The following is an 89343-nucleotide window of genomic DNA, read 5'->3' on the forward strand; positions in this document are numbered from 1 at the left end:
AGCGTATCGGCACCGGCGCCGCCAACCAGCGTGTCGTTGCCCGCGCCGCCCATCAGCAGGTTGGCCCCGGCATCGCCGGTCAGGCTGTCGTCATGCGCCGAACCGGTCACGTTCTCGATGGCGCTGAAGCTGTCGCCCTCGGCGTGGCCGCCGCTGGCCGAGTTCGTGCCGAGGTTGATCGTCACCGCCGCATCCGAAGAAGCGTAGGACGCCGTGTCGACCCCGCTGCCGCCCCCAAGCACATCGTTGCCAGCGCCACCTTCCAGGGTATCGTCGCCAGCGTTGCCGGCCAGCGTGTCGTTGCCAGCCAGGCCCTGCAGCAGGTTGTCGCCATCACCGCTCACCAGCGCGTCGGCATGGGCGGACCCACGCAGGCCTTCGATGGAGTTGTAGCTGTCGCGGCCCGACTCATCCGTCGCCCCGAAGCCTGCCGAGTTGCGGAAGCTCACCAGCGAGGCAAAGACGGCCGAGGCGGCGTTCTCGTAGCTCGCGATGTCGAAGCCCTCGCCGCCATGCATGGCGTCCATTCCGACGCCGCCTTCCAGCGTGTCGTTGCCGTCTCCGCCATACAGCGCGTCGGAGCCGGCCAGGCCACGCAGGACATTGTCCTCCGCATTGCCATACAGCGCATCGGCGAAGGCCGAGCCCTCCAGATTCTCGATGCTGTCATAGGTGTCGCCAAGCGCCTCGCCCGTATTGGGGGAGTAGTTCGCCTGGATGCCGAAGCCGGCGATACCGACATTGTCGAGCGCCGCGGTCACGCCGGACTTGGCATTGGCGTAGCTGGCCGTGTCGGTGCCTTCACCGCCGATCAGCTGGTCGTTGCCGATGCCGCCTTCCAGCGTGTCGTTGCCATCGCCGCCTTCGAAGACGTTGTCAGCGGCGTCACCGATCATCAGGTCGTTGCCGATGCCGGCGACCACATTCTCGATGGAGACCACCTCGTCGGTGCCGCCGCCATGCTCGATGTAGCCAAGGTCGAGGCGAACCTCGATCACCTGTTCCCGATCGTCGTAGACCGCCGTGTCGTTGCCCTCGCTGCCCAGCAGCAGATTACTGCCGTCGCCGCCGATCAGCGTGTCGTCGCCGAAGCCGCCATCCAGGATGTCGTTGCCCGACCTGCCCTCGAAGACGTTGTCGACATAGCTCCCGCCACCGCTGACATCGCCGATGATCCAGTCATCGCCGCTCGAGCCGATGACATGCTCGATCTCCATCAGCACATGGCCCGCCGCTGCGCCGCCGCTCTGCTGCAGCGGATCGAGCGAGATCACCACGCCCCCATCGAATTCATCCGAGGTGTAGCGCACCTGGTCGATGCCGCAGCCGCCGATCAGCGTGTCTGCGCCCAGCGTTGCGTAGAAGCGGTCATCACCTTCGCCGCCATCCAGCAGGTTGGCCGAGCCGCTGCCCCGCATGGTGTCATCGTTGTTCGTGCCGATGACCCCCTCGATCGAATAGAGGTCGTCGTCATCATCATAGTGATCGAATTCGACCCAGGAATAGTCCTCCCCCAGGTCGACATAGAGCTCGCCGTCCTCGGCGCTGTAGTCGACGATGTCGAAGCCTTGGCCACCAGCGATGGTGTCGTCGTCCGCACCGCCGATCAGCGTGTCGTCGCCGGCCCCGCCCACAAGGGTATCTTCGCCATCCGTGCCGGTGATGACGTTCGCCAGGTCGTTGCCGGTCAGTTCCTGCTCGTCGCCCGTGCCGGTCAGGTTCTCGAGGTTGTCCGCCAGCGTGTAGGTGGAGAGGTCGGTCTCGACCAGGTCGATGCCACCATTGGCCAGCTCAACCAGCGTCATGTCGCCATGCTCGACGACGTAAACGTCGTTGCCTTCGCCGCCGGCCAGCGTATCGGCACCCTCGCCGGAGTGCAGCGTATCGTTGCCGGCGCCGCCCACCAGTAGCTCGTCGGCACCGCCGCCAATCAGCGAGTCGCCACTGCTGGACCCGATGACGACTTCAATCGAGCTCAGCGTGTCATTCCCAATGGCGAGGCCGGTCGCCGATTTGGCGAACAAATCGACGGTCACGCCCCATTCGGAGGCCGAGTAGTCCGCCGTGTCGGAGCCATCGCCGCCGCTGAGGTTGTCATTCCCGCTGCCGCCGATCAGCGTGTCCGCGCCGTCGCCACCATCCAGGACGTCGTTGTTGCCGCCGCCGGACAGCAGGTCGTTGCCGAGGCCGCCGGTGAGGATGTTGTAGAGGTCGTCGCCGGTGATCGTGTCGTCGTGGTCGGAGCCGGTCACCCACTCGATGCCGGCCAGCGTGTCGCCCTCGGCGTCGCCACCGGAAGCGGTGCCGGCCTGCAGGTCGATCTGCACGCCTGCGGAGGACCCGGCATAGACCGCCGTGTCCTGGTTCCCCTCGCCAACCAGATAGTCGGCGCCCGCACCACCTTCCAGCACGTCGTTGCCATCGCCGCCCTGCAGCGTGTCGGCGCCGGCCAGGCCGGACAGCGTATCGGCGAAGCTACCGCCAGTGATGATGTTGGCCTCGGCATTGCCGACCAGTTCCTGGCCCTCGACCGTGGAGGTGCCGGTCAGGTTCTCGAAATTCGCTCCCAGGGTGAAGCTGGCAATATTGGTCGTGATCAGGTCTGTGCCTTCGCTGGCCTGCTCCACCAGCGTCATGCCGACATGGTTGACCACGAAGGTATCGTTGCCCTGGCCGCCGGCCAGCGTGTCGTTGCCGGTGGCGCCGGTCAGGGTGTCGTCATGGGCTGAGCCGAACACGGCCTCGATCCCGATCAGCGTGTCGCCTTCCGCGTCACCGCCGGAGCCGGAGCCGGTATTCAGGTCGACCGCCACGCCCGATGCGGAGCCTGCGTAGGAGACGAAGTCGTTCCCCGCGCCACCATCCAGCGTGTCGTTGCCCGCGCCGCCGCGCAGCGTGTCCGCGCCGGCCCCGCCGGAAAGCAGGTTGCTGGCCGCATCGCCGGTCAGCATGTCGTCATTATCGGAGCCGGTCAGATTCTCGATGTTGGAGAGAACATCGCCCTCTTCCGCGGGGCCACCAGTCTGCGCGCCCGAGAGGGAGAGATCCACGGTCACACCCGACACAGATCCGGCGTAGCTCGCGGTGTCGATGCCGTCGCCGCCATCCAGCACGTCGCTGCCGTTGCCGCCGACCAGCAGGTCGTTGCCGTCGCCGCCATACAGGGAGTCGGGGCCGGTGCCACCCAGCAGGGTATCGGCACCCTCGCCGCCGCTGAGGCTGTCGGCAAGCTGGCCGCCGTCCAGGATGTTGTCGGCCGCGGAGCCGATCAGCGTGTCGGCAAGGTTGGTGCCGATCAGATGCTCGATGCCCATCAGCGTGTCGCCGGCCGAGCTGGTGCCGAGGGTCAGGTCAACCATACGGCCTGAATCGTGCGACGAGTAGTCGGCGGTGTCGTTGCCGTCGCCTCCGATCAGCGTGTCGTTGCCGTCGTGGCCTTTCAGCGTGTCGTCGCCGCTGCCGCCATCGAGCGAGTCAGCACCGATGTATCCGGCCAGCGAGTCGTTGCCCGAGCCGCCCAAGAGTGTATCGCCGCTGCTGCTGCCGGACAGGGAGTCGTTGCCAGCCTCGCCCTGCAACAGGTTGCCCAAGGCACTGGCGCTAAGATAGTCGTCCTGGCTGCTGCCGATCACGCCTTCGATGCCGGAAAGGCTATCGCCGGCTGCATCGCCCGCGCTGCCCGTGCCGGTGCTGAGGGCGACCGTCACGCCGAGTGTGGACCCGGAATAGTCGGCGATGTCAAAGCCCGCTCCACCAACGAGCGAGTCCGCGCCGGCGCCGCCGGCCAGCGTGTCGGCGCCGTCGAGGCCGTATAGTTCGTCGTTGCCGTTGCCACCCTCAAGCCGGTTGGCGTCGGCGGTGCCAGTGAGGGTGTCGCCATGGGAGCTGCCGATCAGGTTCTCGATGCTCGTCAGCGTGTCACCCGTCGCGTCGCCGCCGGTCGCGCTGTTGCCGCCGAGGTCGATCGTGACGCCGCTTTCGGAGCCCTGATAGCTCGCCGTGTCGACACCCGCGCCGCCATCCAGCGAGTCGGCCCCCGCGCCGCCGGTAAGGCGGTCGTTGCCATCGCCGCCCAGCAGGGTGTCATTGCCGAGGCCGCCGTCAAGCGTGTCGTTGCCGGTGCCGCCGCTCAGCGAATCAGCCCCGTCGCCGCCCGACAGCGAGTCATCGCCGGCAGCGCCGGTGAGCGCGTCATTGCCGTCCTCACCGGCGAGCGTGTCATTGCCGGTGCCGCCCGTGAGCATGTCCTCACCGTCGCCACCCCGGAACCAGTGCTCATCCGACGACACGCCGACGATCGTGTCGTCAAAGGCGGTGCCGACCGCATGCTCGAAGTTCAGCAACGTGTCCGACTCGACCCCGCCGATAGTCGAGGAGGAGGAACCGACCAACAGGTCGATGGGGCCTGCAGCACCGGAATAGTCGACAACGTCGTCGTTGCCGGCGCCACCATCCAGCGTATCGGCGCCTTCGCCGCCATCCACCGTATCGGCACCGTCCCCGCCGTCGATGATGTCATCGCCAGACCCACCGAGGAGCACATCGCTACCGAGGCCGCCCGCCAGGCTGTCAGCGCCCGCATTACCGGAAAGCGTATCGTTGCCGATACCACCATCCAGCGTGTCGTTGTCATCACCGCCGCTAAGGACGTCGTTGCCCTCCTCGCCATAGAGGATGTCGTTGCCAGCACCGCCGTCGAGGCTGTCGCTGTCATTGCCGCCAGAGAGAGTATCGTTGCCCGCGGCGCCAGAGAGAGTGTCTCTGCCACTACCGCCAACGAGACTGTCGTTGCCCGTACCGCCATCGAGGATGTCGTCGCCAGCAAGGCCGCTGAGAGTGTCGTTCCCGCCGTTGCCCACGATGGTGTCGTTGATGGCGTCGCTACCCGACAGGGTTTCGTCGGTTTCGTCGCCCATAATCGCGCTCATGCTCTTAGGTCCCGTCTGATTTCGTGAATGCCGGCGCGTTGCGCCGCTGCTTGAAGGGGCCGCCTCGCCCGCGTCATGCCGGGTGGCGGGATGATTTCAGCTGTTTCGTGGCGACGCGCGCCGGGGCACGCGGGGTGTCGGCGCCAGGCCCGAATTCGACGCCAGGCAGGTCATGCGATCCGACACAGGATCGAGCCTGCAGGTCGGAAGCCCGGCGCGCGCGGCAGCTTGGCGCCGGGCCGGGGCCAGGGGTGGGCGGAAGCCCGCATTGGCGCGGCGTGGCGTGCCGCGGGTAAGCCAGGGGCTGGGGGCAAGGCGAACGGGCTCCAGGCACCACGCTTCCGCAGATTCCGCGGCGGCGCTGCCCCGCTTACGCTTTACGTAGGGTCGTGGCGGCGCGCTTTTTCGTGCCCACCCCGGTCGATTGCCGTCCATGAAAATTCGCCCCCACCTGTCTTAGGCTGGCTCAACTTGGCTCACGGGAAAGTAACCGACAGTGGTAGCGGCGCTCAGCCCCATTTCTGTCGAGTATTGTAAGGTAATGGCTTGCACGCCGCCGGCCCCGTCGGCCGAAGAATTACAACCCATGCGTGTTTTTCGGTGCAGGATAGCCCTGCGGCGTGTAGCCAACCCGGTGCCAACGACGCCCGTGTCGCTACCGCGACCGAGGCAAAGTGCAGCGCAGGTGCGGATCCGAATGTGAGGAGGCTCATCTAGGACCGCCCAAGCCGCGGTCAGGTGCGGCTCAATTTTGGTGCAAACCTCGGTGCCTGGCTGTCGGTTCGGGCTCAACCGCGCGTTGCGGAGGCGGGCGCCGCCTACATTCCCCTACATTTCGCCGCCCAAGCGGGCGATCAGTACGAAACGAAATCGGGTCCGGACGGTCCGGCGGCACGATTGCCCGCTCCTTCGCTTCGCCATGTGAACACGCGGCGGATCAGGAACGACCGCGGGCCGTGACGCCCGAGACAAGTCCAGCGGCCAGGATCGCGGATTCATCGGCCGCGGTCGCGCCACCAGCGCCCGCACCGGGCGATACAGGGGGGCCTTTGCCAGGTGGATGCGCAGGGGCCAGCGCCGCGGTTTAGCCCCTGCCGTCAGGGTGCGCGGACGCGGCAGCGATGCGGACAGGGATCCACCGGACGCGGCCTGGTCGTGGCCGATGTAATGGCATTCGGAGCGGTGGTTCCGAGCAAGATGCCAGGGCCGCCATGTGGGTCTCTTCGGCTGCGACACTGGCGGAGCCAGCGATGTCGCGCCCTCCTCCGCCAAGCGAGCGAAAGAACAACGACATGACCGGTTCACCCCCGACGAAATCCAGCATCCTGCCAAGCGGCGGAGGCGCCGCGCTCATGGACCCGTCCGACGTACTGATCCTTCTGCTCGACCACCAGTCGGGGCTGTTCCAGACGGTCAGGGATATCCCGGTCGCCGACCTGCGCCGGAATGTGGAGATGATCGCGAAGCTCGCCACGCTGCTGGACATCCCGGTCATCACCACGGCGTCGGAGCCCAGTGGCAGCAACGGTCCGCTCACGCCGGAAATACACCAGCATGCGCCGCATGCCGTCTACGTGCCCCGCAAGGGCGAGGTGAACGCCTGGGACAACGAAGACTTCGTCGCGCAGGTACGATCCCATGGCCGGCAGACGCTCGTCATCGCCGGCGTCTGGACCAGCGTCTGCGTCATGTTCCCGGCGCTCGATGCGCGCGAGGCGGGGTTCAAGGTCTATGCCGTGATCGATGCGTCCGGCGACCCGAGCGAGATGGCGTCCCGCACTTCGCTCGCCCGCTTCGTGCAGGGTGGCGTCAAGCCGACATCCACCAATGCGCTGCTTTCGGAGCTGCACCGGACATGGGCTCGCCCGGAAGCGGCTGACCTCGCCCAGCTTTATGGGCTGGTCGCGCCGAACTACGCGGCGGTGATCGAGAGCTATCAGCGGGCCCAGGAAGCGGCCAGGACCGCCTGAGACGGCGGGCTCTCACTGCCCCGGCATGGACGCGACGCCGGCCTTCCGGCGCGCGTCCGAAACCGCCAGGGAAGGGTCATTCGGCAGCGGCGGCCTTCAGTCAGTCCCCGGCCCGCCCGGCGGTTCGGGTAACTTTCCGTGAACGCTCGATGCGCCAGCAGAAAAACTCTCGGAAGCGCCGTAAGGTGCCGCGCGCCCGGCCGCCATTCCGTCCGGTCCACCTGGCCGCGCTCCCGACCCAATGGAACATGCCCGAACTGCCGTGGAGAACATGGAACCAGGATCCGTCGACGCCGAGGAAAGGATCTACCGCTTCGGAGACTTCCGGCTGCTTCCAGCCCGGCAGTCCCTGCTGCGTGGCGATACCCCGGTACGGATCGGCAGCCGGGCGATCGACCTGCTGCGGCTTCTGGTGGAACGTCCCGGGCAATTGCTCAGCAAGGCGGAGTTGATCAGCTCTGCCTGGCCGGACACTTTCGTCCACGAGAACAATCTGAAGGTGAACATCGCGGCGCTGCGGCGGGCCCTGGGCGATACCGCGTCCGATCTGCCCTACATCGCAACCGTCACGGGGCGCGGCTACCGCTTCGTCGCAACGGTGCGGGTGCAGCAAGCCGCCCCTGGCCGCACAACCCCAACCGAGTTCCCCGGCGCTGCCGCAGGCATGCCGCCGCCAGCCGGCATTGTCGGTCGCGACGAGGACATCACGCGCATCGCCGAGACGCTGGCCTGGCGGCGCTTCCTGACCATCGTCGGCCCGGCCGGCGTGGGCAAGACCACCGTCGCCCTGGCGGCGGCACGGCACGCGGCCTCGCACCAGCCGGACGGGGTCTGCTTCGTCGACCTTGCGGCGATCGGGGACCCGCAACTCGTCACGGTCGCGATCGCCTCGGCGATCGGGGCGGGCGGCAACCTGAAGGACATTCTGGCCGGTATCGTCGATGCGCTGCGCGGCCGGCGCCAGTTGCTGATCCTGGACAATTGCGAGCACGTCCTGCGGGCGGCATCCGTGGTCGCCGACCATATTCGCGCAGCGCTTCCCGATATCGCGGTGCTCGCCACGAGCCGGGAGCCGTTCCGGTCCCGCGGGGAGACAGTTTATCGCCTGCCGCCGCTGTCCTGCCCCGGATCCGGCGAGGACATCGGCCACGACCAGGCGATGGCTTTCACCGCCGTGCAGCTTTTCGTGGCCCGCGCGCGCGCGGCCAGCGGTTTCAGGTTGACCGACGCGAACGCGCCGATCGTCGCCGGCATCTGCCGCAGGCTCGATGGCATTCCGCTCGCCATCGAACTCGCAGCCCCGCGCCTGCGCGGCTACGATGCCGGAACCCTCCTCCATTTGCTGGATCAGAGCTTCGATCTGCTGAGCTACGGCCCGGCCGAGGCGCCGCTGCGCCAGCAGACCCTTCTGGCGACCCTGGATTGGAGCTACCGCCTGCTGTCCGAGGCCGAGGCGGCAGTGCTGCGCTTCCTTTCCGTCTTCGCGGGGGCCTTCATGCTTGACGATGCCATCGGCGTCGGCCGCAACCTGGCGCGTCCGCCGGAGGAGATCGCAAGCTGCATCGAGGGTCTCGTCGCCAAGTCGCTGCTGTCATCGAGCTTCGCCGGCGGCATGCTGCAGTATCGCCTGCTCGACGCGACGCGCAGCTATGCGGCGGAGCGGCTGCGCGGCGCGGGCGAGCAGCGCTGCGCCTGCACGGCCCACGCCACCCATCTCCTCATGCTGTTCGAGCGCGCCGAGGCCGAGTTGCAGTGGCGTGTCCACGAGGAATGGACCGTCGCCTACGGTCGCCTGGCCAATGATCTGCGGCGGGCGCTCGACTGGGCCTTCGGCGCGGAGGGTGAGCCCGTGCTGGGGGTCCGCCTGACCGCCTGCGCCATCGCGCTCTGGGACGAGATGTCTTCCGTCGGCGAGGGCAGCCAGCGTGTCCGCCGCGCCCTGCAATCCCCCGCGCTGGCGGAGGGCGGCCTTGCCGCGCGGATGAAGCTGATGACCGCGCATGCCTGGAGCCTGAGCTACACGGAGCGCTTCGCCCCCGGCGGCGAGGCGTTGTGGCAGGAGAGCCTGCGGCTGGCGGAACTGGCGGGCGACCAGGACTACCAGGTGCGGTCGGCGCTGGGTCTCGTCGTGCTGCAGTGCTTCTACGGCCAGCACCGCGAGACGCTGAAGAGCCTCCGGCGTTTCCAGGCGATCGCCGGCGAGAATGACAGCTCAGCGGTTCCGGCCGGTGAGCGGATGCGGGTGATGACCGAGTTCTTCATGGGCGATGTCCGTGGCGCGCATGAGGAGCTGAAACGGCTGGTACGACGCGACGACAGCACCGTCCGGCGCTCGCGCCTCGCGCGCTTCCAGTTCGATTGGTGCGTCGCCATCAGGACCTCGCTCGGCGTGGTCCAGTGGGTGGCAGGCCAGCCGCATGAGGCGGCTGCGACGGTACAGGCCGCGCTGGATCGTGCGACGGAGATCGGGCACCTCGTCTCCCATTCCACCGCCCTGGTGCTGGCGGCCATTCCCGTGGCTCTGTGGACAGGGCAGATCGATGTGGCGGAGCGGCGCCTCGCCTGCCTGGTCGCCAACCTCCGGCAATGCGACATCATCATCTGGGAACCGGCGGCCCGCCTGTTCGAGGGGATGATCCAGCAGGAGCGCGGCGATACCGAGGGTGTGCAGCGGATGCAGACCGCGCTGACCGACATGATGGCCACGCATTTCCTGGGCAGGATGCCGAACTTCCTGTGCATGCTCGCCGACGCCGCCTTGCGCCATGGCCGGCTGGACATCGCGCGCGAAAGCATGGCGACCGCGCTCGACATGGTCGAGCGCAATGAGGAGCGCTGGTGCGAGCCCGAGGTGCTGCGGGTGCGCGGGATTCTGCAGTGGCGCGAAGGCGATGCGCGGGGTGGCGAGGCGAGCCTGCTGCGCGCAGCGAAGCTCGCGGCACAGTCGGGCGCCATGATGTTCGAGCTGCGCGCCGCGCTGGCCCTGGCCAGCTGCTGGGCTGCCGAGGGCCGTACGGCCGAAGCCCATGCCCTGCTCGGTCCGGTCTGCGCCCGCTTCGACGCAGCGGCCGACGGCCGGGATGTTGCACAGGCACGGCAATTGCTCGATCGGCTAGGCCGGTCCGATCGACGCAACCTGCATGTCGGGCGCACGGCGTCAGGCACGCGCCTCCGGCGCAGCGATGCGTGACAGAAGTGCGCGCAGCTGGCGGACTTCGTCCTCGTTGATGCCGTGGCCCATGCCGGGATAGATGCGCTCCTCGACCGCGCCGCCCAATGCGGTGAGGACCCGCGTGGTTTCCCTTACCCGGGCCAGCGGGATGTGCGCGTCGATGTCGCTGCAGCCGAGGAAGACCGGGCTGTCCTGAAGGCTGCCGGCATAGGCGCGGGAGGTGCCCTCCGGACCGATCAGGCCGCCGCTGAGCCCGATGACCGCCGCGTAGCGCTGTGCGTGGCGCGCGGCATATTCCAGCGCCAGGCAGGCCCCCTGGGAGAACCCCAGCAATGCCACCCGCGCCGGCGGCACACCCTCCTTCGCCAACCGCTCCAGCAGCGAGGTCAATGTGCCGAGCGCGGCGGAAAGATGTGGCTCGTTATCCGCCAAGGGGGCGAGGAAGGAATAGGGATACCAGCTGCGCCCAACGGCCTCCGGCGCCAGCCAGGCCACGTCTGATTGTGCCAGCGCCTCCGCCAGGCTGAGCATACCGTCGGCATCTCCGCCCCGCCCGTGCAGCATCAGGACAGCCGCCCTCGCCCGGTTCAGCGGCGCGCCGGCCTCGGCCACCCGTGTCATGCGCCGATCCGCCGCGGAAGATGGCGCGACGGCGGTCGATGATCGGCTTCGCTGCGCCGGAGGTGCAGTCGCGTATGGCAGTCCATGATCGTCTTCCCCGTAGGGTGGATGCAGCAAGCCTACACCGCATCAGGGTGGCGCCAAGCTGAGGAGAGCCGGCTCCGACGCGGCGGCTGTGCGGAATGCCATCACGGTGGCCGGGCGCGCTTCGCGGCGCGCCCCGCTCGTATTCATCGGGCCGGCACGCAGCCAAGGCCACGGCCGGCCGTGAACGCTCGCGTTCAGCGGCGCGGCGTCCCCACATTCCCATCCAGGGGCGCGCCGTAATGCCGGTCGCCCGGCGCGCCCAGCTCGCTGTTGTAGCGCAGGATATAGACCGGTCCTCCGCCGATGGCCGGGCGGCCCGCGCCATAGGTCACGCGGAATTCGTTGTTGCCGGTGGACTCGATACGGGTCACGTCGCCGCCCACCACCGGCCCGCAGTTCATGGAATAGACGATCTCGACATTCTCGCCGGAGCCGCGAACTTCCTCGACCTGGCAACTCATCAGCGTCTGCGCGCCGGCAGGCAACGCTGCCAGCGAGGCCACCAGGGCGGCGGCAATCATGGGAGACTTCATGGCGTGGTCCTTCCTTGTTGAGCCATCTGACGCGCTGGCTGGGCGGCAGGGGGCAGGCTGCCCGGACGGCAGCGTCCTTGCTTCCGTCGCCATGCATGGAAGCCTGGGCGCGGCCGGTCCGGCTTGTCTGTTTCGCGCCTTCCGATCCGCGGCAAGGACGACGTCGCCGGCGTATCCCTGGTGGCGGCCGCGCGGTGCCGGGCATGAGCCATCGATTTACGTCGATTTACTCACGCCATACGGAGCCCGTGCGGAGGATGTGCGGCACAGCACAATCCCCGGAGCGCCGCATGACCCATCCGCCCGTGCTTCTCTCCGCGACCGCATCAGGAGGCCCGGCAATACGGGCAGCGCCCCCTCGCCCCATCTACCTCGGCGGGGATCTGCTGCGACAGGTCCAACGGCGCTGGAGCATAGTTGCCGCCAGCCTCACCGAGCTGCGCTGCGGCCCGTCGCTTCAGATCGCCCTGTGGTCTGAAGCGACGCAGCTCTCCGTGATGCTGGAGGAAGTCGGAGGGCGTGCGAGCATGTGCATCAGCCCTTGCGCCAGGGCGGCGGCGCCATCTGGAAAGCCGCTGCCCCTGTCACTCATTCCGCCACGGCACGGGGCCAGGGGCGAAGCGCGCGGCCTGCGCTACCTGCGCCACATCGTCCTGCAATTCGATGGCGATGCCCTGGCCAACACGCGGGAGAAGCGGATCGATCTGGAAAGCACCCTGGCAGCCAGGCCGATGTTCGCCTGCCCAAGGCTGCTTCGCCTGGCGCGGCTGTTCGCCGAGGCGTGCCACGATCCGGAGCCAGGAGACACGCTGTACGGAGACGGCCTGTCGGCGGGCCTGTTGGACAGCCTCGCGCAGCTCGCAGCGCCGACCATGCCCGAGGAAGCCCGCTGCCTGCTTGCGCCCTGGCAATTGCGGAAGGCCATCGAGATCTTGCGGGAAAGGCTCGACGAGAACGTCCGGATGCAGGAGCTGGCGGCGGAGACGCACCTCTCCGTGTCCTATTTCTGTCGTGCGTTCAAGGCCTCGACCGGCATGCCGCCGCATCGCTGGCAGTTGAACGCACGCGTCGAGAAGGTGAAGGAATTGCTGCTCGACGATCGTGAGTCGATGGCGCAGATCGCGATCCTGGCAGGCTTCGCCGACCAGGCACATATGACGCGAACCTTCAGCAGGCTGGCGGGCATCAGCCCCGGCCTCTGGCGGCGTCCCCACCAGGCCGTGCCGCATGCGGCCTGAGGCAACGGCGCGCATACGGTTGAGACCTGGCGTCCCGATGTTTCGGTCGGGTGCCACGCTGCCGATTGGGATCAGCCCTGTGCCTCACGCCGCAGGCGCTCATTCTCCGCGCGCAGGGCGATGATCTCCGCGCGTACAGGTTCGATGATGGCCGTGAGCTCCGCCTCCGAGTAGCGCGGCGTGATGTGCTGCGGGCAGTTCCAGTCATAGGCTTCGACGGTGATCAGGACGGCGCGCTCGGTCCGCGCCGCATAATCCGGGACCGCCAGGCGTTGCGCCAGCGCCGGGTCGTCCCGCGCATCGACGACCTGCATGCGCCCGAAGATCTTCAGGCGGCGCTGGTGCGGATAGTCCATCACGAACAGGGATACGCGGTCATCCGCCGTGACATTGCCGATAGTGAGGTACTGCCGGTTGCCGCGGAAGTCGGCAAATCCCAGCGTCCTGTCGTCGAGAACCCGCAGGAAGCCGGAAGGCCCGCCGCGGAACTGGACATAGGGCCAGCCGGTTTCCGAGATGCTGGCCAGATAGAAGCCGTCGCGTCCCGTGATGAACTGCGCTTCCGCCGGTCCAAGCCTGTCATGGCTGGCGGGCTCCTCCGCGGATGCGGCTGGCGCGGATCGCGCGCGCTGGGATGCGCCGTACCGTTCGCGCGCCTGCATGACCGATGGCGTCGTCGCGATCTCCTGATACCGGTGTCGCATCCAGCCCTCTCCCTGCCTCCGCCGGGCGAGGCCCGGCGGCCGCATCCTACATCCGTCAGCCCTGCAGGGCCCAGTCGGCGACGTTCCACCGAAGCTGCCCGCGGTCGGAGACGATCCGGCCCAGACCCGGGAACGGCATATGCGTCGCGGCGATGAGCGCGCCTTCCGCCGCGGCGCGGGGAAAGAACCGGTCTCGCATGGCCTGGGCTGCCGCGCGGTCCTGCTCGAACACGAAGCCCACATCGGTTGCCGCCGGATGCACCACCGGGAAGAGCATATCGGACACCATGATGAGGCTCTGCCCCGCATCCTCGACCCGTACGCCGATATGGCCGGGAGTGTGGCCCGTCAGGTCGACGATGGAGATGCCGCGCAGGATCTGGCGCTCGCCATCGATCGCCTGGAGCCGGGGATAGAGGCGCACCACCTCGGCCGACATCCGGAAGCTGTTCTGCAGATAATCGGGCGCGGCGCTGCGCTTCGCCGGATCGGTCCAGTGGCTGATGTCGCGCCGGTCGATGTGCAGCTCGGCATTCGGGAAGTTCTTCTGCCCGCCGACGACCAGTCCGCCCATGTGGTCTTCATGCATATGCGTGACGACGATGGCGTCGATCTGGTCACGGCGCAGGCCGACCGCTTCAAGCGCCTGCGGCAGTGCGCCGGTCTGTCCGATCGATCCGGCCGGCCCGGTATCGACCAGGATCCGGCGCTCGCCGTCCTCGATCAGATACTGGTTGAACACGAGCCGCAGGCCGCTCGGCCTGGCCACGAACTGCGCCGCGGCAGCCTGCTCGACCTGGGCCGCGCTGCGACCCGGGAAGAAGTTGTAGGGCATGTCCGCGTAGCCATCCGTCAGCGCGGTCACGGTGAAGCGGCCGATGCGGATCTGCGCCAGCGGCGTCACGCGTGACACTGGCGTGGCGGCTTCCGCGCCACGTATGAGAGGCAGGATGCCGGCACCCAGGGCGCCGAGCCCAAGCGAGCGGCGGGACAGGATTGTCATGGATGGCTCCTCGGAATCCGTGCCGCAACCAAGGGGCGAGGTGCCGCATCGGCTCGATCACGGTCGCATGACAGGCCCACGAGGCATCACCATGCGCGCCTTGACCATCCAGGATCTCCCCGGTGTCCACGCGCAACGCTCCACCACATCGCCTGCCGCCGGACGGTACCTGCGGCATCGAGGATGACGGCAGTAAATGCAGATAAATCCTGGTGCGCACTGCGTGAAGGAGCCTGCGCCCGAAGGCGCTTGCGATGCCGCATCGCGGGACACGACAGGTTCATTGCTTTACCTGACTGAGCATCGACCACAGATGGGAAGGATGGCCGGCCCTCCTTCGTCACCTGCCGGACTGGCACCAGCCGCGTCAGGCGGCTCGGATTGCCCTGCGCCAGCAGGATATGCCCGGCTGGGTCACACCAGACGCGGAGCAGGAAGTGCGGGTCAGCTCCAACTCCATTTCGGCATTCAGTGGAATACCTCCCTGCTGTTCGCTTAAGCTGAAGCCTTCGCTGCGGGGGATGCGATGCGCCTCGACCCCAACAGGCTTCGCCCCAACTGGACCACGCTGCGCCGCTGGTCCTGGCCGGTGATCGTGACGGGCGTCGCGATCGCCTTCGCTTTGCTGGTCGTCCGTCCCTTCGACGCTGCCCCCGATCCGGCGGTGGAGGATGTTGCCCAAGCCTGGAACCGGAGCGTCGGGAGGCTCGGCGTGCTTCCCGTCTTTCCGCCGGAGGAGGATCTGCATGTCGGTGACCTCTGGGCCTTCATCGCCTCCGACGCCTCGGATACGCCGCTTCTCGGCAAGGCGGTACGATTGGCGCAGCTGGACCTGCGCGACCTGCTGCGTGCGCCGCGCCGCCGCCCGGTCTTTCCCGATACTGTTGCCAGGGAAGAGGGTGGCGAATTCCGCCGCCAGCCGCGGACCGAACTCACGGACGTCCCGCCGCCTGATGCCATCGCCCTCACCCTCACGGCCTTCCCCGGCATCGTGATCCGCCACAGCCGCCGGGTCGGCAGCACGGCGGCGGGCATCCTCGGCGCCTTCGGTGCGCGGCGGGAGATTCTGGAGGAGGAGGAAATCCGTATCCCCGTCGCCGAGACCTATGGCGTGCATGCCGCCGCCGCCGCCGGGCGCTTCGACGAATGGTGCGCGGCACCCGAGACCGCGCTGCTGTGTACCGACGCCTTCGCCCGCCGTACCCTCGCCTATGCGGTCAGCGACCGGGTGCTGGAGACACGGGAGGGCCGCTATGTGGTGCCGGTGCACCTGCGGCTCGTGACCCGCGTCTTCCTGATGCGCGAGATCGAGCACCGCCGCGCACGCGACGACGGGCGTGGCGCCTCGGCGCGCGGCGGCCCGGCGGCTCCGGGCACGGCGCCCACCACCGATGCGGGCGAGGCGCATCTGCGCGCAAGCCTGGACCGGGCCGCGGGCGCGGAGGGCGCGGTCTGGCGCGCCGACAGCGCCGGCATCTCGCTGCGCCAGGTATTCCAGCGCCCCGTTGTCTTCGGAATGCGCGCAGTGACGTTCGCGCTGCCACCCTCCCAGCCGCCCGCACCACCGACGGAGACACGCCGATGAGCCGCCCATGCCGGAGTACGTTCATCCTCGCCCTCGCGGTGCTCGGCTTTGCCGCCGGCCCGGCGGCGCCCGTCGCGGCGCAGACGCCTGGGCAATCCCAAGCGCCGGGCAGCGCAGTTGCCCCGTCGACCGGGCCGCTGCAACGCGGCGCTGCAGGTGCGGAAGCGCAGCCGTGCTTGCCCTATCCGGATTGCCGGGTCCTGCGGCTTGCACCTGGAGCCAGCCAGAACGGCCTGGTGCCGCGCGGCCTGGGAGAGAGTGACCTGCAAATGCCACGCCCCAGGCTTGGCACCAGCACCGCACAGGATGTGCCACCGCCGGGCGGCGCTCCGGCGCCACCGATGCGCTGACGGCAGGGCGACGGCGCCTTCGATGCGCGGGTGCCCAGCAGGGGCACCAGCGCGGTGCCTCCTGCATGCCAAGCCGTCACCGGCCCACGACCACGAAGGGCGCCCAGAACAGCGGGTGCGCCAGCTCCCCTTTCGGGTCATCCATCATGCGCAGCATCACGGCGCGCAGCGCCTCCGCCCGTCGGGCACGCGGATCGGCCGTCGCCGCTTCGGCAAAGCCGGTCACCACCTCCACGGTCACCGCGCTGATCACCGGCCAGTGGCTCACCAGCAGCGACCGCGCACCCGCCACCAGGAACGCGCGCGCCAGGCCGGACAGGCGCTCGGACCCCGGCAGCCCATCCCCCGCCGCGGTGTTGCAGGCCGACAGCAGCACCAGCTCGGCATCCAGCTCCATCGCCGCCACGTCGGACGCCAGCAGCAGCCCGTCCATGCGCGCCCCATTGCCCTCGGGCGTCAGCACCAGCGCGGGCTCGTCCAGGCCGCCGAGGCTGCCGGCCATCAGCCCGTGGATGGAAAAGCCGATGGTGCGGAACCGTGCCGGCCTGGCCGCGCGGAAGCCGCGCGCCGTCGCCTCCGCGCCCAGCAGCATCTCGCTGCTGCCCGGCGGGTGCACGCCGGCAATGCGGCGCACTTCCCCGTCCGTCTCCTTCAGCGCCGCCAGCCGTTCAAGCCGCCGGGCAAGCGCATAGCCCTCGCCACGCATGCCGGCCGGCGCGGCGGCTGGTTGCGCCAGCGGATTGCCGATGCCCAGGAAGGCCATCGGCGCGCGCGATGGTTGCTTCGCGGCTGCATCCGCCGCCACCACGGCGCGCACCGAGGGTGCGATGGTCACGGCGTAGCGCCGCGGCAGCCAGCCGCGCATGGGGTCGAACAGCATCTGCGGCGGCAGCGCGTCCAGCGCCCCGTCGGGGACGAACAGAAGGTGCCCCCCCGGGCCGGGCAGCAGCCCTGCCGCCTCGGCCGGTGCGATCAGCACGGCGTGCAGCGCCTTCGCGGCCTCCAGGTCGATCGCGGGCAAGGCGGCCACTTCGCCGCCCACCGCATCCAGGTCCACGCCCTCCCGCAGCCGCGCGACCAGATGCTCGACCTCGGAGCGCGGGATGGGCTGCCGCAGCACCCGCGCCGCCTGGCGCGTCACCACCCACAGCAGCAGCGCATCCTCCCCCGCCACCGGCGCCAGCAGCGCCTCATCCGGGGCCAGGATCGCCTGTACCTCCGCCAATGTCGCGGTGCCGGGCAGCAGGTATTCCGCGAAGCCGGGCGCCAGCGCCGCGATCTCCGCCGTGATGTCGAGAAGCCGCGCGGCCGCCTGCTGGCGCGCCTCGAGCCGCGCCAGCCCGGCATTGCCGGCAAGCTGCAAGGGCTGCGCGGCCCCCGCGACGACCTGTGCATCCGCCTTGCGCAACGCATCTTCCGCCGCCCGCAATGCCCGCAACCGATCCGCCAAGGCCGGAGCCTGGTCCTCCGCCGCCAGCCGCGCCGCGGTCAGCCGAAGCGCCTGCGCGGCGCGCGAACTCAGCGCCTCCTGCGAGGCCGCGAAGGCGGCCTCCCGCGCCTGCGGGTCCTCCGGCGCCAGGTCGATCAGGAGTCGTGCCTGGGTGAGGAACAGCTCCCGCACCGCGGCGCGATGGGTCACCACGCCGGTGCGGACCTCGGCCTCCACCCCGCCCACCCGCGTCCGCAGCAGCATCAGCGCATCCTGCGCGTCGCGCAGGCCGCCCCGCGCATCGCCGGACTCCGCCCGCAGCATGGCCCGCGCGGTCATCGCCTCCGCCACCCGCACGGTGCCGGTGGCACCGAGTTGTTCATAGAGCGCGATGGCTCGGTCGATCGGCGGCGCAGCCTCCTCATGCCGGCCAGCCCGGGTCAGCAGCCTCCCGAGGCGCAGCAGTGAAAAGGCGAGGTCCACGGACTGAGGCCCGCGCGCCTGTTCAATGAGCGCCTGGCCCTGGCGGAACAGGGTTGCCGCCTCCTCGACCAGCCGCGCCGCATCCGCAGCATCCGCGACCCGGGCCGCCCTGTCTTCCGCGACCAGCCCGAGAAGGACCGTAGCCAGCCCCTCCGGTCGCGCATCGGGCGGTGGCATGCGGGCATGCGCTGCCAGCGCGGCGCGCGCATGCGCCTCCGCCGCATCGAGGTTGCCCTGCCGCAGATGGAGCCAGCCATGCTCGACGCGGGTGGCGTTGAAGGCCACGGATTCCGGCCCGAGCGTCTCCTCCCACAGCCGGGCAGCGGCGGTGAAGGCGGCGTCAGCCTCGGTCGCCTGTCCCAGCTCGGTCAGCGCCGTGGCCAGGGTGTGAAGCGCCTGGCCGAAGCTGGGGTGGCGATCGCCGAGGGTGGCGCGATAGATCTCCACCGCCGCGCTCGCCGCCTCCGCCGCCTCGCTCATCCGGCCGCGCTCGAACAGCGAAATGGCCTGGGCGAGCCGCGCATGGCCGCGCAGCGGATCATCGGCGTAGCCAGTGGTGGCGAGGTGGTCGAGCAGTGCGTCCGCGCCCACCGTGTCGAGGTCTGCCTGCAGCATCACCTGTGCCACGGCGAGCGCGACCGCGCCCTGCCGTCGCGCATCCGATCCGGCCGCATCATGGGCGCGGCGCGTGAACGCCCGCGCACCCGCCGCATCGCCCATTTCCAGCCGGAGGAGGGCGAGGTTGACCAGCGCCTCCACCATCGCCTCGCCCTGCGGGTCGGGCTCTCCCGGGCCCAGGCCTGCGGCGTAGCGCAGCAGCGCAACACTGCGGGCGAAATCCGCCGCCGCCTCCGCGAAGCGCAGGGCGGCGTGCCGCACCAGGCCGCGCGAATTAGCGGCGACCGCGGCCTCGGCCGGCGCCTCGGCCTCAAGCGTCGGCAGCGCCGCCGAAAAGCCGCGATCGGCACGGTCGAGATCCCCTGCCCTCTGCCACACGAGCGCCACGTCCCGCAGGATGCGCGCGGCCGCCAGGGGTTCGGCCGCCAGCGGCCTGCGGCGCGCCAGAGCCTCGGCCGCGTCGAGGTGGCTGCGAAGCCGCGGCTGGTCGGCCATGCGGCCCGAGAGGCGGGCGGCAGCCAGCCGCAGTCGCGCAAGGTCCCAGTCGTCGGCACGGGGCGCGCCGGCCGCGAACCAGCGCTCCAGCACCCGCATCCCGGCAAGCAGGTTGCCGCCGGCGGCCAGCGCTTCCGCCTGGCGTATCGCCTGGTCGGGGCGCTGGTCGCCAGGACCCCGCACCTGCGCTGCCGCGGGCGCCGCCGGCAGGATCAGCAGCGGCCTGCCGGCGCATAACGCCAGGAGCAGCGCCAGGAGCAGGCGGTGGACCATCATGCGTCCCCCAGAGCCCTGCGGCAGGCGTCACGGCCTGCGGCCGACGAACACGCCATTGGCGCCGTAGCCTGGACCCGCGATGCCGAAGGCGCCGCCGACCCCGGCGGGCGGCGTCGTCGTGCCGGCGCCACGCGCATCGAAGAAGCCACCCTGCACGACCAGGCGCCGATCCCCGGTCACGCCGCTGCCGCTGAAGGCGGCGCTGCCGGGCGGCATGGCGATGCGCGCATCGTAGCGGCGACCATCGTAATCCGCCGCCATCCCGCCGCGCCGCGCGCCGAAATCCCAGCTTTGCGTGAAGCTGCCGGCCACGCTGCGCAGGGAGCCCGGTTCCGCCACCGTGCCGATCATCCCGCCCCCATAGCTCGCCGTGCCGCGCAGCGCCCCGAGGGTGGCGGCATCCACAGGCCGGCCAGCGGCCCAGAAGCCGAGGTTCACATGGTCGCGGCGCGTCCCGCCGGCATCATTGACGAGGTCGCCGAGGAACATCCCCCAGGCGAGATGCTCGGTGCTGGCCGGCATGGTGGATCGCCCGCCGGCGATGCCGGCCAGCAGGTCGCCATCGACGCTGAGCAGCGCGGCGCGATCCGGAACCACGGCGCCGAAGGTGGATTGCCCGATCCAGGCCGTGGTCGGCTGCCCGGTCGCGGATTCTCCGCCGAAGGCCAGGGATTGCGTGCCTGCCACGCCATTCGGCGCCACGGCGGCCAGCGGGTTCACCGCCAATTCCCCCGCGGCGCGCGGAACCAGGTCGATCCGCGCGGCAAAGGTGTTGGCGCCCTCGGCACGGTCGATCGCGACGCCACCACCGCCCTCAGTGCTGACGCCATGCAGCGAAACCGCGCCGTCCCGCACCGATTCGACGATGCCGGCGGCGAAGCCGCGCAGCGCCGCGGCGCCGCCCTGCGGCAGCGCGGCCGGGGCCGCGGCGCCGGGCCCGACGCTGACATTGGTGGCCAGCCGCGTGAAGCCGAAGGGCGCCGAGTCACCGCCGCCGACAGGCTCGATCGTGCCGGGCTGGCCGCCGTCGCTGCCGGGCACCCCGCGTCGTACATCCTGCGTGCCCACCGCGAAGTAGCCTGCGCTGGCGGGGTCGCTGGCACTCGGGAAGATATGCGCGCCCGTGCCAGCCGCATCCGTGCCAAGCGAGCCGAGCGCCGAGCGGATGACCAGCGAGCCTTGCGACGCGTCGAGCCGCGCGGTGCCGTAGGTATTGCCGGACAGCACCAGGCTGTCGCCGTGCCGCCCGATGGAGCCGACGGAGACGGAGACGGATCCGCCGCCGCCGCCGATGACCTCGACCTCACCCCGCAGCGCCGCGGCCGGTGTGCCGCCAACGACCAGCAGATGCGTGTCCCCGCGGCCGGTGGGTGCCGTCCGGGCATCGGCAGGCCGGCCGGCAAAGGTCTCGTCCGGGCGGAAGGCGTTGAAGCGGGAGAAGGCGATGGGCCGGTCCGCGCCGTTGAACTGCGCCTCCACCGTCGCGCCTTCCTGGAAGCCGCCGAGCGGGTTCATGCCGTCCGAGATGGCGAAGCGCGTGACCTGGCCTGGCGCCGTGCCGGGCAGGCCGCCGGACGCGGGAACCGGCGTGCCGCCGATGACGAAGAAGCGCTCGCCTTCCTGGATGCCGGGATCGGCGAAGATGCGCTGGGAACTGGCGGTGATCTTGTCCACGATGAAGACGCTTGGCATCACTTCGCTCGCCGGGACGACGCGGTCCGGCGTGTTGAGATCCGGCGCCAGCCCATCCGAGGAGATCGTGCGGCCGGAGCGCGTGGGCTGGCCGTTGTCATCCGTGCCAAGCTCTCCGCCGAGGATCACGAGGTCCGGAAGCGGCGTTGCGCCGACATAGGAGATCAACCCGATCTCGCCGAACAGGCGCGATACGCGGCCATCCGTCGGCGTGCTGGCCAGCACTTCGGGCGGCGTGGTCGGTGATTCGCGGCGCTGCTGCGGCCCGGCGTCGCGGTTCTGCAGCCCCACCTCGAACAATGCGCTGCCGGTGTAGTCAAGGCGCCGCCTGCCGGAGCTGGAGGTGAAAGCCGCCGTGGGTGTCGCCGAGTCGGCGACGCTGATGCGCGGCACGCGAACCAAGTTCAGCCCACCGCTCGTATCCGCCAGCCGCACCTCGGCAAAGGCGTTCAGCTCCACGACGCCGACGCGGGCGACCGCGTCATAGAGCGTGATGCCGCCGGATTGCGGCAGCTGCTCCCCGCTGCGCGACAGGGGTGTGAACAGGCTGCTCGCCGCCACCCCGGCGCCCGTGCCACGGATCGCGCCCGTGTCGTTGCGCGTGGCGGCGGCCACGACCTTCCGGTCCGCCGTCACCGCGCCGCCGGAGGCGCCGGCCGGAATGCGGCGCACCCGTCCGGTGCCGAAGCTGCGGATCGAGGCGATGCCGGCGATGTTTGCATCCGGTTCCTGCGAACCGGGATCGACCTGGGAATTGGCAGCGCCGATACTGGTCGTGCTGGCGTTGATGCGCGGTGCGACGATGCCGGAGCCTGCGATGCTGCTGCCCGGCGCGCGCGCGCCAGCGGGCGTCGCCACGCTGCCCCCGCTGCCTGCGGCGATCGGAATTGCAGTGCCTTCATAACGCCGCGGACGCAGATCATCGCCTCCGTTGAAGCGCCGGCCATTCGCCGCGCCGCCAGGCTCCACTGCGGCGTCACCGTCCCAGCCACCGCCGCGCTGCACCTGGGCGAAGCCCTGCATGGCCGCGGCCTGTTCGGCGCGGGTTCGGCGTTCCGGGCCGCTGGCGGCGCCCGCGGCGACGAAGGACACGCCGAAGCCGGGGCGGCGCACGGCATCCTCCCGCCCGCTCGGCTGGCGCACCAGCAGGGGGCCGCCCGCCAGCAGCGTGGCCGACCCGCCCGCACCCGCCTGCACCACCGCCGAGCCGGCGACGACACGCACCACCGCGCCCGGCGTCGTCACCAGCATTTCCACGTCGGACGCCGTGTTGATCCGGAGCCGCCCGCGCCCGGCCGCCGCCCGCACCACCAGCCGGCCACTTTGCGGGTCGCGCGCCATGCCCTGCAGCGTGAAATCCGCCCCCTGTTCCAGCACCACCGTGGTGCCGCCCATGAAGGCGATCTCGGTCCAGCTTCCCGCCGGGCTCTCGATGCGCAGGCCGGGCGCCAACACCAGGTTCTCCGGCGGCGGCGGGCGGGGCGCACCAGGCGCCGGGCCGCGGAGGATGACGCCGGTCAGCCGGTCCTGCGCCTGCGCGCCGCCAGCCGCGCCCGCTGCCAGGGCGGCGAAGGCGGTGGCCATCAGCGCCAGTCGCCGGCCGGCGGTCGCCTTGTGGATCTTGCCCATCTCCCGTCCCTCCTCAGAGGCCGAAGCGCAACCCAAGCGTCAGGGCATGGTTGCCGTAGCTGTAGAAGCCGTAGTTGCTGTCCTGCTCGTACCAGCCGTATTCGAGCGCGAGCGCGACCGCCCGGCCCAGCGGCAGCACCAGCGATGCCCCGGCATCCCAGCGCGTATCCCGCCGGCTCTGCAGGGGATTGATGAAGGGATCCGGCGCGTCGTAGCGCAGGCGCCTGACGCCGACACGCGTCGCAAGCTCCGCCGGGCCCAGGGGGCCGAGTTCCACCACGCTGGTCACGCCGAGCGAGCCACCCCAGCCGCTGCGCGCCCACCAATCCTCCCGCGCCTCCGCATCCGAATAGCTGAGGGAGGCCGAAAGGCGCGTATCCCGCGTCATGGCATATTCCACGGTGGCCACTACGCCCTGCTCCGCGCCGGTGAATTCGCGTGAACGCGGACGGAACTCGGTGTTCTCGTAGTTGCCGAAGCGGCCGAGCCAGGTCAGTTCCAGCGTCCAGCGCGGCGGCAGCTTGACCTCGGCTGTCAGCCCGCCACCGTAGAGCCAGGCGTAGGTCTCGCCGCCATAGCCGATCCAGGCGGCGGAGGCGAAGGGGCGCAGCGCGAGACGCGCGCCCTCGCCCTGGATGACGCCAATGCGGGGGCCGCTATCGAGCGATGCGATGGACAGGTCGTAGCCGCGCGCGATGCGGGCGAAGCGCTGGTCGAACAAGGCGGCGTTCGTCTGCCAGCTTCCCTCGCGCTGCAGCCCGAGGTCGTAGCGATGCTGCGCGCGGGCGCCGAGCACCATGCTCCAGTCGCTTTGGCCGCGCGTCGGCACCTGCACACCGACGAAATCCTGCAACTCCGGGAGGAAGATGGGCACGCTGCCGAGGCTGGTGGCCTCATTGGCATTGCTGTCGTAGCGGGCGCCGGCGAAGCCGCTGACATCGAAGGTGCTTCGCGCCGCACCGCGCTCGGCCTGCGCCAGCAGCATGCGCCCGCGGCGCTCGACATCGGGCGGGATGTCGGGATTCTCCAGCGCCTCCCTCGCATAGGCGGCGGCGAGGTCGGGCGAGCCGGAGGCCAGATGCAGCGAGGCAAGCTCCAGCCGGATGTTGTCGAGCTGCGGGTCGATGCGCAGCACGCGCTCGAGCGCGATGATGGCGGCGCGGGCATCGCCGGTGGCGGCCGCGAGGCGCGCGTAGCGCAACGCCGCATCGGGCTGCCCGGGGGCTGCCATCATCTCGATGAAGGCGGTGCGCAGCGGGTCCGCCTGGACGCGGTCCTGCGCCGCCGCCGGGGCCAGCGGTGCGAGCCAGAGGAGCAGGATGAAGATCGGGCTGACATGGCCGGCTTTGCAGCCATGGTGCCTGCCGCGCTGCATGGCCTGGTTGCTCCTGTTCGCCAACACCCCTCGTGGTTCGGTCAGGCTGCAAGCATCGTTGCTCGGCCGGGGCGCCTGCAAGGCCCGCGACGGCCCCCACCGGTCACAGATCGGCGACGCTGCGCCGCGCGCGTCAGCCGGTCGTCGTGGCATCGAAGTCGAGCCCGCTCGAGCCTTCGCCACGGCCCAGGCCGACGCGGCGCGCGACCCAGCGCAGCACCTGGCCATCCGCCGCGCGCGCCATGCAGGGCACGCGCGCCACGCGCAGGCCCTCACGCGGCACCTCCTCCTCCTGCAGTGTGAAGGGCGTCGGGTCCAGCAGGCGGCCGAGCCAGTCGCGACCACCGCTCATGGTGCCCTTGCGCAGGTCGAAGCCACCGGCATTGCCTGGCTTCGCCACCGGCACCAGCGGTATCCAGTGGCGCGGCACGGTGGTCTGCAACAGGTAGCGCAGCTCCGTTCCCGCGCGCGGTGTCCGGGATGGTGGCGGCGCCTGCGCCTCGTCCGCGCGCGGGCGCGGATCGCCGCTTGGCGCCTGCACGGTGCGCTCCACCGCCCAGGCCATGTTGGCGGCCTCGTCGCGCAGGAACAACACTTCCTCCAGCGCGCGGCCTTCCAGCGTGCCGCGCAAGGCGGGCGGCACGAGCATGCCGCGCAGCGGCGCCGCCCCTGCCTCCGCATCCAGCGCAAACAGGCGGAACCGCGCGCCTGCCGGCCCCTCCGGCGCCGGGTTCACCAGGGTGTGCTCGCCAAAGGTGTCGGTCGTGGTCAGCGTCTCGATCCGGTTCAGGCTGCCGCATTCCGCATCCACCGGAACGGAGAACCAGTCGCTGCCATAGACCATGCCGAACTCGACGAAGCAGAGCCGTGCGAGGTCGGTGGGCTGCGCTTCCAGCGCGCCGAGGTTCACCGCCCCATCCTCGAACTGCCAGAGCCGGTCCGCCGGCATCCCGGCATAGCGCAGAGGGGAGGCGAGCACGGAAATCGTCCGTTCCTCCGCGGCCTCGGCCGGCGCTCCGGCAAGTGGTGTGGCGCTGGCGTCGAAGCTGTACCAGTCGATGGCGCCGCCATCATGCAGCGGCGCCCGCAAGGCCGTGCCGTCGCCCAGCCCGACCTGGAAGCGATGTTCCAACCGGTGCGGGATCCAGGCCTCGCCGGTTTCTCCCCCTGGGCCGCCAGGCATCACCGCCATCCCCCACCAGGCCAGCCACTCTGCCGCCGCCGCCTTGGCCGCCTCGGGCGCGGCGGTGAGCCAGCCGGGTTCCCCTGCCGCCAGCGCCGCCGCGGCCGCCATCCCATCCGCGCAGCCACGCCCGAGCGTTGCGAACAGGCGCGGTACCGCCAGGGCCTCGGGCACCGCCTCCGGCAAGGCAGCCGCCCGCGCCGTGGTGTCCAGCGGATAAGCGGCCAGCAGCGCCGCACGGCCCTCCGGCCATCCCGCCTCCTCGAAGGCCGTCGCGAGCAGGCTGCCGCCCTCGGCGCGCTGGCGCAGCCCCGGCCCGCCCGGCGCCGCCGGCTCTGCCTCCACCAGGGGGTCGAGCGGCATGCCGGGCGGCAGCGGCCGAACCGGATGGCCGGCGGCGGGGTCGCCGGGCTGCCAGGCGGTGATGCGGGTCGCCTTGACCCGCGCCTGGACCGACAGCGGCGTGCCGGCATCCTCGCCCTCGAACTCGCCGAACTGCCATTGCCGCGCGAGCAGCCAAAGCGGGTCGTGCAGCCGCGCCTCCAGCCCCGGCGTCGGGTCGCCGGAGACCGAGCGTGGCTCCAGGCGCGTCCAGGCCGGAGGTTCGGTGAGCACCTGCGTCAGCAGGCCGGACATGCGCTCCGCAACCAGCAGGTCACTCATCGATTGGCCTCCTTCATCGCGGTGATCGGCCCGGTCTTGATGATCCGGCCGGCAAGCGCGCCAAGGCGCAGCACCGGCTCGCCCTGCAACGACGCGGTCCGGGTGTAGAGCGCGGGCAGCAGCGCGGCGGCGCCGACCGTGTGTTCCAGCACCACGCCGCGCAGCTTCGCCAGCTCCAGCGTCTCCCGCAGCGTGGTCAGCAGCGCAGCGCTGTCCCAGCGTCGCGCCGGATCGGGCGGCACGGCGAGCAGCCAGGCGTTCGGCGCCCGGGCATTGGGCGCGGCGGCGTGGAAGGCGACACCGGTGGTTACACGCGGCCTCGGGGCCGGCGGCGGCTCGCCCGGCTTCGGTGCGCCGGCACGGGCCCGCAGCGGCAGGGTCTCCACCCACTCGTCCAGCACCAGCGCGCCGACGCTGGCGGCAGGATCGGGCGCGCCCAGCAGGTCGAGCATCCAGGCGACCACCGGCGTCCCCGGCGTCGGCTCGCCTTCGCCCAGTGGCAGGCCGATCCAGCGCGCGGGGGGCTCGGGCCCTGGCCCGGCCTGCTGTGCGATGCGCAGCATGGGCGGGGCGCCGGTGACCTCGGCCAGCAGGATCGCCTCCGCAAGCCGGCGCGCGCCGTCGCGCACCGAGGCGGCATCGGCCAGCCAGCGGCGCGCCGCGGCCCGCGTGGCGCCGGGCGGCGGTGCGGCCAGTGCCTCATCCCAGCCATCCGCGGCGGGTGCGGGCGCCAGCATGGGCAGCAGGCGGAAGCCTTCCCCGAAGATCGCCTCCGCCGCCTCGGCCAGGCTGGCAGCGCTTGCAGGCCGCGCCAGCGCCGCCTCGGCCGTGCCGATCCGCCGCGCCGCCTCGGCCAGCGCCAGCTCGGCAACTGCGCCGAGGTCGCCGCCGCCGCCGGCCAGGACGTCGGCCCGGCTGAAGCCCGGCGCCACGATGCCGAAGCCGGCCAGGCCCTCCATCGCGTCGCGTACCTGCGCCGCCGGGGCACCGGCCTCGATCTGCGAGTCCAGCGCCTCCGCCCGGTCTTCCAGGCCCGCGAGCGCTGCCCGCAGCCGCGCCTCGGCGGCCGACAGCCAGGCCGGATCGACCTGCCGCGCCACCGGCAGGTTCGGCACGCCGAGATCGATCGGCAGCGCCGGGCGCCCGGCCGAGAGCAGCCCGCGCAGGGCCGTGGCCAGCGCATGCACGTCGCCGATGGCCCGCAGCCCCGGCGCCCAGCCTGGCTTCGGCGCCTCCGCCAGCGGGGCCTCCGGCGGCAGGTCGGGCAGCGCGGCGCGCAGGCGCTGGTCGAAGCCGGCGCGATCCGCCGCGTCATACAGCAGGTCGAGCGCGGCGCGCCCGGCTGCCGCCAGCGTCAGCGGCGTCCCGTCGGCGGCGGCACCGACGACGATGGTAGCCGGGTCGCCGAGGCGGGCCGCCGCCCAGGCCTCCAGCGCCGGCTCGGCCGCGGCGCGCGGGCGGCTGGCATCCCAGCCCGCCGCCGGCGCCGGTGGCGCGCCAAGCACGCCCAGCATCAGCCGGTGCGCGACCGGCAGGCCCTCGGCCGGCGTCGTGACCACCTGCGGAACCGGCGCCGGCGCCTCGCCATTGCCTGCGGCATCCAGCGCCGCCCCTGCCCGCGCCAGGTTGCCCTGCACGAGCTGGTGGACGGATTCCGCCATCAGCAGGTCGCCCACCGCATCCAGCGCGTCCTGCGCCTCCGCCACCGCGCGCTCCAGTGTCGCTCGCTCCGCGGCCGAGACCGGCGGCCAGTCGCCCGTCAGGTAGGGGTTGTCGGCCGGCCGCTGCGAGAGCCGCGCGACCACCGCCTCGGCGTTCCAGCCCGTCACCAGCAACACGCCGTCCACGACGTTGGCCGCCGCCACCGCTTCCTGCGCCGCGCGGCCGGCCTCGTCGGCAGCGGCGTCGCGATCGGTCAGCCGGCCCTGCGTCAGCGGCGCGACGGCGCGCAGCGAGCGGACCAGCCGCGCCGCGCCGCCCTCATGCATCACCCGTTCCACCCGATAGCCCAGCAGCGCGCCGAGCGGCTGGCCCTGGCGCATCCCGTCGATCAGCTCCAGCGCCCGCCGCACCCGCATGCTGCCGAGGTCGATGGCGAAGGCGCCTTCGCCGCCGGCTGCCTGCTGCTGCATCCAGGCGCTTCGCAGCACGCCGGCTGTCGCCGCATGGGCCAGGCTCGGCGCATGGATGAAGCCGCCATCGGCCTGGCGGCCGCGGCCCGGCACGATGCCTTCCACCCAGCCATAGGCGCCGATCTGCACGCCGCGCGGCCGCGCCGCCCGCATCGCCACCCGCCGGCGCTCCACCAGGGCGGTAACCCAGGCGTCCAGCCGGTGAGAGGCGGTGTCGAGGGTTTCCGAAAGCAGCAGGCGCCGCTGGTCGAGCGGCACCTGCGCAAGTTCGGCCAGCGCGCCACGCAGTTCCGCCATCCGCGCCTGCGCTTCGAACCAGCCCTGCAGCGCGAAGCGGTCGAAGGTGGCGGCGACGCCGGAGGACTTGGCCTGGGTCGCCAGCTCCGCGAAGCTGCTGGTCGTCGTGGCGACCGGCTGGAACGCCCGAAGCGTCGGCCGCTCCGCAATGCCGGAGGCCACGCGCAGCTCCGCCGCGACCGCCGCCAGCGTCTCCGCTGCGGCGACGGGCGCAACCTGCGGCGCGATGCTTTCGACCCGCCGGGCAAGGCCGGCCACGCGTTCGCGCAGCGGCGGGTCGAGCGTGGGTGCGACGCGATTGAACACCTCCATCACCCGCTGCCCGGCCGTGGCCCGCACCTCGAGCAGGGCGGCGTCCATCGAGATGGCCAGCAGGGCCTGCAGCAGGCTGTTCGGCTGGCCGGCGCGCTGCTCCAGCAGCGCGGCGATGAAGGCCGGGTCGTCCTCGGCCACATGCGGCAGCGGCAGGTGGCGGTCCTGCCTGCCGAGGAAGCCGATGCGCGACCGCGGGCTGGAGAGGTTCACCAGGTCGTGCCAGATCGCCTGTTCCAGCGCGGCTTCCAGCAGCATCTCCTGCGGGTCGCCGCCCGATGCCCTGATGCCGAGCCCAGTCGCCTCCTCCGACAGCACCTGGCGGACGAAGACGGCGAAGGAGACCGGGGCGGTGCCCAGCGCGTCCCGCATCGCCTCGGGCGGCGTCCCCGGCGCCGGGCGCGGCACCCGGCCGATGCCACCGCGCCACCAGCCGCGCGCACGCCGCAGTATCTGCGCGAGGCCCTTCTCGAAGGCGTCGCCCGGCGTGGCCACCCAGGGCCCGTCCAGCGCGCCGGCCGGCAGCAGGCCATAGGGCTGGTGGCCGATGCGCAGCGTCGGCAGCGGTCCGCGTCCCCGGACGTGGTCGCGGTGCAGCCTCCGTCCCGCCTCCCGCATGTCATCGGACAGCGCGGCGCCAGCCTGGCCGACGCTGTTGATCCGGTCGAGGAAGCTACCCCAGCTGGCGTTCCACAGGGCGGTATTGGCCGCCCGCGCCGCCGGCTGCTCCCGCGCCTCCGCCCCCTCCAGCCCGGCGAGCACGGCGGGATCGAGACCGAGCGCCGCGGCCAGCACCGCCGCCGCGCTGCCCTCGGCCACGGCCGGCGGGTCGAGCGCGGGGCGCTGCGGGTCGGGCCGGCGCTGCCAGGCGGCACGCGCCGCCTCCCCGTTATTGGTCGGCGTGCCCTGCCGCACCAGCGCGAGGCCGGCGCCGAAGCGGTGCGCGCGCAGCAGGTCGGTCAGCTCCGCGGCCGCTTCCTCCGCACCGAGGCTACGACGCAGGCCAAAGGCGAAAAGCTGGTCCACCGGCGCGCCGCGCCGCGCCAGCGGCACCGTCACCGCCAGCCCCAATTCCAGCGCACGCTCATAATCCGCGATCCATTCGGTGCCGGGGGCGAGCCGCACGCCGCCGGCCTCCACCAGCGTCGCCTCCTCGGTCGGCACCAGGGCGGCGGGGAGCAGCGCGGGGATCTGGTTGCCGGTGGCCTCGGAGGGCTGGCCAGCCTGCAGGGCGACCACGCGGAACCGGTCCGGCAGCAGCCGGGCCGCGCCACCGATTCCCGCCGGTGCCAGGGTCGCCGGGAAAGCGGGGGCCTCGGTGGCGCGCGCGGCGAGGTTGGCGGGGCGCGTCGCCTCCCCCACCCAGGCCGCCCGGGCCCGCCCGACCCGCTCCACCAGGCCGCGCCAGGCGGCTTCCTGCTCCGCCTCCGCCCCGCGCCAGGCGGCGGTCCACCAGGCGAGGCCGGCGGCGCGCTCGGCCTCGGACAGCCCGCGCTCGAGCCTGTCCACATGGACGTCGTCCGGGAACAGCCGCACGCGCAGCGCGGTGCGGTCGGCGGTGTAGCGCGTCTCGATCCGCACCGGCAGCAGCAGCAGCGGCACGGCCGGATCGGCGTCGCAGGGATCGATCCGTGCGCCAAGCTGGCCGAGGGCGAGGCGTGCCGCCTCCTCCAGCCGCAGCCGGTCCGTCACCTGGGCGGCGGCGGCGGCGCGCAGGCCCTGGCGGGCATCCAGCGCCGCCCTGGCCCCCGCAAGGTTCCCCGCCGCCAGGCTGTGCGCCAGCCCCGCCTCCGTGGCCCCGGCCTGCGCCCCCAGGTCGCGGGCACGGGCAAGCGCGGTGTCGCGGTCCACGGCCTGCTGCCGGGCGGCGGCGCGCAGGGCTTCGAGGGATGGGTCCTCCGGCATGGCGCATCACTCCGGGCGGGCGGGCGCGAGCAGCTTCCGCGCGTCGAATGCCGCGCGGACGGGGCTCTGGAGCAGGATGCGGGCGGTGCTCGCGGCATCGGCGCCCCAGGCGAGGCTGGCCGGCGCGCCGCCCGGATTGGCCAGGCCCGCCACGGCGCCAGGTGCCCCGGCGGCCAGGAACGGCCCCGCTGCTGCCATCGGCAGGGCGCCCCAGGACAGCGCATTCATGTTGCGCGGCGGCGGAGTGCGCCGGCCGGGCGCCGGCGCGTCCTCCGGCGGCAGGTCGAGGCCGAAGCGCGGGCCGGTCGGAGGCTCCGCCAGCACGAACCACCATCGGGAGGCGGGTGCCGTGATCTCCTCCACCGTCAGGTCGAAGCCGACCAGCAGGAGGTCCGGCGGCAGCGGCGCCTGGAACACCACGCGGCCCTTCTGGCCAGGGCCGGGCGGGGCGCCGAGCACGGGGCGGCCGGCCGCATCCGGTGCCGGCTGCGCCTCGATCGCCAGCGCCAGGACATCCGGGAAGCGGCGCACCAGCTCCGCCCGGATCGCCAGCACGACGATTGCCTTGGCATCCTCCGCCGCCAGATGCGACCCGAGCGGGGTGGCGCCGAAGCGGTGGATCTCGGCCTTCAGCTCATCCTGCCCGCCATCCCAGAAGCGGCGGAAATAGGTGCCGCGCTGGTCCGTTGGGTAGCCGCGCCACAGCAACTCCCGCCCCATCTCGTCCGACAGGCCGAGCAGGAAGGCTTCGGTGAAGGCCGGGTTGGTGGTCAGCAGCGTGACGAAATCGGTCTCCGCGAGCGCGCCAAGGCCGGGCACCAGCCAGTCCCGGTCATAGGCCTCGAGCGCCTGGTACATCGGCCGGTCGAAGCGCGGCGCCGCCATGATGGGGTTCAGCATGCCGTCATCGAACCAGCCCGCTGGCAGCGCACCCGGCCGCAGCGTCAGCCGCCCGAGCAGCGCCGCCGTCGCGGTGCGCGCCGGCGCCACGGCGTCCAGCAGCGCACCGCGATCGAGGGCGGCCGGGGCGCGATCCGGCAGCGTCGCCAAGACGCCGATGCCGCCGCCCTGCGCCAGGGCGGAAACGGCGTCGGCGATCTGCCGGAAGGGCGCCGGCGCCCGTTCCGCCAGCACGGCCTCGACCTGGCGGGAGGCGCGGGTGTCGAAGCGCTCCGCGAGCGGCAGGCGGATGGTGGCGGCGGCTTCGGGTGCCGGGGGAGCGCGCTCCGCGACCACTGCGCCACCGAGGTCCAGCCCGCCGACGAGGGCCTCCCGCCGCAGCCGCCCGGTCGCGCTCAGGGAAAGCTGCGCGGCGGCCGGGGCGGGCGCCGCGAAAGCGGAGCCGGAGCGCGTGGTGGCAAGGGAAGGTCCCGGCGCCACCGCGGCCCCGCGGCGCAGCATCAGCCTTTCGTCGAGGCGCCCGCCGAGGCCGCCGCCGACCGGCGGCACGCGGATGCCGCCGGGGGTGCCCAGCGGCGCACCGCCAAGATCACCCGGCCGCGTCTGCGGCACGCTGGCCGGCGCGCGCTCGATGCGCAATTCGTCCCGCCGCTGGGGCGAGACCATCAGCGGCACGCGCGCCTCCAGGCCGCGCAGCACCACCGTTGCGCGAACCGAGACGGCGCCGATACCGGCCGCGGCGATGCCGGACAGGATGGGGGCCAGGGATTCGACCCGCGCCGGCTCCACCGTGGCGTCGCGCGGCATCGCCTGCTCGACCAGCGCGGCGATGCGCTCCGCGGCCTGCATTCGCAGGTCGAGCCCGCCCTGCGGAACCGCCCAGCCGGCGGCCGGCGACTGCAGGCGGTCCACCACGCCGGGGCGGGCCGTGCCGGCCACCAGACGGTCCAGCGCGGGGGCGAGCTGCGCGTCACTTCCCACCCGGAAGGCGCGCCGCAACGTTTCCCGCGGCAGCGCCTCGATCGCGGCGCGGGACAGGCCGCCGACACCGTCGAGCGGCGCGCGGGCCACGCGCATGTCACGCAGCGCGCCGGCCTCGGCCACCATCGCGCGCGCGGCGCCGAGCTGCGAGGGCTGCCGCACCAGCGGCCCACCAAGGCGGACGGCGCGCCGGAACGCCGCGGTCATCGCGGCGGGCGGCGTCGCGCTGCCTTCCAGCATCCCATGCACGGTCAGCGGCCCTGCGGCGACGCGGATCTGGCCCTGCACGCCACGCAGCACCTGCGCCAGGTCGCCGAGCGGCAGCTTCGCAACATGCCGCCGGTGCACGGCCCCGGCAACGAAGCGGCCGAACTGCATGCGGGTGATGCGCGCATTTGCCTGGCGCAGCGCACCCACCTGCAGCCAGGCCGCCTCCATCAGCGCTTCCTGGTCACGCCGCACCACGCGGGTGCCGAGACCGGCGATGATGCGGTGGACCGGCGTGGTGTTGAGCTGCGCGAACCAGTCGGCGTCGGCCGCCGCGGTATCGCCGGGCGGCGCGCCGAAGACGGGGCCGAGCCGCGGCGCGCCGCGCTGGAACCGCGCATAGAGCCGCGGCCCGACAAGCGGCAGATCAGGGTCGCCACCGGCCTCCGCATCCAGCCTGCCGCGAAGCGCGTCGCGCGCCGCCGCATCCCAGGCGGCGCCTTCCGCCGGCACGTCATCCGGTGGCGGTGCAGGCGAGACAAGGGCGCAGCGCAGCACCTGCACGTCGCCCGGCGCGCCATCGGCCAGCGGCGCGAGGCCGCCGCCCGGCTCGGCGGCATCGAGCAGCCGGCGCCCGACCTTCCAGGGGGCAGGCACACCATGGATGCGCTTGGCGAGCTGCTCGAAATCGCCCGCCTCACCGGTTGCAAAGCGCCAGGCATGGTAGGCCGGCAGCAGGATCTCGGCATTGGCGTCGGTACCATCCGCGGCCCGGGTCCAGGCGGGGCCAAGGCTGCCGCCGGGCAGGCCGAGACCGGCCCGCGCGCCGCAGTCGAAGGCCGGCACCACGCAGGCGATCCAGGACCGGCCGGCGGCCAGGCGGCGCGGGCAGATCAGCCGCGAGAGGTTGGCCGGCGCATGCGCATCGGAAAGCCGGTCCGGGATCTCCCCCTCCGGCGGCTGCCCCGCCACCTGCGCATGTGCAAAGGCCCAGGCATCATCGAGCGGCTGCAACTCGCCGGCGAGCGTGCGCAACCGCTGCGGCAGGCCGGATGGCCCCGGCTCCAGCCTCGCGGCTCGCGCGTCGCAGACCACCAGCACGATCCAGGGCGGCAGCCGCCCGCCGGCCGGCGGACGTGGCGTGAAGAGCCAGGGCAACTCCGGCCGGTCGAACTCGACATGGGCGAGGAAATTCTCCTCGGCATCCACGCAGCCATCCTCCGGCACACGGCGGATGATCTGCTGCGGGTCGAGGCCGAGCACGTCGCCCGGGCCGCGCAGCGTCAGCGTCTTGCCCACGACGCGCTCACCGGTGGCATCCCGCACGGTGACCGAGACGGCGACGGTGGCGCGCAGCGCATCGCCCTCCGGCGGCTGCAACGCGGCGGCGAGGCCGGAGCGGGCGTAGCCCACGAAGCTGTGGTCGCCGAGCCGCACCGCCTCGGGCCGGAAGGCGACGGCAGGCGCGATGCGCAATGCGTTCGGGACAAAGGTCGCGATGCCGCTGAGGGATCCGCTCATGCCGCCAGCCTCGCCCTGATGACCTGAAGGCCTTCCCGCTGCCCGACCGCCATGCCGCGCAGAAGGCGCCGCGCCGCCGATGTGGCCATGGCCGCCGGCACACCCTCCGCGCGCACCGAATCCGCCATCCGCGCGACGGTCGCGAGCCCGGCGTCGCCGAGGGCGATGCCTGCGTCCGGGGCGATGCCGATGGCGTAGGGGTTGACCCGTGCGCGCGCCGCGATGCCGACCGCGGCGGTGGCGAAGGCGTGCGGGGCGATCAGCCGGAGGTCCCACGCCGTGCGGCTGCCGGCCATGGCGTCATCATGCGGGAAGACCGTCTCCCAGGTCACCGCCGCCGACGCCACCGGACCAGGCTGCACCGCGCGCGTGGCGGCCAGCCGGATGCCGCAGGGGAAGGTCTCGAAATCCGGCCCACTCGCCTGGTCCTCGACGGCCATGTCGATGAACTGGCCAGGTGGAAAGGCGTCCGTCGCATGCGACAGCGCGGCCGCCTCGGCAACCCCGATGCGTGGCGCGTCGAGGTGGACGCGCGGGGCCAGCACGGGATTGCCGCCGATGCGGTCGATCTCGGTCTCCAGCGGCACCGACAACTGCCGCGCCTCCAGCGCGCCCAGCGGGTGGACCAGCAGCGGCGTGATTTCATCCGACCGCAGCCGCACCAGTGATTCCGCGCCGGCCGGCAGACGCGGCGTCCAGGCCGCATCCGCCTCCAGCGCCTGCGCCACCACCTGCATGGGCGATATGGCGGGCGCCGCGACGGCTTCCTCCGCGCCCCAGGTGATCGGCCCGATATCGATCGGGATGTCCCACCACAGGATCTCGATGCTCGCCCGGCCTTCAAGGCGCCAGGGCGCGGTGCCGGAGATCTCGCCACGGAAGCTGACGCCGAGCAGGGTTTCGCCGAACACCTTGACCTCGAGCCCGGCATCGATGCGGCAGACGAAGCGGAAGCGTGGCGCCCATTCGAACAGCGCATCCACCGCGAGCCAGGCGCGTGCCTCGGCAGGCCCCACCTTGGCGCGCAGGGTGAAGCTGCCGCCGAATTGCAGGGTGCTGGCGGTGATCGCGAAATAGCCCTCGGCGCGCAGCGTGATCCAGGGCAGCGGCGGTGAGACCTCGATCGCGATGCGCTTCAGATCGGCAAGCTCGGGCGGAGCCTCGAAGCCGGGAAAGAAGCCGCCGATCGAGATGGCGAAGATCTCCTCATCCGCCCAGCGAACCAGCAGGCCGAGGTCGCCATTGACCGTCGCGGTCGCAAGCTTCGAGTTGATCAGGCTGGCGCGCGCCAGAAGATAGTCGTCCGAGAATTCCGCGAAGAACTCCGCGCGAAGGTCGACGATGCGCAGGCGATCCGGCGTCTCCGCCGTCGGCACGCCCACCTGCAGCGCGCCGAGCAGCACGATGCGCGGATCGGGCAGCGCGAGCACCAGCCCGACCTTCGCCTTCACGAAGCCGGCCTGCGAACCCCAGCCGAGTTCAGCGATGGGACCCACGACAAAGCCGCCGGGCTGCGGAGGGAAGATCGTCTTGATGCGGTCGAGAATGCCTGGCGCGGCCTGCACCGGATCGTCGGGGAACAGCAAGGTGCCGATCGCGCCGTTGCGGATGCCGGCGCGCAGCGCCTCCGTATCCAGGCGCCGCTCCAGCGCCAGAATGCCGCCGAGGCCGCCGAGGGTGAAGCCGAAGCCGAGCTCGATGCGCGGCGCGAAGCGCACGCCGAGCACGACGACGAGCGAGAAGGGTTCCGTGCCGATCAGGCATATGGCGGTAACACCGAACTTCGCGAAGGTGAGGTCGAGCACGCCGCCGTATTCGCCCGCGTCCTCATCGTGGCGCAGGAAGCCGCCGCCACGCACGATGCCGGCCTCGATGCGGATGCCGGCGGCATGCGGCGGGCGTGGGCGGACCTCGATGGGTGCGTCGCCGCCGCGCCAGGTCAGCACGGCGCCGACGCCCTCGGCGACGATGCCGACCGCATCGCCCATGCGCCCGGCAACGGTCGCCATCAGGTCGATGCGCCCGGAATCCGGCGGAGCCTCCTCTTCCGGCGGGCGGGCGATGGCAAGTTCGCGCAGCTCAAGCCCCGGGAAGGCGAAGCGCACAGGCAGCGTGAGGCGGCGGTCCGCGCCCGCGCCGAAGGTGAGGCCGTTGGTGGTGTCGAGCGTGACGGCGGTGGGCTCGGTGTCGGCCGTCGGCGCCTGGCCCGGGATGATCTTCTGCAGCAGCTTGTCGCCGCGCAGCCCGGCCTTGATGCGCGCCTTGACCAGCACGCCGAGCGTCGCGCGATCGGCGAAGCTGAAGAACCCCTCGACCACCGCACCATCGAGCGTGATCGGACCCAGCGCGGTCGATCCGGTGGCTTCGAGCAGCACGGCCAGCCGCTTGCCGGGCTGGTCCCAGCTCAGCCGCGTCCCGATGGCACGGCTGGCACCGTCGAGACCGAGCACGCTGTTGCAGAGGCTGTCGAAACCCTTGGCGGCATCCTGTGCGAGGCCGCGGAACGGCGCGATCCACGGCTCCTTGATGCCCTTGATCGCAGCGCGCAGCGGGGCCTTTGCGGCCTCCTCCGGCTCACGCGCCGCGGCGGCGTCGGCAAGGTCGTCGATGGCGCGGCCCAGCGCGTCAATCACAACGCCCAGTTCCGTCGCCGCACGCATCGCGGCCTCGGCGGTGAAGGGGTCGGTGCCAAGTTCCGTGGCCATCCTGCCAACCGCGGCCGCCGCCGCCTTGGCCTCATCCTCCACCGCGGCGATGAGGGGCTTCACTTCCTCGGCCAGCGCGGCGATCTGTTCCTTCAGCTCCTTCAGGCGCTGCTTGACGCCCGGATCATCCTCCTCGCCGTCAAAGAGCGATGTGACGAGCGAACCGGTGTCACGGAACGTGGACTGGGTAAGGTCCCCGGCGCGGCCATGGGCAAAGGCCAGCATGCCCTTCGACATGGCGTGCCAGATGTCGTCAGCCATCCGCGCCTCCCGCTTGAGCTCGCCTCGTTCGGAGGCGTCGCCTGAATCGCCTCCGCTTCGAACGTCTGCGCTGCCTCAGGGAAGCTCGGAGCGAACGCCGAATAAGGCCGCTTCGTCAACAAGATTAAAATCTGACTCATGCCTCCATTCTGACGGATCTACATTCTGTTGACTGGATTATCGACAATACACCGAGCAAATCGGGATCTTTATCTTCGGTCCACGTCAGTTGATCCCAGCGCCTGTCTGGAGTCCGGATTCAACCTAAAGGGGCTTTGCGGCCAGCCGCAGAAGCATGCTGCGGATCGTCGCCATGCGGACGAAGGCCGCGACGATGCGGCGGTGCCGTCCTTGCCTTCTGGCTGTCGATGATCGCCGCGATCGGACCTGGACATTCCCGCAACGTCTGAGCGGATCAGCGAAGAAGGTCGCCCGGTCGCACCGCATCGCCGGCCGGATCATGACCGGGAACGGCACGGATCACGCCAGATGCCCGACACTTGCCGCGCATCAAGGCAAAGGCTGCCGTGCCGGCGCAGAGATGGAGTCGCGCGATGTGATCAGGTTCTTATCGAAGAACTGTCATGACCGCGCTGTATGGTGATTTTGCATGAAACAGGATGCCCCGCCCGTCAGCGGCGCTCCGGCCAGCCGGATCGCCCGCTCGGTTTCCGCATATATCGACGCCGCCGTTCCTGTCGCCGGTCCAGGCGAGACCGTCGGGGCCGTTCGCTCGTTGATTTCCACCACCGGCTTTGTTGCCGTCGATCCGATCTTCGTGCTGGGGCCGGGCCGCGCCCTGCTCGGTGCGGTGCGATTGACCACCTTGCTCGCAGCGGCAGATGCGACGCCGCTCGCGGAACTGGCCGAGCCCGCCTGGCCGCAGGTCTCCGTCACGCGCACATGCGAGGAGGCCGCGAGCCTCGCCATCCGTCATGAGGTGCCGGCGCTGGCCGTGCTCGACCCCGCTGGCGCGTTCCTCGGTGCGCTGACTGCGACTTCGGTCATGGCCATCCTGCGCGACGAGCATCTTGAGGACCTGCACCACATGGCAGGCATCCTCGGCCGCAGCGAACAGGCCAGGGCGGCGCTGACGGCGCCCCCATTCCGGCGTGCGCTGTACCGCCTCCCCTGGCTACTGGTCGGCCTGGCCGGCTCGGCCGCCGCGACGGCGGTGATGGCCGGGGCGGAGGCGAAGCTTTCGGCCCATATAGCCGTCGCCTTCTTCATCCCTGCCATCGTCTACCTGGCGGACGCCATCGGCACACAGGCCGAAGCGGTCGCCGTCCGCGGGCTCTCGTTCACCGATGGCGGGCCGCTGCGGCTCCTGCTGGGCGAACTCGGCACCGGCGTGCTGCTGGGCGTCACCCTGGCCACGCTGTCCTTCGGGGCGGTCTGGGCGGTATTCGGCGATCCACGCCTCGCTTTGGCCGTGGCGTTGGCGCTGGCGGCCGCCGGTACCATCGCGACCGGGGTCGGCTTCCTCCTGCCCTGGGCCTTCCAGCGCACCGGCCTGGACCCGGCGCTCGGCTCCGGGCCGGTGGCAACGGTGGTGCAGGACGTGCTGTCGCTCGCGGTCTATTTCGGCCTTGTCGGCCTGCTGCTGACATGAGGACGGGGGGCAGCCTGCCCGCGCGGCCACGCCGGGCGGTTGGCGTCGCCATCGTGCATGCGCTGCCCGGCCGCTACCGCCTTGCCGACCCGCGTCTGCGCAGGGCGCCGGAGCGTGCCGAGGCGGCGCGGCTGGCCCTGCTCGGCGTGCCCGGGGTGACACAGGCGAGCGCCTCCGCGGTGACTGGAACAGCGCTGGTGCGCTGCGCGGCCTCGGTCACAGCATCGCGTCTCCGCGCCGTGCTGGGTGCGGCGTTGGGCGACCCGCCGCGCGCGCGCAGCCTTTCCGCTGCAGCCCGGGCGCAGCCCTGCGAGGAACCGCATGCCTGGCACGCCATGCCCGCGGAAGCCGCGGCGGCGGCGCTGGGCTGCGCGCCGAAGCGCGGCCTGCCGCCTGCCGAGGCCGCGGCACGGCTGGCCGCGGGCGGTCCGAACCTGCTGGCGCGCACCGAGGGGCGTTCCGCCACTGCCATCTTCGCCGAGCAGCTCACCTCGGTTCCGGTGGCGCTGCTGGGCGCCTCGGCCGTGGTGTCGATCGCAACGGGCGGGCTCGCCGACGCGGTCGCGATCGGCGCGGTGGTGCTGCTCAACGCCGGCATCGCGACCGCCACCGAGCGATCCGCCGAACGCACCATCCGCGGCCTGTCGGAGGTCACCCCCGCACCGGTGCCGGCGATGCGCGGCGGCAAGCGCATGCTGCTGCCGGTCGCGGCTCTCGTGCCAGGCGACCTCATCCTGCTTGAGCCCGGCATCCTGGTGCCGGCGGACGCCCGGCTGATCGCCGCGACGGACCTCACGGTGAACGAGAGCGCGCTGACCGGCGAAAGCCTGCCCGTCACCAAGGATGCCGCGGCGCGCGTGCCGGTCGAGGCTCCGCTCGGCGAGCGCCACGGCATGGTCTTCCGCGGCACCGGCGTGACCGGCGGCTCGGGCCTCGCGATCGTCACCGCGACCGGCGCGGCGACCGAGATCGGCCGCATCCAGGCGCTGCTCGGCGCCGTCCGCCCGCCGCAGACGCCGATCGAACGCCAGCTCGGCGAGGTCGGGCGCGAACTCATGCTGGTCAATGGTGTGATCTGCGCCGCCGTCGGCGGCATCGGCCTGCTGCGCGGCCAGCCCTGGCCGGAGATGCTGCGCAGCGCCATCAGCCTGGCCGTTGCCGCCGTGCCGGAAGGCCTGCCAGCGGTTGCCACCACCACCCTCGCCCTCGGCATCCAGGACATGCGGCACAGGCAGATCCTGGTGCGCCGGCTGGACGCCGTGGAGACGCTGGGCGCCGTGGAAGTGGTCTGCCTCGACAAGACCGGCACGCTGACCGCGAACCGCATGGCCACCGCCGCGCTGCATCTGGATGGCACGTTGCTGGCGCCCGCGATGTTCGCCGGTGCACATCGTGGCGTCGCCGCGGCCTTGCTGGAGACGGCGACGCTGTGCAGCGATGTCGAGGAGGCCGCCGACGGGCTTGCCGGCTCCCCGACCGAGACCGCGCTGGTGCGCGCCGCGCAGGAGCTTGGCCTCGACCTCGCCAGGCTGCGCGCCTGCTGGCCGAGGGAGAAGGCGGTGTCGCGGGCCGAGGGGCGCAAGCGCATGACGACGCTGCACCGCGGCCGTGGCGGCGCCCTGCTGGCGATGAAGGGCGACCCGGCCGAAGTGCTGGCGCTCTGCACGAAGCGGCTCACCATGTCGGGCGAGGCGACGCTGGACGCCAAGGCACGCGAGGCGATCATGGCTGCCAATGACCGGATGGCGGGGCAGGCGCTGCGCGTGCTCGGCGTCGCGCGGCGGCAGGGTGGTGGCGACCCGCAGGATGAGGAAGGCCTGACCTGGCTCGGCCTGGCCGGTCTCGCGGACCCGCTGAGGCCCGGCGCGGCGGCGGCGATCCACGCCCTGCACGTCGCCGGCATCCGCACCATGATGATCACCGGCGACCAGAGCGCGACCGCCTATGCAATCGCCAAGGAACTCGGCCTGCCGCGCGATGGCGAGGTGCGGGTGCTGGAAGCCGGCGCGCTGCGCGACCTGCCGCCCGAGGCGCTGGCAGCCCTCGCCCCGCAGGCCGATGTCTTCGCCCGCGTCAGCCCGTCGAACAAGCTGCAGATCGTGCGCGCGCTGCAGGCTTCAGGGCGGATCGTCGCCATGACCGGGGACGGCATCAACGACGGCCCGGCGCTGCGCGCCGCCGAGATCGGCATCGCCATGGGCGGGGCGGGAACCGATGTGGCGCGTGAGGTCGCCGACATCGTGCTCGCCACCGACGATCTGGGTGGGCTGATCGACGCCATCGAGCTCGGCCGCGCGACCTACGCCAATATCCGCAAGGTGCTGCGCTACCTGGTGGGCACCAATGCCTCGGAAACCATGGTGATGCTCGGCGCGGCGATCGTCGGCCTGCCGGCGCCGCTGACGCCGATGCAGTTGCTCTGGCTCAATCTCGTCTCCGATCCGCTGCCTGCGCTGGCGCTGGGGCTCGAGGCGCCGGAGCCCGATGTGCTGGAGCAACTGCCGCATGATCCGCGCGCGCCGATCCTTTCGCCCACCGATTTCCGGCGGCTGCTGCGCGAAGGCGCCGTGATCGGCGGCGCGGCGCTCGCCTCCACCTTCGGTGCGCCGCCGGCGGCGACCTTCCATGGGTTGACGCTGGCGCAGCTGGCGCATGCCTTCCTCTGCCGGTCGGAGACTCATGGCCTGTTCGACCGCGACGGGCCGCCGATGAACGCCAGGCTGGTCGGCGCCATCGGGATCTGCCTGGCGTTGCAGGCCGCGGCGCAGGGGGTGGGGCCGCTGCGCCGGCTGCTCGGACTGGGACCGCTCGGGCCGGCAGGATTTGCGGCGACGGCGGCGACGGCACTGGTGCCGCTTGCGGTGAACGGGATCATCTCGGCCGCGTCGCAGCGGCGGCGGCAGCAGGAGAGGCCGAATGCGTGACGGCATGATCTTCACCTCGGAATCAGTGACGCCGGGCCATCCGGACAAGCTCTGCGACCGCATCAGCGATGCCGCGGTGGATGCCTTCCTGCAGCAGGATGCGCGGGCGCGCGCCGTGGTGGAATGCGCGGTAGCGACCGGCATCGTCTTCATCGCCGCGCGCTTCGCAGCGGAGGCGGCGGTCGACCTGCCCTCCCTCGCGCGCCGTGTGATCGCCGAGGCCGGCTATGTCGGCGAGGGCTTCGACGCCCGCACCTGCTCCATCCTGACCAGCATCTCAGAGCTACCGGCGGCGGCACGCGCCCCGCATGAGGCGGCGCGCGACGAGGAGCATGAGGTGGAAGCGCTCAGCGCGACCGAGCAGGCCAATGTCTTCGGCTATGCCACCGACGAGACGGCCACGCTGATGCCGGCACCGCTGGTCATCGCGCATCGCCTGGCGCGCGCCCTGGATGCGGCGCGGGGGAACCTGCCGTGGCTTGCGCCGGACGGCAAGACACAGGCGGGCGTCCTGTATGGCGGAGGCCGCGCCGCGGGGCTGTCCTCCGTCGCCCTCACGGTGGCGACGCTTCCTGGCGCACCAAGGGCCGGCGCGCTCGCGGCGGCATTGCGCGAGCAGGTGGTGGTCCCGGCGCTGGCGGATGCGCTGTTGCCTCTGACGCCGCGTACCGAGATCCATGTGAATGCCGGCGGCCCCTTCGCGATCGGCGGCCCGTCGCGCCATGCGGGGCTCACCGGGCGCAAGAACGGCATCGACACCTATGGCGAGGCGGCGCGGCAATCCGGCGCCGCACTTTCGGGCAAGGATCCGTCGCGCATCGACCGGATCGGTGCCTATGCGGCGCGGCACGCGGCGAAATGCGTGGTCGCCGCGGGGCTGGCGCGGCGCTGCGAAGTGCATCTCGGCTACGTCATCGGCCATGCGCGGCCAGTCAGCGTCGCCGTGGAGTGCTTCGGCAGCGCCGTGGTCGCCGAGCAGGAGATAGCCCGGCGCGTCGCTGCGACCTTCGATTTCCGCCCCGCCGCGATCGAGCGCCGCTTCGCGCTGCGCAGCCGCGCACAGGCCGCCGGCGCGGCAGGTTTCTTCCGCCCCCTCGCCGTCTATGGGCAGATGGGGCGCGAGGATCTGGCCGTGCCCTGGGAGGAAACCGGCGAGGCGGCGCTGCTGCGCTAGGCTCCGAACCCGGTCTGGCCTGGCCGCAAGGATGGCGCGGACCCTCTCAGCCAGGTCATTCTCGGGCTATTCCTCGGGGTCGGGCGCGGGTGCGCCGCGCAATACGCTGCCCGCATACCATAGCAGGGTGACGGCGGGCGGCAGAACGGCGCCCCGCGCGGCCTGCAGGGCGGCCAGGACCCCGAAGGCTGCCGCGCCGAAGGGTGCAAGCTGCGCCGCCGAGGGCATGCGCGTCGCAGGCGCCTGTGCCGCGGCGCGGAAGACGCCTTCCCTGGCGGCGGCCGCGAGCACCGCCTCCGCCGCGCCACCGAAGCGTAGCAGGAGCCCTGCCGTCATCGGGTTCGCGGCGGCGCCGACGACGCCGGGCAGCATCAGCGCGCGCTGTGCAAGCAGTGCGAAGAATGCCGCGTCGTCGCGATGTGCCGGCAACCGCAGCCGCATCCGCCCCGCCACTGCGGAGACGATGATGGCGCGCGGGACTTCAGGCATCGGCCGGCGCCCGCGCAGCCTTGCGCGTCCGCTTGGCGGGCGCCCGTGCCGCACGTGCCGCGCGGGCGGGCCGCGCGGGCGGCGGCTGGGGCGCCGGCGCCTCGGCGAGCTCGGCCTGCGCTTCCGCATAGAGGTCCTCGACCGTCTCGGCTGCCTCGGACGCGGCGGTACGCATCGCGGTGCCGGCCGCGATCGCGAGCTTCAGCCCGGCGCGCAGCACGGGGCGGAGGTTGCGCGTTGCCTCCGGCGCCAAAGCGGGCGCCAGCACGGCGGCCCCTGTGCCTGCGACGAGACCGGCGAGGAACACGAGTAGAGGAGGCATCGGCGCGGTCCTGTTCCTACCTGTGGACGCGTTGGCTGCGTTGCCCGCTCATGGTGGATGAAGGTAGCGTGCGGCGGAAGGGGCAAGTGACCGATGAGCAGGAAGCCGAAAGACGAGGTCGGTACGCCGGAGGCGGCGAAGGTCGCGGCGACAGTGATGCTCTCGCTCGGGCACACCAAGGCGACGCATGAGTTCGAGGAGGTTTCCATCTCAACCGATGACCCCGAGCACGTCACGGTCCTCCTCTCCTCCGCGGATGGACGCAAGATCGCTGTGATGCTGCCGCGCGCCGAGGTCAAACGCCTGCTCTCCTGGCGCATGATCATGTCGCTGTAGCGGGCGCCGCTGTCGCCAGGCGTATCATGACACTTGGATGAAGTTGATCTTCAGCCGCGACGGCTTGCGGCATCTCAAGCCGGATGGCGCATGGCCGCCGCAAGCTCCGCCGGAAAGCGGAGAGGCGGACCATGGACATGATCCTGCCAGGGCAACGAGCCGGGTCGGATGGCGCGAACCAGGACATGCGCGGCATGCTGGCGGCACGAGCCGTCGGCGAGGCCGCGGCGCCAGCGCACCCCACGAAGGTCGATATCCGGAATCTTGATTTCTTCTATGGTCCCTTCCAGGCACTGAAGAATGTCAGCCTGTCGCTGAAGGACCGCCACGTGACCGCGCTGATCGGTCCGTCCGGCTGCGGGAAATCCACGCTGATCCGCGTCATCAACCGCCTCCACGACCTCTACCCGGACCAACGGGCCATGGGGCAGGTGCTGATCGACGGCGAGGATATCCTGCAGGAAGGGATCGACCTGAACCGCCTGCGCGCGCGGATCGGCATGACCTTCCAGCGCGCCACACCCTTCCCGATGTCAATCTACGAGAACATCGCCTTCGGCATCCGCCTGCATCACCAGCTTCCCAAAGCGGATATGGATGACCGGGTGGAAGCGGCGCTGCGCGGCGCGGCGCTGTGGGACGAGGTCAAGGACATCCTGCGCAAGAGCGCCCTCGCCCTTTCGGGTGGCCAGCAGCAACGGCTGTGCGTCGCGCGCGCCATCGCGCTTGAACCGGAGATACTGCTGTTCGATGAGCCCTGCTCGGCGCTCGATCCGGTCTCGACAAGCCGGATCGAAGATCTGATCGACGAGCTCAGGAAGCGGTACTGCATCCTGATCATCACCCACAACATGCAGCAGGCGGCCCGGCTCTCCGACCATGCGGGCTTCATGTATCTCGGCGAGCTGGTCGAGTTCGGCACCGCGGAGGACATCTTCGTCCGGCCCAGGGATCCGCGGACGCAAGCCTACGTCACCGGGCGGTTCGGCTGAGATGCCACGCGGCCGAAGGAGGCTCCGACACATGGAGATCAGCTCAGGCGCCGATTTGAACTTGAGGTGGATCCAGATGCACTCAGGTTGATGAAGCCGTGGCGGCTGCTGTCCGGAAGGTCGCCTACGAGCTACCGGCTCGATCCGGCATTCGCCATTTTGCGCTTGGACGACTTGGCGGAACATCCTAGCATGCACGCTGCATCGGGCCAGGCACGCAGCTGCAACGATGCCCTGATGCACGTATCCCCGAACCCTGAGCCAGGCGCGCCGCAGTCAGCCCGGTTTCGGGGCTCTGGCTGCGTGGGAGAACGGACCATGCGCATCGCGTTCGCCGGGCATGAGCTGGATCTGCGCCGGCAGGAACTGTGCCGTGACAAGGTGCTCGTCCATATCGAGCCGCAGGTCTTCGACATCCTGCTGCATCTCGTGCGCAACCGTGATCGCGTGGTCAGCAAGGACGAGTTGTTCGAAGTCGTCTGGAATGGCCGCCTTGTCTCCGAGGCCGCGCTCAGCAGCCGCATCAATGCCGCTCGCAAGGCCGTCGGCGACGATGGCGATCGGCAGGCGATCATCAAGACCGTGCACAAGCGTGGATTCCGCTTTGTCGCTTCGGTCCAGGAGTGTTCCAGCGAAGCGGAGCCGGTCGCAGCCGCGTTACCGGATAGCCCGCTGCAGGTTCCTGCCCCCGCATCGCTGCCGGCTTCCAGCACGGGGCGCGCGCGCGGCGACAAGCCCTCCGTCGTGGTGCTGCCCTTCAGCAATCGCAGCCCGGAGCCGGATACCGATTACTTCAGCTATGGCCTCACCGAGGACATCATCCGCCTCCTCGCCCGCAATCGCTGGCTCGAGGTCCTCAGTCGTCATTCCGCCGCAGCCTTCAAGGATCGCGACGTCCCCGCGCAGGAAATTGGCGCCGCCTTGGGCGTCCGATACCTGGTGCAGGGAAGCGTGACGAAGCGGCAGGACCGCCTCCGCATTATCGCGGACCTCGTCTGTGCGGAAACCGGCCGGCACCTCTGGTCGGAGACCTACGACCTGACGATCGACGACCTGCTGCAGGTCCAGGACGCAATCGCGCAGCAGATCGCCGCCACGATCGAACCGGAACTTTCACGCCTGGAGCATGAGGCAGCGATCCGTCGGCCACCGAGTACCATGGACGCCTGGGACTTCTATCAGCGCGGCCTGTGGAACCTGTGGGGCTTCACGACGCCCAGCATGGCAGAGGCCGAGACGATGTTTCGCCGCGCGATGGAACTCGACCCGGGTTTCGCCCGGGCACATGGCGCATTGTCCTATGTCTTCCTGCAGCGGACCTTCCTCAGCGAACCCGAGGAACGGCCGGCACTGCTCGAAACCGCGATGCGCTACGCCCGGCTGGCGGTGATGCTGGATGATCGGGACTGCATGAATCTCTGCGCCCTCGGCCGCGCCCATTGCATGCTCCAGGAATACGAGGACTCCGTTGCTGCCCTCGAGCAATGCGTTGCGCTGAACCCCAGCTTCGCGCAGGGATGGTTCGCGCTGGCCTTCACCCTGACCTTCTGTGGCCGGCAGGAGGAGGCGCTGGCGATGGTCGGGCGCGCCATCGAGCTCAGCCCCCGCGATCCGCACCTGACCAGCTTCCACCACCTTCGCGGGCTCGCCTGCTTCGCGCTTGGCGACCTGGAGGGTACCGCCGCCTGCATGCGCATGGCCATCCGGCTGCACAATGCCAGCCATTGCTCCTTCGCCGTCCACGCCGCGGCACTCGGGCTGCTCGGCAGGCCGGTGGAGGCGCGCGCCAGCGTGACGGAGCTGCTGCGGCGAAAGCCGCACTACAGCAGCGCGAGCGGCAGGCACGACCTGTTCTTCTGCGCCGACACCGCGATGATCGAGCGCTTTGTCGAGGGACTTCGCCTGGCCGGCCTTTCCGCGCAACCGCAGGCCACGGGCGCGGCCCGCCGGCTGCGGACCGCCTAGCCGCGCTTCATCTGCCGCAGCGGTACCGTGTAGGTCACCGCCGTGCCGGCCAGGCAGATCTCGCCCCTGCCATTGCGCACTTCCGTCCGCAGCGTGCAGATGGGCTTGTCATCCCGCACCGCGGTCACCTCGACCCGCGCGGTGATGCTCTCGCCGACGCCCACCGCCTTCACGAAGCGCCATTCGACCCCGAGGAAGACACTGCCCGGGCCCGGCAGGTCCTCAGCCACCACCGCGTTGAGCAGGCCCGAGGTGACGCCGCCCTGGACGATGAGGCCGCCACCGAATGGCGCCTGTGCCGCGAGCAGCGTGTCGTAGTGCAGCGGGTTCCGGTCGCCTGTCATGGCCGTGAAGTTCTCGACATCCTGCATGCTGGTCTGCCGGCTGCGCTCGGCGCAGGCGCCGATATCCGGCCGGCGGCCGGCCAAGGTCCCGGCCCATATGTCGGTCTGGCTCATGTCATGATCTCCTTCGTGCGCTGGAGGAACGGGGATCGCGCGGCGAGGAAGGCGACCTCGCGTTTCATCGCGCCGTTCAGCGCCTGGTGGTGCCGCTTCAGCGTGTCGAGGTCCCAGTCGAAGGCGGCGATGGCCTCCGTCGCCTCGAACAGCGGCACGGACAGCGCGTCCCGGGTGGCGGCGTAGCGGGCCATGGCGGCATGGGTTCCCGTGGCGGCGGCTTCGGCCAGCAGGTCGGCATCGCGCAGCGCATCGGTGATGCCGTGTGCGGTCAGCGGGTCCTTGAAGTAGCCGGCGTCGCCGACCAGCGCCCAGCCCGGCCCACTGGCCTGCCGCAGATGGCCACGCCGGCCAGCAAAGGCCGAGAGCCGCGAGGCGAGCTGTGCCGCACCGAGTTGCTGCGCGAGGGCGGGCGCAACCTCGCGCAGCACGGCCCGGTACCAGGAAAGGCCGTCTTCGCGCGCTGCGGACCGCATCCGCGGGGGTGGGACGGAGATGAAGACGCAGTGCTGGTCTGCGTTCGTCGGAATCACCCCGGCGCTGGCGCCCGGCAGGTAGTGCCAGTGGTAGCCATCCCGCTCCAGCCCGGACCAGTAGCCGTAGACCACCGCAGTGCAGGCCTGCGCCTGCCGCAGCACGGGCGCCTGCACCAGCCGCGCGACCAGGGAGGCGATCCCATCGGCACCGACGACGAGCCCGGCCCCGATCTGCTGCGGCCGGCCTTCCGCATCCTGGATGACGGCGCCGACGACCCGCTCCTCCGGTCCGCTTCGCATCAGGGCGACCAGGTGGTGCCGGTGGCGGATCTCCACGCCCGCTTCCGCCGCCGCATCGACGAGTGCGCTGTCCAGCACGGTCCGGCGCGGCGCGTAGAGCGCATCCACGCCATCGGCGTCCCGGATGGGGACGGTGATGCATTCCTCGCCGTAGTGGAAGCTGCTGCTGCGCACGGCCGGCGTCGCAACCTCCCGCAGGCGCGGCAGCAATCCCCAACGATGCAGTTGCAGCACCGCGCCGCGCATCAGCGCATGGGTCGACATCGTATCCGTGCCGTAGGCTGTGCGATCGATCAGCAGCACCTTCATGCCGCGGCGGGCCATCAGCATTGCGGTCGCGGCGCCAGCGCAGCGCGCACCGATCACCAGGGCATCGTAGTTGTGCAGGTTCATGATGCTTCTCCTTGCCGTGTCAGGCGGCCGCATGGCAGCCGGAGGTGGAGCCGACGCAATGACCGAGGAGGTGCCAGGCGAGCGCTTCTGCATCGGCGCCGACGCCATCGATGAAGCTTGAATTGCGGCGGCGCATGAAGTGCAGGCCGAGCACGTAGAGGCCCGGCACGGGCAGGACGCCACCCTCGTGAAGCAGCTCGCCCGCGCTGTCGAGCGTCCCCGGAACCTGCAGCCAGTCGTAGCTGCGTCGGAAGCCGGTAGCCCACAGAACGGTGCGTATGCCTGCCGCCGCGAGATCCAACCTCGCTGGCGTCTCGCCCGGAAGCAGCAAGGCACGCGGCGGATCCTCGGCAGGGGCGTTGGCTGCGTCGGCCAGGGGGGCGATGCGGTCGAGCAGCCGGTCGAGCGACCGCTGCGACGCCGCGGTGGTTTCCGGCAGGTCATCCGCCAGGTGCAGTGTGTGCCCCGAGATTCCCCTAAGGCGGCCGACCACGCGCACCCCCATCCGGTGCAGATGGCCAAGGTCGAGGCTCTGCACGTCCGTCCGCCCAACGAGCTGCAGGGAAGGCTGCGCGCGCGATTGCGCCAGGCTACGGACGCGCTCGGCGCCTTCGCCGAGGATTCCGGCCTGGTCCATCCAGGCCATGATGTCGCGCCCGCGCCAGCGCCGCGGCAGCCGCGTGTGGCGGCCGACGGCAAGGGTCACGGGGTGGCCTGCGCGCTGGATCTCCTCGGCGAGCTGAACGCCGGAGGCCGAGGCGCCAACCACCAGGACACCGCCTGCCGGAAGCCCGGCCGGTGCCCGGTAGGCGCCCGGCGTGCATTGCAGGATATGCCTTGGCAGGTCGCCTGCCATGGCCGGCACCGCAGGCCGGTCGCAATGACCGGTGGCGATGACGACGGCGCGTGCGCGCCAATCGCCGCGGTCCGTCTCCACCGCGTATCCGGCCGCAATCCGGCGCACCGCCGTCACCGTCGTATCGGCTTCAACCGGCGCGGCAAAGGATCGGGCATAGCCATCCAGATACGCGGCGACCTCGGGCATGCTCATGAAGCCCTCTGGCTCCGGCCCGCGATAGCACCAACCGCCCGGCATCCGGCTCATCCAATTCGGAGTCAGCAGGCGGAGCGAATTCCAGCGTTCGCTGCGCCAGCGTTCCGCGACACGTCCGCGTTCCAGCAGCACGTGCTCGACGCCGAGGCGGGCAAGGCAGTGGCTCATGGCAAGGCCGGCCTGGCCCGCGCCGATGATGATGGCGTCGGTTGTGCGCGGCATGGCTTGGTCTCCTCTGCAAGGCATGGCGCCACCGGCAGCGCGAGGGCCGCCGGTGGCGCGCATGGCTCAGCATTCGGTCTGGATGGAGACCGGCACACCGTTCCGCAGCACGTCGAGGACCGCCGAGCGCGCGACCGCCTGGGCGACGACCTTCCGCAGCGTTTCCTCGCAGGCATCGCCCTTCACGTGGAAGCGGGCACGGATGTCGCCGAAGCCGTTGCGGACCTCGTCCGAGAGGCCGAGGATGCCCTGCAGGTCGATATCGCCTTCGACGCTGCAATCCACCGAGTGCAGCGTGATGCCGCGGGCGGAGGCGATGTTGGCGATGCCGGCGGTGATGCAGGCGGCCAGGCCGTGCAGCAGGAATTCCACCGGCGTCGGCCCGTGATCCATGCCGCAGAGAACCTCGGGATGGTCTGCGTCCGCGCTGTGCGGCGCCTTGCGCTGCATGTCCCCGCCGGCGCCGTAGAAGCCGGACATGGTGCTGCGCATATGCGTGCCCGAGATCCACTCGCCGTCGGCGCGGAAGCGGAACTGCGCAAGCGAGCGCTGATCGGCGACGGCGGCAATGGTGGCGAAGAGCTTCGGCGTGTCCACGCCATTCATCGGCACGGGCGGCTTCTTCGCGGCGGTGGGCTTTTCGACGGTGGTGGCGCTCATCTCTCGTCTCCTGGGGTTTGATCGACGGGTGCCTCGCAACAAGCGACGCACCATTGGTGCGACCCCTTGCGGCCAATGCCTGCGGCACGGGGCTTCGGATCACCTTCGGGACGCTAGCCAGCCGGACGGCGGCCAGCTTGGAGAAGAGCTTCAGGAATTCCTGAGAATGGCTGCTTTTTTGCCCCTGCTGCCGTCCCGGCCCGCGGAGGGGCGGCGGGGCGTACCCGGCTGGCGGCAAGCCGTGATGACGGTTGATCGAAGGGCGAGGATCACTCTGTCCCTGACGCAAACAGGCGACCGATCGAAGCGACGGCCTGACCTGCGACGTCCATGCGAGTGACGGGGGTCCGGATCAATTGCCAAGGCGGCTGCCGCGGGCACGACTGGCATTCCCCTGCCAGGGCCTCCGCATCTGCAGGCTGGGCAAGGGGCAGGTGCGTCCCTGCCCTCCCCAGGCGGTCGGTTGAACCGCGGCGGTCCCCGGCTCGCGCTCAGTTCATGGCGGCCTGAAACCGACGGTCGTAGTCATCTGCCAATGCGCGCAGCGCCGCCGCGCCGTCGCCGGCGAAGGATGGGCCGTGCATCAGCGCGAGCGTGCGCGGCGAGAGCGCTGCCAGTCGGCGGATCGTGGCGCCCATGCCCGGGTTCAGGCTGGAGAAGCCGAACAGATCCTCGGCGGCGATGGCGGGGCCGACCACATCCGCTTCCGTCAGGGCCGGGCCGTCGCCGATCTGGGTGAAGAGGTCGCCGCAGAGCAGGGTTCCGCTCGCCTCCTCGAACAGCACGCCGGCGTCCCAGCCATGCGGGATATGCGGCGTGTCGATCCAGCGCAGGCGGCGGCCAGCGCCGAGGTCGATGACCTCGCCATCGGCCAGCATCCGCGGCGTCCGGTCGGCCATGTCGTTCAGCGAGACCAGGCAGCCGGTATGGCCATGCGCCGCTTCCGCATGCGGCGCCATCGCCAGCCACTCATTCACCGCGCCGGACTCATCGGCCTCATAATGGCCGAAGCCGATCCAGCGGAGCCGCTCGGGCGGGACGAGGCGGGCCACCGCCTCCCGCACCAGCGGGAACATGCGCCGCAGGCCGGCGTGGAAGAGCAGCGGCTCATCGCCCAGCACCAGGAACTGGTTGAAGGTGAAGCCGGCCGGCGGCGCGATCTGTGGCACGAAGGTCGAGAGCCGGTAGATGCCGGAGGCGATCTCGGCAATCCTGGTTTCCATGTCGCATCCTCCTTCGCGCCGTGTCCGGCCGGCGGCGCCACGGGTCTTCAGGCGAGCCTGTCCCCGGCAACAGGCCCAGACGCGGATCAGCGGCCGGGCGGCGCGACCACCGTGAGGTAGGGTGCGGGCGGCGTCTCGCCCGCGCCGGCCATCGGCGGCGTCGCATTGCGCACCGGCGGCAGGCCCTTCAGGTAGCGCGCGAGCGCCCGGGCATCCGCGTCGGTGAGTGCGGCGTAGTTGTGCCACGGCATCACCGGGGCGAGCACGCGCCCGTCCGGGCGCACGCCGGTGCGAATGGCGCGGATGATCTCTGCCTCGCTCCAGGCGCCGAGGCCGGTGGCACGGTCCGAGGTCAGGTTTGGCGGATAGAAGACGCCGACGCCCGGAATGCCGAAGCCGATGCCGGAGCCGGCCAGGTGCAGCTTCGGGTCCGGCTGGCCCGCCAGCGCACCACCGGTGTGGCAGCCGCCGCAATCCATGATCGTCGCCAGGTACTCGCCGCGCGGGCGGGGCTGGGGGTTCTGCTGTGCCATCACCACCGGCGGGACGGTAGCACCGAGCAGGGCAAAGGCCGCGATGGCGTGGGAAAGCTGCATGGTTCTGCCCTCCTCACGCCGCCGCAGCAGTCGCGGCCACCGCCTGCGAAGGCGCGCATCCGAGCTGCTGCTGGATCGCCGCAAGATCGCACCAGACATTCTCGCGCAGGATCTTGCCGTCGCGGAACTCGAAGACGTGCAGCAGGCGGAAGCTCACCGGGCCGCTCCGGCCGTCCAGGTGGAACTGCCGCCCATCCGTGATCTGGCCATGCCAGACCGACTCATCCAGGACGAAATCGTCGCCATAGAGCCGGCGCAGCGGGCTGACGCTCTCGCCCTTCAGGTCGCGGAACAGCTGTTCGTAGAAGCGCCGGATGCTGGCGCGGTCGTTCAGACGGCCCAGTGGCGACGGGATGATCTCATGCTCGGCGTCATCGGCGAGGCTGCCGAGGACGCCATCGACGTTGTCGGTCGCCTCGAAGCCGAAATGCTCGTCGATGATCCGGTCGATCTGCTCGCGTGAAAGGCCCATGGTGCGCTCCCTCCGGGTTCGTGGGACTTGCTACTCCTTACGAGACACGAGTATCATGAAGACATGAAAGTCTCACGTCAAGGCAATTCGCAGCCTGCCCCGGATGCACGCGCCAACCAGAAGGGCCGGACCAGGGCCGCGCTCGTCGCCGCGGCCTCGGACCTGCTCCGGCGCGGGGTGACACCCACGGTCGCCGAAGCCGCGGAGGAGGCGAAGGTCTCCCGCGCCACCGCCTATCGCTACTTCCCGACACAGGAGGCGCTGCTCATTGAGGTGGCCGAGCTTTCCCCCGCCGTGGCACCGGTCGAGGCGGCGCTTGCGGCACTGCCGCCGGGCGACGTCGAGGCCCGGCTGCTGCACCTGCTGGACGCCTTCAACCCGATCCTGTTCGCCAACCAGGCGCCGATGCGCAACGCGCTCCGCGTCTACCTCGACACCTGGTTCGAGAACCGGCGTGCCGGCGAGGACGCTTCACCCATCCGCGAGGGCCGCCGCACGCGATGGCTGGACGAAGCCCTGGAGCCGGCCCGGCGCGGGATGCCAAGAAGGCACTGGCGCCGACTGCAAGCCGCCCTTTCCCTGACCCTCGGCTCGGAGGCCCTGATCGTCATGAAGGACGTCTGCCGCCTCGATGACGATGAAGCCATGGCCGTGCTCCGCTGGGCAGCGATCACCCTGCTGCGCGCCGGGCTGGAGGAGGCGCGCCAGGCCCCGGCGACCCGCCCTGGGGCCAGGCCGCGCTGAGCCGTACGGCCCGGAGCGTGCCGCGCCCCGTGGCGATGCCGCCGCTACGCCCCCTCCCCGGCAGCCCGTCGTGATCGACGGTCAGGCCGCGGCCATGCAGCGGAAGCGCTGGCGATACTGATTGGGTGCGATGCCGGTGGCGCGCTTGAAAATCCGGCGGAATGCCGCCGGCTCCTGGTAGCCGACCTCGCCGGCGATGGAATCGATCGGCGTGTCGGTTGTCTCCAGCATCTGCTTGGCCTCCTCGATGCGGAGCGACTGCACATAGTCGAGCGGCAGGTAGCCCGTCGCGGCCTTGAAGCGGCGCATGAAGGTGCGTGCCGCCAATCCGGAAGCCTTTGCCATGCCTGCCACCGGATGGGCGCAGACATAGTTCTGCGCGATCCAGTCCTGCGCCGCGGCCACTGCCGCATCGTTATGTTGGGGCGGCCGGACGCGCGCAGCAAAAGGCAGCTGGCCATCGCTGCGGTCGCCGAACAGGAACAGCTTGGCGGTCCGCCGCGCTTCCTCCTCGCCACAGAAACGCGCGACCAGGTAAAGCGCGAGATCGGTCCATGACGCCGAGGCACCGGACGTGACCAGCCGGTGGCCGGCGCCCGTCGTCACCAGAACACGCTCGGGATGCAGGCGCACCGCAGGATAGCGGCTCCGGATCTGTTCGGCGGCGGCCCAGTGGCACGTCGCATCCTCCCCATCGAGCAGCCCGGCCTCGGCGAGCAGGAGCGAGCCGGTGCAGACCGAGCAGATCAGCGCGCCCTGCGCGTGCTGCTGCCTCAGCCAGGCCGCGGCTGCCGGCCACAGCCCGCGCGTATCCTGGTCCCGCCCGATGGCGAGGTCGCCGACGATGACGATGTCGGCGCGTTTCGCCTGCGCGAAGGTAAGGTCCGGCGTGATGGGCAGGCCGACCACGTTCCGGAACGGCGCTGCCTGCTCGGCCACGATCCGCGGCACGAAGCGCCTGGGCCCCGGCGGCCAGCCGGTCATCATCTCCCAGCCCGAGCCCACGAAGGAAAACACCTCGTAGAAGCCGTTCAGCACGCCGGTCGCGATCTCCGGCATCGCCAGGAGGCAGACCGAGAGGCGGGCCGGGGCATAGGAGGCGACCATGCAGCAAGCATGGCATATCTGGACCGTTTTCGTCCATTCCTGGCCTGACGCCCCGTCCGCCGACCATGCGACTGAATGGCATCGCAACCAGGCAGGATTGGAAGATCCCCATGCTCGACACCACGAGACGCAAGCTTCAGGGCGCCACATTGCTTGGCGCCGGTACTGTCCTCGGCGGCCTTGGCTTCGCCCAGGGCGAGGGACTGACGGCCAAGGGCCGCATCCTTCTCGACTCCCTCTCCCCCAGGCCGCGCGGCCTGGTCGAGGCCACGTCCTTTCCGTTGATCGAGGCGATCCATGGTCGCCGGTCCCGGCGCTTCGCGAAGGGCGCTTCGATCCCGGCCGGGCCTTTGGCCTTCACCTCGCGCCACGCGCCCGAGCCGCTCGACCCGCTGGAGCAGATGCTGCTCATCGCGACCACAGCCGGCAATACGGGGTGGGCGGAGCTGTTCGCGCATCATCCCGGCTACGCGCCGCAGATGCCGAACTACACCACCGCCGCGGGGGGGCGCAGCTTTCCCTCCTCGGCGGGTTTCAACACCTCGGAGTTCTTCTTCACCGACGACACCGGCGTGTACTTCCTGCCGACGCGGTCCATGTCTCCGATACCCAATGCGGGCGGCACGGACCTCCGCGCCTGGCTCGACGCGCACCGCGCCCGGATCGTGAAACTTGCCGATGGGCGGCTCAATATTCCAGCCGAGATGCCGCATATGGAAGGGCACAATACCTGGTGCGCGAATGTACGCGGCTCGACGCTGGTATTTCCGGTGGCCGATCTGGCGCAGCATGTGATCCTGTTGCTGCTCTATCTCGTGCAGAACGGCACGGGCATCTATGATGATGTGAACGGCCGCCCGATCCCGGGGCTAGAGCGCTACACGCACCGGCTGAATCTCCAAGCCGCCTATCCGATGACCTTCCTTGAACAGACCGCGCTTACCGACGTGTCTGTGGAGATGGGCACGGCCTGCTATGCGGGTGCGCTGATGCTGCAGGCGCTTGGCCTTGGTGGCTGGATGTACACGGGGCTCAACCCCTTCACCGTCCTGGGCGCGAGCGGCGACCCGTCGGTGCCGGGCCTCGGCTTTCGCTTCGAGATGCTCGAGGGCAACCCGCTGCCGCACTTCACTGGCCTGCCCGGCGTGTTCGAGGCGCATGTGCCACCACACCACGCAAGCATGCGCGCGGCCGTTGAAGCGGCGGTCGCCCGCAAGTTCGGCGCGGGCGGGCCATTCGACCCGAAGCAGGGCGGACCCTACCGGGAGAACGCGGCCGTCCGGTCGGGCGCTGCCACGATCGACGCCGAGGCGATCGAGATCACCACGCTGATGGCGCAGTACGTCTTCGAAACCTTCGGCCGCTTCCCGGCAAGGGTGCCCGCCGTGTTCCTCAATACATACCTGCAGGCCCATCGGCTCGACACCGAGTTCTACGACCGGCACTTCGCACCGGGTGCCTATCTGCGGACCCATGCCGGGCACGACCGCAACTGGAGCTGAAACGGCTGTGGTGAATCAGCGGGACCCGGTGCGAAGGGCTGCACCGGGTCCCACAGGCGGAAGGTCGGCGCAAGACAATTCGGATGGCTGGGGGCCTGGATCCAGCCGGGTCGGCCAGGAGCTCCTTTCCTGGCGTAGCCGCACCTGAGGCAGTCAGGCCGCTAGGACTGCGCAGGATGACGTTGACCGCGCACCTGTCCCTGCACCATCGCCACGCGTGGGATGCCGGCATCCGTCTTGCGGTTCCCCGCCCGCGAGGCGACGACGAGCAGCTCGGCCAGTTGCTGTTGCATGGAGGTGCTGACCCGCTACATGGCCAAGGAGTTCGGCCCGCGCCGCATCCGCGCCAACGCCGTATCACCGGGCGCGATCCGGACCGAACCGGGCGGCGTTGCTCGCGTCGCAGACGGCGCTGGTCCATGTGGGCGAGGCGGAGGTTGGCCGTGTAATCGTCAGCCTGCTCACCGGCGATCTGGGCTGGGTGAACGGTCAGTCGATCGAGGTTGACGGTGGCTACTGCATCTGAGGGAGGAGCGACCATGCTCGACCACATCTTTCTGCCGGTCAGCGACCTCGCGCGCTCGATCGCCTTTTACCAGGCAGCGCTGGCGCCGCTCGGCATCACGGACCGGCTAGATTTCGACGGCCGCGATGGCCCGCCTGGCCATCCCGACCTCAAAGGGTTCGGTGCGAACGGGCGCATGATCCTCTGGCTCCGTGCAGGGGAGGCCAAGGGCCAAGTGGCGCATGTCGGCTTCGTGGCGCGCTCGCGCCAGGCGGTCGATGCGGCGCATGCGGCGGCAATGGCGGCGGGGGCCACGGATAATGGCGCGCCCGGCCCACGACTCCATTACGACCCGCGATACTACGCAGCCAACGTCCTCGATCCGGACGGCTACAGCCTGGAATTCGTGTTCAAGAGCTGGCAGCACCCGCAGTCAGACGGCTGATGATCTGCGGAGCCAGGATGAACCACATTCTCGAAGGGCCGGATGAAGCCTGCGAGGCGGAGCCTGGCTGCTCACCTGGCGTGAAGCACCGGGCCTTCGCGCTGGGCCAGGACTCGACGCGGCCCTGCAGGATGCCGTGGTTCCGCTGAACAGCGCTGGTCATTTGCTGCGCACCGTGGATCCGCTGATACACGGCGCAATCCGGCGGGCGACCACCACCTCGACATCGTCGCCGAACTCGACAACGATATGGTCGGGCACCTGGACCCTGATGCGCGCGCCAGCGTGCCGTAGGTGGACGCGGTAGCGCGTCCCGGGCGTCCATCGACAATCCACTGGCGGTGCAACCGAGCGCAGCAACGCAAAAAGCCCACCGGCTTACGCCGATGGGCTGATGGATGTTTTACGGACCTAATCGAATGGGATGCGGGGAGGCGAACTAAGCGCCGCTTCATTCACGTAGCCTGGGACATCGGACCGAAGCCGGCGAGCATCTGAGCCTGCCGGTTGTCTCCGGCATCCTCTATCTCGCTTGCTCTTGGTTCGGTTCCCACTGCGGGAATCGATGGGCAAGCCAAGGAAGCCGAAGACCACACCGATCTCGATCCGGTTGACGGATGCAGAGCGCGACGAGTTGATCGGTCGCGCGGGCCAACGCAACTTAAGCGACTACATCCGGGCGTGCCTCTTCGGCATGGCGGCCAAGGCGCGGAACGCGAAGGCCCCAGCGCCGGCCTCGCGCGAGCTCGCGCATATCCTGGCGCGCCTTGGAGCATCAGACCTTGGCCCTAGCCTTCGCGAACTTGCTTACGCCGCGAAGATCGGGGCATTGCCGGTCACGCCGGAAGTCGAAGGCGCCATCAAGTCGAGCTGCGATGCCATCGTCGCGCTTCGCGCCGAGCTCATGCAGGCGGTGGGACTGAAGGAGGACCGGGTTCCATGATCCTCAAGGCCAGCCAGCGTGCCGGCGGTAAGCAGCTCGCCGTGCACCTTCTTCGCGATGACGAAAACGACCATGTCGAACTGCACCAGATACGCGGGTTCGTGGCCGACGATCTGACGGGCGCGCTTCGGGAGGCCTATGCGGTCAGCCGCGGGACGAAGTGCACGCAATATCTCTTCTCGGTTAGCTTCAGTCCGCCCCAGGAGGAGAAGGTTAGCGTCGCGACATTCGAATCTGCGATCGATGAGCTTGAGCGCCGGGTGGGGCTATCCGGCCAACCGCGGGTGATCGTCTTCCATGAAAAGAACGGGCGTCGGCACGCGCACTGCGTTTGGTCGCGCATCCGCGCTGATGATCTTCGCGCGGTCAACATGGCACACTTCAAGCTGAAGCTGCGGGAGTTATCGCGTGAGCTCTATATCGAGAATGGCTGGAAAATGCCGCTCGGCCTAGTCAACAGCGAAGAGCGCAATCCACTCAATTTCACACGCGACGAATGGCAGCAAGCCAAACGCATTAGCCGCGATGCGGCAGGCATAAAGGCCGCGTTCCAGGATAGCTGGGCAACGTCCGATTCTCGGCAGGCCTTTATCCAAGCGCTGGAAGCCCGCGGCTATTACCTTGCGCAGGGCGACCGGCGCGGCTTCGTCGCGGTGGATTATCTCGGTGAGGTTTATTCCCTCTCCCGCTGGAGCGGCATACGGACCAAGGATCTTGCGAAGCGACTTGGCGACCCAGCCGCTTTGCCGGGCGTCGATGCGCTGAAAGCGCAACTCATGGAGAAGGTGGCCGATAAGCTCGCGTCCTTTGCCAGCGAGATCAAGGGCGAGTTCGAAAGCGCACGCCTCGGCCTCCAGGAGCAGAAGAAGCGTCTTGTCGCTTGGCAGCGGGATGAGCGCGCGATGCTACGAGACTTGCAGGCCGCAAGGGCCGTCGCCGAGGCGCGCACCCGCGCCGAGAGGTTTCGGTCAGGACTTAAGGGGCTTTGGGACCGTTTGACCGGCAGGCGCTTAAAGATCGCCGGTCAGAACGAAGCGGATTATATCGCCTCTAAGCGCCGGGATGCGGAAGAACACCAAGCGCTGGTCGATCGCCAACTGGCGGAACGCCGGACGCTCCAACGGAAGATTGCCGAGCGACAGGTTCACCTGGATCGCGAGCTATCTGAACTGCACGGCAGACCACCTATAAATCGAGAGCTGTCTATAAACACTCATGATCGGTCCCCGGTGCAGCGATCGAGGCGCCGCAATCCCACTTTATCACCCTAATACTTTTTGGCGCTCAAGTATTAGGTGCGTTTCCTGGCTAAGCAACAGATTGGCAGCATTTCCGGGTTGCCTGAGAACTTTAGCGCCGAAAGCGATCTGTGCCAGCAAAGACCGACTGCCACATACGGGTTGGCTCCGCTGCTTCGGGGATGTTCGTAGTCATGTGCCAGAGCGTGATTATCACGTCGTGTCCGTCGTCGTTGACCATCTGTCCTACCCACGCGGTGAGTGCCGCAGTCGGCCAGTTCACTACGAAAGAGATCAGATCGCCGTTCACATAACCTGTAAGCTGCCCTGTGATAGGTTGCCCTTCGCCGCTCACAGCACTTTCGTACGCGCCAGCAACAGTCCCGTTCGTGACGGTTAGAGTAGCTCGAGACCCTAGCTGATTGCGCCAAACGCCAGAGAAATCAACAGGTAGCGCACTGGAACCAGCTTGCAGAAGGGCTTGCTCATGCTGCATGGCGACCTCGATCTCGGCTCGATGCGAGCATAGGCGAGTCAATGATCGAAATGCAACGTGTGACAGAACAAGGCCCCCGGACTCGACGATCAAGCCGGTGTCCTACCTTATATGGTGCTGCGAGGCGTCGGCCTGAGGCATAGCGCCCGGCCGCCACATTCGAGATCTGCGCTTCCCGATGAGGTAACAGATTTGTCTGCTCATCTTCGTTGCCATCGCAAACTTATTCAGTCACAGTTAGCCCCACAGCCGGTTTCGAACCTTACTCGATCATTGTTTATCCTTTGGAGACAGTGGCAATGCAGCATGGTCGACCTTACGGGAGCGATATTGCCATTGCTGCCGCATTCGGCGCACTAGCCGCGACCGGGTATGCCCTTCAGCACCCATTTTCAAAGCCTGCCGCGACGAGGATTGGCTCTTCATTTAGCGCCGGGCTATGGCTAGTGATTTTGACGGAACTTGTCTTGGCATCGGCTGCTGTTGCTCTATTAATCGCAAGCTCAAAAATCCGAGAGCAAGCGGCGTCAATTTTCGTCGGTAGAACTAATTTGACTGGGCTACTCCTAAATTGTTTCGTCGGCGCGGTCTCGCTACTAACATATTTATACGCCATCTCGATTGCCGATCAAATTTTCCTCGCAGCGATCCTGAACTGCTTTCCGTTCTGGCATGCCCTGATCGGCAGTTGGTTTTTTTCGAAAGCCAAAATGAGGCTAGCAGAGTGGGGAGTATTTGTAGCAGCACTGACAACGATTATATTGATTTCGGCATCCGATTTTGAACGCGGGGGTATCTGGCAATTCTTTTTATTCTCCCTTACACCTATTGGATTCTCCCTCGGAGTTTTCATTCGGGCGTCCTATTGGGGCACACTTGGACCACTGCCGTTTCTCTGCGCAACGACGATCTTTAACGCGCCAATTTTCTTGACCGGCTGCATAATTGCCTTGGGGGCGTCGTTTAACTGGAATACATTCATGGGCATTCTAAATGAAGATCTAGTATTTTTCGGTATTGGAGCGCTATCTTCCGTTGGCGCTACATATTTTTTGCACCGAGGGCACTCGATTTCGCCGAAAGTTAGTTGGGTGGCCGGATTTATGCTTTTTCTGGTTCCAGGAATGACGGCATTCTTAAGCTACGCCACTATTCGACTTTTTAAGACTGATATTCCCTTTGAATTTAGATATGTTGTGCTTTCCGCACTAATGATGGTTTACCTGCTGACATATTACTCATACACTCAATGGACCGAATTAAAAAGATAACTGCTTGGCTTGCAATGCGATTCTTTGTCGCATCGAGGAACTCGAGCGTGTGGAACGCCAATCCTCACCCCGCCTCTGAAAGGCCAGTAGGCCATGGCGCGAAAAGCGAGCCTGTTGCGGGAGAATCTCCCGCCGCTCTTATTGGAAGGTATCCACCGCCGATGCTTTAGCCGCACTTAGGGCGCCTTCAGGATGACTTCGCCGGTGATGAGCCTCGATATAGAGCCATCGCTCTTCTTAAGGATAAGAGCACCATCAATGTCGATTCCCTCGTAAATTCCTTCCTCATAAAACGTCTTATTATGCCCTAGGCCAACAGTAACTCTTTCGCCAAGCCTGTGAGCGCACTGCAAATAGGCTAATCGGATGGCTGCAAATCCTTTTTGAACCCACAAATCTAGGAACGCGCAAAATCTTATGTTCAGCCGCTCTATGATGGCATCGCGGCTCGCTTGTGGAAATCCAAGTGAATGAAGCGCACCCGGCGGATACACCATCCCCGCCCCCTCAGGGTGATGCCTTACGTTGACGCCAGTTCCGACGACGATCCAGCCGGGAGTCCTATCTGAGTAAGCTCCAGCTTCAATGAGAGATCCGCCCACCTTTCTTTCTTGCAGTATAAGGTCGTTTGGCCATTTAAACGAAATACCTGAGTTTGCTCCAAGCGCGTCATCGATCGCCGCCTTTACCGCCAAGGCGTTTACGAAAGGGAGTTCGCCAACGCTCGGCCACGTTGGTTGGGGCCTGAGCAAAATTGACCAGAAGACATTGCCCTCTTCAGATATCCATTGACGATCGTGGCGGCCACGCCCCGCGGTCTGGCGGCGGGCCCAAACGACAGTAAGGTGACCACCCGCCTCACTCGTCAATCGCTTTAAGTCATCATTTGTGCTTCCGGTCACGTCCTTCTCAATTACCAGCATCGATTCCTCCCGGATAGGTTGCATTCAGCGCTTAGCTGCCGCGTTTCTTTTCGACGGACCTACGCGTGCGTTTACGGGCCACAGAATGAACGCGGACGTGGATTCAAGGTAGCAAACTATCTACCAATTCCCGAAAAGGCTCTAGACTTAAGTTGTTCGAGCCGATGAGTGCGGCAATATCTTTAAAGTTATTCCCAACAACTTCGAATCTTATCAGTTCGATCGCCGACGCATCATACTCAACATGGGCCGAACTTAACAACCATTTGCCGCTGCCGTAGGTGCCACTAACGATGGCTGGAGAATTATCGTGAAGCTGGCTAAAGGTGGCGATCGTCTCAAAGACCGCCTGCGGCCTAGCGACGAATCGACACCCGCCCCAATAGAGAGCCCTCAACTTGCGCGAACCAAAATCTAGATCCACTATTCGCGCATCAGATCCATTATAGCTCTCGGCCTGTGAAAAGTCTTTGATAGGGCCTACAGCCTTGCCTGGGAAAAATTCAAGCTCATTGCTCCGAACAATCTCGAACTCCGTGCCCCGCGCCCACTCTGTAGTCTCACACGCCATATATGCGCCAGCACATATCCCAAAATAGCTGCCTCCGCCACGTACATAATTTTTTATCGCGTCGTTTCCAGGTCCGGCCAACTTGGCCTCTTTATACCTGGATGCACCGCCTGGCATGAATAGGATAGTGACGTCTCGATGGAGCACGCCGCCTATAACTTCGTTGGCATCAACAAAATCAACATTCTGCTTCCCAAGAAGCCTGCCGAGAGATGTGTATAGCGTTCCATTTGAGGACACGTTATCCTGATAAATAGCCACCTTCACTTTTGCCTCCCCCCAGAATGACGCGTACTATAAGCCCTCGCCCCAATCTGCGCAGCAACGATGATCGCCGCTGCGCAACGTTATGATCATGGGCAAAACGCAGGAATCTTAGGCCGCTCGCGAAACAGCTTGCACCTCCTTGGTAGCATTGCCTTGCAACGCGTGAAGGTAGTCTGCGGCCCGCTGCGCATGGCTCGCCGCTGAAAACACAAAACGCTTGTCGCCCTTCAGCACCTCCAGCCAAGAGGCGATGTAGGCGGCATGGTCCTCCCGTACCTCCGGCGCGATCCCAAGATCGGCGCCGAGGAAGGCGGCGCCGAGTTAGGCAACAAGCTCTTCCTTCGCATACCCTTGGTCACCCCATTTCACGCGGCCAAGATCGCGTGCCAGGCGCTTCTCATGCTTGGTCCAATGGGTCAGCTCGTGCGCCAGCGTTGCGGCATAGCTCTCGGTGTCTCGGAACGTCTCGAAGGGCGGCATCTGCACGAAGTCGGCGCCTTCCGCGTAGTAGGCACGGGTCCCGCCATGCCGAATATCGGCACCCGTCGCGGCGAAGAACACATCGGCCGCTTCGATGCGCTGGGCAGGCGTCAACACGAGGCCTTGCGCGCTGGCGTAGTACTGGGCGGGCAAGCCTTCGCACTGCTCGGCATTGAAGACGGTGTAACCTTTGAGGAAGGGTATTTCCCGCTCGGCCTCCGTGCCGTCGTCCTTGGTTTCGGTGCGGGTGATGGAGTTCGCATAGACCACGAGTTCGCCGGTCTCGCCCTTCCTGACATGGCCGCCGAGTTCGAGGGCCTGCTTGAAGGTCAGCCACAACGGGCAGGCAAAGCCCTTCGCAACCGATGCCGACCAGAGCATCACGACATTGATGCCGCGATAGGGAATGCCGTTGTGGCGCAGCGGCCGCGTGATGCGCCCGGCGGCATGGTCTGCCGACCAAGGCTTCATCCAGGGGCGAACGCCGCGCTCCAGATCGGCGATGATCTTGTCGGTGATCCGGCTATAGACATCGGGCCGGGAGGATTGGTTAGTGCTTGCCATCTTCTTGATCTCCTTTGGTTTTGAGGAACAGCTCGTCTGTTCCTCTGCCCATCGGCGAGATCGGGGTGTGCAAGCGGAAAGGGGCTTCGCGGGGACCCGGCTGCACGGAGGCGAAGCGCAAGCGAAGGCGAAGGAAGCTGGGCGGAAGGCCCTTGGAGCGCGCTGAGGGGCTGGCCCCTAAGCCTGGCGCAGCCAGGTCAGGCCGCGTCTGCGGCCATCATGGCCTACTGCTCGGTTAAGGTGCCGAACCTGCTGCTAATCTGGGATTTGTTGTGGAGTCATGGTGGAAGACGGCCGCTGCTAACCGGCCGCAGAACCGGACTTCCCAGCGGTCCATTCAGAGCTACCGCTCTTCCTAATATTATGATATCATTGAACTATGACGCCAAAAAAAGAGGACATGAAACCGGACATCGACGAGGCGCCGGATCGGGGTGAGACGATCGGGCTGATGGAGCCCATGCTCATCGGCGAAAGCTCTATCCGGCGCGGGGAAATCACCGATCTCGCTGTGGATCTGGTGGCCAAGGCGGCTGGCTTCCGGCGCAGCCTCCAGCCGAACATCGCGGCGTCGCTGGCCGATCTCGTGCGCTCGATGAATTGCTACTACAGCAACTTGATCGAAGGGCACGACACACATCCGATCGATATCGAGCGGGCGCTGAATGAAGATTTCAGCAAGGACGCGAAGAAGCGCGATCTCCAGCTGGAGGCGAAGGCGCATATCGCCGTCCAGAAATGGATCGACGCCGGCGGCCTCACCGGCCGTGCCTTCACCCTGGCCGGCATCAATGAAACGCATCGCCGCTTCTGCGAACTGCTGCCGCCCGACCTGCTGTGGGCGGAGAACCCCGAAAACAAGGAACGCATCCCGGTCGTCCCCGGTGAGCTTCGCCGGCGCGATGTGATGGTCGGAAGCCACACCGCGATCAGCCCCGGCGCCGTGCCACGCTTCTTCCAGCGCTTCGAGGGCGCGTATGCGCGGATCGGCAAGACGGATTCGATCATCGCCGCAGCGACCGCGCACCATCGCCTGCTATGGATTCACCCCTTCCTCGACGGCAACGGGCGGGTTGCGCGCCTCATGTCGCACGCGGCGCTTCTCGAGAAGCTTGACACCGGCGCGCTCTGGTCGGTCGCGCGCGGCCTCGCGCGCAACGTCGCCGCCTACAAAGGCCACCTGGCCGCCTGCGACCTGCCCCGCCGCAATGATCTGGATGGCCGCGGCACGCTGAGCGAGGAAGCGCTGGCCGAATTCACGCGCTTCTTCCTGCGCATCTGCATCGACCAGGTCGAGTTCATGGAAGGGCTGATCCAGCCCGACAAACTCCGCGTCCGCATCGCGCTCTGGGCGGAGGAAGAAACCCGCCTTGGCAATTTGCCGCCCAAGGCCAAGGATGTGCTGGAAGTGCTGCAATATCGCGGCGAGCTGCCACGCGGCGGGCTTACCGAGATTGTCGGCACCGGCGAGCGCCAGGCAAGGCGGATTGTGGAGGCGCTGACCAAGAAGGGTGTTGTGAAGGCGGCGTCGTCTCGCGCACCGTTGCACCTCGCGTTCCCCGCCACATTGGCTTCGCGTTGGATGCCAGGGCTGTTCCCAGATAAGACTGTAGATGAATGACAAGAAGACTGCAGCAATCGACGGCTGGATAGCTCATGATGAAGCATGTTATTAGGTTCGCGAGAGATTTATAGGCGCTTCATTGCGCTCTGCGCGGCATGCGCGAGGTATCGAAGCATGACGGCCGAGATGCGCTAGCCGGCTCCGTTCACGAGATTCTGTTACCTGCCCGCGCGCGCCATCACCAGAAACGACACGTTACTCGCCATCCGGAGCGATCCCATCATCAGCCGGTCTTTGCTCCCAACAAGGCGCGATTGCTTTCCAGTCTGGGGCCGCACCTTCGTCACCAAGCCAAGTCTTCCAGAACCCCGGATCGTCCGAGCGTGGCCGCTGCTGCCGTTCAAGATCGCGCAATCTGACCAGCACCGGCGTCGGTACGGCCCAGCCAAGCAGGATCGCCTGCTGCGAAGGCAGCGTCGGCAATTCCCCGAGGAGGCCACCAAGCGCGTCGGGAACGAGCCTGCGTACAAGATTCTGGTCGACATCGTTGACGATGCGATGAAGCAGGAAGGAATTGCACTGGGCCAGGACGGTCGGCGACAACTCGGACGGACGCTGGGACGCCAGCATCATCCCCAAACCAAATTTCCGGCCCTCCCGGGCAATGCGCTCGAAGGTCTGACGACAGATTTCCGCCGCCTGGGCATTGGCGCCGGCATCCGCATCCTTGCGCACAAAGCTGTGCGCCTCTTCAAGCACGAGCACTGTCGGCAACGGTGTACCGTGGGTTTTGAGGTGCCTTTGGAGCGCCTCGAAGATTAGGCGCGAGATCACAGCGACCGCGATGTGGATGACATCGGCCGGGACCAGCGAGAGATCGAGGATGACAACTGGTTCGATCGCATCCGTAGTCGGACCAAGCAGGCGATTGAGCCAATCATCAATGGATGCCGCCCCTGCGCTGTCGATGACTGTTCGTAGCGACGAATCGCCGAGTATCACCTGGATGCGGTTTACAAGCGGCTCGGCATTCGCGACTGCCTGGCCGCCAGTTGCCAACGCAACTTCGTGGAGCCGCTCCGGCAGTGCGTCGACGTCGAATTTGACGGGCGCGTCTTCGCTGACTTCGCCATGCAAGTCAGCAATAGGGTGAGCTTGCACGAGGGTTCGAAGCGCCGTCAGCACCTGCTGAACGTCACCAGGCTGGAAATCGTTGTATCCTGATGACGTCGTGGAAGCCCATTGCCTCGACGACCTGACCGCTTCGACCGGTGCTCGTATCCCTGATATCGCCGCAATCAACGGAGCGCTCTCGGCTCCATATTCTCCTAGCGCGCCTTCGTCGGCTTGGATAAGCGCAAGCAAACCCTCAAGCATGCTGCCGAATTCGCGATTTCGCGGAAAGCCTGCAACGCTTTGTGGTACGTCTGCGTAAGTCTGCTCAAGTTGCCGCACATAGCCGGAATAGCGCCGGATCGTCTGCGCCTTCGCTGTTGCTGCTGTCGAGCCCGCGTTGCGAAGCTGGCGCAGCGCGCGAAGCAGCAGTGGCCGCTGCGCCCCTGGGGCCGCAGCCGTGAACGCCGCCCATTCCTGACCGCTCCAAAGCCAGCCCGGGACCGTCAGCGGCCCGGCGCCGCCGGCACCGCCAACGGCAAGCCGCCGACTCGGGATCGTGCCGTCACTGAAAGCCTGGGCATACTCGCCGTTTGGATCGAGTATGATGAAGCGGGCGTTTGGTGGCGCGCCTGCCTTTCTTGCCGCCGCGGCTTCCAGCGACCAACGGATGATGCCGGCAACGGTGCAGGATTTTCCGCTGCCGGTGTTGCCCAGCACGGCGACATGGCGACCGAAGAGCTTGTCGGGATGCACCCATACTTTCGCATTCCCAGCAAACGGAGCCGTTCCCACTTCCACAATCCGCTCGTCAGTCTTTGCCTCGACGATGGCGCGAAGCTGCGCCGCACTCGGCAGCAGCACGGGATCACCGACCGAGGGCAAGACCGGGACGCCGCGCTCAAGCCCGTAATGGGGTCGGCCGTTGTCATCGACGACCTCAAGGCACAGAGTGCCAAAAGGGATTGTAAATACGAGCCGGGACGGAAACGGGAGATCGACCATTCCGTCATCGGGCGCGCCACGAACCGGCTTCGCCCTGTTGATGGCGATTTCACGAACAACGGCGACCACTGCCCCCGTTTCGTTGGAGATCAGGACGTAGGCGTTGATCCTTGGAAAGGCGGTGGGAACGCCGGTGTTCAGTGCCGTCGCCTGGGGCGTCTCGTCGAACAGAACGATCCGAATATCCGCAGCCGTCACCGCTTCGACGCGGCCAACGGCAAACGAACCGATCCGTTCAACGATGGTCGCCATCATAATGCGCCTTCGGGAGCGGCGTCCCCGCTCGGCCTTTCGGTGTTGCCGCGCCGTTCCTTCAGTTCTGCCATCCTTATGGTGAGCGGATCGATGGCGGGTTTGGGCAGATAGTGCGACACCAGCTGCCGGATGTCCCCGAAATGCCGCCCGATGAGGAGCGTCAGCTGCTGAGGCCGACCGACTCTCGCAATAAAGGAGGCAATCTTGTCGTGCGGCTTCTCACTCCAGGCAATGATGACCAAATGGGTGGAAGGGATCGTCAGCATATCGGCGATGATCCGGTTCACGTGGTCGTCGCCAAAACTGTAGCCATAGAAAACTACGACACTGTTCGGCCGGCATATCGACGCCGAGAAATCCCTGAAAAGGTCAGCATAAGGGTAGGCGGCCGTCTCGATATCCTTGACGGCGTTTGGGTAGATCATGACGGAGTTGCTCGGCTTGGGCGGTACGGCTGGATGGGCCGGCTCGGCTCCGAACGGCAGCGCCGTGCGCCAGACCCGGGGGCGCTCGTAGCGCCAGTCCAGTGATCCATGCAGCTTTGTGAGATGCACAACGCCTTCAAGGTGACGCGGCTCGCCGCGCACCCCGGGAGGCGTGTAGTGCATGTCGATCTGTAAGCGCGATGACCTGAATTCAGGCTCGATAGCCCCCACGAAGCGGTCAAGAATCCGGACGCCGGAAAGATCGCAGGCTCGCTCGATTAGACGGTCATAATTGGTCGTGAAGATATTTAGCCGGTCGCGGGACGCTGTTCTGCTGGCAAAACTCATGAGGAACGAGATCAGGATTTCGCGGGCGCTGGCGCTGCCTGCCGGCGCACCGGTCGATACGTGCAGGCCAGCCGCGATGCCTTTTTCGGTGGCTAGGACGTCATGAATGAAGCCGCCAAGGACCCGGTCAATCGCGGCCTCCCAGGTCGCTGCGTCCGGACTGCCCAGAATTTTTAGCCCTGAATGCAAGACGGCTGCGGCCGATAAGCGATCCTCTATGTTGGCCGTGCCCCGGCCGCTGTTGGTCGCGATGGCGGTTGCATGTGCATCGACCTTGTCTTGATGCGGACAGCCTTCGAACGCCCCTCCGGTCATCGTGACTGGGGACGCCCCCGCGCAATCCGCGATGGCCGTCGTAAAGCCATTTCCGAGGAGCACCGACAGATGTTCGGACTGAAAGACCGCAGAGAGCCAGGGCTCAATCCGCTTCCTCAGTTTTGACGTCTCGGAGGCAGGATCGTCCGGGACGATCGTTTCTCCGCCGAGGTGCAGTATATGATCGTAATCCCAGTTCATGTCGCCCCACGCCCGCCGGTTACCGAATGACAAGTCTCATCACGCCCGCAGCGCGGGTCACGACTTCGCAGCGCGAGATCGACCACGAACTCCGACCCCGGTTCCAGTTCTGAGATCAGCAGTCGGGCGTGAGCGGGGTTGCAGTGTACCGGTCTCATGCCGCCGCCCTTCTGCCAACCTCAGTGAGGAGCTGTACAATCTGCTGCACGTCGGCCTGAGGAAATAAGCCACTAACGCCTTGATCATCGAAGTCCGTGAATGGGCTCTCGTAGAGGCGGCGTGGGTCCATCGCGCCGCGTTCTGTGAGATAGTCAATGATCATATTCACGAATTCAATCTGATTGGCATTAAAGTTCCGACCGGCAAGGAAATCGGCGAACGCTGCCTTGGCTGCGTCACATTCGAGCCCGACAATTGAACGAACAAATAGCCCAAGCCCGCCTTGAGAGCGCGCTTCATCGATATCGGAGGGTGTTGCGCCAACGTCTTCGACCAAAATGCGCTCCAGCACTCCGAGGTCCTGAGGCGTAAGTTGTTCATTACGACGTAGCTTCTGAATCGTAATGTGGTCAAGGTGGCGCCTGAGGAAGCCTTGCGCCTTCATCTGGAAGCGAACGCGGTCTGTTCCAGCACCCGCTCGCGGCAAGGCTACGACAGCACCTCCGCCAATCTCGTCGATGAAATCGGTATAGACAAGGATGCGCTCCTCACCCTCGATCAGCTTGATAAGGCCCCGCAATCGTCGGCGCAGGTGCTCAAGCGACCATGCATCGATGTCCTGCCAGAACTCATCCGTTTGCACCTCCAGGATCAGCGCCATGGCGGCGGCGACCATTGGCACATTGCCGAGGCTCTCCAGCTTCGCCGCTATCGCCATCACCTTCTCTTTGCAGCGAACGAATGTTGCATCACCCTTCAACAAAGAAAGCTGACCGCTTAGAACGATGAGATCGAATTGCTTGGCTGCCAAGTCGTCATCGATCAGCGATGTTGGCAGCCCGGCTACCTCGTTAATCAACGTCTCACATTCCGCGCTCGACAGCGCATCCCAAGCTTCTGGCTGCTGGAAGACTTCAACGGCGCGCCTCTTGGCGCGAACGAGAAAGTTATCGAGTGACATCCCCGAAACTTCATCATGGAGGCGCTTGCGGATCTCGGCGTTTAGCTGCCCGAGGCGCTCTGTTCGATCGGCCTCAGGTATATCCTGAAGCGCGCTAGCGATTTCGACGCGCGCAGCAAACAGGCGCTGACTGAGCGACAGAACCGTGGTGCCATCCGACACGTTGGGGTTCTGATTGAAAAATTCGAAGTTTTGGCAAAAATCGAAAATTAGAAATTCGCCTTTGTTCTGACCAGGACCGAATAGGTCTGGGCTGAGGCGTGTGCCTCGTCCGATCATCTGCCAAAACTTCGTTTTGGAGCGCACGATCTTGAAGAAGACGAGGTTAACCACCTCCGGCACGTCAATTCCAGTATCGAGCATATCAACTGAGATGGCGATATGCGGCGCGCGATCGGGCACAGAAAAATCATCGATCAGGGATTGCGCATACTCCGTCTGATAATCCACGACACGTGCGAAATGGCCTTTTAGATGCGGGTAATTTGCATCAAAGCGCTCTGCGATGAATCGCGCGTGGTCGTGATTCTTTGCGAAGATGATCGTCTTTCCCAGTCGATCGCTACCGGCAACTTTGATCCCGAACGTCATGAGATGTTCCAGCACCTTGTCGACCGTATCGGTGTTAAAGAGCCATTTGTTGACTGCGCTGGCATCAACGTCGCTTGCAGGGAGCTTCCCCTCCCATTCCAGCGCATCCCATTTGGTCTTCTCTTCCTCGGAAAGGTCATCGTACTTAATGCCCTCTCTCACGAAACGTAGTGGCACGGAGATCGCGCGCGGCGGAACGAGGAAGCGATCGGCGACCGCCTGGTCGAGATCATAGGAATCGGTGGGCACGCCCCGCTCAAGTTCAAACAACGAATAAGTGTCACGGTCGATTTCATCGCGTGGCGTGGCAGTTAGCCCAACCAACAGGCTATCAAAATAATCAAAAATAGAGCGATACTTCCGATAGATTGAGCGGTGTGCCTCATCGATGACAACGAGGTCGAAATGCCCAGGTCCGAAACGGCGCTGGCCATGCTCCATCTCGTCGATCAGGTTCATCATCGTCGGATAGGTTGATAGACACACCCGCGCGCCATGGTGGTCGTTCTTCTTAGGGTCGTGGCGCTCGATCAGGTTGGCGCTCGGCGCGGATGGAAGATGTTTCTTGAAGGCGTTATGCGCCTGGCGCACAAGCGCAACACGGTCGGCCAGAAACAGCACACGCTTGCACCAGTTGGCCCGCATAAGCTGATCGATCAGCGCAATCACGGTGCGCGTCTTGCCGCTGCCCGTCGCCATGACAAGAAGCGCCCTGCGCTGATGGTCCTTCTCGAACACCTCCCCAACACGGCGGATCGCGCGGGTTTGGTAGTAGCGTTCCACGATGTCCGCATCGATGCTGGTCGTTGAAAGAGAACGGCGTGCGGCCTTGCGCTGGCGCCACAGCTCCAGCTCGTCGCGCTTCATGAATCCATGCACGGCACGGGGCGGATAGCGTTCGTCGTCCCAGAGCCAGTGGTCATAGCCGTTGGTATAGAAAATCAGAGGGCGGAGAGCGAACTGCGTCTCCATGCAATCGGCATAGAGTTTTGCCTGTTGCTGACCGGAGCGCGGATCGCGGCGCGTCCGCTTCGCTTCGATAACGGCCAGCGGCTTACCGTCACTCCCCCAGAGCACGTAATCGACAAACCCCTCTCCGGCGTTGTTCGGCATGCCCGCTACCGGGAACTCGCGATCGCGCGGCTGATCCAGTCGCCATCCCGCTTCGCGCAAGAGCAGATCGATGAATGCGTCGCGGGTCTGTTCTTCGTTGTAGTCGTGTGTGTCGGCTGCCGCCGTGTTGGTCTGCTTGATTGCCGCGATCTCGGCTTGAAGCCGCGCGATCTCGGCCTCGTGCGTGATCCGGTCGGCCTCGCTCTTGATGCGGGCCGCTTCCGCCCCTTCCAGCGCCTTGGCTGCGGCCTCGCGCTCCCGCGCCAAGGCCTGGAGTTTGGCAAGCGTCGAGGCTTCGACCTGCACCGCGCGCGGTAGAGCATTCGCGTCGAACGCCAGCCCTGGCCCTGGCTTCGTTCCACGCGCATAGGTGCGCACGAGCCAATAGCTGAAGTGGAACAACTCGCGGACGGCGGTGATGGCATTGCCGGGCGGGATGGCGCGCGTCTCGTGCGCAGCGACATTGCCGTAGTCCTTTATGATCCGCGCCTTAGCGACGAGCGCATTGCCGACCAGGACGCGGAACGTCCCTTCGTGGATCAATGCCGAGAGTGCAGTGTCATAGGGGGAGCGCAAGCTCCGGTCATGGGCGTACATCCACTTCACCGCGGTCTCCAGCGCCAGGCGCGCATGGAAGCAAGCGCCGCGGGCGTCCGTGGTCGCGTGCAACTCCGCCTTCCGCGCTAGTGCGAAGACTTCGGGAAATTCGGTCTGGAGGAAAGCAAACTGGGTCATGCGTCGGCACCATTTCCCAGTTGTAGTTCGAGGCTTTGGCGAACCAAGCCGACCACGTAGGGCAAATCGGCGAGAGAGGTAAGTTTGACCTCCACGTCGCCATTGCCCCAACGCCCCTTGCCGGAGACGTCAGAGCACACGCCCTTGGGATCGATCAGCTCCTGCCATTTCATGTTGAGGGAAATGCGAAGGGCGCTCGCCTGCGGTACGACGTCGACAAAATTCGTTTCGGCTTTATAGGCAACATATAGCTTCAGATACTCCTCCGTTACGCATGGATCGAGGGCAAGCACCTCACGGCGGAACGCTTCGAAAATTGGCCTTATTTTCTCGGATAGAAGCTGCGGATGATCATTGATCGTGTAGGTAGACTTCGTTGCGCCGGGCTTGCGATACGTAGCGAGCGTTGCTTCTGCGAGCGTAGGATATCTCCAGACCTCTACCGCTAAACCGGATAGGCGGTCAGCTCGCTTGCGAATGTGCTCTTCGTCCCAGCGCTCCAGCGTCCCAAGCCCCTGGTTAACGCGCAGCGGGCTTTCCACGAAGCCCCCGGTCATATCCCGCTTCTCGGTAAAGGGACGGTCGCTGTATTCCGAATTGTAGCCGGTGAGCGTGAGGTTTCCGGGCGTGTGCAGCCAAGTTTCGTGCACCCGCTGCCACTCTGCTCCGAGGTCCGCCTTCCAAGCGCTCGAAAGATTGTCGTTCTGCGGCATGATATGCTCGATAGTGTACTCATCGAGCACGACGCGCTCCTTGCGCCCGTGGTTTTCGAGGCGTCGCAACCAATAGGACCGGATGCGGGATTTATAGAGATCGCGCGTCTCGAAATCGCGCCGGAACTCGTCATCCCTTGGGAAACGACGGTAGGACGGCAGCAGCAGGAAATGCGCCCGCACGCTTTCCAGATACCGATCCTTCTTGAGCGCCTTGCCAAAGGTGGCGAACGTTTTGTTGAGCGAATTGGTCGGAATAGCGCAAATGGAACGCCTAAAGACATACGCTTCGATGAACCGGACGATCTCTAGCAGATCATCATCCTTGATGCGGCCTTGGGCGCAATCGTTATAGACCTCCAGCAGGAAGGGGTATGCGACCTCGACCTTCAGCTCGCGCAGGTCCTGAAAAGCTTCGCGTAGTCGCGAGCGTTTCTCCTTGCCAAGTGCCATCGCGCAATAGTGGCCCGCGAAGGCCCGAATGTCCTTGAGGAGCGCCTCAGTACCGGCTTCAGCGATTGATCTTGAGCGAGCGTGCGCTTTGAACGCCTCGTAGACCTGATCCTGGCGGGGAATTTCCCCGGTCTTCAGCGTCAGATAGTGGCGCATGAAGGCGTCGAATTCCTCACCGTAGGCCTGCTGTCCAAATTCCAATTCAAATGGTCGCCAATACTCTTTGTAGAGGCGCGTTTGCAGCGTAGGCTCCAAGCCCATCAGTACGAAATTGCGCACAAGGTCGGCCTGGCTCAATTCCTTGCCGGTTGAGTTCATGCTTTCGAAGATGAGCTGCGGATTGTCCTCGCCGCGTGTGAGAGAGGTGTCGATTACCAGCAGCTTGGCCACGCCTTGGCAAATGACCTTAAGGTCGGAGGCGCTCGCGATCCAGTTGCGGAACAGCGCGATATTCTCACTAACACGCAACGATACATCAGTCGGAAGTTCGCGCCGATCAACGAGCGCGATTAAGGTTTCGCGGTCGGTTTGCGAAAGCAGCAACTTGTAATACCGGTCACCTTCCTCTTCCGGGTTGACGAGGTAATAGTTGCGCAGCTTGCGGGGTGAGAAGCCATCAATTGGCTCGCGGGCGTCCTCGGGCTGCTTCTCCAATGCGTCGGCGAGCGCCGCGATCAGCAGTGTGATGGTGGTGAGGCGCTGCTGACCGTCAATAACAAGCAACGGCGAATTCGTCGTGACCTGATAGAGGCCGTCCTGGATGTAGACCACCGAGCCCACGAAATGGGCCTTGATCTCCGGCGACACACCCGCGCGGAGGATGTCGTCCCAAAGTTGGTGGCACTCCCGCTCCGTCCAGGAGTAGGTGCGCTGATAGATCGGGATGATAAAGCGTGGCGACTTCTTTATGAATTCGAGGAGGTTGGCTTCTGTTGCTTTCATGCTGAGGCCTTCAGCGGCAGGCGCGCATAGAAGCAAGCGGCGCGGACGTTCGTGGTAGCGTGCAACTCGGCCTTGCGCGCGAGCGCAAAGATTTCACGACACCCAGCGTAGAGAAAGGCGAACTTCGTCATTGGCTCGCCCCATAAATCGTAGTCGCATTCAATCTATCTGTGAGATATGGCACCAAGCCGGTGAGCAATACCGATACAGCGATTAAGTCACGCAGCTCAACTTCACGAATCTGGCTCGCTTGTGTCCCGGCGTGCCGAATACCAGGGAACTCATTAGAGAATTTATAAATACACTTAGCCGCTTCCTTTAGTTTTTCATGGGGCCAGGTGCCGACCTGATCACAAATCGCGCCGAGCGTGTTGCCGGTCACGTTGGGCGCGATCTGCCCAATCGCCTCCAAAAGATTGGCTTGGCGCGAGATGCACGCCTTTATGCGTGCTGGCGTGGGACCGGATTTTAAATCGCGGAATGCGTCTTCGAAATCCCCCATGATCGAGGCAAGGTGCGCATCATTGAGCGTCGCATGCTTAAGCTGCGTGGCAAGCTCTGTGAAAATTCCGGAGATGGTCGGATGCAAAGAAAATGGTCTGCGCAAATCGTAGCGCAAATTATATCTTTGAATGAACGCCTCGACCAGGTTTACGTAGCGGTTTGATAGAGAGTCCCCGCCAATATCGTCAATCGTGACAAACGCTTTCTCCAACGCTCGAACAGCATCAGCTTCGGACTGTAAGGTGACCGGAAGATCTTCTCGAAGCCACGTTCGCGCTTGCTCGGGCCCGGAAGTCAGCGCCCTTTCGTAGACCAAGCGCTCATTGTTATATCTCTCTAGCGCTTCTTGATAGGCCGCGTCGGCTGCAATTTCATCCGGATCGACCATATTCCCATTGGCATCGAACACAGATGGCTCAGGTGGCTGCACCGGGGGCCGGGGCCGAGGGATCAACGCGGCGTATAGCTCAGAAAAGAGCTCAACCGGCGTGCCCCTGGTTTCGTACAAGCGGGCCCATATCTCGCTCCATACATAAGGCCAAGCTGATTTCAGATCGCCCCGCATGTCAAAGCTCCCCACGGAACGCGCGATGTTGAAGCGACGCGAAAAGCGAGGACACATGTGAATGCGCTTGATTTTCTCCTTGCTGTAAGGCTTCGATGGTCGATATTCGAGAGGAAAATTTGACCTGCAATTCTCTCGGGGGATTTAGAACTGCTAGGCTCTTCAAGTTGACGATCTTTAGCTCTGCGAATGTCGTGCCAGAAGCAATCGATGCGTAGTCAAATAGAAATCTGTTTTGTAGATACCTCCTGAGATACTCGCTTTCAATCTCGGCTTGGTGAGCCTTAATCCAGAGAACCCGCCCGTCTTTAAAGTAAAATGGCTTTGGGCTGTCAACCTTCCATATCCTTCCATCGTGGCAAATTGACGGAAGCAGCAAGTCGCCCATGGCGGGCTTTCCTGACTGGCTGATCAGACTGTCGTAATGTTCGGGCGCGATGAACAAATCTGGCTCGATATTCTCTCCGGCGGCCAGCTTCCCAACCTCAGTCCCCCTATAAAAAGGAACACCCCTTTCAACAAACTCTTCTACGAAAACCCTCTTGCTTGATCCTACATCGCACAGATCACCCAACCTTGCCGTCTTCCATCCTTTCGGATTGGATTTCGGGTCACCAAACATTTCGATGAAAATAGCCTGACCGAGTTGGTTGAGCCGGACAAGAGCGCGCTGTCGTTTACGTAGCAGCTTATCGGCCTGATCCAGAATCACCGCAATCCGCTTCTGCTCCGCCAGCGGGGGGAGCGGGATTTTCAGCTGACCAAGTTTAGTCGCATTGATGCCTGGTTGAGCTGCTCCAACCGCGGTTGCCGAAATTTGCTGCCAATAAGTCTCGCTGCGAAAAAAGTGGGCCAAAAAGGCTGGTTCAACTGAGGGAGCTGCTCGAACGCGGATGAGGTACGACGCGAAAATCGCGTTGTCAGGGCACTCGCGAATTAGGAAGCTCTTTCCGGTAGTCGCCCCGGTACGGGCGAAAACAATATCGCCCTTACGCAACCGTGCAGCCCGCAGCTTCTGCTCCGACGACTTACAGTAAGGCACCGAGTTCCAATTAACTTGATCGTCCTGAATATCGGTGATCCTGAGAAATTTTGGACCGACCGGCCGATCTACAGCGGACTCGGAAACCCCATAGTCAATGGAGTCAGCAAGGTCCCGCAACTGGTATTGAGACCAAGTCATCCCAGCATCGCCTCCAACTTGGTGAGGCCTTGGCTGATCTCGTCCTCTAGCTTGCGCAGCTCGGCGATGATCGCGTCGGGGCTTTCGTGCTCCACCGCCTCATGCTCCACCTGCTTGTAGCGGTTGAGCGAGAGGTCATAGGTGCCGGTCGCGGCGATCTCCGCCTTGGGTACGCGGAAGCTCTGCGTCGTGCGTGAGTTTTCCCTCTCCGCCCCGTCGCGGGCGAACCATCGCGCGAGTGCATCGGGCAGGTTGTTCTTCTCGTGCTCTCCGTCCACCAGCGCCGCGCGTGGCGTTGGTCCCAGCTTTTCGGGCGGCAACAGCTCGGCGCGTTTATCGTCCAGGCTCAAGCCATCGGCCTGGAGGTCATAGAACCAGACGTGATCGGTACCACCGACGCCGGTTTTGGTGAAAAACAGGATGGCGGTGGAGACACCTGCATAGGGGCGGAACACACCGGAGGGCAGCTTGAGCACGCCCTCCAACTTGTGCTTTTCTACCAATAGCTCCCGTAGCGTTTTGTGGGCAGTGGAGGAGCCGAATAGCACGCCGTCCGGCACGATCACCGCGGCGCGCCCGCCGGTTTTTAGAAGACGCAGGAAGAGTGCGATAAACAGAAGCTCTGTCTTCTTCGTCTTGACGATCTGCTGAAGGTCCTTCGCCGTTTGCTCGTAATCGAGCGAGCCAGCGAAGGGAGGGTTCGCGAGGATCAGTGAATAGCGCCCGGCATCGGCGTCATGCTCCTGCGCCAGGCTGTCACGGTAGCTGACATCCGGGTTGTCGACCCCGTGCAGGGCCATGTTCATGGAGCCGATGCGGAGCATAGTGGGGTCGAAGTCGAAACCGTGGAACATACCGTTGTGAAAGTGCTTGCGCAGCCGCTCATCGCGGAACAATGCGGGATGGTGCTCGCGTAGATACTCTCCTGCCGCGACCAGGAAGCCGCAGGTCCCCGCCGCTGGATCGCAGATCACGTCCTGCGGGGTTGGCTGAGTCATTTCCACCATCAACTGGATGATGTGGCGCGGGGTGCGAAACTGCCCATTTTGCCCAGCGCTCGCAATCTTGCTAAGCATGTATTCGTAAAGGTCACCCTTGGTATCGCGATCCTCCATCGGGATTTTGTCGAGTAGATCAACGGCTTTGGCGAGCAACGCCGCATTGGAAAATCCAAGGCGCGCGTCTTTCATGTGAGTGCCGTAGCTGGAGCCTTCCTCGCCTAACTTTCGCAAAAAAGGAAAAACGCGCTCGGCCACCACGTCCATCATCGCGCGAGCTTCGAAATTCTTAAATCGAGACCAGCGCAAATCTGACCATTCGCGCCCTTGCTCATCCTGCCCTTCGGGGAAAACGCGGCGCTCCATCGGGATACCGAGGGCCGCCGCCTTGTTTTCTTCAAGGGTGTGGAGATCGTCGAGCCGTTTGATAAAGAGGAGATAGGTGATCTGCTCAATCACCGAGAGCGGGTTTGAAACACCACCTGACCAAAAGGCGTTCCAAATCTGATCGACTTTGTTTCGTAGATCGCCTGTCAGCATAGTGCTTTTTGTCCCTGGTTAGTCAGAAGGTTGTCATTCTTGTCGATGTTGTCCCGCATGATTTCCCGTGGCACCAGGGCCGCCGGACGATCTTTCCGGCGGGAGGGTGCGACGAACTTCTCGCGAAGCTCGCGCTCAATTTGAATGCGGAGACCGACATCATTTGAGATCAAGTATATCCGATCGATACACGTTCGACCAGCGCTTGTGTTCGTCTGGCCTTCCACGCCGACATTCGTGCAGGATTGATCGATGGGGTCCAGGGGGCAGGCACGCAATCTGGCCATGAGGTGTCGGGGAGCATGGAGTCTCCCTGACTGGTGGTGCACCGGCCAAACGGTGCGGCGGCTCGGGATGGGGCTCGCCCCCCCTGATCCGTGCCGCCTGCCTAGGGGATGCAACGGGGGGCCTTTGCCCCCCTTGCCGATGCGCCGAAGGCGCGTCGCTCTCCGTGCTGTCATACAGCACACATCTTGCGGTACGTGAACTTTCCTCTGTTTCCATAGTCTGGTTCCTTTTTGTTGGTTCACTGATTTGCCACTTTCGCATTCGCTCCCTTTTTGGTTCTGCTGTTTTCTGTAAATCAGTTTTTGCTTTTGCCCTTTTCTCTGTTCTTAGGTGGTGGTTGCCCCCCTGGAGATGCTCGGCTGGCCGATTGAAATTCGCTCCGGCGCGGGATATGTCCCCTTCGTCGGATGGGAGCGAAATCTATGTCGGGTCAGGGCAGCATCGATTTAAGCGGCATGAGTGTTCCGGAGCTGCGTGAACTGATGGCTTCGGCTGAGGCACGAATTGAGGAAGTCCAGGCTGAGGCGCGGCGCTCGATGCGCAGTAAGATGGAGGAGATGGCGGCCAGCGCCGGCATGACGATCGACGAAATCTTCGCCATGCGCATTACAGCCAAGCCCACCCGCAAGCCTCGGAAGGCAGCGGTGAGGCCGGCCACAGGGAGCGCCGAGCCGAAATATCGTAGTCCAGCGACGGGGGAGACATGGACCGGTCGTGGCCGTCCGCCGGAATGGATGAAGGGGATGGACAAGGCGGCGCGTGAGAAATTCCGGATTTGACGGATAGCCCGGCAGCCGAAGGCGGAGGTGCTGGTCACTGAGGGTATGCAGGCCCTCTCCAATGCTGATCGCGCTCGCGTCATCGAAGCCGTGCAGACCTTCTCGGCCTTCACGGGCGACAACGATCCGCACGGCGAGCATGATTTCGGGGCCATCGACTTGCCTGGAGTCGAACGCGTTTTCTGGAAGATCGACTACTACGATCCGAGCTTCGAGTTTGGCAGCGAAGACCCGGCTGATCCAAAGATCACCCGGCGCGTGCTGACCATCATGCTCGCATCGGAATATTAGGCGCGAGCCTTGGCCCGGCGGGTCAGGAAGGTGGTCCGCAGCATGTCGTTGAGTGCTGCGATGGCTGTAGAGGTAGAGGCGCTCATGAAGCGCCTCCGTCCTCAGTGGTAACAGGGATCAAGAAGAGCACGCCCTGGCGCTGGGTGAGCTCGATGGGGATGATGTCCAGCGAGATGATGCCGCCGGCCTTATCGCCCTTCCTCGCCCAGACGGCGCCGATCTCCTTCGGCCGTGCGAGAATGTCGTTCCCGCCCTGGTCCTTGCCGGTGATGCGCGAGAATGTTACGCGGAACATCGGACGGTCTGCTTTCGTGGTAGTCATGGTCTTTCCTTTCGCTTTAACGGCTGGCCAATCCAGCCGATGCGCGAAAAGAACCGGGCGCAAAGGCGCCCGCGTCATGGTCAACACGGGAGGGATGCGGACCCGCATCCCGAATGGAGCGGGCCGGCCATTGACCGGGCAACTGCGCCAGGTAAGCGCATCGTATGAAGGCTGGACTTGGCCCGGCAGCGCGACACGGAACGGCATGACAGCCAGCGCCAGATCACTATGATCCGAGCTTTCTCGGCTCGCTGCGACTAGGTCAGAAGGATCTTCATGCGCACCTTCGATATCGATGCCATTAGCGATGAAGGTCTGCGGCGCGAATACGATTTTCTCCAACGACGCACGGAAAGCCTAGCGGCGTCCATTTCGCGGGCATACGGAAGTGGCCGAGGACCAATCGAATTCCGCTACATCAACGACGGCAAATTCAATGCCTATGCGGGGGTTGAAGAAAGCGCCTATATCATCGAGGTGAATGCATCAATACCGCTCTTCATGATGGTCTTGTTCTCGAGGATTTTATCGGAACGGTCCGTGATAGCCTTTCTGCCAACGGCCGGCACAAAGGCCAGCCGGTTCACACTGCCTGCGATCATCGATCCTGCTGACTTTGATCGACGGGCAAACTGGCGTGTCAATCTTAACGGCATTCGGGCATTTGCCGCTGGCACATTGGCGGATATGTGCTCGACCTTGGTTGCTTTCCATGAGTTAGGCCATATCATCGGCGGCCATGTTGATGCGATATCACGTATCGAAGGTGAAGCACGCATTGCGGAATTACTGTCTCGCGTATCACTGAAAGCCGAAGCCGCGGAGCGCAGGCAGGCTTGGGAATATGAGGCCGATGGGATTGCGGCGTTCTTTCTGTCGCATTTCGTTGAAGAGCTAGTCAGTGAGAGCGGGAAGAATGATCGTGTCGCCGAGGTTTTCGCACGGAAGGATGGCCGCAACGCAGAGAATGCGCTTGCGATCCTGATCGCAGCAGCATTTGCGTTCTTCTCCTATGTGCAAGGCGTGCGCCGGGAAATGAGAATGGATTCTTCTCACCCATCACCGATGGTGCGAGCCTACCACCTTAAGAACGTCCTGTTTGCGATCTTCCAGAATAAGCCGGGTTTCGATAGCGACCTGTTTCATCAGCTTCTTGATGAACGCATGGATGAGATGATTGGCGTCCTAATTAAGATTAAGCTATTTGACGACGATATCTTCACGGAAGAGTACATGGACGCGATCGATGCTGAATTAGAGCGGCTGGCTTTGCTGCAAAAGCGATATAGACCGCTCTGCGAGCCTTTCGCGTGGATCAGCTGGGATGCGATCAGCTAATCTCCTATCGCCTCTTGAACAGGACGTTGATACGAAACGCGGCACGCAGGCCTCGCGGCGTGGCCGAAGCCGCGGCGGCAAATTTGTCGAGTGCCGAATTGCGCAGCGGATGATGTGGCGACGCCTCGGTATCCAGGTTGAGGCTCGGACCGCCGGCAGCGATCAGGAAGAAGAAGGCGTGCTGCCCGGCATTCGCGTCTTCTCGCAGCGCCGCCGGCCTTCCATCATTGCTGAGTGGAAGCGCGACGGTGCCGCGCGCTGTATCGACGACGATCGCTGTCTCGCTCAGGGGCAGAACGAACCACTCACCTCTGAATTCGTGAAACGCGATCACCCGGCCTGCGAACGGCGCGGTTACTTCGAAGTGGAAGTGGTCCATGAGGTAAAGGTTGGCGGGATCGACCGGCTCGGTTCGCACGAAATCCAGCGCGTTTAAGCCGGGCTTGAGCTTCACCACGCGGACGCCATCGAACGCGCCCTCGCGCAGTAGCGCGTCCCAGGTTAGGGCGCGCCGCGGGCTGGATGCCAAGCGCAAGTCGTAGATCGCCTGGCGCACTTCGCCGGCGAGCGCGGGATCATGCCGCTCGAGCCAAGCGAAGAGCTTGTAGGCCTTGCCAGCGGCAACCTTGCCCTTACGGAGATTATCTTCAAAGCGGTCGCCGACATGGTCGCGCTCGCCGAAGGCTTCCTTGAAAGCCTCGCTCCATGTCTGGCCGCGCCGGCGTCGCAGCGCGTTCACGGGCTCGTTGAGACATTTCCGCTCGGCGATGGTGGTGCGGTGCCAAGCGATCTCCGCAGCATCCATTCGGCTCTCCCGTACCGTATTACCCGATCACGCCCCGTATTCGTACCGGACCGCTCACGCCTAAGGCGCTGTGTGGAGGTATGACATGGCGAACCACGAACACGGGCCTTCCGAGCCTATCCGGCTCCCACCCCGGCACAAGTTCTCATTTCAGCAGACACTGCTGCTGTTTTGCGCCCTGGCCTCGGCCGGGCTGCTCTTCTTGGCAGTGCCTAACCTGATCGGCGGCACCGGCATCGTGGCGTGGATCAAGGCGCTGCTGCTGGCGCTGGCAGGTATGGTGGTCGCTTACGGGGTGAACCGGCTCGCGGTGGAGCGCGGGGCGCCGCTTGCGGTGATCGGCTACGCGATCGCGGCAGCGGCCTCGGTTATCTCCATCGTCATTGTCGGCGCCGGGCTCTTCATGGCCACGTATTCGGGCCTGGTGATCAAAAGCGTCTCCCAGCTGCGGCTCGAAGAACATGGCGATGCGCTGAGCGAGTATGTGGCGGCGAGTGGCCAAGCCGCGTCGCAGTCGGCGCGTGTGGTACCCGCGATCGCCGCGGTGGTGGCCGATCTCACGGCGAAGCGTGATTGCGAGGTGCGTAGCTCCTGCATCTCGGGGAGCGGCAATGGGGGCCGCGGCCCCGTGGCCCGCGTGCTCGAAGAGCGGCTGGGCCGTGCCGAAGCGGTCGCCGGTCAGGTCACGGCCGGCGCCGCGGCGCGGATGGAGATCGCCGGCCGGCTCGAAGCCTTGCTTGGCCGCTACCAAGCGATCGTGCGCGCCTCCGATATCAGCCTGGAAGACAAATGGCCCCAGCTCCGCGGGGTCGATGGCCAAATCCGCCAAGCCGTTTCCGAGCTCGGCGAAGCGATCCCGGGTTCGCTGATCGCCGCCTTCGCCGGTGAGCTTGCCGGCGGCATCGATATTCCGGGCCGGGCGGATGCATCGCGGCAGTTCGCGGCGGTCCTGCGCGGCCATAGCGGCACGCTGCGCAGCGTTGTCGGCTCCATCCCTGGCGGCGGCGGTCCCCCGCCGACCTTCCCGAGCCAAGTCGGTGTCTCCGATACGTTAACCTATATCGGGCATTTCGCGCCGATCGCGGCGATTGCGGGCGTGGTGGAGCTGGTCTTCCCCCTCGTGCTGTGGATCTACACCTATTTGATGCTGCGCTGGGCGGCCTATCGCATCGCGCCGCCGGAACAGCGCCGCCGCCACGAAGACGATGAGGCTGTTGCCCGCCTCTTCGCGCAGGCCTCCGGCCGCGCGGAGACGGACGTGCCGGAGATGACCAAGCGCCGCCCGGCGCGCGGTGAGCCGCGTCGGAATGGCCACTATGACGCAGAGCACTAACGCGATGCGCAAGGTTCGCCCGCGCGTTCGAAGCGGCCCCGTGAATCGCAGCTTCATCGTTGCAGGCGCCTGCTTCGCGGTTGCCGCATGGACGGCGCCGGACCCGCAGAGCGGCGGCATCCAGCGCTTCTATCACTGGCTGTCGATCACCTGCGGCGCGGTCTGCACGGCGCAGGGCTTGCGACTGCTGGCGAGAGACTACCGCACCCGCCGCGATCTCGCGATCAGCGAGCGGCTGACTGACGACCACGGCTCCGCCCGGCAATCGAGCGCGGCGGAGCGCGCGGCCCGCGGGATGCGCGTCTTTGAGCACGGCGAGCTGCTCGGGCTTGATGACAAAGGCCGGCCCGTCTGGCGGCCGGCGAAGGCTCCCTTCATGCTTTGGGAGAGCCCGCCCGGCGGCTTCAGGACGGTCGCCGGCGTGATGGGCAGCATCATGCACCGCGCGCAGCTCGGCTTTTCGGTCATGGTGCCGGACATCAAGGAAGAGCTGGCGGTGATGCTGGCGCGCAAACTGCGCGGCCGCGGCCATGAGGTCTGGATTATCTCGCCTTCGCGGCATCACACCGACCTGGTGGGCGAAACCGCGGTCAACCCGTATCAGCCGGTCCTCGATGCGCTCTATGGCAACGATGAAGAACGCAAGGATGCAGTGAAGCTCGCGGCGGAGTTCGCAGGCATCCATTACCCCATCAAGGGCGACGAGAAGAACCCATACTTCGCGCATGGATCGCGCCGCGCGATCCTGATCGTGATCCTGAGTACGGCCGTCATCGATCCGGCGCGCTGCACGCCGACGGCGGTGTATCGCCTTCTGGCTGATCCCGCGGCGTTCCTGAAGCGCTGTGAGGAGATTGATGAGGCCTGGCAAAGTCCGCGGGGGCGCGATCCCGTGCTCGAAGTGCTGAAGACGGAAGCACGGAATATGCTTCACCGCGCGGCGAAGAATGAGGAGAATTTCGCGTCCTTCCTCGAAGGCGCCAGTCAGCGCCTGCTGACCTTCAACCCAGCCGGCCATCTAGGCGACTACGGGCGCGAGGCGATCCACAATCTGAAGGCGATCCGCGAGCGCCAGATCATCGTCTTCATCATGGCGCCGCTAAGCCACATGCGCGACTTCGCGGACTTTATCTCGCTCGTCAACCACAACATCATCGCGGCGTGCAAGGCGGTGCCCGCCGGCCATCCGGTGCACATCGTCGGCGAGGAGGCGCTCAACTATCGCTTCCACGACTTGGTCTCGGACCTCGAGACGATGCGCCAGCTCGGCGTCACGGCCGACTTCTACATCCAGTCCTTCGTCGGCCTTGAGCTGCGCTACGGCAAGGAAGCCGCGGCGGCAATCGAGGCCTATTCGGACGTCCGTGTCTACGCGGGCCTGAACTCATTGGCACGTGCCAAGCATGTCAGCGACCAGCTTTCAAACGCGACGATCCGCACGCAAGACTATTCGTACCGGACCTCGGTCGATCAGATCAGCCTTTCAAGCCGCGAGATCGGCCGTCCGCTGATGAAGCCTGACGAAGTGCTGGCGATGCCGCGGGATGAGGCTTGGGTGTTCGTGCGCGGCATGCATCCGGTGCGCGTGAAGCTCGTGCATTACGGCCAGGTCGCGCCGTGGCGGGACTGGGTGGATGAAAGCCCGATCACCGGCACCAAGCTCTACGGCGCGCCGATCGTCCATGTGGACTATCCGGAAAAGGAGAGCGGAATTGGCCGGCCCTGATCCCGTATCGCGGGCGCCGTTCGTCGCGCCGGTGCGGCCCCGCAACCTGCTTTGGATCGCCGTGCTCTGCGCGGCGGCCGGCGCCCTCGTCAACTACGGCACGCCGCATCTGCGCGTGACTTACGTGTATTCGGGCTCGTATGAGCGTCCGCACTATCACCGCTGCTTCTATTGGGGCGTGCATCCGTTCGAAGTGGCACCGCAGAATGGCAGTTGCCCGATCTTGGTCCTCGCGCATGCGCGGGAGGCGCGGTAGCGATGGCGAAGGGACCAGTACAGCGCAGCGGGGGCAGCGCCATCTCCTCCACCTTCGCGCAGGCAACGCCAAAGGCGTTCGCACGCGTCGGCGGCAATCCGGCATCGGTGAAGGCGCTGGCCGCGATCGAGCGGCGCACGACCGCCATTAAGGAGAAGGCGGTCCAGCACGCGGAGAAGTTCCGCGATCGCTGGACGGCGAAGGAGGCGATCCGCCTGTGGCAGCATCGCCTGGCACAGAATGCGAAGTATCCGGCGCCGCCGGGCGAGGATCGATCGATCTCGCCCGAGGAGATGCTGAAGATCGCCTCGCGCAATGTGCAGGCACGCACCATGCGGCGGCTCGCGAGCATCAACACCATCAAGGCGCGGATGACCAATGCCGTCGTTCGCAACCTGGACTCACCCAAGCTGACGCAGAGTTTCGAGGAGGCCACGCGCGATCAGCGTCCAACCCAGCATATGCAGATGAGGAGAAAGCCGTGATTGACTGGATCGACCGTATCCCGGATTCGATGGTCGGCGTCCTGGCGGCCAGCGCGGCGTGGTTCACCTTCAACTACGCGGTGCTCGCTCCGCGGGCGATGGAACGGCAGCACGTGGAAGCGTCGATTCCAAGCTGCATGGACGCGCTTGAGCGCCGGCAGCAGCGTATGCGCATCCCTTCGCTCGGCTTGTCCGAGATCCTTGGCCTGCCGCCCGAGCTGCGGGCTCTGGAGGGTCGTATGACGGACCTGATGACGCCGCGCCCGCTATCCTTCGCCGAGCGGCAGGAACGCTGCGCCTGCGCGGCGCGGCGCGCGGCGGCAGCCGTGCGCTTTGACTATGCAATACACACCGCAAGCTTCCGCATCATCGAGCCGCAGGCGATCGCCGGTCTTAGCGATGCGACCTTCGGTGCAACAGTCAGCGGTATTTGCGGCGTGATCCCCGAGATGCTCCGGAGCCGCTAGCCATGCCGAAGATCGTCTATAACGATGGGACCTATCTGGTGACAGAAGCGGTCGTCGCGACGCGGCACCGCTTCTATCCCGTCGCCAACACGACGGCGCGTATCCGCCGCGATCCGCTCTGGATTTCGCTCTGCATCACCGCGCTCGGCGTCGCGACCTTCGGTGTCTATGGCGACCTGATCTGCACGGGCGAGAAGATCGTCTTGGGCCTGACTTGTGTTGCCACGCTGGTGGTGGGTCAGAGCGTTTCCATCCTGTCGATAGACGCTGTCGGCCATCGCCGGGCGCTTATCGTGGCTCGGACGATGCGTATCCGTCGCCTGTATTCGGCCATCCGGGCCGTGCGCGTCGTCGATGGAGGCACGGGCCTCATTCAGGCTAAGCATTTTCCAGAAGACTGAAATGGAAGTATTTTCCTGTTTCACGTTCACTTTTTGTTCTTTTCCTGATACAGTGATCGATCCTGTGAACAACCCCGGAAGAAAGGCAGGAACACGTTGACGACGGAAGGCGGTAACCGCGAGGATCGGAAGGAAGGAGCGCCCAAACTGAAGGGGCGAGACCCGCGCGTCCTCGCGTTCGTGCGGCTACTCGCCCGCCAAGCTGCCGACAAGGACTATGCAGAGTTGCTGATGAACCACGGCAAGGCGCCTCAACCGCAAACGGGAAAGGAATAGCCATGCCGCGCGTCGCCATTTACGCCAGATATTCGTCAGACAACCAAAGCGAAGCCTCGATCGAGGATCAGGTCCGCATCTGCCGCCAGCGCGCGGAGAAAGAAGGCTGGGCGGTCGTCGGCATACATACCGACTACGCCATCTCGGGCAGTTCGCTCATCCTGCGACCCGGTGTGCAAACGCTGATCCAGGAGGCGCTCGCCGGTAGGGTCGATATCGTCCTGGCGGAATCGCTGGACCGGCTCTCGCGCGATCAGGAAGACATCGCCGGCGTCTATAAGCGCATGTGCTTCGCCGGCGTGACGATGTTCACGCTCTCCGAAGGCCAGATCAGCGAGCTCCATATCGGCCTTAAGGGCACGATGTCGGCCCTCTTCCTAAAAGACCTGGCGGACAAAACCCGCCGCGGTTTGCGCGGCCGTGTCGAGAAAGGCATGTCCGGCGGCGGCCGGTGCTTCGGGTATGACGTGGTGAAGCGCATCGGCGAAGATGGCGACTACGCACGCGGCGAGCGCGCCATCAATGAGGCGGAGGCTGAGATCGTCAGGGGCATCTTTGCCGACTACGTGCGCGGCATCTCGCCGAAGGCGATCGCCGCGGCGCTGAACAAGGCCGGCGTGAAAGCGCCTTCCGGCGGCGAATGGGGTGCAAGCACCATTTATGGCAACCGCGAGCGCGGCACCGGCATCCTCAACAATGAACTCTATATTGGCCAGCTCGTCTGGAATCGCCTCCGCTACATCAAGGACCCGGACAGCGGCCGGAGGGTGTCCCGTCCCAATGCGGACGCCGAGATCGTGCGCAAGCCGGTGCCGGAGCTCCGGATCATTGGTCAGGATCTCTGGGATCGCGTGAAGGCGATGCAGGGCGAGCTGAACAAGAAAGAGAAGCCGCTCTGGACGAAGAACCGCCCGAAGAACCTGCTTTCTGGCCTGACCCGCTGCGGGTGCTGCGGCGGCGGCTACACGACTATCGCGGCCGAGAAGCTCGGCTGCGCTGCGGCCCGTAACAAGGGGACGTGCGACAACCGCCAGCTCATGCGGCGGGAAGAGCTTGAAGCGATGGTGCTGGGTGCCCTGCGCGAGCATCTGATGGACGAAGAGCTCTGCGCTGAATTCTGCACGGTCTATACCGCGCGCATCAATCAGCTCCGCAAGCAGCACAACGCGTCCATCGTTGGCTACAGAGCGGAACAGGTCAAGCTCGAGCGCGAGCGCCAGCAAATTATCAAGTCCATCACAGATGGCGTGCCGACCGAGCTCATCCGCGACAAGGCGATCGCGCTGCAAAGGCGCCGCGAAGAGCTTGAGCTTCTGTTGAGCGAGGCGAAGGAGGCGCCCGTCCTGTTCCATCCGAACATGGCGGGCCGGTATCAGAAGGAGGTGCAAAGCCTCATCGCGTCGATGTCGGATGCGGCGACGCGCGCCGAGGCGGGCACAATCCTTCGCTCTCTCATCGACAAGATCATATTGACGCCCCGGAAGGGCGGCAAAGGCCTGACAGTGGACCTGGTGGGCGACCTGGCGGGCATACTCTCGATAGCCACCAAGAGCGGCAGACTCGCCGTCGAAAGCGAGCTGTCAAAACTTCAACCTGTGAATGAAGCGGAGCTGATCGACAGCGCCGAGCACGGAAGCGATGACCTTGCGGTCCTGGCTTCTATGGCGGTGGTTGCGGGAAACCGCCTTCTCCAAGAAAGCGATTCCGAGATCACGCCTGCAATGGCGATGGTTGCGGGAGAGCGATCTGTCCACGAAAGCAAAGCAGCCCAAGCTCGCCGGAACATCCGGGAAACTTGGGCTGCAATAGCGGTGGATGCGGGGACAGGATTTGAACCTGTGACCTTCAGGTTATGAGCCTGACGAGCTACCGGGCTGCTCCACCCCGCGGTGGTGGTATGTATGATGTTCCGGT

General features: G+C 66.9%; 62 protein-coding genes, 1 tRNA gene and 2 pseudogenes. 28 read left to right on the top strand and 37 right to left on the bottom strand.

Annotation, left to right across the window (positions count from 1 at the left end; translation table 11 throughout):
- A pseudogene (locus HB662_RS27710) lies at positions 1-4928 on the bottom strand (hypothetical protein); the annotation flags it as partial.
- 1352 nt (positions 4929-6280) lie between these two features.
- On the opposite strand from HB662_RS27710, the gene HB662_RS27715 reads away from it, so the two are divergent.
- Both HB662_RS27715 and HB662_RS27720 read left to right on the top strand, forming a co-directional pair.
- Positions 6281-6898 (top strand): isochorismatase family protein, encoded by a 618-nt coding sequence (locus HB662_RS27715; RefSeq protein WP_209443508.1) that lies wholly within the window; start codon positions 6281-6283, stop codon positions 6896-6898.
- 271 nt (positions 6899-7169) lie between these two features.
- Positions 7170-10088 carry an ATP-binding protein gene (locus HB662_RS27720; RefSeq protein ID WP_168055136.1) on the top strand — a complete coding sequence of 973 codons (2919 nt, stop codon included), beginning with the start codon at positions 7170-7172 and terminating at the stop codon, positions 10086-10088.
- Here HB662_RS27720 and HB662_RS27725 read toward each other — a convergent pair.
- Together HB662_RS27725 and HB662_RS27730 are read right to left on the bottom strand one after the other, a co-directional pair.
- On the bottom strand, positions 10056-10691 hold the full coding sequence (locus HB662_RS27725) for an alpha/beta hydrolase (RefSeq protein ID WP_168055138.1): 636 nt from the start codon (positions 10689-10691) through the stop codon (positions 10056-10058). The genes HB662_RS27720 and HB662_RS27725 overlap by 33 nt on opposite strands.
- 281 nt (positions 10692-10972) lie before the next feature.
- Positions 10973-11311 (bottom strand): hypothetical protein, encoded by a 339-nt coding sequence (locus HB662_RS27730; protein WP_168055140.1) that lies wholly within the window; start codon positions 11309-11311, stop codon positions 10973-10975.
- A 290-nt stretch (positions 11312-11601) separates the two neighbouring features.
- Here HB662_RS27730 and HB662_RS27735 point away from each other — a divergent pair, with 290 nt between their 5' ends.
- Positions 11602-12549: a helix-turn-helix domain-containing protein gene (locus HB662_RS27735; RefSeq protein WP_168055142.1), complete on the top strand. Its 948-nt coding sequence runs from the start codon at positions 11602-11604 to the stop codon at positions 12547-12549.
- Between the two features lie 71 nt (positions 12550-12620).
- Here the strand turns inward: HB662_RS27735 and HB662_RS27740 are convergent, their stop codons facing one another.
- Both HB662_RS27740 and HB662_RS27745 read right to left on the bottom strand, forming a co-directional pair.
- The gene (locus HB662_RS27740; RefSeq protein WP_168055144.1) at positions 12621-13253 is read right to left on the bottom strand and encodes a pyridoxamine 5'-phosphate oxidase family protein; all 633 of its coding nucleotides are present in this window, start codon (positions 13251-13253) and stop codon (positions 12621-12623) included.
- Positions 13254-13308: 55 nt separating this feature from the next.
- Positions 13309-14157, bottom strand: coding sequence for an MBL fold metallo-hydrolase (locus HB662_RS27745; protein WP_209443509.1), 849 nt, complete (start codon positions 14155-14157; stop codon positions 13309-13311).
- Between the two features lie 625 nt (positions 14158-14782).
- On the opposite strand from HB662_RS27745, the gene HB662_RS27750 reads away from it, so the two are divergent.
- Positions 14783-15841 carry a hypothetical protein gene (locus HB662_RS27750; RefSeq protein WP_168055148.1) on the top strand — a complete coding sequence of 353 codons (1059 nt, stop codon included), beginning with the start codon at positions 14783-14785 and terminating at the stop codon, positions 15839-15841.
- 426 nt (positions 15842-16267) lie between these two features.
- On the opposite strand, the gene HB662_RS27755 is transcribed toward HB662_RS27750, so the two are convergent.
- The 7 genes from HB662_RS27755 to HB662_RS27785 form a co-directional block, all read right to left on the bottom strand.
- Complete coding sequence (locus HB662_RS27755) at positions 16268-19492, bottom strand: CHAT domain-containing protein (RefSeq protein WP_168055150.1); 3225 nt, start codon at positions 19490-19492, stop codon at positions 16268-16270.
- Between the two features lie 27 nt (positions 19493-19519).
- Positions 19520-22813: a FecR domain-containing protein gene (locus HB662_RS27760; RefSeq protein ID WP_168055152.1), complete on the bottom strand. Its 3294-nt coding sequence runs from the start codon at positions 22811-22813 to the stop codon at positions 19520-19522.
- A gap of 13 nt (positions 22814-22826) precedes the next feature.
- Positions 22827-24188 carry a surface lipoprotein assembly modifier gene (locus HB662_RS27765; RefSeq protein WP_168055154.1) on the bottom strand — a complete coding sequence of 454 codons (1362 nt, stop codon included), beginning with the start codon at positions 24186-24188 and terminating at the stop codon, positions 22827-22829.
- Between the two features lie 133 nt (positions 24189-24321).
- Positions 24322-26034, bottom strand: coding sequence for a hypothetical protein (locus HB662_RS27770; RefSeq protein WP_168055156.1), 1713 nt, complete (start codon positions 26032-26034; stop codon positions 24322-24324).
- Positions 26031-30680, bottom strand: a complete 4650-nt coding sequence (locus tag HB662_RS27775) for a hypothetical protein (protein WP_168055158.1) — start codon at positions 30678-30680, stop codon at positions 26031-26033. Before HB662_RS27775 ends, HB662_RS27770 begins: the two co-directional genes overlap by 4 nt.
- A 6-nt stretch (positions 30681-30686) precedes the next feature.
- Complete coding sequence (locus HB662_RS29860; protein WP_168055160.1) at positions 30687-34289, bottom strand: thioesterase domain-containing protein; 3603 nt, start codon at positions 34287-34289, stop codon at positions 30687-30689.
- Positions 34286-37255: a DUF6603 domain-containing protein gene (locus HB662_RS27785; protein ID WP_168055162.1), complete on the bottom strand. Its 2970-nt coding sequence runs from the start codon at positions 37253-37255 to the stop codon at positions 34286-34288. The genes HB662_RS29860 and HB662_RS27785 overlap by 4 nt, the downstream gene beginning before the upstream one ends.
- A gap of 610 nt (positions 37256-37865) precedes the next feature.
- On the opposite strand from HB662_RS27785, the gene HB662_RS27790 reads away from it, so the two are divergent.
- Genes HB662_RS27790 through metK form a run of 3 tightly spaced genes read left to right on the top strand, consistent with a single transcriptional unit; the run spans position 37866 to position 42965 of the window.
- A complete protein-coding gene (locus HB662_RS27790; RefSeq protein ID WP_168055164.1) occupies positions 37866-38867 on the top strand; it encodes a magnesium transporter in 1002 nt (333 codons plus the stop codon).
- Positions 38864-41791: a cation-translocating P-type ATPase gene (locus tag HB662_RS27795; RefSeq protein ID WP_168055166.1), complete on the top strand. Its 2928-nt coding sequence runs from the start codon at positions 38864-38866 to the stop codon at positions 41789-41791. Before HB662_RS27790 ends, HB662_RS27795 begins: the two co-directional genes overlap by 4 nt.
- Positions 41784-42965, top strand: coding sequence for a methionine adenosyltransferase (gene metK / locus HB662_RS27800; RefSeq protein WP_168055168.1), 1182 nt, complete (start codon positions 41784-41786; stop codon positions 42963-42965). Before HB662_RS27795 ends, metK begins: the two co-directional genes overlap by 8 nt.
- A 66-nt stretch (positions 42966-43031) precedes the next feature.
- Here metK and HB662_RS27805 read toward each other — a convergent pair whose 3' ends face one another.
- Both HB662_RS27805 and HB662_RS27810 read right to left on the bottom strand, forming a co-directional pair.
- Positions 43032-43454 carry a hypothetical protein gene (locus tag HB662_RS27805; protein WP_168055170.1) on the bottom strand — a complete coding sequence of 141 codons (423 nt, stop codon included), beginning with the start codon at positions 43452-43454 and terminating at the stop codon, positions 43032-43034.
- On the bottom strand, positions 43447-43776 hold the full coding sequence (locus HB662_RS27810) for a DUF5132 domain-containing protein (protein WP_168055172.1): 330 nt from the start codon (positions 43774-43776) through the stop codon (positions 43447-43449). Before HB662_RS27810 ends, HB662_RS27805 begins: the two co-directional genes overlap by 8 nt.
- Positions 43777-43869: 93 nt before the next feature.
- Between HB662_RS27810 and HB662_RS27815 the strand changes: the two genes are divergently transcribed.
- The 3 genes from HB662_RS27815 to HB662_RS27825 all read left to right on the top strand — a co-directional run bounded on the left by HB662_RS27815 (position 43870) and on the right by HB662_RS27825 (position 47069).
- The gene (locus HB662_RS27815) at positions 43870-44112 is read left to right on the top strand and encodes a hypothetical protein (RefSeq protein ID WP_168055174.1); all 243 of its coding nucleotides are present in this window, start codon (positions 43870-43872) and stop codon (positions 44110-44112) included.
- 194 nt (positions 44113-44306) lie between these two features.
- Positions 44307-45104 carry a phosphate ABC transporter ATP-binding protein PstB gene (pstB, locus tag HB662_RS27820; protein ID WP_168055242.1) on the top strand — a complete coding sequence of 266 codons (798 nt, stop codon included), beginning with the start codon at positions 44307-44309 and terminating at the stop codon, positions 45102-45104.
- Positions 45105-45422: 318 nt separating this feature from the next.
- Positions 45423-47069 carry a winged helix-turn-helix domain-containing tetratricopeptide repeat protein gene (locus HB662_RS27825; protein ID WP_168055176.1) on the top strand — a complete coding sequence of 549 codons (1647 nt, stop codon included), beginning with the start codon at positions 45423-45425 and terminating at the stop codon, positions 47067-47069.
- Here HB662_RS27825 and HB662_RS27830 read toward each other — a convergent pair.
- The 7 genes from HB662_RS27830 to HB662_RS27860 form a co-directional block, all read right to left on the bottom strand.
- On the bottom strand, positions 47066-47527 hold the full coding sequence (locus HB662_RS27830) for a MaoC family dehydratase (RefSeq protein WP_168055178.1): 462 nt from the start codon (positions 47525-47527) through the stop codon (positions 47066-47068). The two genes, HB662_RS27825 and HB662_RS27830, sit on opposite strands and share 4 nt — an antisense overlap.
- Positions 47524-48696: an NAD(P)/FAD-dependent oxidoreductase gene (locus HB662_RS27835; protein ID WP_168055180.1), complete on the bottom strand. Its 1173-nt coding sequence runs from the start codon at positions 48694-48696 to the stop codon at positions 47524-47526. The genes HB662_RS27830 and HB662_RS27835 overlap by 4 nt, the downstream gene beginning before the upstream one ends.
- Positions 48697-48715: 19 nt before the next feature.
- Positions 48716-49972 carry a flavin-containing monooxygenase gene (locus HB662_RS27840; RefSeq protein ID WP_168055182.1) on the bottom strand — a complete coding sequence of 419 codons (1257 nt, stop codon included), beginning with the start codon at positions 49970-49972 and terminating at the stop codon, positions 48716-48718.
- A 66-nt stretch (positions 49973-50038) separates the two neighbouring features.
- Complete coding sequence (locus HB662_RS27845; protein ID WP_168055184.1) at positions 50039-50632, bottom strand: OsmC family protein; 594 nt, start codon at positions 50630-50632, stop codon at positions 50039-50041.
- A 491-nt stretch (positions 50633-51123) separates the two neighbouring features.
- A complete protein-coding gene (locus tag HB662_RS27850; protein ID WP_168055186.1) occupies positions 51124-51855 on the bottom strand; it encodes an oxygen-binding di-iron domain-containing protein in 732 nt (243 codons plus the stop codon).
- 86 nt (positions 51856-51941) lie between these two features.
- Positions 51942-52451 carry a c-type cytochrome gene (locus HB662_RS27855; protein WP_168055188.1) on the bottom strand — a complete coding sequence of 170 codons (510 nt, stop codon included), beginning with the start codon at positions 52449-52451 and terminating at the stop codon, positions 51942-51944.
- Between the two features lie 13 nt (positions 52452-52464).
- Complete coding sequence (locus HB662_RS27860; RefSeq protein ID WP_168055190.1) at positions 52465-52923, bottom strand: nuclear transport factor 2 family protein; 459 nt, start codon at positions 52921-52923, stop codon at positions 52465-52467.
- Positions 52924-52986: 63 nt separating this feature from the next.
- On the opposite strand from HB662_RS27860, the gene HB662_RS27865 reads away from it, so the two are divergent.
- Positions 52987-53667: a TetR/AcrR family transcriptional regulator gene (locus HB662_RS27865; RefSeq protein WP_168055192.1), complete on the top strand. Its 681-nt coding sequence runs from the start codon at positions 52987-52989 to the stop codon at positions 53665-53667.
- A gap of 81 nt (positions 53668-53748) precedes the next feature.
- On the opposite strand, the gene HB662_RS27870 is transcribed toward HB662_RS27865, so the two are convergent.
- Positions 53749-54726 (bottom strand): GlxA family transcriptional regulator, encoded by a 978-nt coding sequence (locus HB662_RS27870; RefSeq protein WP_209443510.1) that lies wholly within the window; start codon positions 54724-54726, stop codon positions 53749-53751.
- 158 nt (positions 54727-54884) lie between these two features.
- Here HB662_RS27870 and HB662_RS27875 point away from each other — a divergent pair, with 158 nt between their 5' ends.
- The 5 genes from HB662_RS27875 (at position 54885) to HB662_RS27895 (ending at position 59440) form a co-directional block, all read left to right on the top strand.
- Positions 54885-56276: a hypothetical protein gene (locus HB662_RS27875; protein ID WP_209443511.1), complete on the top strand. Its 1392-nt coding sequence runs from the start codon at positions 54885-54887 to the stop codon at positions 56274-56276.
- 391 nt (positions 56277-56667) lie between these two features.
- The gene (locus tag HB662_RS29865) at positions 56668-56802 is read left to right on the top strand and encodes a hypothetical protein (protein WP_280865772.1); all 135 of its coding nucleotides are present in this window, start codon (positions 56668-56670) and stop codon (positions 56800-56802) included.
- 13 nt (positions 56803-56815) lie between these two features.
- The gene (locus tag HB662_RS27885; RefSeq protein WP_168055194.1) at positions 56816-57226 is read left to right on the top strand and encodes a VOC family protein; all 411 of its coding nucleotides are present in this window, start codon (positions 56816-56818) and stop codon (positions 57224-57226) included.
- Positions 57227-57791: 565 nt separating this feature from the next.
- A complete protein-coding gene (locus tag HB662_RS27890) occupies positions 57792-58169 on the top strand; it encodes a plasmid mobilization protein (protein WP_168055196.1) in 378 nt (125 codons plus the stop codon).
- Complete coding sequence (locus HB662_RS27895) at positions 58166-59440, top strand: relaxase/mobilization nuclease domain-containing protein (protein WP_168055198.1); 1275 nt, start codon at positions 58166-58168, stop codon at positions 59438-59440. Before HB662_RS27890 ends, HB662_RS27895 begins: the two co-directional genes overlap by 4 nt.
- Positions 59441-59519: 79 nt before the next feature.
- Here HB662_RS27895 and HB662_RS30105 read toward each other — a convergent pair whose 3' ends face one another.
- On the bottom strand, positions 59520-59903 hold the full coding sequence (locus HB662_RS30105) for an avidin/streptavidin family protein (protein WP_168055248.1): 384 nt from the start codon (positions 59901-59903) through the stop codon (positions 59520-59522).
- Positions 59904-60202: 299 nt separating this feature from the next.
- Here HB662_RS30105 and HB662_RS27905 point away from each other — a divergent pair, with 299 nt between their 5' ends.
- On the top strand, positions 60203-61174 hold the full coding sequence (locus HB662_RS27905; RefSeq protein WP_168055200.1) for a hypothetical protein: 972 nt from the start codon (positions 60203-60205) through the stop codon (positions 61172-61174).
- 176 nt (positions 61175-61350) lie between these two features.
- Here the strand turns inward: HB662_RS27905 and HB662_RS27910 are convergent, their stop codons facing one another.
- The 3 genes and pseudogenes from HB662_RS27910 to HB662_RS27920 form a co-directional block, all read right to left on the bottom strand.
- A complete protein-coding gene (locus HB662_RS27910; RefSeq protein WP_168055202.1) occupies positions 61351-62097 on the bottom strand; it encodes a biotin--[acetyl-CoA-carboxylase] ligase in 747 nt (248 codons plus the stop codon).
- 103 nt (positions 62098-62200) lie between these two features.
- On the bottom strand, positions 62201-62935 hold the full coding sequence (locus tag HB662_RS27915) for a BPL-N domain-containing protein (protein ID WP_168055204.1): 735 nt from the start codon (positions 62933-62935) through the stop codon (positions 62201-62203).
- A gap of 108 nt (positions 62936-63043) precedes the next feature.
- Positions 63044-63979: pseudogene (locus HB662_RS27920) on the bottom strand (ArdC family protein).
- Between the two features lie 379 nt (positions 63980-64358).
- On the opposite strand from HB662_RS27920, the gene HB662_RS27925 reads away from it, so the two are divergent.
- On the top strand, positions 64359-65600 hold the full coding sequence (locus HB662_RS27925; RefSeq protein WP_168055206.1) for a Fic family protein: 1242 nt from the start codon (positions 64359-64361) through the stop codon (positions 65598-65600).
- Between the two features lie 198 nt (positions 65601-65798).
- Here HB662_RS27925 and HB662_RS27930 read toward each other — a convergent pair whose 3' ends face one another.
- The 8 genes from HB662_RS27930 to HB662_RS27960 form a co-directional block, all read right to left on the bottom strand.
- On the bottom strand, positions 65799-67916 hold the full coding sequence (locus HB662_RS27930) for an ATP-binding protein (RefSeq protein ID WP_168055208.1): 2118 nt from the start codon (positions 67914-67916) through the stop codon (positions 65799-65801).
- A complete protein-coding gene (locus tag HB662_RS27935) occupies positions 67913-69205 on the bottom strand; it encodes an SIR2 family protein (RefSeq protein ID WP_168055210.1) in 1293 nt (430 codons plus the stop codon). Before HB662_RS27935 ends, HB662_RS27930 begins: the two co-directional genes overlap by 4 nt.
- Before the next feature lie 154 nt (positions 69206-69359).
- Positions 69360-72764 carry a DEAD/DEAH box helicase family protein gene (locus HB662_RS27940; protein ID WP_168055212.1) on the bottom strand — a complete coding sequence of 1135 codons (3405 nt, stop codon included), beginning with the start codon at positions 72762-72764 and terminating at the stop codon, positions 69360-69362.
- Positions 72761-74872 carry a DUF262 and DUF1524 domain-containing protein gene (locus HB662_RS27945; RefSeq protein WP_168055214.1) on the bottom strand — a complete coding sequence of 704 codons (2112 nt, stop codon included), beginning with the start codon at positions 74870-74872 and terminating at the stop codon, positions 72761-72763. The genes HB662_RS27940 and HB662_RS27945 overlap by 4 nt, the downstream gene beginning before the upstream one ends.
- Entirely contained in the window at positions 74869-75003 is a 135-nt protein-coding gene (locus HB662_RS29870) for a hypothetical protein (RefSeq protein ID WP_280865778.1), read from the bottom strand. Before HB662_RS29870 ends, HB662_RS27945 begins: the two co-directional genes overlap by 4 nt.
- A complete protein-coding gene (locus HB662_RS27950) occupies positions 75000-75785 on the bottom strand; it encodes a hypothetical protein (protein ID WP_168055216.1) in 786 nt (261 codons plus the stop codon). Before HB662_RS27950 ends, HB662_RS29870 begins: the two co-directional genes overlap by 4 nt.
- A gap of 157 nt (positions 75786-75942) precedes the next feature.
- Positions 75943-77124 (bottom strand): restriction endonuclease subunit S, encoded by a 1182-nt coding sequence (locus HB662_RS27955; RefSeq protein WP_168055218.1) that lies wholly within the window; start codon positions 77122-77124, stop codon positions 75943-75945.
- On the bottom strand, positions 77121-78662 hold the full coding sequence (locus tag HB662_RS27960; RefSeq protein ID WP_168055220.1) for a type I restriction-modification system subunit M: 1542 nt from the start codon (positions 78660-78662) through the stop codon (positions 77121-77123). The genes HB662_RS27955 and HB662_RS27960 overlap by 4 nt, the downstream gene beginning before the upstream one ends.
- Before the next feature lie 710 nt (positions 78663-79372).
- On the opposite strand from HB662_RS27960, the gene HB662_RS27965 reads away from it, so the two are divergent.
- Both HB662_RS27965 and HB662_RS27970 read left to right on the top strand, forming a co-directional pair.
- Complete coding sequence (locus HB662_RS27965) at positions 79373-79729, top strand: H-NS histone family protein (RefSeq protein ID WP_168055222.1); 357 nt, start codon at positions 79373-79375, stop codon at positions 79727-79729.
- A gap of 27 nt (positions 79730-79756) precedes the next feature.
- Positions 79757-80020: a DUF3768 domain-containing protein gene (locus tag HB662_RS27970; protein ID WP_342449603.1), complete on the top strand. Its 264-nt coding sequence runs from the start codon at positions 79757-79759 to the stop codon at positions 80018-80020.
- 82 nt (positions 80021-80102) lie between these two features.
- Here the strand turns inward: HB662_RS27970 and HB662_RS27975 are convergent, their stop codons facing one another.
- The gene (locus HB662_RS27975; protein WP_168055224.1) at positions 80103-80342 is read right to left on the bottom strand and encodes a hypothetical protein; all 240 of its coding nucleotides are present in this window, start codon (positions 80340-80342) and stop codon (positions 80103-80105) included.
- 276 nt (positions 80343-80618) lie between these two features.
- Here HB662_RS27975 and HB662_RS27980 point away from each other — a divergent pair, with 276 nt between their 5' ends.
- Positions 80619-81680 (top strand): hypothetical protein, encoded by a 1062-nt coding sequence (locus HB662_RS27980; RefSeq protein WP_168055226.1) that lies wholly within the window; start codon positions 80619-80621, stop codon positions 81678-81680.
- Between the two features lie 4 nt (positions 81681-81684).
- Here HB662_RS27980 and HB662_RS27985 read toward each other — a convergent pair whose 3' ends face one another.
- Complete coding sequence (locus HB662_RS27985) at positions 81685-82485, bottom strand: hypothetical protein (RefSeq protein ID WP_168055228.1); 801 nt, start codon at positions 82483-82485, stop codon at positions 81685-81687.
- Positions 82486-82570: 85 nt separating this feature from the next.
- Between HB662_RS27985 and HB662_RS27990 the strand changes: the two genes are divergently transcribed.
- The 7 genes from HB662_RS27990 (at position 82571) to HB662_RS30110 (ending at position 89285) form a co-directional block, all read left to right on the top strand.
- Positions 82571-83818, top strand: a complete 1248-nt coding sequence (locus HB662_RS27990) for a hypothetical protein (RefSeq protein WP_168055230.1) — start codon at positions 82571-82573, stop codon at positions 83816-83818.
- Positions 83802-85544, top strand: a complete 1743-nt coding sequence (locus tag HB662_RS27995; RefSeq protein ID WP_168055232.1) for a type IV secretory system conjugative DNA transfer family protein — start codon at positions 83802-83804, stop codon at positions 85542-85544. The genes HB662_RS27990 and HB662_RS27995 overlap by 17 nt, the downstream gene beginning before the upstream one ends.
- On the top strand, positions 85531-85800 hold the full coding sequence (locus HB662_RS28000) for a hypothetical protein (RefSeq protein WP_168055234.1): 270 nt from the start codon (positions 85531-85533) through the stop codon (positions 85798-85800). Before HB662_RS27995 ends, HB662_RS28000 begins: the two co-directional genes overlap by 14 nt.
- 2 nt (positions 85801-85802) lie before the next feature.
- A complete protein-coding gene (locus HB662_RS28005; protein WP_168055236.1) occupies positions 85803-86285 on the top strand; it encodes a hypothetical protein in 483 nt (160 codons plus the stop codon).
- Positions 86282-86752 (top strand): hypothetical protein, encoded by a 471-nt coding sequence (locus tag HB662_RS28010; protein WP_168055238.1) that lies wholly within the window; start codon positions 86282-86284, stop codon positions 86750-86752. The genes HB662_RS28005 and HB662_RS28010 overlap by 4 nt, the downstream gene beginning before the upstream one ends.
- Before the next feature lie 2 nt (positions 86753-86754).
- Complete coding sequence (locus HB662_RS28015; protein WP_168055240.1) at positions 86755-87153, top strand: hypothetical protein; 399 nt, start codon at positions 86755-86757, stop codon at positions 87151-87153.
- Between the two features lie 278 nt (positions 87154-87431).
- The gene (locus HB662_RS30110; RefSeq protein ID WP_168055252.1) at positions 87432-89285 is read left to right on the top strand and encodes a recombinase family protein; all 1854 of its coding nucleotides are present in this window, start codon (positions 87432-87434) and stop codon (positions 89283-89285) included.
- Here HB662_RS30110 and HB662_RS28025 read toward each other — a convergent pair.
- Positions 89242-89318 (bottom strand) — tRNA-Met (locus HB662_RS28025). The two genes, HB662_RS30110 and HB662_RS28025, sit on opposite strands and share 44 nt — an antisense overlap.
- Between the last annotated feature and the right edge of the window lie 25 nt (positions 89319-89343).

The sequence above is a fragment of the Falsiroseomonas frigidaquae genome, assembly GCF_012163145.1.
Taxonomy (GTDB): Bacteria; Pseudomonadota; Alphaproteobacteria; order Acetobacterales; family Acetobacteraceae; genus Falsiroseomonas; species Falsiroseomonas frigidaquae.

What these genes read in the sequence shown, in the direction of transcription:
- HB662_RS27975 (WP_168055224.1), bottom strand. Translation starts at nt 80,342, where the DNA reads ATGACTACCACGAAAGCAGACCGTCCGATGTTCCGCGTAACATTCTCG.
- HB662_RS27750 (WP_168055148.1), top strand. Translation starts at nt 14,783, where the DNA reads ATGCGCCTCGACCCCAACAGGCTTCGCCCCAACTGGACCACGCTGCGC.
- HB662_RS27785 (WP_168055162.1), bottom strand. Translation starts at nt 37,255, where the DNA reads ATGGCTGACGACATCTGGCACGCCATGTCGAAGGGCATGCTGGCCTTT.
- HB662_RS27840 (WP_168055182.1), bottom strand. Translation starts at nt 49,972, where the DNA reads ATGCCGCGCACAACCGACGCCATCATCATCGGCGCGGGCCAGGCCGGC.
- HB662_RS27990 (WP_168055230.1), top strand. Translation starts at nt 82,571, where the DNA reads ATGGCGAACCACGAACACGGGCCTTCCGAGCCTATCCGGCTCCCACCC.
- HB662_RS27765 (WP_168055154.1), bottom strand. Translation starts at nt 24,188, where the DNA reads ATGCAGCGCGGCAGGCACCATGGCTGCAAAGCCGGCCATGTCAGCCCG.
- HB662_RS27790 (WP_168055164.1), top strand. Translation starts at nt 37,866, where the DNA reads ATGAAACAGGATGCCCCGCCCGTCAGCGGCGCTCCGGCCAGCCGGATC.
- HB662_RS27940 (WP_168055212.1), bottom strand. Translation starts at nt 72,764, where the DNA reads ATGACCCAGTTTGCTTTCCTCCAGACCGAATTTCCCGAAGTCTTCGCA.
- HB662_RS27870 (WP_209443510.1), bottom strand. Translation starts at nt 54,726, where the DNA reads ATGCCGGAGATCGCGACCGGCGTGCTGAACGGCTTCTACGAGGTGTTT.
- HB662_RS27770 (WP_168055156.1), bottom strand. Translation starts at nt 26,034, where the DNA reads ATGAGTGACCTGCTGGTTGCGGAGCGCATGTCCGGCCTGCTGACGCAG.
- HB662_RS27935 (WP_168055210.1), bottom strand. Translation starts at nt 69,205, where the DNA reads ATGAACTGGGATTACGATCATATACTGCACCTCGGCGGAGAAACGATC.
- HB662_RS27875 (WP_209443511.1), top strand. Translation starts at nt 54,885, where the DNA reads ATGCTCGACACCACGAGACGCAAGCTTCAGGGCGCCACATTGCTTGGC.
- HB662_RS27905 (WP_168055200.1), top strand. Translation starts at nt 60,203, where the DNA reads ATGCAGCATGGTCGACCTTACGGGAGCGATATTGCCATTGCTGCCGCA.
- HB662_RS27815 (WP_168055174.1), top strand. Translation starts at nt 43,870, where the DNA reads ATGAGCAGGAAGCCGAAAGACGAGGTCGGTACGCCGGAGGCGGCGAAG.
- HB662_RS27960 (WP_168055220.1), bottom strand. Translation starts at nt 78,662, where the DNA reads ATGCTGACAGGCGATCTACGAAACAAAGTCGATCAGATTTGGAACGCC.
- HB662_RS29860 (WP_168055160.1), bottom strand. Translation starts at nt 34,289, where the DNA reads ATGAGCGGATCCCTCAGCGGCATCGCGACCTTTGTCCCGAACGCATTG.
- HB662_RS27860 (WP_168055190.1), bottom strand. Translation starts at nt 52,923, where the DNA reads ATGGGCCTTTCACGCGAGCAGATCGACCGGATCATCGACGAGCATTTC.
- HB662_RS27730 (WP_168055140.1), bottom strand. Translation starts at nt 11,311, where the DNA reads ATGAAGTCTCCCATGATTGCCGCCGCCCTGGTGGCCTCGCTGGCAGCG.
- HB662_RS30110 (WP_168055252.1), top strand. Translation starts at nt 87,432, where the DNA reads ATGCCGCGCGTCGCCATTTACGCCAGATATTCGTCAGACAACCAAAGC.
- HB662_RS27930 (WP_168055208.1), bottom strand. Translation starts at nt 67,916, where the DNA reads ATGATGGCGACCATCGTTGAACGGATCGGTTCGTTTGCCGTTGGCCGC.
- HB662_RS27965 (WP_168055222.1), top strand. Translation starts at nt 79,373, where the DNA reads ATGTCGGGTCAGGGCAGCATCGATTTAAGCGGCATGAGTGTTCCGGAG.
- HB662_RS27955 (WP_168055218.1), bottom strand. Translation starts at nt 77,124, where the DNA reads ATGACTTGGTCTCAATACCAGTTGCGGGACCTTGCTGACTCCATTGAC.
- HB662_RS27715 (WP_209443508.1), top strand. Translation starts at nt 6,281, where the DNA reads ATGGACCCGTCCGACGTACTGATCCTTCTGCTCGACCACCAGTCGGGG.
- HB662_RS27945 (WP_168055214.1), bottom strand. Translation starts at nt 74,872, where the DNA reads ATGAAAGCAACAGAAGCCAACCTCCTCGAATTCATAAAGAAGTCGCCA.
- HB662_RS29870 (WP_280865778.1), bottom strand. Translation starts at nt 75,003, where the DNA reads ATGACGAAGTTCGCCTTTCTCTACGCTGGGTGTCGTGAAATCTTTGCG.
- HB662_RS28015 (WP_168055240.1), top strand. Translation starts at nt 86,755, where the DNA reads ATGCCGAAGATCGTCTATAACGATGGGACCTATCTGGTGACAGAAGCG.
- pstB (WP_168055242.1), top strand. Translation starts at nt 44,307, where the DNA reads ATGCTGGCGGCACGAGCCGTCGGCGAGGCCGCGGCGCCAGCGCACCCC.
- HB662_RS27865 (WP_168055192.1), top strand. Translation starts at nt 52,987, where the DNA reads ATGAAAGTCTCACGTCAAGGCAATTCGCAGCCTGCCCCGGATGCACGC.
- HB662_RS27980 (WP_168055226.1), top strand. Translation starts at nt 80,619, where the DNA reads ATGCGCACCTTCGATATCGATGCCATTAGCGATGAAGGTCTGCGGCGC.
- HB662_RS27755 (WP_168055150.1), bottom strand. Translation starts at nt 19,492, where the DNA reads ATGATGGTCCACCGCCTGCTCCTGGCGCTGCTCCTGGCGTTATGCGCC.
- HB662_RS30105 (WP_168055248.1), bottom strand. Translation starts at nt 59,903, where the DNA reads ATGCAGCATGAGCAAGCCCTTCTGCAAGCTGGTTCCAGTGCGCTACCT.
- HB662_RS28005 (WP_168055236.1), top strand. Translation starts at nt 85,803, where the DNA reads ATGGCGAAGGGACCAGTACAGCGCAGCGGGGGCAGCGCCATCTCCTCC.
- HB662_RS27925 (WP_168055206.1), top strand. Translation starts at nt 64,359, where the DNA reads ATGACGCCAAAAAAAGAGGACATGAAACCGGACATCGACGAGGCGCCG.
- metK (WP_168055168.1), top strand. Translation starts at nt 41,784, where the DNA reads ATGCGTGACGGCATGATCTTCACCTCGGAATCAGTGACGCCGGGCCAT.
- HB662_RS27720 (WP_168055136.1), top strand. Translation starts at nt 7,170, where the DNA reads ATGGAACCAGGATCCGTCGACGCCGAGGAAAGGATCTACCGCTTCGGA.
- HB662_RS27895 (WP_168055198.1), top strand. Translation starts at nt 58,166, where the DNA reads ATGATCCTCAAGGCCAGCCAGCGTGCCGGCGGTAAGCAGCTCGCCGTG.
- HB662_RS27995 (WP_168055232.1), top strand. Translation starts at nt 83,802, where the DNA reads ATGACGCAGAGCACTAACGCGATGCGCAAGGTTCGCCCGCGCGTTCGA.
- HB662_RS27805 (WP_168055170.1), bottom strand. Translation starts at nt 43,454, where the DNA reads ATGCCTGAAGTCCCGCGCGCCATCATCGTCTCCGCAGTGGCGGGGCGG.
- HB662_RS27735 (WP_168055142.1), top strand. Translation starts at nt 11,602, where the DNA reads ATGACCCATCCGCCCGTGCTTCTCTCCGCGACCGCATCAGGAGGCCCG.
- HB662_RS27855 (WP_168055188.1), bottom strand. Translation starts at nt 52,451, where the DNA reads ATGCAGCTTTCCCACGCCATCGCGGCCTTTGCCCTGCTCGGTGCTACC.
- HB662_RS27825 (WP_168055176.1), top strand. Translation starts at nt 45,423, where the DNA reads ATGCGCATCGCGTTCGCCGGGCATGAGCTGGATCTGCGCCGGCAGGAA.
- HB662_RS27795 (WP_168055166.1), top strand. Translation starts at nt 38,864, where the DNA reads ATGAGGACGGGGGGCAGCCTGCCCGCGCGGCCACGCCGGGCGGTTGGC.
- HB662_RS27835 (WP_168055180.1), bottom strand. Translation starts at nt 48,696, where the DNA reads ATGAACCTGCACAACTACGATGCCCTGGTGATCGGTGCGCGCTGCGCT.
- HB662_RS27910 (WP_168055202.1), bottom strand. Translation starts at nt 62,097, where the DNA reads ATGCTGGTAATTGAGAAGGACGTGACCGGAAGCACAAATGATGACTTA.
- HB662_RS27845 (WP_168055184.1), bottom strand. Translation starts at nt 50,632, where the DNA reads ATGAGCGCCACCACCGTCGAAAAGCCCACCGCCGCGAAGAAGCCGCCC.
- HB662_RS27885 (WP_168055194.1), top strand. Translation starts at nt 56,816, where the DNA reads ATGCTCGACCACATCTTTCTGCCGGTCAGCGACCTCGCGCGCTCGATC.
- HB662_RS27725 (WP_168055138.1), bottom strand. Translation starts at nt 10,691, where the DNA reads ATGACACGGGTGGCCGAGGCCGGCGCGCCGCTGAACCGGGCGAGGGCG.
- HB662_RS27740 (WP_168055144.1), bottom strand. Translation starts at nt 13,253, where the DNA reads ATGCGACACCGGTATCAGGAGATCGCGACGACGCCATCGGTCATGCAG.
- HB662_RS27775 (WP_168055158.1), bottom strand. Translation starts at nt 30,680, where the DNA reads ATGCCGGAGGACCCATCCCTCGAAGCCCTGCGCGCCGCCGCCCGGCAG.
- HB662_RS27890 (WP_168055196.1), top strand. Translation starts at nt 57,792, where the DNA reads ATGGGCAAGCCAAGGAAGCCGAAGACCACACCGATCTCGATCCGGTTG.
- HB662_RS27985 (WP_168055228.1), bottom strand. Translation starts at nt 82,485, where the DNA reads ATGGATGCTGCGGAGATCGCTTGGCACCGCACCACCATCGCCGAGCGG.
- HB662_RS27830 (WP_168055178.1), bottom strand. Translation starts at nt 47,527, where the DNA reads ATGAGCCAGACCGACATATGGGCCGGGACCTTGGCCGGCCGCCGGCCG.
- HB662_RS27850 (WP_168055186.1), bottom strand. Translation starts at nt 51,855, where the DNA reads ATGGAAACCAGGATTGCCGAGATCGCCTCCGGCATCTACCGGCTCTCG.
- HB662_RS27760 (WP_168055152.1), bottom strand. Translation starts at nt 22,813, where the DNA reads ATGGGCAAGATCCACAAGGCGACCGCCGGCCGGCGACTGGCGCTGATG.
- HB662_RS27810 (WP_168055172.1), bottom strand. Translation starts at nt 43,776, where the DNA reads ATGCCTCCTCTACTCGTGTTCCTCGCCGGTCTCGTCGCAGGCACAGGG.